General features: G+C 71.5%; 111 protein-coding genes and 2 tRNA genes (2 of these 113 cut by a window edge). 46 read left to right on the top strand and 67 right to left on the bottom strand.

The genetic code is table 11. The annotated features are described in order from the left end of the window. From HD597_RS57235 to HD597_RS57225, 3 genes are all read left to right on the top strand, one after another. Positions 1–151, top strand: the 3' portion of a protein-coding gene (locus tag HD597_RS57235) for a M1 family metallopeptidase (protein ID WP_253757033.1). 1,262 nt of this gene lie to the left of the window's left edge; 151 of the gene's 1,413 nt are visible here — the last part of the coding sequence; its start codon lies beyond the left edge, outside the window; it ends in the stop codon at positions 149–151. Positions 152–246: 95 nt separating this feature from the next. Beyond that, entirely contained in the window at positions 247–771 is a 525-nt protein-coding gene (locus tag HD597_RS57230) for an RNA polymerase sigma factor (RefSeq protein ID WP_253757031.1), read from the top strand. Then, complete coding sequence (locus HD597_RS57225) at positions 768–1,433, top strand: hypothetical protein (protein ID WP_253757029.1); 666 nt, start codon at positions 768–770, stop codon at positions 1,431–1,433. The genes HD597_RS57230 and HD597_RS57225 overlap by 4 nt, the downstream gene beginning before the upstream one ends. Positions 1,434–1,647: 214 nt before the next feature. Here HD597_RS57225 and HD597_RS57220 read toward each other — a convergent pair whose 3' ends face one another. Then, a complete protein-coding gene (locus tag HD597_RS57220; protein ID WP_253757027.1) occupies positions 1,648–2,778 on the bottom strand; it encodes an ROK family protein in 1,131 nt (376 codons plus the stop codon). A gap of 139 nt (positions 2,779–2,917) precedes the next feature. Then, entirely contained in the window at positions 2,918–4,093 is a 1,176-nt protein-coding gene (locus tag HD597_RS57215; protein ID WP_253759911.1) for an FIST signal transduction protein, read from the bottom strand. Positions 4,094–4,264: 171 nt separating this feature from the next. Between HD597_RS57215 and HD597_RS57210 the strand changes: the two genes are divergently transcribed. The 3 genes from HD597_RS57210 (at position 4,265) to HD597_RS57200 (ending at position 8,498) form a co-directional block, all read left to right on the top strand. Further along, the gene (locus HD597_RS57210) at positions 4,265–5,656 is read left to right on the top strand and encodes a sigma 54-interacting transcriptional regulator (protein ID WP_253757024.1); all 1,392 of its coding nucleotides are present in this window, start codon (positions 4,265–4,267) and stop codon (positions 5,654–5,656) included. 61 nt (positions 5,657–5,717) lie between these two features. After that, a complete protein-coding gene (locus tag HD597_RS57205) occupies positions 5,718–6,446 on the top strand; it encodes a hypothetical protein (protein WP_253757022.1) in 729 nt (242 codons plus the stop codon). Positions 6,447–6,488: 42 nt separating this feature from the next. Beyond that, positions 6,489–8,498, top strand: coding sequence for a vWA domain-containing protein (locus tag HD597_RS57200; protein WP_253757020.1), 2,010 nt, complete (start codon positions 6,489–6,491; stop codon positions 8,496–8,498). Here the strand turns inward: HD597_RS57200 and HD597_RS57195 are convergent. Further along, positions 8,464–9,168: a hypothetical protein gene (locus HD597_RS57195; protein ID WP_253757018.1), complete on the bottom strand. Its 705-nt coding sequence runs from the start codon at positions 9,166–9,168 to the stop codon at positions 8,464–8,466. The genes HD597_RS57200 and HD597_RS57195 overlap by 35 nt on opposite strands. A gap of 102 nt (positions 9,169–9,270) precedes the next feature. Between HD597_RS57195 and HD597_RS57190 the strand changes: the two genes are divergently transcribed. From HD597_RS57190 to HD597_RS57180, 3 genes are read left to right on the top strand one after another with little or no spacing between them, the layout of a single operon-like run. Beyond that, positions 9,271–10,404: a sensor histidine kinase gene (locus HD597_RS57190; protein WP_253757016.1), complete on the top strand. Its 1,134-nt coding sequence runs from the start codon at positions 9,271–9,273 to the stop codon at positions 10,402–10,404. Next, entirely contained in the window at positions 10,401–11,060 is a 660-nt protein-coding gene (locus HD597_RS57185; RefSeq protein ID WP_253757013.1) for a response regulator, read from the top strand. The genes HD597_RS57190 and HD597_RS57185 overlap by 4 nt, the downstream gene beginning before the upstream one ends. A 41-nt stretch (positions 11,061–11,101) precedes the next feature. Continuing rightward, positions 11,102–11,953, top strand: coding sequence for a GNAT family N-acetyltransferase (locus HD597_RS57180; RefSeq protein ID WP_253757010.1), 852 nt, complete (start codon positions 11,102–11,104; stop codon positions 11,951–11,953). A gap of 5 nt (positions 11,954–11,958) precedes the next feature. On the opposite strand, the gene HD597_RS57175 is transcribed toward HD597_RS57180, so the two are convergent. The 3 genes from HD597_RS57175 to HD597_RS57165 all read right to left on the bottom strand — a co-directional run bounded on the left by HD597_RS57175 (position 11,959) and on the right by HD597_RS57165 (position 15,015). Beyond that, a complete protein-coding gene (locus HD597_RS57175; protein ID WP_253757008.1) occupies positions 11,959–13,095 on the bottom strand; it encodes a serine hydrolase domain-containing protein in 1,137 nt (378 codons plus the stop codon). A gap of 82 nt (positions 13,096–13,177) precedes the next feature. After that, positions 13,178–14,140 (bottom strand): quinone oxidoreductase family protein, encoded by a 963-nt coding sequence (locus HD597_RS57170; RefSeq protein ID WP_253757006.1) that lies wholly within the window; start codon positions 14,138–14,140, stop codon positions 13,178–13,180. A gap of 44 nt (positions 14,141–14,184) precedes the next feature. Further along, a complete protein-coding gene (locus HD597_RS57165) occupies positions 14,185–15,015 on the bottom strand; it encodes a helix-turn-helix transcriptional regulator (RefSeq protein WP_308210910.1) in 831 nt (276 codons plus the stop codon). 125 nt (positions 15,016–15,140) lie between these two features. On the opposite strand from HD597_RS57165, the gene HD597_RS57160 reads away from it, so the two are divergent. Beyond that, positions 15,141–16,436, top strand: coding sequence for an aspartate aminotransferase family protein (locus HD597_RS57160; RefSeq protein WP_253757001.1), 1,296 nt, complete (start codon positions 15,141–15,143; stop codon positions 16,434–16,436). A gap of 32 nt (positions 16,437–16,468) precedes the next feature. On the opposite strand, the gene HD597_RS57155 is transcribed toward HD597_RS57160, so the two are convergent. Continuing rightward, positions 16,469–16,882: a DUF6292 family protein gene (locus tag HD597_RS57155; protein WP_253756998.1), complete on the bottom strand. Its 414-nt coding sequence runs from the start codon at positions 16,880–16,882 to the stop codon at positions 16,469–16,471. Positions 16,883–17,021: 139 nt separating this feature from the next. Here HD597_RS57155 and HD597_RS65485 point away from each other — a divergent pair, with 139 nt between their 5' ends. Continuing rightward, on the top strand, positions 17,022–17,147 hold the full coding sequence (locus HD597_RS65485; RefSeq protein WP_276083283.1) for a hypothetical protein: 126 nt from the start codon (positions 17,022–17,024) through the stop codon (positions 17,145–17,147). Between the two features lie 10 nt (positions 17,148–17,157). Continuing rightward, positions 17,158–17,592, top strand: coding sequence for a DUF2269 family protein (locus HD597_RS57150; protein ID WP_253756994.1), 435 nt, complete (start codon positions 17,158–17,160; stop codon positions 17,590–17,592). A gap of 7 nt (positions 17,593–17,599) precedes the next feature. On the opposite strand, the gene HD597_RS57145 is transcribed toward HD597_RS57150, so the two are convergent. Continuing rightward, a complete protein-coding gene (locus tag HD597_RS57145; RefSeq protein WP_253756992.1) occupies positions 17,600–18,739 on the bottom strand; it encodes a cystathionine gamma-synthase in 1,140 nt (379 codons plus the stop codon). A gap of 237 nt (positions 18,740–18,976) precedes the next feature. Beyond that, positions 18,977–19,171 (bottom strand): hypothetical protein, encoded by a 195-nt coding sequence (locus tag HD597_RS57140; protein WP_253756990.1) that lies wholly within the window; start codon positions 19,169–19,171, stop codon positions 18,977–18,979. A gap of 137 nt (positions 19,172–19,308) precedes the next feature. On the opposite strand from HD597_RS57140, the gene HD597_RS57135 reads away from it, so the two are divergent. Next, positions 19,309–20,451 (top strand): sensor histidine kinase, encoded by a 1,143-nt coding sequence (locus HD597_RS57135; protein WP_253756988.1) that lies wholly within the window; start codon positions 19,309–19,311, stop codon positions 20,449–20,451. 2 nt (positions 20,452–20,453) lie between these two features. Here the strand turns inward: HD597_RS57135 and HD597_RS57130 are convergent, their stop codons facing one another. Continuing rightward, positions 20,454–21,824 (bottom strand): cystathionine beta-synthase, encoded by a 1,371-nt coding sequence (locus HD597_RS57130; protein ID WP_253756985.1) that lies wholly within the window; start codon positions 21,822–21,824, stop codon positions 20,454–20,456. A gap of 127 nt (positions 21,825–21,951) precedes the next feature. On the opposite strand from HD597_RS57130, the gene HD597_RS57125 reads away from it, so the two are divergent. The 3 genes from HD597_RS57125 (at position 21,952) to HD597_RS57115 (ending at position 25,660) form a co-directional block, all read left to right on the top strand. Then, positions 21,952–22,938, top strand: coding sequence for an SGNH/GDSL hydrolase family protein (locus HD597_RS57125; RefSeq protein WP_253756982.1), 987 nt, complete (start codon positions 21,952–21,954; stop codon positions 22,936–22,938). A 75-nt stretch (positions 22,939–23,013) separates the two neighbouring features. After that, the gene (locus HD597_RS57120) at positions 23,014–24,357 is read left to right on the top strand and encodes an outer membrane protein assembly factor BamB family protein (protein ID WP_253756980.1); all 1,344 of its coding nucleotides are present in this window, start codon (positions 23,014–23,016) and stop codon (positions 24,355–24,357) included. Positions 24,358–24,442: 85 nt separating this feature from the next. Then, the gene (locus tag HD597_RS57115) at positions 24,443–25,660 is read left to right on the top strand and encodes an acetyl-CoA C-acetyltransferase (protein WP_253756978.1); all 1,218 of its coding nucleotides are present in this window, start codon (positions 24,443–24,445) and stop codon (positions 25,658–25,660) included. 67 nt (positions 25,661–25,727) lie between these two features. On the opposite strand, the gene HD597_RS57110 is transcribed toward HD597_RS57115, so the two are convergent. The 20 genes from HD597_RS57110 to HD597_RS57015 form a co-directional block, all read right to left on the bottom strand. Continuing rightward, on the bottom strand, positions 25,728–26,135 hold the full coding sequence (locus HD597_RS57110) for a PPOX class F420-dependent oxidoreductase (RefSeq protein ID WP_253756976.1): 408 nt from the start codon (positions 26,133–26,135) through the stop codon (positions 25,728–25,730). A gap of 54 nt (positions 26,136–26,189) precedes the next feature. Further along, positions 26,190–26,423: a DUF4287 domain-containing protein gene (locus tag HD597_RS57105; protein ID WP_043628756.1), complete on the bottom strand. Its 234-nt coding sequence runs from the start codon at positions 26,421–26,423 to the stop codon at positions 26,190–26,192. 168 nt (positions 26,424–26,591) lie between these two features. Beyond that, positions 26,592–27,386, bottom strand: a complete 795-nt coding sequence (locus tag HD597_RS57100) for a Bax inhibitor-1/YccA family protein (RefSeq protein ID WP_253756974.1) — start codon at positions 27,384–27,386, stop codon at positions 26,592–26,594. Positions 27,387–27,928: 542 nt separating this feature from the next. Then, positions 27,929–28,001, bottom strand: a tRNA-Leu gene (locus HD597_RS57095). Between the two features lie 49 nt (positions 28,002–28,050). After that, positions 28,051–28,545 carry a peptide deformylase gene (locus tag HD597_RS57090; RefSeq protein ID WP_308210909.1) on the bottom strand — a complete coding sequence of 165 codons (495 nt, stop codon included), beginning with the start codon at positions 28,543–28,545 and terminating at the stop codon, positions 28,051–28,053. 26 nt (positions 28,546–28,571) lie between these two features. Beyond that, positions 28,572–29,084 (bottom strand): glycine cleavage system transcriptional repressor, encoded by a 513-nt coding sequence (locus HD597_RS57085; RefSeq protein WP_253756969.1) that lies wholly within the window; start codon positions 29,082–29,084, stop codon positions 28,572–28,574. 80 nt (positions 29,085–29,164) lie between these two features. Further along, on the bottom strand, positions 29,165–30,481 hold the full coding sequence (locus tag HD597_RS57080) for an NAD(P)/FAD-dependent oxidoreductase (protein WP_253756966.1): 1,317 nt from the start codon (positions 30,479–30,481) through the stop codon (positions 29,165–29,167). 95 nt (positions 30,482–30,576) lie between these two features. Continuing rightward, positions 30,577–31,371, bottom strand: coding sequence for a uracil-DNA glycosylase (locus HD597_RS57075; protein WP_253756964.1), 795 nt, complete (start codon positions 31,369–31,371; stop codon positions 30,577–30,579). 18 nt (positions 31,372–31,389) lie between these two features. Then, complete coding sequence (locus tag HD597_RS57070) at positions 31,390–32,289, bottom strand: hypothetical protein (protein ID WP_253756961.1); 900 nt, start codon at positions 32,287–32,289, stop codon at positions 31,390–31,392. After that, positions 32,286–32,612: a PadR family transcriptional regulator gene (locus tag HD597_RS57065; protein WP_253756957.1), complete on the bottom strand. Its 327-nt coding sequence runs from the start codon at positions 32,610–32,612 to the stop codon at positions 32,286–32,288. Before HD597_RS57065 ends, HD597_RS57070 begins: the two co-directional genes overlap by 4 nt. 119 nt (positions 32,613–32,731) lie before the next feature. Continuing rightward, positions 32,732–33,835 carry a hypothetical protein gene (locus tag HD597_RS57060; RefSeq protein ID WP_253756955.1) on the bottom strand — a complete coding sequence of 368 codons (1,104 nt, stop codon included), beginning with the start codon at positions 33,833–33,835 and terminating at the stop codon, positions 32,732–32,734. A gap of 172 nt (positions 33,836–34,007) precedes the next feature. Next, on the bottom strand, positions 34,008–34,991 hold the full coding sequence (locus tag HD597_RS57055) for a Ppx/GppA phosphatase family protein (protein WP_253756952.1): 984 nt from the start codon (positions 34,989–34,991) through the stop codon (positions 34,008–34,010). Then, on the bottom strand, positions 34,982–35,470 hold the full coding sequence (locus HD597_RS57050) for a DUF501 domain-containing protein (protein ID WP_253759909.1): 489 nt from the start codon (positions 35,468–35,470) through the stop codon (positions 34,982–34,984). The genes HD597_RS57055 and HD597_RS57050 overlap by 10 nt, the downstream gene beginning before the upstream one ends. Beyond that, entirely contained in the window at positions 35,460–35,876 is a 417-nt protein-coding gene (locus HD597_RS57045) for an FtsB family cell division protein (RefSeq protein WP_253756948.1), read from the bottom strand. The genes HD597_RS57050 and HD597_RS57045 overlap by 11 nt, the downstream gene beginning before the upstream one ends. Positions 35,877–35,941: 65 nt before the next feature. Further along, complete coding sequence (gene eno, locus HD597_RS57040) at positions 35,942–37,219, bottom strand: phosphopyruvate hydratase (RefSeq protein ID WP_253756945.1); 1,278 nt, start codon at positions 37,217–37,219, stop codon at positions 35,942–35,944. Positions 37,220–37,407: 188 nt separating this feature from the next. Then, entirely contained in the window at positions 37,408–39,447 is a 2,040-nt protein-coding gene (locus HD597_RS57035) for a protein kinase domain-containing protein (protein ID WP_253756943.1), read from the bottom strand. A gap of 74 nt (positions 39,448–39,521) precedes the next feature. Continuing rightward, positions 39,522–40,457: a nucleoside triphosphate pyrophosphohydrolase gene (locus tag HD597_RS57030; protein ID WP_253756941.1), complete on the bottom strand. Its 936-nt coding sequence runs from the start codon at positions 40,455–40,457 to the stop codon at positions 39,522–39,524. Positions 40,458–40,459: 2 nt separating this feature from the next. Continuing rightward, on the bottom strand, positions 40,460–41,059 hold the full coding sequence (locus HD597_RS57025; RefSeq protein ID WP_253756939.1) for a SurA N-terminal domain-containing protein: 600 nt from the start codon (positions 41,057–41,059) through the stop codon (positions 40,460–40,462). A 30-nt stretch (positions 41,060–41,089) separates the two neighbouring features. After that, a complete protein-coding gene (mfd, locus tag HD597_RS57020) occupies positions 41,090–44,578 on the bottom strand; it encodes a transcription-repair coupling factor (RefSeq protein ID WP_253756936.1) in 3,489 nt (1,162 codons plus the stop codon). A 92-nt stretch (positions 44,579–44,670) separates the two neighbouring features. After that, positions 44,671–45,033 carry a cupin domain-containing protein gene (locus tag HD597_RS57015; RefSeq protein ID WP_253756934.1) on the bottom strand — a complete coding sequence of 121 codons (363 nt, stop codon included), beginning with the start codon at positions 45,031–45,033 and terminating at the stop codon, positions 44,671–44,673. Between the two features lie 62 nt (positions 45,034–45,095). On the opposite strand from HD597_RS57015, the gene HD597_RS57010 reads away from it, so the two are divergent. The 3 genes from HD597_RS57010 (at position 45,096) to HD597_RS57000 (ending at position 48,017) form a co-directional block, all read left to right on the top strand. Beyond that, positions 45,096–45,815: a class I SAM-dependent methyltransferase gene (locus tag HD597_RS57010; protein WP_253756932.1), complete on the top strand. Its 720-nt coding sequence runs from the start codon at positions 45,096–45,098 to the stop codon at positions 45,813–45,815. 109 nt (positions 45,816–45,924) lie between these two features. Continuing rightward, complete coding sequence (gene cysC / locus HD597_RS57005) at positions 45,925–47,139, top strand: adenylyl-sulfate kinase (RefSeq protein WP_253756930.1); 1,215 nt, start codon at positions 45,925–45,927, stop codon at positions 47,137–47,139. Further along, positions 47,127–48,017 (top strand): sulfite exporter TauE/SafE family protein, encoded by an 891-nt coding sequence (locus tag HD597_RS57000; RefSeq protein WP_253756927.1) that lies wholly within the window; start codon positions 47,127–47,129, stop codon positions 48,015–48,017. The genes cysC and HD597_RS57000 overlap by 13 nt, the downstream gene beginning before the upstream one ends. Here HD597_RS57000 and HD597_RS56995 read toward each other — a convergent pair. Continuing rightward, positions 47,962–48,990: a glycoside hydrolase family 26 protein gene (locus HD597_RS56995; RefSeq protein WP_253759907.1), complete on the bottom strand. Its 1,029-nt coding sequence runs from the start codon at positions 48,988–48,990 to the stop codon at positions 47,962–47,964. The two genes, HD597_RS57000 and HD597_RS56995, sit on opposite strands and share 56 nt — an antisense overlap. 281 nt (positions 48,991–49,271) lie before the next feature. Between HD597_RS56995 and HD597_RS56990 the strand changes: the two genes are divergently transcribed. The 6 genes from HD597_RS56990 to HD597_RS56965 are packed head-to-tail and all read left to right on the top strand — an operon-like array spanning position 49,272 to position 55,752. Beyond that, the gene (locus HD597_RS56990; RefSeq protein ID WP_253756925.1) at positions 49,272–50,585 is read left to right on the top strand and encodes a Wzz/FepE/Etk N-terminal domain-containing protein; all 1,314 of its coding nucleotides are present in this window, start codon (positions 49,272–49,274) and stop codon (positions 50,583–50,585) included. Continuing rightward, positions 50,582–51,847: a hypothetical protein gene (locus tag HD597_RS56985; protein ID WP_253756923.1), complete on the top strand. Its 1,266-nt coding sequence runs from the start codon at positions 50,582–50,584 to the stop codon at positions 51,845–51,847. The genes HD597_RS56990 and HD597_RS56985 overlap by 4 nt, the downstream gene beginning before the upstream one ends. Continuing rightward, positions 51,844–52,752 (top strand): hypothetical protein, encoded by a 909-nt coding sequence (locus HD597_RS56980; RefSeq protein WP_253756921.1) that lies wholly within the window; start codon positions 51,844–51,846, stop codon positions 52,750–52,752. The genes HD597_RS56985 and HD597_RS56980 overlap by 4 nt, the downstream gene beginning before the upstream one ends. Further along, positions 52,749–53,603: a sulfotransferase family protein gene (locus HD597_RS56975; RefSeq protein WP_253756920.1), complete on the top strand. Its 855-nt coding sequence runs from the start codon at positions 52,749–52,751 to the stop codon at positions 53,601–53,603. Before HD597_RS56980 ends, HD597_RS56975 begins: the two co-directional genes overlap by 4 nt. Continuing rightward, positions 53,591–54,838: a lipopolysaccharide biosynthesis protein gene (locus tag HD597_RS56970; RefSeq protein ID WP_253756918.1), complete on the top strand. Its 1,248-nt coding sequence runs from the start codon at positions 53,591–53,593 to the stop codon at positions 54,836–54,838. Before HD597_RS56975 ends, HD597_RS56970 begins: the two co-directional genes overlap by 13 nt. Continuing rightward, positions 54,835–55,752 (top strand): sulfotransferase, encoded by a 918-nt coding sequence (locus HD597_RS56965; RefSeq protein ID WP_253756916.1) that lies wholly within the window; start codon positions 54,835–54,837, stop codon positions 55,750–55,752. Before HD597_RS56970 ends, HD597_RS56965 begins: the two co-directional genes overlap by 4 nt. Here HD597_RS56965 and HD597_RS56960 read toward each other — a convergent pair. The 12 genes from HD597_RS56960 to HD597_RS56905 all read right to left on the bottom strand — a co-directional run bounded on the left by HD597_RS56960 (position 55,706) and on the right by HD597_RS56905 (position 67,258). After that, positions 55,706–56,521, bottom strand: coding sequence for a WecB/TagA/CpsF family glycosyltransferase (locus HD597_RS56960; protein WP_253756913.1), 816 nt, complete (start codon positions 56,519–56,521; stop codon positions 55,706–55,708). The two genes, HD597_RS56965 and HD597_RS56960, sit on opposite strands and share 47 nt — an antisense overlap. Before the next feature lie 238 nt (positions 56,522–56,759). Then, complete coding sequence (locus tag HD597_RS56955) at positions 56,760–57,644, bottom strand: glycosyltransferase family 2 protein (protein WP_253756910.1); 885 nt, start codon at positions 57,642–57,644, stop codon at positions 56,760–56,762. After that, on the bottom strand, positions 57,641–58,537 hold the full coding sequence (locus HD597_RS56950) for a sulfotransferase (protein ID WP_253756908.1): 897 nt from the start codon (positions 58,535–58,537) through the stop codon (positions 57,641–57,643). Before HD597_RS56950 ends, HD597_RS56955 begins: the two co-directional genes overlap by 4 nt. Positions 58,538–58,623: 86 nt before the next feature. Continuing rightward, positions 58,624–59,886, bottom strand: coding sequence for a sulfate adenylyltransferase subunit CysN (gene cysN, locus HD597_RS56945; RefSeq protein WP_253756905.1), 1,263 nt, complete (start codon positions 59,884–59,886; stop codon positions 58,624–58,626). A 2-nt stretch (positions 59,887–59,888) separates the two neighbouring features. Continuing rightward, complete coding sequence (gene cysD / locus HD597_RS56940) at positions 59,889–60,803, bottom strand: sulfate adenylyltransferase subunit CysD (protein ID WP_253756902.1); 915 nt, start codon at positions 60,801–60,803, stop codon at positions 59,889–59,891. A 19-nt stretch (positions 60,804–60,822) separates the two neighbouring features. Further along, positions 60,823–61,587, bottom strand: a complete 765-nt coding sequence (locus HD597_RS56935; RefSeq protein WP_253756900.1) for a 3'(2'),5'-bisphosphate nucleotidase CysQ — start codon at positions 61,585–61,587, stop codon at positions 60,823–60,825. Next, the gene (locus HD597_RS56930; protein WP_253756897.1) at positions 61,587–62,963 is read right to left on the bottom strand and encodes a sugar transferase; all 1,377 of its coding nucleotides are present in this window, start codon (positions 62,961–62,963) and stop codon (positions 61,587–61,589) included. The genes HD597_RS56935 and HD597_RS56930 overlap by 1 nt, the downstream gene beginning before the upstream one ends. Positions 62,964–63,151: 188 nt before the next feature. Beyond that, entirely contained in the window at positions 63,152–63,736 is a 585-nt protein-coding gene (gene pth / locus HD597_RS56925) for an aminoacyl-tRNA hydrolase (RefSeq protein WP_253756894.1), read from the bottom strand. Positions 63,737–63,821: 85 nt separating this feature from the next. Next, complete coding sequence (locus HD597_RS56920) at positions 63,822–64,454, bottom strand: 50S ribosomal protein L25/general stress protein Ctc (protein WP_253756892.1); 633 nt, start codon at positions 64,452–64,454, stop codon at positions 63,822–63,824. Between the two features lie 161 nt (positions 64,455–64,615). Next, positions 64,616–65,593 carry a ribose-phosphate diphosphokinase gene (locus HD597_RS56915; protein WP_308210908.1) on the bottom strand — a complete coding sequence of 326 codons (978 nt, stop codon included), beginning with the start codon at positions 65,591–65,593 and terminating at the stop codon, positions 64,616–64,618. Beyond that, on the bottom strand, positions 65,590–67,038 hold the full coding sequence (gene glmU / locus HD597_RS56910) for a bifunctional UDP-N-acetylglucosamine diphosphorylase/glucosamine-1-phosphate N-acetyltransferase GlmU (protein ID WP_253756890.1): 1,449 nt from the start codon (positions 67,036–67,038) through the stop codon (positions 65,590–65,592). The genes HD597_RS56915 and glmU overlap by 4 nt, the downstream gene beginning before the upstream one ends. 148 nt (positions 67,039–67,186) lie before the next feature. Next, positions 67,187–67,258 (bottom strand) — tRNA-Gln (locus tag HD597_RS56905). 265 nt (positions 67,259–67,523) lie between these two features. Between HD597_RS56905 and HD597_RS56900 the strand changes: the two genes are divergently transcribed. The 4 genes from HD597_RS56900 (at position 67,524) to HD597_RS56885 (ending at position 72,434) form a co-directional block, all read left to right on the top strand. After that, positions 67,524–68,462: an acyl-CoA desaturase gene (locus HD597_RS56900; RefSeq protein WP_253756888.1), complete on the top strand. Its 939-nt coding sequence runs from the start codon at positions 67,524–67,526 to the stop codon at positions 68,460–68,462. Positions 68,463–68,493: 31 nt separating this feature from the next. Then, on the top strand, positions 68,494–69,420 hold the full coding sequence (locus HD597_RS56895; protein WP_308210907.1) for a TetR/AcrR family transcriptional regulator: 927 nt from the start codon (positions 68,494–68,496) through the stop codon (positions 69,418–69,420). Between the two features lie 118 nt (positions 69,421–69,538). Further along, positions 69,539–71,599, top strand: coding sequence for an RNA degradosome polyphosphate kinase (locus tag HD597_RS56890; RefSeq protein WP_253756884.1), 2,061 nt, complete (start codon positions 69,539–69,541; stop codon positions 71,597–71,599). Continuing rightward, positions 71,592–72,434 carry an NUDIX hydrolase gene (locus HD597_RS56885; protein WP_253756882.1) on the top strand — a complete coding sequence of 281 codons (843 nt, stop codon included), beginning with the start codon at positions 71,592–71,594 and terminating at the stop codon, positions 72,432–72,434. Before HD597_RS56890 ends, HD597_RS56885 begins: the two co-directional genes overlap by 8 nt. Before the next feature lie 3 nt (positions 72,435–72,437). Here the strand turns inward: HD597_RS56885 and HD597_RS56880 are convergent, their stop codons facing one another. From HD597_RS56880 to HD597_RS56865, 4 genes are read right to left on the bottom strand one after another with little or no spacing between them, the layout of a single operon-like run. Beyond that, a complete protein-coding gene (locus HD597_RS56880; RefSeq protein WP_253756879.1) occupies positions 72,438–73,613 on the bottom strand; it encodes a cytochrome P450 in 1,176 nt (391 codons plus the stop codon). Next, entirely contained in the window at positions 73,610–75,088 is a 1,479-nt protein-coding gene (locus tag HD597_RS66345) for a CYTH and CHAD domain-containing protein (RefSeq protein ID WP_253756876.1), read from the bottom strand. Before HD597_RS66345 ends, HD597_RS56880 begins: the two co-directional genes overlap by 4 nt. Positions 75,089–75,140: 52 nt before the next feature. Continuing rightward, on the bottom strand, positions 75,141–75,491 hold the full coding sequence (locus HD597_RS56870; RefSeq protein WP_253756874.1) for a VOC family protein: 351 nt from the start codon (positions 75,489–75,491) through the stop codon (positions 75,141–75,143). Further along, positions 75,488–76,234 (bottom strand): trans-aconitate 2-methyltransferase, encoded by a 747-nt coding sequence (locus tag HD597_RS56865; protein ID WP_308210906.1) that lies wholly within the window; start codon positions 76,232–76,234, stop codon positions 75,488–75,490. The genes HD597_RS56870 and HD597_RS56865 overlap by 4 nt, the downstream gene beginning before the upstream one ends. Before the next feature lie 81 nt (positions 76,235–76,315). Between HD597_RS56865 and HD597_RS56860 the strand changes: the two genes are divergently transcribed. Further along, a complete protein-coding gene (locus HD597_RS56860) occupies positions 76,316–76,822 on the top strand; it encodes a MarR family winged helix-turn-helix transcriptional regulator (protein WP_253756872.1) in 507 nt (168 codons plus the stop codon). A 31-nt stretch (positions 76,823–76,853) separates the two neighbouring features. Here the strand turns inward: HD597_RS56860 and HD597_RS56855 are convergent, their stop codons facing one another. From HD597_RS56855 to HD597_RS56845, 3 genes are all read right to left on the bottom strand, one after another. Further along, entirely contained in the window at positions 76,854–78,674 is a 1,821-nt protein-coding gene (locus tag HD597_RS56855; RefSeq protein ID WP_253756869.1) for an ABC-F family ATP-binding cassette domain-containing protein, read from the bottom strand. Between the two features lie 44 nt (positions 78,675–78,718). Further along, entirely contained in the window at positions 78,719–79,621 is a 903-nt protein-coding gene (locus HD597_RS56850; RefSeq protein ID WP_253756866.1) for a 4-(cytidine 5'-diphospho)-2-C-methyl-D-erythritol kinase, read from the bottom strand. Between the two features lie 155 nt (positions 79,622–79,776). After that, a complete protein-coding gene (locus tag HD597_RS56845; RefSeq protein ID WP_253756863.1) occupies positions 79,777–80,442 on the bottom strand; it encodes a TetR/AcrR family transcriptional regulator in 666 nt (221 codons plus the stop codon). A gap of 100 nt (positions 80,443–80,542) precedes the next feature. Between HD597_RS56845 and HD597_RS56840 the strand changes: the two genes are divergently transcribed. Further along, a complete protein-coding gene (locus tag HD597_RS56840; protein ID WP_253756861.1) occupies positions 80,543–81,274 on the top strand; it encodes an SDR family NAD(P)-dependent oxidoreductase in 732 nt (243 codons plus the stop codon). 362 nt (positions 81,275–81,636) lie between these two features. Here HD597_RS56840 and rsmA read toward each other — a convergent pair whose 3' ends face one another. Next, positions 81,637–82,497: a 16S rRNA (adenine(1518)-N(6)/adenine(1519)-N(6))-dimethyltransferase RsmA gene (gene rsmA / locus HD597_RS56835; RefSeq protein ID WP_253756859.1), complete on the bottom strand. Its 861-nt coding sequence runs from the start codon at positions 82,495–82,497 to the stop codon at positions 81,637–81,639. A gap of 46 nt (positions 82,498–82,543) precedes the next feature. Between rsmA and HD597_RS56830 the strand changes: the two genes are divergently transcribed. Together HD597_RS56830 and HD597_RS56825 are read left to right on the top strand one after the other, a co-directional pair. After that, positions 82,544–84,682, top strand: coding sequence for a serine/threonine-protein kinase (locus tag HD597_RS56830; protein ID WP_253756856.1), 2,139 nt, complete (start codon positions 82,544–82,546; stop codon positions 84,680–84,682). Then, the gene (locus HD597_RS56825) at positions 84,679–85,884 is read left to right on the top strand and encodes an FG-GAP repeat protein (protein WP_253756854.1); all 1,206 of its coding nucleotides are present in this window, start codon (positions 84,679–84,681) and stop codon (positions 85,882–85,884) included. Before HD597_RS56830 ends, HD597_RS56825 begins: the two co-directional genes overlap by 4 nt. A 118-nt stretch (positions 85,885–86,002) precedes the next feature. Here the strand turns inward: HD597_RS56825 and HD597_RS56820 are convergent, their stop codons facing one another. From HD597_RS56820 to HD597_RS56805, 4 genes are all read right to left on the bottom strand, one after another. Next, complete coding sequence (locus HD597_RS56820; protein WP_253756851.1) at positions 86,003–86,842, bottom strand: resuscitation-promoting factor; 840 nt, start codon at positions 86,840–86,842, stop codon at positions 86,003–86,005. Positions 86,843–87,004: 162 nt separating this feature from the next. Continuing rightward, the gene (locus HD597_RS56815; protein ID WP_253756849.1) at positions 87,005–87,859 is read right to left on the bottom strand and encodes a TatD family hydrolase; all 855 of its coding nucleotides are present in this window, start codon (positions 87,857–87,859) and stop codon (positions 87,005–87,007) included. 70 nt (positions 87,860–87,929) lie between these two features. Further along, positions 87,930–89,714 carry a methionine--tRNA ligase gene (gene metG, locus HD597_RS56810; RefSeq protein ID WP_253756847.1) on the bottom strand — a complete coding sequence of 595 codons (1,785 nt, stop codon included), beginning with the start codon at positions 89,712–89,714 and terminating at the stop codon, positions 87,930–87,932. Positions 89,715–89,819: 105 nt separating this feature from the next. Beyond that, complete coding sequence (locus HD597_RS56805; protein WP_253756845.1) at positions 89,820–91,040, bottom strand: glycosyltransferase family 2 protein; 1,221 nt, start codon at positions 91,038–91,040, stop codon at positions 89,820–89,822. A gap of 99 nt (positions 91,041–91,139) precedes the next feature. Between HD597_RS56805 and HD597_RS56800 the strand changes: the two genes are divergently transcribed. Beyond that, positions 91,140–92,687, top strand: a complete 1,548-nt coding sequence (locus HD597_RS56800) for a hypothetical protein (RefSeq protein ID WP_253756843.1) — start codon at positions 91,140–91,142, stop codon at positions 92,685–92,687. Here the strand turns inward: HD597_RS56800 and HD597_RS56795 are convergent. Further along, positions 92,623–94,209 (bottom strand): dolichyl-phosphate-mannose--protein mannosyltransferase, encoded by a 1,587-nt coding sequence (locus tag HD597_RS56795; RefSeq protein WP_253756841.1) that lies wholly within the window; start codon positions 94,207–94,209, stop codon positions 92,623–92,625. The two genes, HD597_RS56800 and HD597_RS56795, sit on opposite strands and share 65 nt — an antisense overlap. Before the next feature lie 10 nt (positions 94,210–94,219). Further along, the gene (gene rsmI, locus HD597_RS56790) at positions 94,220–95,068 is read right to left on the bottom strand and encodes a 16S rRNA (cytidine(1402)-2'-O)-methyltransferase (RefSeq protein WP_253756838.1); all 849 of its coding nucleotides are present in this window, start codon (positions 95,066–95,068) and stop codon (positions 94,220–94,222) included. Positions 95,069–95,146: 78 nt separating this feature from the next. Here rsmI and HD597_RS56785 point away from each other — a divergent pair, with 78 nt between their 5' ends. Continuing rightward, positions 95,147–96,781 carry a dolichyl-phosphate-mannose--protein mannosyltransferase gene (locus tag HD597_RS56785; RefSeq protein WP_253756836.1) on the top strand — a complete coding sequence of 545 codons (1,635 nt, stop codon included), beginning with the start codon at positions 95,147–95,149 and terminating at the stop codon, positions 96,779–96,781. Between the two features lie 113 nt (positions 96,782–96,894). After that, on the top strand, positions 96,895–98,109 hold the full coding sequence (locus tag HD597_RS56780; protein WP_253756834.1) for a hypothetical protein: 1,215 nt from the start codon (positions 96,895–96,897) through the stop codon (positions 98,107–98,109). Between the two features lie 19 nt (positions 98,110–98,128). Here HD597_RS56780 and HD597_RS56775 read toward each other — a convergent pair whose 3' ends face one another. After that, positions 98,129–98,527, bottom strand: coding sequence for a MerR family transcriptional regulator (locus HD597_RS56775; RefSeq protein ID WP_253756831.1), 399 nt, complete (start codon positions 98,525–98,527; stop codon positions 98,129–98,131). A 48-nt stretch (positions 98,528–98,575) separates the two neighbouring features. Here HD597_RS56775 and HD597_RS56770 point away from each other — a divergent pair, with 48 nt between their 5' ends. Beyond that, positions 98,576–99,370, top strand: coding sequence for an MBL fold metallo-hydrolase (locus HD597_RS56770; protein ID WP_253756828.1), 795 nt, complete (start codon positions 98,576–98,578; stop codon positions 99,368–99,370). Positions 99,371–99,411: 41 nt separating this feature from the next. Beyond that, the gene (locus HD597_RS56765) at positions 99,412–100,347 is read left to right on the top strand and encodes a DUF5996 family protein (RefSeq protein WP_253756825.1); all 936 of its coding nucleotides are present in this window, start codon (positions 99,412–99,414) and stop codon (positions 100,345–100,347) included. A gap of 196 nt (positions 100,348–100,543) precedes the next feature. Here the strand turns inward: HD597_RS56765 and HD597_RS56760 are convergent, their stop codons facing one another. Then, on the bottom strand, positions 100,544–100,999 hold the full coding sequence (locus tag HD597_RS56760) for a MerR family transcriptional regulator (protein ID WP_253756823.1): 456 nt from the start codon (positions 100,997–100,999) through the stop codon (positions 100,544–100,546). A gap of 60 nt (positions 101,000–101,059) precedes the next feature. On the opposite strand from HD597_RS56760, the gene HD597_RS56755 reads away from it, so the two are divergent. After that, positions 101,060–101,659, top strand: a complete 600-nt coding sequence (locus HD597_RS56755; RefSeq protein WP_253756821.1) for an AAA family ATPase — start codon at positions 101,060–101,062, stop codon at positions 101,657–101,659. On the opposite strand, the gene HD597_RS56750 is transcribed toward HD597_RS56755, so the two are convergent. Further along, entirely contained in the window at positions 101,606–102,880 is a 1,275-nt protein-coding gene (locus tag HD597_RS56750; protein ID WP_308210905.1) for an RNA polymerase sigma factor, read from the bottom strand. The two genes, HD597_RS56755 and HD597_RS56750, sit on opposite strands and share 54 nt — an antisense overlap. 5 nt (positions 102,881–102,885) lie before the next feature. Then, positions 102,886–103,302: a YciI family protein gene (locus HD597_RS56745; protein WP_253756818.1), complete on the bottom strand. Its 417-nt coding sequence runs from the start codon at positions 103,300–103,302 to the stop codon at positions 102,886–102,888. Positions 103,303–103,383: 81 nt separating this feature from the next. Here HD597_RS56745 and HD597_RS56740 point away from each other — a divergent pair, with 81 nt between their 5' ends. Next, positions 103,384–104,160 (top strand): alpha/beta fold hydrolase, encoded by a 777-nt coding sequence (locus HD597_RS56740; protein WP_253756816.1) that lies wholly within the window; start codon positions 103,384–103,386, stop codon positions 104,158–104,160. A 4-nt stretch (positions 104,161–104,164) separates the two neighbouring features. Here HD597_RS56740 and HD597_RS56735 read toward each other — a convergent pair whose 3' ends face one another. Next, positions 104,165–104,815, bottom strand: a complete 651-nt coding sequence (locus tag HD597_RS56735; RefSeq protein ID WP_253756813.1) for a haloacid dehalogenase type II — start codon at positions 104,813–104,815, stop codon at positions 104,165–104,167. A 131-nt stretch (positions 104,816–104,946) separates the two neighbouring features. Between HD597_RS56735 and HD597_RS56730 the strand changes: the two genes are divergently transcribed. The 3 genes from HD597_RS56730 to HD597_RS56720 are packed head-to-tail and all read left to right on the top strand — an operon-like array spanning position 104,947 to position 107,287. Continuing rightward, positions 104,947–105,738, top strand: a complete 792-nt coding sequence (locus HD597_RS56730; RefSeq protein WP_253756811.1) for a maleylpyruvate isomerase family mycothiol-dependent enzyme — start codon at positions 104,947–104,949, stop codon at positions 105,736–105,738. Between the two features lie 15 nt (positions 105,739–105,753). After that, positions 105,754–106,596, top strand: coding sequence for a helix-turn-helix domain-containing protein (locus HD597_RS56725; protein ID WP_253756808.1), 843 nt, complete (start codon positions 105,754–105,756; stop codon positions 106,594–106,596). Between the two features lie 37 nt (positions 106,597–106,633). Continuing rightward, positions 106,634–107,287: a LysE family transporter gene (locus HD597_RS56720; RefSeq protein ID WP_253756805.1), complete on the top strand. Its 654-nt coding sequence runs from the start codon at positions 106,634–106,636 to the stop codon at positions 107,285–107,287. Between the two features lie 13 nt (positions 107,288–107,300). Here HD597_RS56720 and HD597_RS56715 read toward each other — a convergent pair whose 3' ends face one another. Continuing rightward, on the bottom strand, positions 107,301–107,753 hold the full coding sequence (locus HD597_RS56715) for a DUF2000 domain-containing protein (RefSeq protein WP_253756803.1): 453 nt from the start codon (positions 107,751–107,753) through the stop codon (positions 107,301–107,303). Positions 107,754–107,867: 114 nt separating this feature from the next. On the opposite strand from HD597_RS56715, the gene HD597_RS56710 reads away from it, so the two are divergent. Continuing rightward, positions 107,868–108,362, top strand: coding sequence for an Lrp/AsnC family transcriptional regulator (locus tag HD597_RS56710; protein ID WP_253756801.1), 495 nt, complete (start codon positions 107,868–107,870; stop codon positions 108,360–108,362). 354 nt (positions 108,363–108,716) lie between these two features. On the opposite strand, the gene pip is transcribed toward HD597_RS56710, so the two are convergent. The 3 genes from pip to HD597_RS56695 all read right to left on the bottom strand — a co-directional run bounded on the left by pip (position 108,717) and on the right by HD597_RS56695 (position 111,136). Beyond that, positions 108,717–109,685, bottom strand: a complete 969-nt coding sequence (gene pip / locus HD597_RS56705) for a prolyl aminopeptidase (protein WP_253756798.1) — start codon at positions 109,683–109,685, stop codon at positions 108,717–108,719. Positions 109,686–109,731: 46 nt separating this feature from the next. Further along, complete coding sequence (locus tag HD597_RS56700; RefSeq protein ID WP_253756796.1) at positions 109,732–110,289, bottom strand: DUF6624 domain-containing protein; 558 nt, start codon at positions 110,287–110,289, stop codon at positions 109,732–109,734. A gap of 64 nt (positions 110,290–110,353) precedes the next feature. After that, positions 110,354–111,136: a neutral zinc metallopeptidase gene (locus HD597_RS56695; RefSeq protein WP_253756793.1), complete on the bottom strand. Its 783-nt coding sequence runs from the start codon at positions 111,134–111,136 to the stop codon at positions 110,354–110,356. Between the two features lie 117 nt (positions 111,137–111,253). Between HD597_RS56695 and HD597_RS56690 the strand changes: the two genes are divergently transcribed. Further along, complete coding sequence (locus HD597_RS56690) at positions 111,254–112,300, top strand: hypothetical protein (protein WP_253756791.1); 1,047 nt, start codon at positions 111,254–111,256, stop codon at positions 112,298–112,300. A 61-nt stretch (positions 112,301–112,361) separates the two neighbouring features. Here the strand turns inward: HD597_RS56690 and HD597_RS56685 are convergent, their stop codons facing one another. Continuing rightward, on the bottom strand, positions 112,362–112,751 hold the full coding sequence (locus HD597_RS56685) for a RidA family protein (RefSeq protein WP_253756789.1): 390 nt from the start codon (positions 112,749–112,751) through the stop codon (positions 112,362–112,364). A gap of 72 nt (positions 112,752–112,823) precedes the next feature. Here HD597_RS56685 and HD597_RS56680 point away from each other — a divergent pair, with 72 nt between their 5' ends. Beyond that, positions 112,824–113,672: the 5' portion of a LysR family transcriptional regulator gene (locus HD597_RS56680; RefSeq protein WP_253756786.1), read on the top strand. The gene runs 72 nt beyond the window's last position; 849 of the gene's 921 nt are visible here — the first part of the coding sequence; it begins with the start codon at positions 112,824–112,826; its stop codon lies off the right edge, out of view.

Below are 113,672 nucleotides of genomic sequence, written 5' to 3'. Positions count from 1 at the left end.
GTTCTTCACCCTGCTCAAGGCGTGGGCCGCCGAGCACCGCTACGGTCACGTGACGACCGAGCAGTTCGTCGCGCTCGCCGAGCGGCTGTCCGGCAAGGACCTCGACGCGCTCTTCGACGCCTGGCTCCACCAGCCGCGCAAACCCGCCTGACCAGCGCGGAAACGCTTCGCGTCGCCCGGACCAAGTACGAGGTGTAAGGGCGAACGACGAAGGGAGCGAGGCCGGTGCGCCTCAATCAAGACCCTGTGGCCTTTGAGGCCTTCTATCGCCGCCACGTCGATGCCGTGCTCAAGTTCGTGGTCCGGCGGGTGAGCGATCCTCACCTCGCCGCCGACCTGACAGCGGACATCTTCCTGGCGGTTCTGGACTCCGCGGACACGTACACGCCGGGGCGCGGCAGCGAGATCGCCTGGCTGTACGGCATCGCGCGCAACGTCGTGTCGGCCCAGTACCGCAGGGCCACCCGGGAGGCGCGGGCGACCGGCCGCCTCGCGGGGCGCCGGCTGATGGACGACGACGACCTCGCGCGGATGGAGGAGCGGATCGACGCCGAGCGCCAGATGCGCAGCGCTCTGGAGGCCATGGCGGGCCTGCCGGAGGGCGAGCGCGCGGTGCTGGAGCTCGTGGCGATCGACCAGCTCACCGTCACCGAGGCCGCCACGGCCCTGGGCATCAGGCAGGTCACCGCGCGGGTCCGGCTGCACAGGGCCAGGCGTGCCCTCGAACACTTCACCTCGCCCTCGGCTGTGTATTCGGAAGGACGGGCATGAGCGACTTCGAAGATCGTCTTCTCGGTGCACTCAAGGAAGAGATCACCACGAGGAAGGCGGAGGACCGGATGACGACAGTGGCACCGGCCGGTAGGCGCCGTTGGGTGGGGCTGTCCGCCGCGGTGGCGGGGGTCGCGGCGGCCGCCACCGCGGTGGTGGTGGCGACCGGCCTCGTCGGCGGCCCGGCGTACGCGGTGACCAAGGGCTCCGACGGCAAGGTGAACGTGGAGATCAGCACGTTCACCGACCCTGAGGGGCTGGAGGCCGCGCTGGCGGACGCGGGCGTTCAGGCGGTCGTCGACTACCTGCCGGCGGGGCAGACCTGCCGGCAGCCGCGGGGCGCGCACGGCGAGGCGTCCGGCAGGTTCGCGGCGCGGCTCGGCATGGGCCAGGGCGGCAGGACGGTCACCTTCGCGATCGACGAGGGTGAGGTGCCGGCGGGCCACACTCTGGTCCTGGTGGTCTCCAAGAGCAAGGACGGGGACGACAAGGCGCCGATGGCGATGGACATGAGCCTCGTCCAGGGGGCGGTCTCGGAGTGCGAGCCCGTCGCCATGCCGGCTCCGCCTGCTGATGGCACGACGGAGAAGAAGGACGTGGGGCCAGGGTTCGACACGAGCACGGAGGATGAGGGGCCGAGCCTGACCAGCAAGAACGGCTGACGCCTTCTGGCACGGGGCCCGGCGGCCCGCCCGAGCAGCCCTCGGGGCCGCCGGGCCCGCGCCACGTGCGAGCGACCGCCGGGCCCGCGCCGCGCGTCTGCGACCGCCGGTCCGGCACCACGCGTGTGCGACCGCCGGGCCCGCGTCACGCGTGTGCGACCGCCGGGCCCGCGTCACGCGTGTGCGACCGCCGGGCCCGCGCCGCGCGTGGTGATCAGGTGTCTTGCGCGGGCCAGTAGATGTCGCCCGCCAGGAGCAGCGCCGCGGCGCCGATGAGGCCGGCCTCCTGGCCGAGGGCGGCGGGCAGGACCTTGACGCGGCGGGCGAACCCCATCCTGGCGTGCTCCCGCAGCGTCTCCTCCAGCGGGCCGAACAGCGGCTCCCCCGCCTGGGACAGGCCGCCGCCGATCGTGATGACGTCGAGGTCGCACAGGTGCGTGGTGGAGGCGATGGCCACGCCCAGCGCCCGCCCGGCACGGCGCATCGCCCGCGCCGCGACCGGATCCCCCGCCCGCGCGTCGGCCGCCAGCTGCCGCGCCGTGACGGCCCGATCCTCCGAGTACGCCCCGCTCCCCACGGCATGTGACACGTCCGCAGCGGCCACCGCCACATCACGCACCACGGCACCAGGCGCCACGACGTCACAAGCACTCGCCCTCGGCGCCCTCGCATCACACGGCACAGCATCACGCACTGCATCACCTGCTACCGCCCCAGGCGCCACCGTGCCGGGCACGGCCCCGTCATGCAGCACCGCGCCGGGCACCCAGCCCTGTTCCAGGGCCCACGCGACCAGCGCCGGCCCACGGGCGACGGCCTCCAGGCAGCCGTGGCCGCCGCAGCCGCAGCGCGGGCCGCCCGACGGCTCGACCACCACGTGCCCGATGTGCCCCGCGTTCCCGGTGCGCCCGTGCAGGAGCCGCCCGTTGAGGATGAGCCCGCCGCCCACGCCCGTGGACACCACCATGCCGAGCATGTCGTCGCTCCCCTGCCCGGCCCCCAGCCAGTGCTCGGCCACGGCCAGGCAGACCGCGTCGTTGTGCAGGCGTACCGGCACGGAGGGGAACAGCGCGGCCAGCCGGGCACGCAGCGGGAAGCCGCGCCAGCCGGGGATGTTCAGCGGCGAGACCTCACCGTCGGGCCAGATCAGCGGCCCGCCGCAGCCCACTCCCACCCCCTCGGCGCAGGACGCGAGCGGCGCGACGAGGTCGGCGAGCGTCCGCCACAGGGTCCGCGCGTCCGCGCCCTGTGGCGTCGCGGCACGCCGGGCGGCGGCCACCGTGCCGTCGCGGGCCACCAGGCCGGCGGCCATCTTGGTGCCCCCGACGTCGACGGCCAGGATCACGGGCGGCGGCCGTACGAGATCAGGGCCGGGCCGCGGCCCCCGTACGGGACCGAGGCCGGCTTCCGGCGGCCGTACGGGACCGAGGCCGGCTCCCGGCGGCCGTCCGGGACCGAGGCCGGCTCCCGGCGGCCGTCCGGGATCACGACCCGCCCGGAACGCTCGAGAACACCAGGACGGACGCCGTGAACCCGTGCACGTGGTTGTGCCCCGCCACCGGCCCGACCTCCCCGGCCGCGAAGAAACCGGCCACGCCGATGGGCCCCAGCGTGTCGCGCAGCGCGACGGGATCGTGGTCGGCCGTGCCGAACATCGCCGACCCCCGCCCGTTGCAGGAGAACAGCAGCGCCCCGTCCACCTTGCCGAGCTCCTCGCGGTGGGCGTCGAGCAGGTCGTACAGGTCCTCGTCGGCGGTGGCCGCGTCACGCACCTGGAAGCGCACGGTCCTGCCGACCTCCACGATGTCGCCGATCGCCACGGCCTCGCGGTCCGGGTCGATGCCGATCACCCCCCGGATGAGGAAGTCTCCGCGTTCGTGGCGTTCGGCGTACTCGTCCATGGCCAGCCCGATCTGCAGCCCGGACGCGACCAGCTCGCGATCGTCCTCGTCCAGCTCGCTGACGATGTCCTCCAGCCGGGCCAGCGCCGGCTGGCCGGCCAGCTCCAGCAGCAGGTTGTCCTCGGACGCGGTGACCACCATGCTCGGCCCGATCGGCCGGCAGCCCTGGCTGACCACGGTGCTGACCTTGATCGGCCCGCTGAGCAGCACGCCGATGGCGCCCTCGGTGTAGATCTCGCCGTCGGCGAACAACCGTACGGATCCCCGTCCCTGCAGCCCGTTGGCCAGCCCGCCGATCAGCGGCAGGTCGCCCAGCACGTCGACCGAGCGCTCGACGAAGGCGTCGGTCGGGAAGCTGTACGGGTCGGCCAGCAGGATCGCCACATGATCGTCCCCGCCGCGCTCCGGCAGCCCGACCACCACGAACCGGTCCTCGGCCGCCAGCGTCTCCAGCGCGAACGTGGTCAGCCGCGCCCCCTCCAGGGTCGCCGCCCACGCGCTCACGGCAGGCGTCAGCTCCACCCCCTGCCCGTCGCCGATCACCCCTGTGGCGCTGCACCCGATCACGTGCGCCTCGGGCGCGAGCTTCATCGCGGCCTGACCGGCCCGCGCGACGTCGTCGGGATCGTCGCCGCAGATGAAGAAGCAGACCAAGTCGGCTTGGCCGCTGAGCCTCGACAGTGCCTGACCGACGGCGTGCTCCGCGGCCTCCACCAGGTCGGAACCCACGGCGAGGCCGTCGGCGAAGCGGCTTGTCATCAAGGCCACGGATCTCGCCTCCCTCGACATGTCCAAGTTCCCTAGGCCCGATTCTCCCCACTAAAGGGACAAGCACGCCCACGAACCGTCACGCAATAGTCAAGATCCGAAATCTCCGCCAGATGCGAAAGTCTCTGCCACATTCCCCGCAGGGGACGTAGTCTCGATCCCGTGCATCAGCCACGTATTCTCCGCGAGTTGCGAGAGAGCGGCCACGTTCATCGCACCGTCAAGGCCGAGATCCGGGAAAACCTGCTGGCCAGGCTGCGCGCGGGAGAGCCGCGCTTCCCCGGCATCGTGGGCTTCGACGACACCGTCCTGCCGCATCTGGAGCGGGCCCTGCTCGCCGGGCACGATCTGGTCCTCCTCGGTGAGCGCGGCCAGGGCAAGACCCGGCTCATCCGCACCGTGACCGGCCTGCTCGACGAGTGGACGCCGGTGGTCGAGGGCTGCGAGATCAACGACCACCCGTACGCGCCGGCCTGCACGCGCTGCCAGAAGCTGGCACGCGAGCTGGGCGACGAGCTGCCTGTCGAGTGGAAGCACCGGGACGAGCGCTACGGCGAGAAGCTCGCCACGCCCGACACCTCCGTGGGCGACCTGATCGGCGACGTCGACCCCATCAAGATCGCCGAGGGGCGCACGCTGGGCGACCCCGAGACGGTCCACTACGGCCTGGTGCCGCGCACCAACCGGGGCGTCTTCTCCGTCAACGAGCTGCCCGACCTGGCCGAGCGCATCCAGGTGTCGCTGCTCAACGTCCTGGAGGAGCGCGACATCCAGGTACGCGGCTACAACCTGCGGCTGCCTCTCGACATCCTGCTCATCGCCAGCGCCAACCCCGAGGACTACACCAATCGCGGCCGGATTATCACGCCGCTGAAGGACCGGTTCGGCGCCGAGATCCGCACCCACTACCCCCTGACCGTCGAGCACGAGCTCGCGCTCATCCGCCAGGAGTCCATGCCGGACATCGGGGCCGACGTCCCCGAGCACCTGGTCGAGGTGATCGCCCGCTTCACCCGGCTGGTCCGCGAGTCGACCGCCGTGGACGCCCGTTCCGGCGTCTCGGCCCGCTTCGCCATCGCCGCGGCCGAGACCGCGGCCGCCTCGGCCGTGCGCCGGTCGGCGATCGCCGGCGAGGAGCAGGCGGTCACGCGCGTGGTGGACCTGGCCGGCGTGGTGCACAGCCTGCGGGGCAAGGTGGAGTTCGAGGTCAGCGAGGAGGGCAGGGAGACCGAGATCCTGGCCCACCTGCTGCGCCGGGCGACGGCCGAGACGTTCAGGAGCCGGTTGGGCGGCATGGACCTGTCGGCGCTGACCGACAAGTTCGCCGAGGGCAACCAGGTGGAGTCCGGCGAGCTGGTGTCGGCCGGGGAGCTGCTGCACCGCATCGGCCCCGTGGCCGGGCTGGCCAAGGTCATGTCGCGGCTGGGCATGGGCGCGGGCGAGGAGTCGCCGGGGCACGCGGCGGCGGCCCTGGAGTTCACCCTGGAGGGGCTTTACCTCATGCGGCGGCTGTCCAAGGAAGACCTTGACGGAGTTTCCGTTTACCGCACGTGAACATGTCGGCGGTCTCCCGCGTCATAGTGGTAGCTGATCACTTCGCCGGGGGAGACCGTCCATGCGCCTGCTCGTCGCCTGTGCCACCGCCGCAGCCACCGTCACCCTGAGCCCGCCCGCCGAGGCCGCCACGGCCGTGTACGGCTTCGCCTGGGCCGACGGCAAGGGGCACCTGCGGATCGTGCCGAAGTCCGCCGCCCGCGACAGCCGGGTGACGTACACCCTCAAGTCCCTGCCCAAGGCCAAGGAGCTGCGGCTCGACCACACCAGGGCGGCGTACGGGCGGGTCACGGTCGCGTGCGACCTGAAGGAGACCGAGGGCCGGGTGGCCGTCGACGCGAAGGGACTGGGGCGGACGGCGTGCAAGCCCGGCCACCTGGCGGAGCAGCTCGGGCGCGGGCCGGTGTCCGTACGCGTCGAGTACACCGGCGGCAGGGCCACCAGGGTCAACGAGATCCTGGTCGGCGACTGGGGCACCCCGCGCACGGCGCGCGGCACGATCAAGCGCGTCAACGACACCACCGTCCTGTTCGCCACCGGCGGCAGGACGATCAAGCTGGGCTACACGTACTCGACGGCCTTCTACCGGACCACCGCGAAGTGCGGCGACGGCTGGCTGACCGGCAGGCCGGTCAACGCCGACCTGGACGGCCTGGGCAGGAAGCAGTGCACGTGGACGGACCTCACCAAGGCGCTCAGGGCCAACCGGTACCCGGTGCTGGTGAAGGTGGACTACACGCCGGGCGTGGACTCCCTGAACGAGGTGTGGGAGGTCTTCGGCGACGCCTGAAACGACCCGCCGGGAGATTTCTCGGGTTAGCGTGGGTTTGTGATGGCCTTTCGCTATGGCGAGTACCACGACGGCCCCGACCCCCTGGCCCCTCCGTACGACGTACGGGCGGCGCTCGACGAGATGGGCGACGCCATCCTGTCGGGCTCGACGCCGGTCCACGCCCTGCGCGACCTGCTCAAGCGCGGCCTGCCCGGCTCGCAGGACCGACGCGGGCTCGACGACATGCTCAGGGAGGTCCGCAGGCGCCGCCGTGACCTGCGCGACCGCGGGCGGCTCGACGGCACGCTGGAGCGGGCCAGGGCCCTGCTGGACAAGGCGATCGGGCAGGAGAGGGCCGAGCTGTTCCCCGACCCGTCGGACGACGCGCGGCTGCGGGAGGCCGGGCTCGACGCGCTGCCCGAGGACACGGCCAGCGCGATCCAGGAGCTGAGCACGTACGACTGGCGCTCGAACGCGGCCCGCCGGACCTTCGAGGAGCTGCGGGACCTGCTGCGCAGGGAGGTGCTGGACAGCCAGTTCAAGGGCCTGCGCGACGCGCTGGCCAACCCCGACCCGCAGGCGATGGAACGGGTCCGGCAGATGATGTCGGATCTGAACGACATGCTCGACAAGGACGCCCGGGGCGAGCACACCCAGTCCGACTTCGACGACTTCATGGCGAAATATGGGGACCTGTTCCCCGAGAAGCCCCGCAACCTGGACGAGCTCGTCGACATCCTGGCCCGCCGCGCCGCCGCCACGCAGCGCATGCTGGCCTCGATGACCCCGCGCCAGCGCGAGGAGCTGAGCAACCTCATCAACCAGACCCTCGACCAGGCGGGCCTGTCCGACCAGATGCGCCGCCTCGGCGAGGCCCTCTACTCCCGCCGCCCCGACCTGGCCTGGAACGCCCCCGAACGCCTCACCGGCGAGGAGCCCCTGGCCATGGGCGACGCCGTGACGGCGCTGGAGGAGCTGGCCGACCTCACCCAGCTCGAGACCGCCCTGCGCCAGGACTACCCGGGCGCGCGGCTCGACGACATCGACGAGTCCGCCGTACGCCGCGCGCTCGGCCGCTCCGCGGTGGACGACCTGGAGGCGCTCAAGCGCATCGAGCGCGAGCTGGAGGAGCAGGGCTACCTGCTGCGCCGCCGCGGCAAGCTGGAGCTCACCCCGAAGGCCGTGCGCCGCCTGGGCGAGACCGCGCTGCGCCGGGTCTTCTCCTCGCTCGACGCGGGCCGCCGCGGCGACCACGACCAGCACGACGCGGGCTCGGCCGGCGAGCTGACCGGTTCCTCGCGGCCGTGGCGGTTCGGGGACGAGCAGCCGATCGACGTCGTGCGCACGCTGGTGAACGGGGTGCGCAGCGGCGGCGTCACCCTCGGCTCCCCCCGAGGCGTCACCCTCGGCTCCCCCGGCGGCGGCGACGGGGCCTCCGCCCGCGTCGGGGTGCGGCTGTCGGTCGACGACTTCGAGGTGGCCGAGACCGAGCGCCGCAGCGCCGCGGCCGTCTGCCTGCTGGTGGACCTGTCGTACTCGATGGCCCTGCGCGGCACCTGGGCCGCGGCCAAGCAGACGGCGCTGGCCCTGCAGGCGCTGGTGGCCTCCAAGTTCCCGCAGGACGCCGTGCAGATCATCGGCTTCTCCAACTACGCCAGGGTGCTGCAGCCGGACGAGCTGGCGGGCCTCGACTGGGACATGGTCCAGGGCACGAACCTGCACCACGCCCTGCTCATCGCCGGCCGACACCTCGACCGTCACCCCGACTTCGAGCCGGTGGTGCTGGTGGTCACCGACGGCGAGCCGACGGCGCACCTCATGCGCAACGGCCAGTCGGCGTTCGAGTGGCCGCCGTCGCACGAGACGCTGGAGCTGACGCTGGCCGAGGTGGACAAGATGACCCGGCGGCGGGCGACGATCAACGTCTTCATGCTGGCGGCGGACGACCGGCTCAAGGAGTTCGTGGACGAGGTGGCCCGCAGGAACGGCGGCCGGGTCTTCTCGCCGAGCGCGGAACGGCTCGGCGAGTACGTCGTCAGCGACTTCCTGCGCCTGCGCCGGGCCCGGTGAGACCGGGCGCCCCGACGGCCGGCGCGCCCGACCACTCCGCGTCCGGCATCCGGATGATGGACACCCCGACGAACCCGAAGACCAGCAGCAGGACGACCGGGCCGCCGAACCCGAGGAGCTCGTTCCAGGAGCTCGCGCCGTAGATCCAGACGGCGATCCCGCCGAGCACGCCCACGGGGAACCACCAGCCGGCCCGGCCCGAGCGGGCGTAGGCCACCGCGACCAGCACCAGGCCCAGGAAGGAGCCGATCATCCCGGGCAGCTGCCAGGCGGCGATCATCGCCGGCTGGGCGGCCTCCTCCATGATCTTGTGCGCCTGCTCCGCCGGCAGTCGCTGGAACAGCACGATGTCGAAGAAGTCCGAGATCATCAGCGACGAGAAGTTGATCAGGCCGAGGACCGTGAGCGCGCCGGCGAGGTTCGCCAGCACCACGCCCTTGCGGCGGACCAGGTGGACCAGCCCGATCACGCCGGGCACGAACAGCACCCAGGCGTAGTGCAGGAGCGTGGCGCTGACGCCGACGGCCGCGGGGTTCCTGGCGTAGGCGAGGGGATCGTAGGGGCCCGGGTCCGTGGGGTCGGTGACCATGCCGAGCAGCAGGCAGAGCGGCGCCAGGACGAGGCAGGCGCCGGCCGCGAGGCGGCGGAAGGTGTTCGCGTCGGTGAGCATGCGCGGGACCGTACGGGGCCGGACCCCGGCCGGTCGTCAAAGCGGGCTTTGACCGGCCATCCCCCTCCAGGTGGATTTCGCCGGGGAGGCTACCCTCTGCTCATGCTCCGCTCCCGTCTCCCCGCGCCCGTCGACTGGCTGGTCGCGGCGGTCGTGGCCCTGTTCGCGCTCGCGGAGGAGCTCAGCGGGCGGACGATGGCCCCGGCGCGGGAGAGCCTGCCGTTCTGGGTGGCCGCCGGGATCCTGGCGGCCGTCGGGGTGCTGTTCCGTCGCCGCGCCCCGTTCGGCGTCCTGGTCGTGTACTCGGCCGCCAACGTCGCCGCGTTCGCGCTCAGCCGCGAGCTGCCCGCGGCCTGGCAGTTCTACACGCAGCTCGTGCTGCTCTTCACGCTGCTGTCGGAGGTGCCGGCGCGCAGCGTGAAAGCCGGCGTCGGCGTGGCGGCGACCGGGGCGTACGTGGCCGCCATGATGGCCACCTCCTCACCGGAGGCCGGTCCTGGCGACTACGCCGTGGCCCTGGTGATGACCGCGATCGCGGCCGGGGCCGCGCTGGCCGTGCGGCGGCACCGGGTGCTCGCCGTGCAGGCCGCCGAGCGCGGGGAGCTGCTGGCCCGCGAGGCCGTCGCCGAGGAGCGCGCCCGGCTCGCCCGCGAGCTGCACGACATCGTCGCGCACAGCGTCAGCGTGATGACCATGCAGAGCGGCGCCGTACGGCTGATGTTGCTCGACGACCAGCGGCGCGAGCGCGAGGCGCTCACCACGGTCGAGCAGGCCGGTCACGAGGCGCTGATCGAGCTGCGGCGCATGGTGGGCCTGCTGCGCGGGCCCGAGCTCGACCGGCTGACCCCGCAACCGGGCCTCGACCGGCTGGACGAGCTGTTCGAACAGGTCCGCTCGGCCGGCCTGGAGGTGAAGTACGAGGTCCACGGCGAGCCGGTGCCGCTGTCGGCGGGCCTCGACCTGTCGGCGTACCGCATCGTCCAGGAGTCGCTGACCAACACCCTCAAGCACGCCGGCCCGACGCGGGCGGCCGTCACCGTCACCTACCGCCCGCGCGAGCTGCGGCTGCAGATCGCGGACGAGGGCCCGGCCGAGGGGCACGCGCGCGGCCCGTCCGCGGGAGGCGGCCACGGCCTGATCGGCATGCGGGAACGCGCGGCGCTCTTCCAGGGCACCCTCACCGCGGAGCCGTGCCCGCCGCGCGGCTTCCGCGTCGAGGCGGTGCTGCACCTGTGATCAGCATCCTCATCGCCGACCACCAGGCCATGATCCGGGCCGGGCTGCGCCTGATGATCGAGACCCAGCCCGACCTCTCCGTGCTCTGCGAGGCCTCCGACGGGGAGCAGGCGGTCGAGCTCGCCGGACGCCACCACCCGGACGTCGCCCTCCTCGACATCGCCATGCCTCGCACGAACGGCCTGGAGGCCGCCCGCCGCATCCTGTCCGCACCCCGCCCGCCCCGCGTGATCATGCTGACGATGTACGACACGGACGAGAACCTCGACGTCTCCCTGCATGCCGGGGTCAGCGGCTTCCTCCTCAAGGGCGCGCCGCCGGAGCACCTGTTCGCCGCCATCCGCAGCGCCGCCCGCGGCGACATGCTCATCGACCCGGCCGTGACGGGACGTGTCGTCGACGCCTACCGCCGCGCCGCCCCGCCTCCGGAACCGTCACCGTCCGGGTTGACGGCTCGGGAGAAGCAGGTGCTGCGGCTGGTGGCGTACGGGCTGTCCAACTCGGAGATCGCCGCGGAGCTGTCCATCGCGGAGGCGACGGTGAGCACCCACCTCAACCGGCTGCTGGCCAAGCTCGCCCTCCGCGACCGGGCGCAGGCGGTCCGGTACGCGTACGAGTCGGGCCTGATCCGCCCTGGAGACCCGCCGACCGCCTGACCCCGGGAAACTGTCGGTCCCGGGTGGCAGACTCGCCCGGCATGGACGACACCGTGCTGCTCAGGGACGTGACCGAGGCCGACCTGGAGGTGCTGCTGGAGCAGGAGCACGATCCGGAGGCCGTGCGGCGCTCTCACTTCCGGCCCCGGGAGCGGGAGGCGTTCATGCACCACTGGAAGACCCGCATCCTCGGCGACCCGACGGTGTTCGTGCAGGCCGTCATGGTGGGAGGCGAGCTGGCGGGCAATCTGGTGGCCTGGTGGGAGGGGGATCGGCGCTTCATCGGCTACTGGTTCGGCCGGGCGTTCTGGGGGCGCGGCATCGGCACCCGCGCGATGGCGCTCTTCCTGGACAAGGAGCAGGCCCGGCCCCTGTACGCCGATCCGTTCCACGGCAACACCGCGTCGGTGCGGCTGCTGGAGAGGCACGGGTTCGAGCGGTCGGGGACGGTGCGGCACGGCGAGGACGAGCACGTCCTGCTGGTGCTGCACCCGCCGCGGGCCCGCCACGCGGACGAGACCGCCAGGAGCCGGCGGACCGCGCACGCCTACGTCGACAGCGCCGAGCGACGCGACTGGGAGGCGTTCGCCGCCCTGCTCGCCGAGGACGTGGTCTACGAGATGCCGCAGACCCGGGAGCGCATCCGCGGCAAGCAGCCCTTCCTCCGGTTCAACACCGACTACCCCGGCGACTGGCACCTGGCGGTCAGGAGGGTCGTCGCGGACGGCCGCCACGCCGCCGCCTGGCTCGACGCCCGCGTCGGCGACGAGCGGCAGGAGGCCTGCGTGTGGTTCGAATTCTCCGGCGAGGGCCTGATCAGCCGGGTCACCGACTTCTGGCCCGAGCCGTACGACCCGCCGGCCGGCCGCGAGCACCTCGTGGAGCGCTGGTAGGGCGGTCAGCGCGCCTCGGCCGCGTACCGCCAGAAGTCGCGCATCCACGCGACCGGCACCGGGCTGTCCATGCCCACCTGGGTGAGGAGGATGCTCACCGTCCCGGTGGACGGGATGACGTGCGCCGTCGTGCCCGTGCCACCGACCCACCCGTACCGGCCGGGCACGTGCCAGGGCTCGGTGGCCGTGATGTCCACCGAGCCGCCGAAGCCCCATCCCTGGCCTTCCAGGAAGAGCTCGCCGACCCCGCGCTGGGCGGCGGTGGTGTGATCGCTGGTCATCGATCGCACCGACTCCGCCGACAGGAGCCGCCGCCCGCCGTCCGTGACGCCTCCGGCGAGCAGCATGCGGCCGAAGGCGAGCCAGTCGTGGGCGGTGCCCACGAGCCCGGCACTGGCCAGGGGGAAGGCAGGCGGTGTGCTCCACTGCCCGTCCGGCCCGTCAGCCAGTTCGGGCCCGGTTCGGTAGTAGCTGGTGAAGCGGTCGCGCTTGGCCGCCGGCACCTCGAAGGCCGTGTCCACCATGCCCAGCGGCTCGAACACCCGCTCGGCCAGGAGATCGGGCAGCGCCCGGCCGGTGACCCGCGAGATCAGCACGCCCTGGAGCGTGGAGCAGGTGTCGTACAGGTACGCCTCCCCCGGCTGGTACAACATCGGCACCTGGGCGAGCTCCGCCACCCACACGTCCGCCGGTGGGAAGCCGCGCACCTCGCGCCCGTCCCGCTGCACCTCGAACAACCGCTGGACCGCCGGCAGCGAGAAGTCCGACGGGAAGCCGTAGCCGGCGGTGGAGGTGAGCAGGTCGTACACGGTGATCGGGCGCGCGGCGGGGACCACGTCGTCGATCCCGGCGGCCGGCGTGCGCACGACGACGGGCTCGGCGAGCTCCGGCAGCCACGTGCGGATCGGCTCGTCGAGGGCCAGCCGCCCGTCCTCCACGAGCATCATGACGGCCGCGGCGGCGATGGGTTTGCTGATCGAGGCGAACCGGAAGATCGAGTCGGCCGCCATCGGAGCGCCGCCGACGGCCATCGAGCCGGCGACCGCCACCTCGACCTGGTCACCCCGGGCCACCAGCCCCACCGCTCCCGGCAACGATCCGTCGTCGACATACCCCTGCAGAAGACCGCGCAGGTCCGCCATCGTCGTGCTCCCCTCATGAGTCGTCGGTGATCAGACCGCCGCCGCCACCGGAACTCATCGCCTCGGGCGAACCTGGGGCCGCTCAGTGCCGTTCCACTTCGAGCACCAGCTTGCCGGTGGTGCGGCCGGACTCGATGCGGCGGTGCGCCTGCGCGGCCTGCTCCAGCCGCAGCGACTCGACCCGCACCCGCAGCTCCCCGCTCGCGGCCCCGGCCACGACCCGCCGCAGCGCCTGCCCGGCGGTCTCGGGGAAGGCGGCGGAGAACGCGGCCAGGTTGAACCCGGAGACGGTCTTGTTGGTCAGCCACAGCTCGTTGGCCGGGATCCCGACGTCCCGCGCGCCGGAGGCGTTGCCCATCACGACCATCCGCCCCATCGGCGCGAGCAGGTCCAGGCTGCCGCGGCGGGCCGCGCCGCCCACCATGTCCACCACGACGTCGAACCGCCCCGCCTCCGCCGCCTCCTCCCGCAGCACGACCTCGTCGTACCCGAACGCCCTGGCGGCCTCGACCTTGGCCGGGCTGCCCACGGCGCCCACCACGCGGCCCGCCCCCAGCAGCCGGGCGGCCTGCCCGAGCTGGCTGCCCACGCCGCCGGCCGCCGCGTGCACCAGCACGCTCTCCCCCGGCTCGATGCGCGCCACCCGGTCGAGCACCAGGAACGCCGTCGTGCTGTTGGACGGCAGCGCCGCCGCGACCCCCAGCTCCAGCGCGTAACCGTCCAGCGGGGCCACCAGCTCGGCGGAGGTCACCACCACCTCGGCGTAGCCGCCGCTGTCCACGATCGTCAGCGCGGCGACCGGCTGCCCCACCCGCAGCCCCTCGACGCCGGGGCCGAGCGCCCGGACGCGTCCGGACACCTCGATCCCGGGCACGAACGGCAGCGGCACGTCCGCCAGCCCCTGCCGGTAGAGGATCTCGGCGAAGTTGGCGCCCGCGTACGCCACGTCGATGGCGACCTGCCCAGGGCCCGGCTCGGGGATCTCGACCTCGTCGAGCCTGAGAACGTCGGCGTCACCGAACCGGGGAATCGTGATGGCCTTCATGCCGTCCATCGTGCTGGGACGGCGCGGGGTCAGGCAGTGTCAGCTCATCCTGGGTGTACGGCCACCAGGCTCTCCACCTTCTCCTTCGTGTCGGTGTCGGGATCGGGCGTGTGCAGCACCACGTTCAGATCCGCCCGGTCCGGCAGCCGGAACAGCGAGTACGCGAAGACGAGATCCCCGGCCTCGGGATGCGTGATCGCCTTGACCCCCTGCGAGCGGGAGCTCACCTCGGACCGCGCCCACAACCCGGCGAACTCCGGACTGACCGCGCGCAACTTCTCGGCGATCTCCCCGAAGACCGGATCGTCCGGATACCGGGCCGCTCCGGCGCGGAAGTCGGCCACCATGTCCGGCGCGAACTCGTGCCACGCGGTGAACCGGCCCCGGTAGATGGGATGGGTGAAGAACGCCACCATGCAGTTGCGTACGTCGTCGTCGTAGCCGAACACCCGCCTGGAGGCGTCGTTCATGGCCACCAGGTCGTAGTGCCGGTCGAGCACGTGCGCCGGGTTGGGCATCCACCCCTCCAGCACGGCCCTGAGCTGGTCGTTCACCGGCGCGCCCGGCTGCCCGGCGGGGTCCGGCGGGTTCAGCCCGGCCAGCACGTACAGGTGGGTGCGCTCCGCCTCGTCCAGCAGCAGCGCGCGGGCCACCGCGTCGAGCACGGCGTCGGAGACCTTGATGTCGCGCCCCTGCTCCAGCCAGGTGTACCAGGACACCCCGACCCCGGCGAGCACCGCCACCTCCTCCCGCCTCAGCCCGGGAGTACGGCGGCGGCCTCCGGCGGGCATGCCGACGTCGGCGGGCGTGAGCGCTTCGCGCCTGGCGCGCAGGAACTCCTTGAGCTGGTCACGGCGGCGTTGACTCGCAGTCACGAAACACACCATAAGCGACAATCAGCCTCAAGCACCGCCTGCGCCGCGCCCCTTGTGACGACTGTCGCCATCGATCGAAGATGACATTCGGCCCGGCCACTCGGGCGAGGCCAGAGAGGATCGCGATGGACAGGACGTTCTTGGACGAGGCGGACCGGCTCCTCATCCGCTACGGCGGCGGCTTCACCCCGCGCCTCATCCAGCGCGCCTCCGGCGCCCACGTCTTCGACGACCAGGGCACCTCGATCCTCGACTTCACCTCCGGTCAGATGAGCGCCATCCTCGGCCACGCGCACCCCGACATCGTCGCCACCGTCTCGTCCGCGGCGGGCTCGCTGGCCCACCTCTACAGCGGCATGCTCAGTGCCCCGGTGCTGGAGCTCGCCCGCGGCCTCACCGCCACCCTGCCCGACGAGCTGAGCAAGATGCTGCTGCTCACCACGGGCGCCGAGGCGAACGAGGCCGCGATCAAGATGGCCAAGCTCGCCACCGGCCGCTGGGAGATCGTCTCCTTCGACCGCTCCTGGCACGGCATGACCCAGGGAGCCGCCTCCGCCACCTTCTCGGCCGGCCGCCGCGGCTACGGCCCGCCGACCCCGGGCAACCTCGCGCTGCCCGCCCCCAACGCCTACCGCTCGCCGTTCCGCTCCCCCGACGGGTCGCACGACTGGGAGAGCGAGCTCGCCTACGGCTTCGCCCTGGTCGACCAGCAGTCCGCCGGCAGCCTGGCCGCCTGCCTCGTCGAGCCCATCCTGTCGTCCGGCGGCATCATCGACCTCCCGCCCGGCTACCTGCGCCGCCTCAAGGAGCTGTGCGACGAGCGCGGCATGCTGCTCGTCCTCGACGAGGCCCAGACCGGCCTCGGCCGCACCGGCACGATGTACGCCTTCGAACGCGACGGCGTCACCCCGGACATCCTCACACTGTCGAAGACCCTCGGCGCCGGCCTGCCCGTGGCGGCCGTCGTCACCTCCGCCGGGATCGAGCAGACCTGCCACGAGCGCGGCTTCCTCTTCTACACCACGCACGTCTCCGACCCGCTGGCCGCCGCCGTCGCGCTGACGGTCCTCGACGTCATCCACCGCGACGGCCTCGTCGCCCGCGCCGCCCGCCTGGGCGACCAGCTCACCGCCCGCCTGCTGGCGTTGCGCGAGGGGTACGAGGTCGTGGGTGACGTGCGCGGGCGGGGGCTGCTGCAGGGGCTTGAGCTGGTGAGGGACAAGCAGAGCAAGGCGCCCGCGGATGCGCTGGGGCAGGCGGTCACCTCGGCCTGCCTGGAACGGGGGCTGCACATGAACATCGTGCAGTTGCCCGGGATGGGGGGCATCTTCCGGATCGCCCCGCCGCTGACGATCAGCGAGGACGAGCTGCACGCCGGCGTGGACATCCTGGAGGCGTCACTCAAGTCCGTGGTGGCTTGACCAGGGCGCTGCACGGGGCGCGCGAGACAGGTTCAGGCGAGGGCGTAGAAGTCGAGGGCGACGTCGAAGCCGTCACGGCAGTTGCGGTGGGAGCGATAGCAGGGCCGCCACGCCGAGCTGGCCCCCACACCGGCCCGCGCGTCCCGCAGAGCCGGGGGAACCCGTTCGGGCCGGGGCAGCAGGCCGTGCCCCAGGTAGCGGATGCCGGACAGCTCCGTGTGCCGGCCGCGGTCGCCGGAGACGAAGGCGCCCAGGCGCCAGCCGCTCTCCTCGTCCCACACCAGCGCCGTGTCGTCGGTGAGCCTCACCGTGGCGTCCCTGGGATCGCACGGGCCTTCCCACCAGTCCGCGACTTCAGCCCCGAGCAGGTCGACGACCTGCTGGACATAGCTGACCGGCTGCTGAAGCCACTCGTCGGTGTACGGCTCGACGTGCCTGACGGCCACGGTCGGCACCTCCTTGTGCCCAAACGGTAAGGAAAAAACGGCGGTACGCAACGATACCCGCGACGAACTTATTCCGTTGCACGTCCGTCTAGTCATTACGGACGATATTTACGTCCGACTCGGGGAAGGAGGGGTTCCCATGATTGCCACGGTTCTCCTCTTGGTGCTGATGGTCGTCGCGGTGGCGACCACGGAGCTGTGCATGCGCTGTTCTGCGGACGGCAAAGAGAGTGTCGAGTCCCCCGGCGAGATCGCCGGGGACTAGTCTCTCTGCCATGCCGTCCCTGCTTCTCTGGCTGCACATCGGCTTCGCGATCTTCACGATCGGGCCGGTGACCGCCGCGACGATGTCCGCGCCGCGCGCCATCCGCACCAAGAACGTGCCCGCGCTGCAGTTCATCCAGCGCATCACGAGGATCTACAGCCTCGGGAGCCTGGGTGTGTTCGTGTTCGGGCTGGTGCTCGGCATCGTGCTCGGCGACGGGCTGCTCGGGCGGTGGTACATGACGGCGTCGATGACGTTGTTCATCGTGGCCGCCGTCATGCTCGTGATCATCGACCGGGATCTGCGCACCGCCGTGCAGGCGCTCTCGAGCGAGAGCGCCGACGACGACGACGCCAAGGTGCAGAACGGGCGGATCGCCGCGATCAGCGGGCTGCTGTCCGTGATCTGGCTGGTGATCCTGTTCCTGATGGTCGTTCCGGAGTAGGCAGGGCTCAGCCCAGTGCCCGGGTGAGGTCGGCGAGCAGGTCGTCGACGGTCTCGATGCCGACGGAGAGCCGCACCAGGTCGGCGGGCACCTCCAGCGGAGAGCCCGCCGCCGAGGCGTGCGTCATCCTGCCCGGGTGCTCGATGAGCGACTCGACCCCGCCGAGCGACTCGCCGAGCGTGAACAACTCGGTCCTGTCGCACACCGCGACCGCCTCCGCCTCGCCCCCGGCGACGCGGAACGACACCATGCCGCCGAACCTGCGCATCTGCTTGGCCGCCACCTCGTGCCCGGGGTGCTCGGGCAGCCCGGGGTAGAGCACGTCGGTGACGCGCGGGTGGGCGAGCAGCAGGTCGACGACGCGTTCGGCGTTGTCGCAGTGGCGGTCCATGCGGACGCCGAGCGTCTTGAGCCCCCGCAGCGTCAGCCACGCGTCGAACGGCCCGGCCACCGCCCCCATCGCGTTCTGGTGGTAGGTCAGCTCCTCCCCCAGCCCGGCGTCGGCGGCGACCAGCGCGCCGCCCACCACGTCGGAGTGCCCGCCGACGTACTTGGTGGTCGAGTGCACGACCACGTCGGCGCCCAGGGCGAGGGGCTGCTGCAGGTACGGCGAGGCGAACGTGTTGTCCACGACCAGCAGTGACCCGTTGTCGTGGGCGAGCTGCGCCAGCGCCGCGATGTCGGCGATGCCGAGCAGCGGGTTGGTGGGCGTCTCGACCCAGACGACCTTCGTCTTCTGCGTCATGGCCGCGGCCACGGCGTCGAGGTCGTGCAGCGGCACGGGGTCGTAGTGCAGGTCCCAGCGCTCGTGCACCTTGGCGAAGAGCCGGTAGGTGCCGCCGTACGCGTCGTTCGGGATGATCACGTGGTCCTGCGGCTTGCACACCGTGCGCAGCAGCGTGTCCTCGGCGGCCAGCCCCGACGCGAACGCCAGCCCCCGCGCCCCGCCCTCCACGGCGGCCAGCGCGGATTCGAGCGCGGTCCTGGTGGGGTTGGCCGAGCGGCTGTACTCATATCCGGAACGCAGGCCGCCCACGCCGTCCTGCTTGTAGGTGGACGTGGCGTAGATCGGCGGCACGACCGCGCCGGTCAGCGGGTCAGGCTCCTGACCTGCGTGGATGGCCAGAGTTTCAAAACCGTTGCTCATACAGGTCACGTTACAGGCCGCCGCCGAGCGGACGACCCGCAATCCGGCCCACCCGCAAACGCGCACGGCCCGCGATCCGGCTCCGCCGAAAGCGCGGACGGCCCGCGATCCGGCCCCTCCGAAAAGGCGGACGGCCCGCGATCCGGTCCCCTCCGGATCGCGGGCCGCTCACGGGAGCCCGTCCCCACGAGACCCCCGTGCGGGCTCGCGCACCATGCCCGCGCGAGCCGGGCCTGCTCAGGCTGCCCTGGGCTCGTGACGGTCCCCGTCCGACCTGGACGGGAGCCGGATCACGTCCGCCTTGACGAACCGGCCGCTGCCGCCCTCCGCCCGCTCCCCGTTGATGCGGGAGAGCAGCACCGGGTCGGCCAGCGCGAGCAGCACGCCCACGACCAGCCCGACACCCAGCAACGCGAACCCGATGGCAACCATGTCTTCTCCCCTTCCGACACCTCCAGCATCGTTGACACCCCCCGCCCGGCGCCTCCGCTGAAGGGCTGGTCTCCGCCGGCCCCTCTCGGCCGAACGGTTGATACGAGATGTCCGACTTCCGGCTTAGGCTCGACGCCGTGGGGGATTCGAAGCGCATCGTGTACTGGCTACGCCGGCTGAGCGAGATCGCCATGTACGGCTGGCTCGGCATGCTGCTGCTCCTCGACCTCGTGCTGGCCGGCGTGGTCGGCGGCGTCCAGTGGCTGGTGCTGGCCTGCAGCGTGTCGGGCATCGCGGCCGTGGTGCTGCGCCGCAGGTACCGGGTCGAGGGGTTCGCCCTCATGGCGGCCCTGTCGTTCGGCACCTCGCTGCTGGCCGGCTGGTCCGGCTTCGACTCCGCGCCGGGCATGGCGGAGACGGGCTCGCTGCTCATCCTGATCATCGGGGTGCTGCGGCACGTCGAGCCGATCCGCCGGGCGGCCGTGCTGGCGTGCGCGGGGCTGATCGTGCTGATGAGCGAGGCCAGCGGGCGCGACTACCAGAGCTCGGGGCTGGCGTTCGCGTTCCTGCTGTTCGCGAGCTGGTCGACGGCCGCCGGCATCGGCGCCTACCTGCGTTTCCAGCAGGAGCGCCGCAGGGAGGCCGTGCACTCGGTACGGCGCGCCGAGCGCCTGGAGCTGGCCAGGGAGCTGCACGACCTGGTCGCCCACCACATCACCGGCATCGTCGTGCAGGCCCAGGCCGCCCGCACGGTCGCCGAGAGCAGGCCGGAGGCGGTGGCGCCCGCCCTGGACGCGATCGCCACCGCGGGCTCGGACGCGCTGACCTCGATGCGCCGCATGGTCGCGGTGCTGCGCACGGAGGACGGCGCGGACCGCACGCCGGGCAGCTCGCTGGCCGACCTGCGGATGCTGGCCGACCGCTTCTCGGCCGACGGGCCCAAGGTGGCGTTCGAGATCGGCGCCGGCCTCGACGACCGCACGCTGCCGCCCGAGGTCATGACCACCCTGCACCGGGTGCTGCAGGAGGCGCTGACGAACATCCGCAAGCACGCCGCCCGCACGGCCTGGGTGGAGGCGGACCTGCGCCGCCACGAGCGGGTCGTGGTGTTGCGGGTGCGCAACTTCGGATCCGGCTCCGACCCGCGGGTGTCACGGCTGGGCGGCGGGTTCGGGCTGGTCGGGATGGCCGAGCGGGTGGAGGCGCTGGGCGGCCGGCTCTACGCCGGCCCGTCCCAGCAGGGCTCGTGGGAAGTCGTGGCCGAGTTCCCCGCCCCTTGACGCTAGTGGTTGGCCAGGAAGGCGAGCAGGTCCTGGCGGGTGATCAGCCCGGCCGGCTTGCCGTCCTCCAGCACAACCGCCGCATCAGCCTTCTCCAGCGCTTCCACCGCACGCGCCACAGGTTCACCATTGCCGATGGTGGGTAGCGGCGCGGACATGTGCTCGGAGATCGGATCGTCGGAGGAGAGCCTGCCGTGGTACAGGGCTTCGAGGAGGTCGCGCTCGACGATGGAGCCGATCACCTCCGCCGCCATGACCGGCGGCTCCTCCTTCATCACCGGAAGCTGGGACACCGAGTACTCGCGCATGATCGAGATGGCGGTGCCGACCGACTCGTGCGGGTGGGCGTGCACGAACTCCGGCAGCCCCGGCCCCTTGCGCGCCAGCACGTCGCCCACCAGCCCCTCGTCGGAGGAGGTGGTCAGGAAGCCGTAGTCGGCCATCCAGTCGTCGTTGAAGATCTTCGACAGGTAGCCGCGGCCGCCGTCGGGCAGCAGCACGACCACCAGGTCGTCGGGCGCCGCCGCGGCCGCCACGCGCAGCGCCGCCACGACCGCCATGCCGCACGAGCCGCCGACCAGCAGCCCCTCCTCGCGGGCCAGGCGGCGGGTCATGTTGAAGGACTCCTTGTCGGACACCGCGATGATCTCGTCGCAGATCTCGGTGTCGTACGTGGCGGGCCAGATGTCCTCGCCGACACCCTCCACGAGGTACGGGCGGCCGGACCCGCCGGAGTAGACCGAACCCTCCGGGTCAGCGCCGATGATCTTGACTCGCCCGCCGGAGACCTCCTTGAGGTACCGGCCGGTGCCGCTGATCGTGCCGCCGGTGCCGATGCCCGCCACGAAGTGCGTGATCCGGCCGTCGGTCTGCTCCCACAGCTCGGGGCCCGTCGAGTGGTAGTGGGAGTCGGGGTTGTTGACGTTGGAGTACTGGTCGGGCTTCCAGGCGTTGGGCACCTCGCGGGCCAGCCGGTCGGAGACCGAGTAGTAGGAGTCGGGGTGGTCGGGCGAGACGGCGGTCGGGCAGACCACCACCTCCGCGCCGTACGCCCGCAACACCGCGATCTTGTCCTGGGCCACCTTGTCGGGCACCACGAACAGGCACCGGTAGCCCTTCTGCTGGGCCACGATGGCCAGCCCCACCCCGGTGTTGCCGGAAGTGGGCTCGACGATCACGCCTCCCGGGCGCAGCTCGCCGGACTTCTCCGCGGCCTCGATCATCCGGACGGCGATGCGGTCCTTGACCGACCCGCCCGGGTTGAAGTACTCGACCTTGGCCAGCAGCTGAGCGGGCACTCCCGCATTGACTTTGTGCAGGCGGACGAGCGGAGTGTTCCCCATGAGGTCGACAAGGGAATCGTAAACGCGCACCGAGGTGTTCACCTTCTTCACCGAAGCTTGATCAGCTTGCCAACGGCCGAGATCCAGTGGGGGTGGCAGGCCCTCGGCTAGTTATCAAGCAAACGCTACCGCCGAGTTGGACCGAGGAGGCACGTACGTGGTCTGGGCAGCTGGCATGGCGCGCGCGGCGCGGAGGATCGCTACAGCGGCGGCGCTCGGAGGCGGCGGGCTGACGGCTCTGGGAGCCACGGCGTACGGCCTGCTGATCGCCGAGGGCCTGCTCGCCCGCAAGGCCATCGGCCAACCCCACGGCCTCGACGGGCCGCCCTCCGACGGCGTGTACGGCGAGTTCCCCGGCGAGCCGATCAAGATGGCCATGCTCGGCGACTCCACCTCCGTGGGCCTGGGCGTGACCGACCCCGCCAAGACCCCCGCCGTGCTGCTGGCCAACGGCCTGGCCGCCGTCGCCGAGCGGCCGGTGCGGCTGGTCGTCGCGGGCAAGTCCGGGGCCCCTTCGGCGGACCTGCCGGAGCAGGTGGACCTGGCGCTCGCGATGGAGGCCGACGTGGCGGTGATCTTCGTGGGCGCCAACGACATCATCACGCAGACGCCGCCGGCCATCGCCGTGCGGCATCTGACCAAGGCCGTGCGGCGGCTGCGGGACGCGGGCGCCGAGGTGATCGTGGGCACCTGCCCCGACCTCGGCACCGTGCGGCCCATCGCGCAGCCGCTGCGCTGGGTGACGCGGCGGTGGAGCCGGCAGCTCGCGGCGGCGCAGACGGTGGCGGTGGTGGACGCGGGCGGCCGTACGGTGGCGTTCGCCGACGTCCTGGGCCCGGAGTTCGCTACAAATCCGACAGAAATGTTCGGACCCGATCGTTTCCATCCATCTGACCGAGGTTACGCGCAGGCCGCTTACGCGGTGCTACCGTCGGTGTGCGCTGCGTTGGGGCTGTGGCCTGAGCCGCGGCCCGCACGCGGCGAAGCTCTGCAACCGATCTACCTCGCGGCGGCCACGGCCGCGGAGGAGCCCGGCACCGAGGTCACCGCGACCCGGGTCGACGGGCGGGCGACGGGCCTGCACGGGAAGTGGGCGACGTTGTTCCGCCGGCGACTCGGCGAGGCAGTCAACGACACCACCTGACGGCCGCACGCCTCCAGCCGGTCACTCACCGCGCCCGGGCCGTCACTCCCCCATTCTCTTTGGAGTGAATTGCCCGTGCTCCGGCCCCTCTGGAAAACGTCCATCGCTCTCGCCGGAACCCTCGCCGCCACCGCCTGCTCCGGCAGTGACGCGGCCACCTCGAAGTTCCCGACCTGGCACAACACCCAGGTCAACGCCGTCAGCCGGATGGCGGTGGCGGGCGGGGTCGTCGCCGTCACCTCCATGAGGCCCGACGGCGCCCTGGAGACGGTCGCCGTCAACCTGCGCGACGGCAGGCGTCTGTGGGCCTATCCCGCCACCATGGCCGGCCGCCTGCCCGGCATGGGCGTCTCCGCTCCCGCGATCGTGGAGACGCCCGGCCGGCAGGGCGTGGTGGTCGCGCTCGACCCCGCCAAGAAGGGCAGGTGGAGCGCCACGCTCGTCGCCCGCGACGCCCACTCGGGGGCGCAGAAGTGGACACGGCCGGTCCACTCGACGTTCGGGCCGCAGCGCTGCGGGCCGTACGTCTGCCTGTCCGAGCACACCGCCCTGGCCAAGGCCCGCATGGTGGTGCTCGACCCGGCGACCGGCAAGCAGTTGTGGAAGCTGCCCGGCATCTCCGAGGTGGAGTGGTCGGATCAGGGCCGGGTCGTGCTGCTCAGGCTGGCCGCCAACCCCATGGTGGAGTCGTACGAGGTCAGGACCGGCAAGCTGCAGTGGCAGCAGCCGATCGAGCAGGCGCTCGGGCCGGGGATCGACCTGTCGGGCGGGTGGGCGTTCGGCGCGACGGGTGACGACCTGGTCGGGTACGTCGCCCCGTACACGAACCCGCGGAGCAAGAAGGTCTCCACCTTCGGCCTGTTCTCCGTCAGCATCGCCGACGGCACGATCAACTGGATGCGGCCCTCGGTCGTACGCGTCTATCCGAGCGGCTCCCCCGGCTTCGCGCCGATCGTCCGGCCGGTCGACGGGCAGGGCGTCTACGGCGGGTTCGCCCGGCTCGACCCGGCCAGCGGGCGGGTGGTCGGGCAGATCAGCTCCACCGACGTGCCTGGCTCCGGCTGGTGGCTGGCCTTCCCCGACCGCATGGACAAGCTGGGCTTCCTCAAGCACGACGCCAAGGGCACGGCCTTCGACGTGGCCGGCGGCAGGCCGGTGCCGGTGGAGGAGGAGCGCGGCTGGTCCTTCTGCGTCACCGACCCCAAGCCGCTGCCGCTGAAGGGGCAGCCTCCCGGCTTCTACTCGACGGCCGCCCTGTGCGAGTACGACCTGGGCACCGGCAAGCGCGTCTCCCCCGTGGCGGTCCCGCCGCCCTGGTTCACCGGCAGCCAGGACGGCTGGCGCCTGTGGCGCGACGAGAAGGGCGCCCTGCACGCCGTCAACGACCACGCGGCGACGGCGCCCGGCATGTACGGCTGACACCCGCCGAAGGACCGGGGGGCGGCGGGCCTTGCGCGAAGAACTGGAATATAGTTCTACTATTAGCGCCGACAAAGGAGGGGCCATGCCCGAGGCAGTCATCGTCGCAACCGCGCGTTCCCCGATCGGACGAGCCTTCAAGGGGTCGCTCAAGGACATCCGCCCCGACGACCTGACCGTGCAGATGATCAAGGCGGCGCTGGCCAAGGTGCCCCAGCTCGACCCCGCCTCGATCGAGGACATCATGCTGGGCTGCGGCCTGCCCGGCGGCGAGCAGGGCTTCAACATGGCCCGGGTGGTCGCGGTGATGCTCGGGCTCGACAACGTGCCCGGCACCACGGTGACCCGCTACTGCTCCTCCTCGCTGCAGACCACGAGGATGGCCTTCCACGCCATCAAGGCCGGCGAGGGCGACGTGTTCGTCTCCGCGGGCGTCGAGACCGTCTCACGCTTCGCCAAGGGCAACTCCGACTCGCTGCCCGACACGCACAACCCGCTCTTCCTCCAGGCGCGCGAGCGCACCAAGGCGTACGGCGAGGGCGGCAGGACGTGGCACGACCCGCGCGAGGACGACGCGATCCCCGACGTCTACATCGCCATGGGGCAGACGGCCGAGAACCTGGCCCAGATCAAGGGCGTCTCGCGCCAGGAGCAGGACGAGTTCGGCGTGCGCTCGCAGAACCTGGCGGAGAAGGCGCTGGCCGACGGGTTCTGGCAGAAGGACATCACGCCCGTGACGCTGCCCGACGGCACCGTCGCCGCCAAGGACGACGGGCCGCGGGCGGGCACCACGTACGAGAAGGTCTCCACCCTGCAGCCCGTCTTCCGCCCTGACGGGACCGTCACGGCCGGCAACTGCTGCCCGCTGAACGACGGTGCGGCGGCGGTCGTCGTGGTGAGCGACGTCAAGGCCGCCGAGCTCGGCATCACGCCGCTGGCGCGGATCGTCTCCACCGCCGTCTCCGGCCTGTCGCCCGAGATCATGGGCCTGGGCCCGGTGGAGGCCTCGAAGCGGGCGCTGGCCAGGGCCGGGATGGCGATCGACGACATCGACCTGGTGGAGATCAACGAGGCCTTCGCGGCCCAGGTGATCCCCTCCTACCGGGAGCTGGGCATCGACCTCGACCGGCTCAACGTCAACGGCGGCGCGATCGCGGTCGGGCACCCGTTCGGCATGACCGGCGCGCGGATCACCTCGACGCTGATCAACAGCCTGCAGCACCACGACAAGAGCATCGGCCTGGAGACGATGTGCGTGGGCGGCGGCCAGGGCATGGCGATGGTCATCGAGCGCCTCAGCTGAGCCCGATCGAGCCGGGACGCACGGCGAGCCACGGCCGGGGTCATCACCGCGGCTCGCCGGACTCCCGCTACCCGTGCCGGGTCGGTCCCACACGGATCGGGGTGATGCGCATGATGACGCGCCGGTCACGGACCATGGCGGCGCGGTAGTCGTCCCAGTCGGGGTGCTCGCCGGAGATGTCGCGGTAGTAGGTGACGAGCGGCTCCATGGCCTCCGGCAGATGGACGATCTCCGCCGTGCCGTCGACCTGGATCCAGTCGCCGAAGAACCCGTCCGTGAACGCGCACAGCGACACCTGCGGGTCGCGCAGCGCGTTGCGGACCTTGCTCGCCGTCTCCCGGGAGCTGATGACCACGCGGCCGTCCTGGACCCCGGCCGTGATCGGGGACATCTGCGGGCGCCCATCGCGATGCCTGGTCAGCAGAACGGCGCGGTGATGGCTGCGGAGAAAGTCGAGCGCCTTGTCGAGATCCATGAACCCATGATGACGCGCCCGCGCTTGGGGCACGGGCGCGGGACGGGTGTGGGCTTAGATGAAGCCCATGCGGTTACGGCGGTGCCGCTCGTGCTCGTGGACGATGGCGGCGGCGTAGCCGTGGGTCAGCCCGTGCTCGTCGGCAAGCCAGTTGGCCCGCTCGTCACACCGTAGGAAAGCCGGGCCGTTGTCGATGGCTTGGAACCACTCGGGGAGTTCGCGTCCCGTGATCGTAGGGACCCTTGCGATGAGCTTCGTCTGCGTCTCCGGTGAGTGGTTCAAGGACATGGGCACCTCCGCGGATTAAGGTCCTTTGCTCGACACTGCAACACGGACACGCGAATGGCAAGCCCCAAGTCCGGCATCATTCTGTGACGGCAGGTAGATTTTCGGTCGCACAGCGAGAGGGCCCCGCCTTGACGGCGAGGCCCTCCTGCATGTCGTGGCGTCGAACGGCTAGTCGCTACTGGTGAAATAGCTGACGAACCGCAGCACCTCCAGGTAGATCCACACCAGGCTCAGCGTCAGGCCGAACGCGCACTGCCAGGCGAACTTCTCCGGAGCGCCCTGCTTGACGCCCTGCTCGATCGAGTCGAAGTCGAGCAGGAGGAAGAAGCAGCCGAGCAGGATCATCGCGACGCTGAAGATCCAGCCGAGCGGGGAGTCGGTGCGCAGGCCCAGACCACCGTCGTTGAAGAGACCGACGAGCAGGTTGACGAGCATGAGACCGACGGCCGCGATCGCGGCGGCGATCACGAACTTCACCAGCTTGGGTGTCACCCGCACGATGCGCAGGGAGTAGACGGTCAGCACCGCCCCGAACGCGAAGGCCGTGCCCAGCACCGCTTGCAGCACGATGCCGCTGACCATGCCCTCGAAGACGGAGCTGATCTTGCCCAGGAAGACGCCCTCGGCGACCGCGTAGCCCAGGATGAGCACCGGGTTGGTGCTCATCGTGAACGAGGCGATCAGACCGAGCACGAGCGCGACGACGGCTGCGCCGATCGCGACCATGGGCGGTACGTTGAAATACCAGGCCGCAGCGGCGGCCAGGACGAGTGCCCCGAGGGTCAGGAACCCTCGGACCACGACGTCGTCGAGCGTCATGGTCCGATACGCCGGCCGGGACGGTGGGGCGTACGACGGCGCGTCGTACATGTTCTGCAGCTGGTCGGGGGACGGGGTGGGACCGGCCCAGCCCGACGCGGCCTGCTGCCGCGACCTGCTGAATACGGGGTTCTTGCTCTCCATCGCTGCCTCCTGTGACGCCGAGCCTACGGGGCGCGGCGGCACCTTGGTCAACTGACGCTCAGATCGATGTTCATTTGGGACTTCGGCAGCGTTCACAACGTACGTGCCCGCCCCGAAGTTCCCCAGGTCATCAGGCGACGCGGAAATCTTCCCACGGGCGGCCCCCGAGGGCCACGGCACGCGCCGCCGGGACCCGATCTCGCACTATGGACGTTTCCCCGCGTCAAAACCCCGGTTGTAAGGCGTAGTCAGCCATTCACGGAAAGAAACTCCCGCAATGGCGGTGGCAGAGAACCGGCGGGTTGTCAATATCCGTCCGAGCACGAAAAGTTTCGAGCGGGCGAACAGGAGGTCACGCGAACCGGCGCTCACTCTCGCGCCGCGAGCGACACCCGGACCGGCGCATCCACCAGCAGTGATCGCCCGGTCACAGGACAACTCCATAACAACTCGATATCAGCTGCGGGAGCCCTGCGAGGGCTCATCCGGCAGTCGCGGTAAACCCCCAGGTCAGAGACCTAAATTGGGTATAAGTTGGCAAGTGCCCCCGGCGGGATTCGAACCCGCACGTCAACCCTTTTAAGGGGTTTGCCTCTGCCATTGGGCTACGGGGGCGCCGCAATCATACGAAACGGACCACGCTTCCGAGGAGCACAACTTCGCATCAGGCGTCACAAGTGTGAAGTCTGCGGTGAAGTGATAGCACTCCCGGGACTCTGTCCAAGAAGAGTAGACCGTCCAGATGGTCGAGTTGGTGCTGAATGCACCGAGCCTCGATGGCATCCGCTTCGATGGTGACGGCCTCGCCCGTGCCTGGCAAATGCCCATGTACGGTGATACGCGTCGCGCGGCGCACGTCGGCCGTCAGGCCCATGATCGACGCGCACCCCTCGCGGCCGTCGTCCCAGTGGGCCGCCCCGGCGAGCCGTGGATTGGCCACCACGAGCTCTCCGGCCCATGACCTACTCCGAGGGTGGCGCCGGGCGTCAAAGGCGATCAGCCGCAGGCTCAGGCCGATCTGGGGGGCCGCCAGCCCCGTCGTGGCGGGCGCGCGGCGCAGGGTCGCCAGCAGATCCGCCGCGGCGGCGACGACCTCGGGGGCGGTGGGGTCCACCGGCTCGGCCACGGCGGACAGGAGGGGGTGCGGGGCGCCGAGCACCTCGCGGGCCGTACCCCCCGGTCTGCTCACAACAAGTCCGGTTCGACAGGCCGGAAGGTGATGTCCGAGTCGAGGCCGGCGCCGACGGCCGCCAGCCTGCGCATGAGCGCCGCCACGTCCACCTGCTTCGGCAGCTCGACGTCGGCGATCAGGACGTAGAGCCGGCCGGTGAGCCTGGTGCTCATCCCGGTGATGTTGCCGCCGTCGGCGGCGAGCACGGCGCTGATGGCCGAGATGATGCCGGGCCGGTCGGGACCGTGGACGGTGAGCACGTAGCCGAGCCCGTCGCCCTCCTCGCAGAAGTGCCGCCTGGTCTCGATGGCCGAGGCGGTGACCACCAGGTCGGGGGCCCCCACCCGCTTCATCAGCTCCGCCGGGTCCAGCTCGCCCGAGACGAGCAGCATCATCGCGACATGGCCGCCGAGCAGCGTCATGGTCGAGTCCTGGATGTTCGCCCCGCAGTCGGCGAGTGAACCGGTGACCGCGGCGATCACGCCGGGCCGGTCGACGCCGAGCACGGTCACCGCTGAGAGACCCACCCGTGGTACCCCTTCCGCTTGCGACCAGGGGCGCCGAGAACGCCCCGGCAGTGGTTCGCCGGGGCGTTGCCGTACCTGGGCTAGCGGCGGGTCGTCGCCACCGCGGCCCTGAAGCCCTCACGCGGGTGCTCCATCTCACCCAGGGAGATCGTCTCGCGCTTGAAGAACAGGGCCAGGGTCCAATCGACGACGACACGGACCTTGCGGTTCAGCGTCGGCACCCGCGACAGATGGTAGGTCCGGTGCATGAACCACGCAGGGAATCCGCGAAGCTTGACGCCATAGACATTGGCGACGCCCTGATGCAGGCCCAGGCCGGCTACCGATCCGACATACTTGTGGCGGTATTCGACCAGTTCCTGCCCGCGCAGGTGGCGGACGATGTTGTCGGCCAGCACCTTGGCCTGGCGCACCGCGTGCTGGGCGTTGGGCGCGCAGTACTGCCCGGGGTTGGTGACGTCGGGCACCCCGGCGGCGTCGCCGGCGGTGAAGGCGCCGGGCGCGCCCGCCACGGTGAGCATCGCGGTGGCCTTGACCCGGCCGCGCTCGTCGAGCGGCAGGTCGCTGTCGTTCACCACGGGGCTGGGCTTGACACCCGCGGTCCACACCAGCGTCTCGGCGTCGAACTCCGCGCCGTCCGACAGCACCACGCGCCCGCCCTCGCAGGACACCAGCCGGGTGTCGAGCCTGACGTCGATGCCCCGCTCGCGCAGCTGCTCCAGCGTCCACTTGCCCATCTCGGGGCCGACCTCGGGCAGCACCCGGTTCGTGGCCTCCACCAGCACCCAGCGGATGTCCGACGGCTTGATGTTGCGGTAGTAGCGCGTCGAGTCCTTGGCCATGTCCTCCAGCTCGGCCAGCGCCTCGACGCCCGCGAAGCCGGCCCCGACCACCACGAACGTCAGCGCCCTGCGCCGCACCTCCGGGTCGTCGGTGGACTCGGCCACGTCGAGCAGGTGCAGCACGCGGTTGCGCAGCGCGATGGCCTCACCGACGGTCTTGAACCCGATGCCGATGTCGGTCAGCCCGGGGATGGGCAGCGTGCGCGAGATCGAGCCGGCGGCCATGACGATCACGTCGTAGGCCACCTCCCGCGGCTCGCCCTCGGCGGGCTGGAAGGTGACGGTGCGGCCGGCGTGGTCGACCCTGGTCACCGTGCCGTTCAGGATGTGCACCTTCGGCAGGATCCGGCGCAGCGGGGCCACCATGTGGCGCGGCGAGAGGTTGCCCGCGGCCGCCTCAGGCAGGAACGGCTGGTAGGTCATGTAGGACTGGGGGTCGATGATCGTGATGCGCGCCTCGCCGCCGCGCAGCTCGCGGTGGAGCTTGCGCTGCAGCCGGAGCGCTGTGTACAGGCCGACGTATCCGCCGCCGACGATCAAAATGTGCTTGTTCATCCTGAGGCCCCATCCCTCGTGGAATGCTTGTGAAAGCATTCACAAGCTTACGTCAAGCGGCTCCGGCGAATCCAATCCAGGGGTGGTGGGACGCGTCACACAGCCAGTGACCTGGCCCTGGTGAAGATGTCGTCCAGCATGTGAGCGGTGACGCGGCCGGTGAAGGTGTTCTGCTGGCTCGGGTGGTAGCAGCCGATGAGGGTGACGGGCGCCTCGCCGTACGACACCTCGGCCTCGGCCCCGTGGCCGAACGGCGGGCGGCTGCGCGGCAGCGTGTAACCCGCGTCCTTGAGCGCGGGCCACATGGCCTGCCAGGCGTACCCGCCGAGCGCCACGATCACCCGCACGTACGGCGCCACGAGCGTCATCTCCCGCGCCATCCACGGGAAGCACGCGGCCTTCTCCGACGGCAGCGGCTTGTTCGCGGGCGGGGCGCAGCGCACCGACGCCAGCACGCGGGTGCCGAGCAGCTCCTGCCCGTCGCCCGCGTACGTGCTGGTCTCCCGCGCGGCCAGGCCACAGCGGTGCAGCGAGGCGAACAGCCAGTCGCCGCTGCGGTCGCCGGTGAAGATGCGCCCGGTCCTGTTGCCCCCGTGGGCGGCCGGGGCCAGCCCGACCAGCAGGATCCGCGGCTGCTCCGCGCCCCAGCCGGGGACGGGACGGCCCCAGTACGTCTCGTCCGCGAACGCGCGCCGCTTCACCTCGGCGACGTCCTCGCGCCACTCCACCAGGCGGGGGCACGCACGGCAGACCGACTGCTCCGCCGTGAGCTCCGCGAGGGTGCTGCTGGCGGCGGCGAGGCGGCGCACGTCCGCGGGGTCCAGCGCGACCGGCGTGTCTGCGGTCGCGGGGTCGTCGGGCCAGCCGGTGCCAGGAGGTACGAAGCTCATGACACCGATGGTGCCCGATCAGTCACGGGGCTCGGTCTCCGGGCGCGCGGGCGTCGCCGTGACCGTCGGCGCCGGCTCCGGCGTCGCGGTGGGGCAGGCGGACGCCGTGGCCGCGGACAGGCCGTCCCCGCCCTCCATGGGGCCCTCCTCGACCAGGGGCAGCGGGTAGCGGTTGAGCACCGGCTCGCCGCACGACCTGTCCACCTTGTAGCCGTAGAACTCGGGGTTCGTCACGAACGGCTTGCCGTCCTGGTCGTAGAGGTAGACGTCGTTCAGCGGCTTGCCGTCCCTGGCGTAGGGCCGCAGGTTGTAGACGCCGTCGGACGAGGCCGGCTGCATCCACACCGCCTGCTCCTGCTCGGGGCTCGGCGTCATCGCGTCGCCCGCCTCCACCATGCCCGCGAACAGCGCCAGCGCGGCCACCGCGTTCGCCGCCACCGCCGTCAGCACCACCGCCCGGCGCCTGCTCCGCCGGCCGAACCAGACCGACGCCCAGATCCCCGCCGCGACGAGGGCCCACGCCGGCGGCGTCATCGGGACGAGCGCGGGCTCGGCCGTCACCGACACCAGCACCATGGCCAGCACGTAGCCGCGCAGCACCCACCATCCGGGCCGCAGCTCCGGCAGGAAGGCCAGCAAGCCCCTGGAGGGCGCCTGACGCATCAGAGCGGCCCTCACCTTCGCCGCCCACGCCCGCGCGCCCGCACGGTGCCTGCGCGCGCCCTGGGGGCGCTCCCCGTAGGCGGAGGCCAGCTCCTCGGCGTACGTCTCGGGCGGGCCGAGCCGCTCCTCCAGCGGCAGGCCGGACTCGGCGGCGATCTCGGCGAGGTGGTCGTCGAGGTCCTCCAGCAGCTCCTCGCGCTCGGGATGGTCGGCCAGGGCATCCCGTACGGCCTGGGCGTACTGTTCGGGGGTCATGCTTGTCCCTCCTTGAGCAGGGCCGCCATGGTGGCCGAGAAGGCGGCCCAGGTCTTGGCCGAGGCGGCGTACATCTGCCTGCCGACGTCGTTGAGCCCGTAGTACTTGCGGTGCGGCCCCTCGTCGGAGGCCACCACGTATGAGGTCAGGGCGCCGGCCTTGAACAGGCGGCGCAGCGTGCCGTAGACCGAGGCGTCGCCGACCTCCTGCAGCCCGGCCTCCCTGAGCCGGCGCACGACGTCGTAGCCGTAGCCGTCACGGTCGTTGAGCACGGCCAGGACGGCCAGGTCGAGGACGCCCTTGAGAAGCTGGCTGCTGTCCACGCGAAGCACACTAGTGCGCAAAGCACAGTAGTGGCAACAGAAAAACCGGGTGGCACCCCTGCGGGGCCACCCGGTTCAACCGGTCGTCGTCGTGCCGTTCCAGGCGCGCCTCACGCGGCCTAGCTGCAGACGAAGGACTTGCTGTCGCTGTCGCTGCCACCAGCGCCCGAGACCGAGAGGGTCACGGTGCCGTTCTTGATCTCCGACGTGGTCGAGAAGCCGTTGATGGGCTTCGAGCCGCCATCGGCGCCGAACTCGACCGAGCCGGTGCTCAGCACCGTGCCGTTCAGAGCCCAGTTGTAGGTGACCGTGCCGGCCTTGGCCGAGGTGACCGAGCCCGTGGCGGTGACCGTGCAGCCGGTGCCGGTCGTCACGGAAGCGGACGCGGAGAGCGCGCCGGCGGGCGAGTCAGGGCCCTTGTGGTCGCCCTTGTGGTCGTCGTGGTGGTCGTCCCGGCGGTCGTCCTTGCACCAGACCTTGTAGTAGGCCCGGTTGGAGGAGGTCGCGTCGGGGCTCAGCACCTGGAGCTGCGCCCAGCCACGCTGGCTGTGACGCGGGTTGATGCCGAAGCCGACCTTGCGGGCGTCGCGGACCTTGATCTTGCCGTAGTCGACCACGTCACCGTTGAGGACCCAGCGGTACCGCACCCACGAGGGGCGGTTCGTCTTGATCACGCCGGTGAAGTCGATCTTGTCGCCGTAGGTGTCGCAACGGCCGGCGTACGAGCTCGGGCTGGCCCAGGCGCGGGCCGAGACAGACACGTCGAGGTGCGTACGCACGTCCTCCTGCGGCTTCTGGCAGGAGACGGAGAAGTAGCCCTTCTTCGAGGTGACCTTCTTGGGGCCGAGGACCTGAATGGCCTCCCAACCCTTGACGTCGTCCTTGAAGGTGATGGACTGCTTGACCGTCACGGTCTTGGTGCCCTTGCCCGAGAGCTTGATCACGTTGACCTTGCTCTTGGACCCGTCACCGTGGAGCCAGCGGTAGGCCAGCTCCGTCTTGCCCTTGACGGGCACCTTGACCTGGGCAGAGAAGTTGATCTTGGTCGGGCAGGAACCGTCATAGTCGCCAGGCGAGGCCTTCGGCGCGGAGACCGACACCTTGGGGCCCGAACCGGCGGCCGCCTGAGCGGGGCTGGACATCAGGCCCGCAGACAGGGCGGCCAGCACCGCGGCCGACGCGCCGAAGGCAGCGGCCTTACGTGCTAACCCAACAGACATCATGTGAGAGTGCTCCATTCCGTGAGGGAAGAGACGCGCTCGGGAACGGTCGCCACGCCGGCGCCTTTCGCGCACAGCGATATGGCAAAGCCCCCGTAATGCCCCTTTACCTAATCACAATACTGAATGCACGCTCAACACGACCCGCAGATCGGAAATGTCCGGATTTCTTCAGCTAACCGGCGAGGGACCAGGCGATTCCATCGAGGATGTCGTGTTCGCTCACCACGACCTGGGAAAACGCGAAACGACGAACGATCCGGTCAAGAATTAGCGCACCCGCGCCAATCACGTCAACCCTCCCCGGATGCATCACCGGCAGCGCCGCGCGCTCACCATGGGTCATCGCGAGCAGCCGCCGCGTCACGTCGTGCACCTGCTCGGCGGAGATCCGCGAATGGTGGATGCGCTGCGAGTCGTACTCGGGGAGGTCGAGCGCGATGCCCGCGACCGTCGTCACCGAGCCCGCCAGGCCCACGAGCGTGTGCGCCTCGCGGACCGGGACCTCGGCCTCCACCCGGTCGAGCGCGGCCTCGATGTCGGCCACCACGGCCTCCAGGGCCGCCGCCGGCGACGGGTCGCCCGCGCCGCGCAGGTGCCGCTCGGTCAGGCGCACGCAGCCGATGTCGACCGACAGCGCCGCCTGGGCGTGCTCGGCGCCGACCACGAACTCCGTGGAGCCCCCGCCGATGTCCACCACCAGGTACGGGGGCAGCGGCCCCTGCGGCACCTCCGTCTCGGGCGACAGGCGCAGCAGCCCCCTGGTCGCGCCCGTGAACGACAGCTCCGCCTCCTCGGCCCCCGACACCACCTCCGGCTCCACGCCGAAGATCTCGCGCACGCCCTCGACGAACTCGTGCCGGTTGGCCGCGTCCCTGGTCGCGCTCGTGGCCACCACCCTCGTGGCGGTGGCGCCGTGGCGCTCGATCAGCTCCTGATAGGAGCGCATCGCCTTGAACGTGCGCGCCAGGGCGTCGGGCGCGAGCCTGCCCGTCCTGTCGACGCCCTCGCCCAGGCGGACGATCTCCATCAGCCGCTCGACGTCCGCCAGCTCGCCCGGGCCGGCACCTGGACCGGCACCTGGATCGGTGGCCGGGCCGACGTCGGCGATGAGCAGTCGTACGGAATTGGTGCCGCAGTCGATGGCGGCTACACGCATGGTCCGTCACTCCACCAGTCGGGGAGGGCGTCGAGCGCCTCCCTGCCGAACGGGTTCACCCCGGGGGCCGCCAGCTCGTGCGCCACCAGCGCGTGCAGGCACTTGACCCGCTCCGGCATGCCACCCGTGCTCTGCATGTCACGCGGGAGCGGCGTCAGCCCCTCCTGCTTGGCGGCCTCGTCGCGCCTGGCGACGTAGTCGTCGTGGGCCGCCTGGTAGGCCTGCGCCAGCTCGGGCTCGGTGGCCAGCCTGGCCTGCATCTCCCGCATCAGGCCCGAGCCCTCCAGCGTGCCGATGGCCGAGGCCGCCTTCGGGCAGGTCAGGTAGTACAGGGTCGGGAAGGGCGAGCCGTCGGGCAGCCGGGGCGCGGTCTCCACCACGTCGGGGTTTCCGCACGGGCAACGGTGCGCCACCTCGCGCAGCCCCCTGGGCGGCCGCCCGAGCTGCTTCTCGACGACCTCGACGTCCTTACTGTCCAACACTTTCCTTCCCTGTCACCGCCCGGCGCCCGGTGCCCTTGTCGGCGGCCTCCACCGACTCCCAGAGCGTCTCGTACCACGGCGGCACCGCCACCGGTTGCTTGACGACCGTCTTCTCCGTGCCCTGATCCGGCTCCATCACCACAAAGCACTTCTCGCCGGGCCCGCAGTAGTGCAGTCGTTCCTTGGCCGTCTTCTTGATCCAGTTGGGGTCGTCGGCCTGCCTGTCACGCGCCAGCAGAGCCTGCCGCTCCGCCTCCACCCTGGCCTTCTCCGCCTCCAGCTCGGTGATGCTGCGACGCCCGCTGATGTACTCGCGGACAGGGTAGGCCAGGCTCATCGCGATCGCGCAGACCACGACGGCCAGGATGGCGGCCCGCCCGGTCAGCTGCGGCCTCTTCGCCAATTGCTGCACACCCCCTCAAGTACGGCTCGCGGGAGATCTCGGGGACCCGCGAGCCGTACTCGAAACTAGCGCCGGAAACGCGGGAACGCCGCGCGACCCGCGTAGCGCGCCGCGTCGTCGAGGAGCTCCTCGATGCGCAGCAGCTGGTTGTACTTGGCCACCCGGTCGGAGCGGGCGGGCGCGCCGGTCTTGATCTGGCCGCAGTTGACCGCCACCGCGAGATCGGCGATCGTCGTGTCCTCGGTCTCGCCGGAGCGGTGGCTCATCATGCAGCGGTAGCCGCTGCGGTGGGCCAGGTCCACGGCGTCGAGCGTCTCGGACAGGGTGCCGATCTGGTTGACCTTGACCAGCAGGGCGTTGGCCGCGCCCTCCTTGATGCCGCGCTCCAGCCGCTCGGGGTTGGTCACGAACAGGTCGTCGCCGACGAGCTGCACCTTGTCGCCGAGCGAGGCGGTGATGGCCTTCCAGCCCTCCCAGTCCTCCTCGTTCAGCGGGTCCTCGATGGAGACGAGCGGGTAGTTGGCGACCAGGTCCTCGTAGAACGCGATGAGCTCCTGCGACGACAGGCCCTTGCCGTCGATCGTGTAGACGCCGTCCTTGTGGAACTCGGAGGCGGCCACGTCGAGCGCCAGCGCGATGTCCTCGCCCGGCACGTAGCCGGCCTTCTCGATGGCGACCAGGATCAGGTCGAGCGCGTCGCGGTTGGAGGGCAGGCTGGGCGCGAAGCCGCCCTCGTCGCCCAGGCCCGTGGCGTAGCCCTTCTCCTTCAGCACGGCCTTCAGCGCGTGGTAGACCTCGGTGCCCATGCGCACGGCCTCGCGGAACGTCTCCGCCCCGATCGGCGCGATCATGAACTCCTGGATGTCCACGTTGGTGTCGGCGTGCGCGCCGCCGTTGAGAATGTTCATCATCGGCACGGGCAGCACGTGCGCGTTGGGGCCGCCGAGGTAGCGGAAGAGCGGCAGGTCGGCGCTGTCGGCGGCGGCCTTGGCCACGGCCAGCGAGACACCCAGGATGGCGTTGGCGCCGAGCTTGGCCTTGTTGGGCGTGCGGTCCAGATCGATCATGATCTGGTCGATGATGCGCTGGTCCTCGGCCTCGATCCCGCTGATCTCCTCCTGGATCTCATCGGTCACGGCGAGAACGGCCTTCTCCACGCCCTTGCCGCCGTAACGCTTGCCGCCGTCACGCAGCTCGACCGCCTCGAACTGGCCGGTGGACGCCCCGCTCGGCACGGCCGCGCGGCCGGTGCTGCCGTCGTCGAGCACGATCTCGACCTCAACCGTGGGGTTGCCCCGGGAGTCGAGGATCTCGCGAGCGTATACGACCTCGATGGTAGCCACGGGATGCGCTCCTAAATCGAAAGGTGATATGCCATCAGAGCCTATCGGTACGGCTCCGCGCCGGGTGGGCACGGTCACCGGCCGGCACGACCGCCGCCGGCATCGCGGCTCCCGCCCGTCCAGTGCCGTCCACGCGGCGCCGTCCACGGGACGCCGCCCGCCAGGTGCCGCCCGCCGGACGCCACGCGTCAGGTGCCGCCCGTCAGGCTCCAGGCTCTGAACCGGCCGCCGGTCTCGGCCACCAGGAGGCCGTCGCCCACCGCCAGCGACGTCACGCCGGGTCCCGTGCCCGGCAGGCGGCCCAGCCGGGAGCCGCTGCCAGCGTTCCACACGCTGACGCCGTCGCCGCCCGCGGCGACCAGCGCCGTCCCTCCGGCGGTCGTGCCGCCGACGGCCGTGCCTCCCGTGCCGAGCGAGCGGACGAGCTCGCCCGTGGCCAGGTCGTACAGGTCGGTGGAGGTGCCCACCGTGACGGCGGCCAGGTCGTCGCCGAGCGCGGTCAGCGAGCGGACCCTGCCCTTGGCGATGACGCCCGGGTCGTCGCCGATGACGCCGTGGTCGGTGCCGATCAGCGGCCTGCCGGTCCGCCCGTTCCAGGCCACCGCCTTGACGGGGGTGGAGACGGTGCGGCGCTCGCCCACGAGCTCGTGCGTGACCAGGTCGATCGTCCGGACCTGGCCGTCGGGGCAGCCGATCACGGCGACCGCGTGGCCACGCCACGTGCCCAGGCCCAGGACGCCGTCGGCCGCGCAGCCGGTCTGCCACGGGCCCTGCTTGGAGTCGCCGATCCGCCAGCGCCGCACGCGGCCGTCCTCTCCCGTCCAGACGACGGTCTGGCTGCCGCCGACCGTGGCCAGGCCCAGGGACCGCACGGAGGTGCGGGCGGGGACGGCCAGCCTTCCCACCCGCCTGCCGGCCCGGGCGTCCCACACGTTGATCGAGCTGTCGTTCCGGTCGGCGTACGCGACCACGGGGGCGCCCCTGTGGTAGCCGATCGCGATCGCCGCGACGTCCGCGCCGGTGCCCGGCCCGAACGCGGGCCCGAGCTCCACCCCGAACGCCGTGTCCGAGGACGTGCGCGGGGACGCGCCGCCGTCCGACGTCGTCCAGCCCCGCCATAACACGCCGGCCACCAGCCCCACGACCAGCAGCGCGCCCACGCCCGCGGTGGCCAGCCGCCGATGCCTGTCGCGGCCCGCGGCGCCCGGCTCGGCGAGCCCTTCGTCGCCGGTGACCGGGGGAAGGGGCGAGGTGCCCGACGGGCCGGGGACGGCGACCGGCGGCAGAGGGGCCGTGCCCACCGCAGGCAAGGGGAAGGTGCCCACCGCAGGCATGGGGGCCGTGCCAGGAGAGTCCGTGACCACCGCCGGCATGACAGCGGTGCCAGGAGGGTCCGTGACCACAGGCGGCATGAGGGCGGTGGCGGCCTGGCGGCCCAAGAGGCGCATCAGCACGCCGTCCGCCGTCGGCCGCACCCCCGGCTCCTTGGCCAGGCAGGCCCGCAGCACCGAGCGCAGCGGCTCCTCCACCTCGCCGAGGTCCGGCTCGGCGTTCAGGATGCGGTGCATCACGGCCGGGATCGAGTCGCGCCCGAACAGCGGCTCCCCCGTCGCCGCGAACCCCATCGTGGAGGCCCAGCTGAACACGTCCGAGGCCGCCGTCACGCTCTCCCCGGCGATCTGCTCGGGCGCCATGAACCCGGGCGTCCCCACCACACTGCTGGCCGTCGTTGCGGCGTCCATGGCCTTGGCGATGCCGAAGTCGATCACCCGCGGCCCGTCGGGCCCCATCAGGATGTTGCTGGGCTTGAAGTCCCGGTGCACGATCCCGGCGCCGTGGACGGCGGTCAGCGCGGTGATCGTGCCCACCGCGAGGCGCTCCAGCTCGCCTCCTGCCAGCGGCCCGGCGTGCGCGACCTGGTGGTGCAGCGACGGCCCGTCGATGAACTCGCTGACGATGTACGGCCGCCCCTCGATCAGCCCGCTGTCCAGCACCTTCGCCGTGCAGAACCCGGCGACCCCGGCCGCGATCGCGCTCTCCTGGAGGAACCTGCGCTCGGCCCGCGCGTCGCCCAGCAGCCGCGCGTGCAGCACCTTGACGGCGGAGCGCCCGCCCTCGGCGTCCTCCCCCAGGAACACCGAGCCCTGCCCGCCGTCGCCCAGCCCGCCGAGCAGGCGGTAACCCGCCACCTGCCGCGGCTCCCCCGAGTGCAGCGGTCTCAGCTCCACGGAACAAGTCCCCCTGGTCTCAGTGGTCACAGCCCCCAGGGGATCCTGACATTTCGCGAGTTATCGCGCCAAACTCAGTCGGTGGTGGACTCCCACGCACGGACCCGATCACGGTACGACCGCGCCGCGGCCCGCAGCTCGGCCTCGGCGTCCAGCCCGGCCTCGGCGGCCCGCCGGACCAGGTCGAACAGCTCCCGCGCGACGCCCTGCCCGACCGCCGCCGCCAGCGACTCGGGCGCCCCGGCCCGCTCGGCCCTGCGCATGAGCTGCGCGGCCAGCGACAGCGCCGGCTGCCCCATCGGCACCCCGTCGAGCACCGACTCGCGGCCCTTGGCCGCCCGCTCGGCCGCCTTGATCGCTTCCCAGTTGTCGTTGACCTCGTCGGCGCTCTCGGCCCGCACCGAGCCGAACACGTGCGGATGCCGCCGGACCAGCTTCTCCACGATCCCGGCCGCCACGTCGTCCATGTCGAAGCCCTCGGCCACCCGCGCGTGGAAGACCACCTGCAGCAGCAGGTCGCCCAGCTCCTCGCGGAGCGCCGGATAGTCGCCCTGCTCGATCGTCTCGAGGACCTCGTAGGCCTCTTCCAGCAGGTACGGCACCAGCGTCTCGTGCGTCTGCTTGCGATCCCACGGGCACTCGGTGCGCAGCCGGTCCATGACCGCCACCAGGTCGAGCACCCGCGCCCCCGGCAGGTCGTACGACCCGGGCACGACCTCGATCAGCGGCGGCTCGTCGAGCGCGACGGCGGCGTGCCCGACGGCGCGCATGAAGTCCTCGCCGTCCTGATCGGACAGCCACACCACGCTCTCGCCCGCCGCGCGCACGGCCAGCGCCCGCGGGTCGGGCTCGACGACCTCGACCTCGATCCCGGCCTCGGCCAGGTAGGGAAGCTGCGGGTGCGAGCCCGAGCCGGTGAGCACGGGGCCGGAGCGCAGCGCCTGCCAGGCCTGATGGCTCAGCAGGCCCGGCGCGACCCTGGGCGAGGTGGTGACGACGATCAGCGGCACGATCAGCCCTGGGCCGGCTGCTGCGCCTGCTGGGTGAGTTTGCCGAACCTGCCGGTGTCGACGAACAGCGACGGGTTCTGCTCCGAGCGCTGCGCGTTCAGCGTGCCGAAGCGGGGGTTGAAGACCGGCTTGATGGAGGTGAACTCCTGGACCAGCCGCTCCTGCCCGGCCTGGCCGCCGAACTGCTGCTGGAGCTTGGTCAGGCCCACCATGGCGCGCGCGTAGTCGCGGGCGTCGCTCGGCGCGACGCCGTTGGCCAGCAGGTTGATCTCGGGCGACTGGAACTGGCCCGGGTCCTTGAGCGCCGCGTCGATCTCGGTCTCGCTCACCTGCACCTTGTGCCGGGTCATGAGCTGCTTGGACACGCTCACGTTGACCAGGCGCTGCAGCACGGCCTGGTTGGCCGGCACGCCCAGCGCCGTCTCGTCGAGCTGAGCCTTCTTCAGCGCGGCCAGGTAGGCCTGCGTGTCGTCGTTCAGCTTGCTCATGGAGATGCGCTCGCTCCCGACCACGGCCGCGGCCCCGGCCTGCATGGGCGAGGAGCAGGCGGTCAGCGCCGCGACCGCCGCAGCGGCGGCCACGGCCACTCGTATCGATTTCACGTACGTCCCTTTCCGACCAGAAAACCGCCGCTAGCTTACCCGTGCGGGCTCGAGGAACATCGCCTCGACCAGGTCGCCGCACCATTTGAGCAGGTCGAGGTCGCGCAGCGGCTGCCCGCCCAGCGGCTTGGTCTTGGGGATCGGGACGAGCAGGGTCTCGGCCGCCTGCTTGTAGACGGCCTTCTTGTAGAGGCGGTCGAGGCGTACCTGCTGGGAGTCCCTGAGCCTGGCCGGGCCGAACTTGATGTTCTGGCCCTGCAGCGTGACGTCCGTGAGCCCGGCCGCGCGCGCCCTGATCCGGAACCTGGCGACCTCCAGCAGGTTCTCCACCTCCACCGGCGGCTTGCCGTAGCGGTCGGTCAGCTCGTCGCGGACCTCGTCGATGTCGATCTCGGCGTTGATGGCCGCGATCCGCTTGTACGCCTCCAGCCGCAGCCGCTCGGAGGTCACGTAGTCGTGCGGGATGTGGGCGTTGATCGGCAGCTCGACCTTGACGTCCGGCTGCTCCTCCTCGACCTCGCCCCCCGACAGCTTGGCCTTCTGCTCCTTGACCGCGTCGGCCATGAGCCGGACGTACAGGTCGAAGCCGACGCCCGCGATGAAGCCGGACTGCTCGGCGCCCAGCACGTTGCCCGCGCCGCGGATCTCCAGGTCCTTCATCGCGACGTACATGCCCGCACCCATCTCGGTGTGCTGCGAGATCGTGGCCAGCCGCTCGTGCGCGGTCTCGGTCAGCGGCTTCTCCGGCGGATAGAGGAAGTAGGCGTAACCGCGCTCCCTGCCTCGCCCGACGCGCCCGCGGAGCTGGTGGAGCTGCGACAGGCCGTAGTTGTCGGCCCGGTCCACGATCAGCGTGTTGGCGTTGGGCACGTCGAGCCCGGACTCGACGATCGTGGTGGAGACGAGCAGGTCGTACTCCCGCTCCCAGAACCCCACCATGATCTTTTCGAGCTGATGCTCGTTCATCTGCCCGTGCGCCACCGCGATGCGCGCCTCGGGCACCAGCTCGCGCAGCCGCGCGGCGACCTTGTTGATCGAGGCCACCCGGTTGTGCACGAAGAAGATCTGCCCGTCGCGCATCAGCTCGCGCCGGATCGCCGCCCCGATCTGCTTCTCCTCGTACGGCCCCACGAACGTCAGGATCGGGTGCCGCTCCTCCGGAGGCGTGAGGATCGTGGACATCTCGCGGATGCCGGTCAGCCCCATCTCCAGCGTGCGCGGGATCGGCGTGGCCGACATGGCCAGCACGTCCACCTGCGTGCGCAGGTGCTTCATGGCCTCCTTGTGCTCGACGCCGAACCGCTGCTCCTCGTCGATGATGATCAGCCCCAGGTCCTTGAACCGGACCTCGGGGCTGAGCAGCCGGTGGGTGCCGATCACCACGTCCACCGCGCCGGAGCGCAGCCCTTCGAGCGTGCCCTTGACCTCGCCGTCGGTCTGGAAGCGCGAGACGGGCCTGACCGCGACGGGGAAGCTGGAGAAGCGCTCGGCGAAGGTGGACATGTGCTGCTGCACCAGCAGCGTCGTGGGCACCAGCACCGCGACCTGCTTGCCGTCCTGGACCGCCTTGAACGCCGCCCGGACCGCGATCTCGGTCTTGCCGTAGCCGACGTCGCCGCAGATCAGCCGGTCCATCGGGACGCCGCGCTCCATGTCGCGCTTGACCTCGTCGATGGCTTCGAGCTGGTCGCCCGTCTCGGCGTACGGGAAGGCGTCCTCCATCTCCCGCTGCCAGGGCGTGTCGGCCCCGAACGGGTGGCCCGGCGAGGCCATGCGGGCGGAGTAGAGCCTGATCAGCTCGCCGGCGATCTCCTTGACCGCCTTCTTCGCCCGGGACTTGGCCTTGGCCCAGTCGGCGCCGCCCATGCGGTTGAGCGTGGGGGCCTCGCCGCCGACGTAGCGGGTGACCTCGTCGAGCTGGTCGGTCGGCACGTAGAGGCGGTCACCCTTGGCGTACTCGATGACCAGGTACTCGCGGGTGGCGCCCTGCACGGTGCGCTGCACCATCTCGATGTAGCGGCCCACGCCGTGCTGCTCGTGCACCACGTGGTCGCCGACCTTGAGCTGCAGCGGGTCGACCATGTTGCGGCGGCGGGAGGGCAGGCGCCGCATGTCCTTGGTGGAGGCCTTCTGGCCCACCAGGTCGAGGTGGGTGAGCACGGCCAGGGTGGGCGTGATGAAGCCGTGCTCGATCAGGCCGGTCGAGACGTGCACGACCTTGGGCTCGGGCGCCTTGTCCAGGAACTGCTGGAGCCGCGCCGGCACGTCCACGCCCTTGAGCAGCTCGACCATGCGCTCGGCCGGGCCGTGGCCCTCGCTGAGCAGCACGACGGCCTTGTCGTCGGCCAGCCAGCCCTTGATGTCGGCCAGCGCCTTGGCGGTGTCGCCGCGGTAGGCCTCGGAGTCCTGGGCGTCGAGCTCGACGCCGCCGCCGAACGGCGCCATCGTCCACCAGGGCTGGCCCAGCGAGTCGGCGTGCCCGCGGATCTCCTCCAGCGTGCGGAACGCGGCGGCGCCGAGGTCGATCGGCGCCTCGCCGCCGGCCGCGGCGTTGATCCAGGAGGCTTCGAGGAACTCCTGCGAGGTGCGGACGAGCTCCTCGGCCCGCCCCCTGATCCGCTCGGGGTCGCACACGAACACCGCCGACCTGATCGGCAGGTGGTCGAGCAGCAGGTCCATCTCCCCGGCGAGCACGGGCGCGAACGCCTCCATGCCCTCGACCGGCGAGCCCTCGGCGAGCTGGTCGAGCACCTCGGCCAGCGCCGGGTGCTCCTCGGCCAGCTCCCGCGCCCGCTCGCGCACCTCGCCGGTCAGCAGCAGCTCCCGGCACGGCGGCGCGAACAGCCCGTCCTCGGCCGCCTCCAGCGAGCGCTGGTCGGCGACCTTGAACCAGCGGATCTCCTCCACCGTGTCGCCCCAGAACTCCAGCCGCAGCGGGTGCTCCTCGGTCGGCGGGAACACGTCGAGCAGCCCGCCGCGCACGGCCACCTCGCCGCGCTTCTCCACCATGTCGACCCGGTGGTAGCCGTTGTCGACCAGGTTGCCGACGACCTCGTCGAGGTCGGCGTCGTCGCCGGCGCGCAGCCGGATGGGCTCCAGGTCGCCCAGGCCCTTGACGATCGGCTGGAGCAGGGCGCGCACGGGGGCCACGATCACGCTGAGCGGCCCGGCGGCGGTATCGCCCTTGACCGGGTGCGCCAGCCTGCGCAGCACCGCCAGGCGCTGGCCCACGGTGTCGCTGCGCGGCGAGAGCCGCTCGTGCGGCAGCGTCTCCCACGCCGGGAACACCGCCACGGAGTTGGGCTCGATCAGGCTCGTCAGCGCGGCGGCGAGGTCTTCCGCCTCACGCCCCGTCGCGGTGACGGCGAGCACGGTGCGCTGGTCGTGCCCGGCCAGCGCGGCCACGCCGAACGGGCGCAGCGCGGACGGCGCGATCAGCGCGACGTCGCCGCCCTCTTCGAGAGCGGCGGTCAGCTTCGGGTCGGCGCGAACAAGGTCAAGTAGCCCGGAAAGACTCATCAGATACGCCCACAGCCCCACGACGGCAACACGATTACCCCCGGCCGTGTCAGGTCGCGGGGGTCTCTCCCCAGCCTACTCGCCGCGACGGCTCAGCCAACTCGATAACCAGGCACGGAAGGCCAGCGCACGGTCAGCACCGTCGAGGCCTCCTCCGCCCGCCAGGAATGGTCGACGCCCCTGCCCCACACCACGTAGTCGCCGGGCTCGGACAGGAGCACGCCGCGCCCGGGCAGCTCGACCCGGAACCGGCCGCTGATGAGCACGAGCAGCGCGGTGCGCGCCTCCCCCTTGACCCACTCGGCCCGCTCGTCGCCGGCGGGGTGCACGCCCCACTTGATCTCGACGTCCTCGCTGTGTCTTGGGTCGCCGGGGGGTTTGAAGTGGCCGAGCAGCCATCCCCGGTCGCCCGCGGCGTCCACACCCGCGTTGCCGACGTAGACCTGATCGCTCACGGGGCAGGACGCTAGCAGGGAAATGCATTACGAAGGGGAAGAGGTTGATTACTGTAGGTCACATGTCTGAGGTGCGATCGGTCGCCCAGCGAGGCGACCTCTTCGGTCAGCGGGTCCGCGAGCACGTTGCCGGGCAACCGATGAGGCGGCTGGACGTGCTGGTCGCCGGGTGCGCCCACGACGAGCCGCTGGTGCTCGAGCACATCGATACCAGGGTCACGGGGGCCGACGAGGACCATCCCGCGATCAGGCGGGTCCTGGAGGAGCGGGCCGACCTGGTCGCCTGGCAGCTGGGCGACCTTCGCTCGGTGCCGCTGCCGCCGCGCAGTTTCGACATCATCCAGCTGTCGTTCCTGCTGGAGCGGGTGCGGCACGCCGAGCTGGTCTTCGACCGGCTGCTGCAGTCGCTGCGGCCCGGAGGGCTGGTGCTGCTGCGCATGCGCGACCGGCGCTCGGCGTACGGGCTGCTCGACCGCCTCACGCCGGGGCCGCTGCGCCGCCTGCTCTGGCGCGGCCTGGTCAGGCCCGGCACGCCGGGCCCGCTGCCCGCCGTGTACGAGCCCCTGGCCTCCAGCGACGGGATGCACGCGTTCTGCCTCAGCCGGGGCCTGATGATCACCGACGACGAGCGCGACCTGAGCGGGCCCGCCCGCTCGCGCCGGATCGGCGCCGCGGCCGTCGCGCTGGCGTCCAAGCTGACCAGCGGCTACTTCCCCGCCTCCCACGACGAGATCACCATGGTGATCCGCAAGCCTCAGCACCACTTCGCGCGGCTGCTGTGAGATGTGCGGGGGTCCCCCTGACCCCAGGAGGGGGTCTAGCGACACACTGGTATCAGCCGGTAGACTCCTTTCCTACCAATTCAATCGGAATAGTTGGGATGCAGACAACGTGGAGTGGACCCCCGACCCGCGCGAGCTGGCCGATCTCGAACTGCTGCTCTCCGGCGCGTTCGAGCCGCTGACGGGGTTCCTGGGCCACGACGACCTGCACACCGTGCACGAGCGCGGCACGCTCGCCGACGGCACCCCGTGGCCCGCGCCCGTCACCCTCCACCTCGACGCCGCGGTCGAGCCGGGCGACGAGGTCACCCTGCTCGACCCCGAGGGCCTGCCGCTGGCCGCCATGACCGTGGCGGCGCGCGAGCCCGACGGCCTCACCTCGGGGCCGCTGAAGGCTCTGAGCACGCCCGAGCACGGGCCTTTCGGGCGGCTGCGGCGCACCCCCGCCCAGGTCAAGGAGGCGCTGGGCGGGCGCCCCGCGCTGGCCGTCACCATGCGCGGCCCGCTCGACGACCTCAGCGAGATCCTCGCCACCGCCAAGGAGCTCGACGGGGCGATCCTGCTGCTCCCCCTCGCGTACGGCGAGGCGGGCCCGGCGGTCGTCCGGGCCGCGCTGCGCGCCAAGGAGCAGCTCCCGGCGGGCACGCTCGTCGTCCCCGTGCCCCTGGCCCCGCGCGACGAGCCCGAGCTCGACCTGGAGCTGCGCGAGCTCGTCGCCACCGCCTACGGCGCCACCGAGCACCTGGCCGGCCCCGACCCCGTGCACATCCCCGGCCCGCCGCACCGCCGCGGCCTGGTGGTGTTCTTCACGGGCCTGTCGGGCTCCGGCAAGTCCACGATCGCCCGCGGCCTGCGCGACGCGCTGCTGGAGCTGGGCAGCCGCACGGTGACCTACCTCGACGGCGACGTGGTGCGCCACCTGCTCTCCAAGGGCCTGACCTTCTCCAAGCAGGACCGCGACCTGAACATCCGCCGCATCGGCTTCGTCGCCGCCGAGGCCGCCCGCCACGGCGGCCTGGCCGTCTGCGCCCCGATCGCGCCGTACGCGGCCACCCGCGAGGAGGTGCGCGAGATGGTCGAGTCCGTCGGGGCCGACTTCCTGCTCGTGCACGTCGCCACGCCGCTGGAGGAGTGCGAGCGGCGCGACCGCAAGGGCCTGTACGCCAAGGCGCGCGCCGGCCTGATCCCCGAGTTCACCGGCGTCTCCGACCCCTACGAGGAGCCGGACGACGCCGACCTGGTCATCGACACCACGCACATCTCGATCGAGGCGGCCGTGTCCAGGGTGCTGGACACGTTGAAGAGCGGAGGGTGGATCCGTTGATCGACTGGGCGCTGATCGCCGGGTCCTTCGTCGTCGCCATCGTGGTCGGGCTGACCGGGATGGGCGGCGGCGCGCTCATGACCCCGATGATGATGTTGTTCTTCAACGTTCCGCCGCTCGCGGCCGTCTCCAGCGACCTGGTCGCCTCGGCCGTGATGAAGCCGGTCGGCAGCGTCGTGCACCTGCGCCGCGGCACGGTCAACCTGCGCCTGGTCGGCTGGTTGTGCGTGGGCTCGGTGCCGGCGGCGTTCTGCGGGGTGTTCCTGGCCAGGGCGTTCGCGGTGAGCGACGCGGTCAAGTACGCGCTCGGCGTCGCGCTGCTGCTGGCCGTGGCGGGCATGGCGCTGAAGAGCTGGCTCGGCGCGCGGGGAGGCACGTCGAGCGCGCATGAGATCGTCGTGCGCCCAATTCCTACCCTACTGGTCGGTACGGTCGGCGGCCTGGTGGTGGGCGTCTCCTCCGTCGGTTCCGGGTCCCTGATCATCGTGGCGCTGCTCGTGCTCTACCCGGCGCTCAAGGCCAACCAGCTCGTCGGCACCGACCTGGTGCAGGCCGTGCCCCTGGTCGCCGCGGCCGCCATCGGCCACATCCTGTTCGGCGACTTCCAGATGGACCTCACGGTGTCGCTGCTCATCGGCTCCATCCCGGGCGTCTACCTCGGCGCCAGGATCTCCTCGCGCGCTCCGGGCGGCCTGATCAGAGCCATGCTGGCGATCGTCCTGCTCGCCTCCGCGCTGAAGCTGCTCGACGTGAGCAACACGCTCACCGTCTGGGCGCTGCTCGCCGCCACCGCGGTCACCGTGATCGGCTGGCGGGTGCGGGTCAGGGCCGCGGCACGGGAGTCGAGCGAAAGTACGGATCTCGAGCCAGCTCGGTGAACGCCCGGTCCGCCCCGGGGTCGGAGTCGAAGCTCGTGTCGCCGCGCGGGGCCTGCGGCGAGTCAAAGTAGAGCAGGGCCTTGATCTGCGGGTAACGCTTGATCTGCTTGAGCGCGGACTCGAAGAAGCGCCGCTTGAACGAGCGGTCCCTGGGCCGCTCGAACACCCCCCACTCGGCCACCATGACCGGCTTGCCGGGGAAGCGCGCCTGCATCCACCGGTAGAAGCCCGGCCAGTCCGGGTACTCCTTGCGCGTCTTGTTCACCAGCCCGTCGAAGTCCTGTACCCGGTCGTCGGCGTACGGGTCCATCGCCACCCAGTCGACCACGTCGTCACCGGGGTACAGCTCCTCGAACCAGGACTTGGCCGCCCAGTTGGGGGCGCCCATGTACGTCATGACGACGACCGCGTTCCTGACGCCCTTCTCCCGCAGCCTGAGCACGACGTGCCGGAACATGGCCGCGTAGTCGGCCGCCGTCATGCCGGAGCCCGAGGAGGCGTCGACGTCGTTCTCCGGCTCGTGGTGCAGGGTCAGGAAGAAGCGCTCGGGAAAGGTGCGTCTCAGATGGCCGGCCAGCCGGTCGATCCTGGCGTCGAGCGCCCCCTCGGCGATCTCCGCCCACGTGTGGTCGAACGACGGCTTCCAGTTGATCATCAGGAGCCGCGGCCTGGCCGGGTCTCGGGCCAGCCTGATCTCCGCCGCGGTCGGGAACAGCTCGCTGCCCCGGTGGTAGACGTGCAGCACGTCGGCCGGCGCGCCCATGCGCGACTCCGCCCCGTGCAGCGCCTGCTCCACCGAGGCGCCGGTGAAGACCTCGGGCGCCATGCCCCACCACGCGCCGCAGGACGGGATGAGCCTGGTGGTGGCCGTGCAGGCGGGTGCGCCCGCCGGCCTGGCCAGGGGAGCCTGGACCGGCACCGGCAGGACGTCGGAGCCTTCGGCGGTGGAGCAAGCGGCCACCAGCACGACCATGGCCACGATCGCGCTGGTGAACGATTTTTCTTGGGAAATGTCCCGTAGCAGCAAAGCCTTCCAACCCCCTCGTCGAACGACCCCCGCCTCTCACACCTGAACCTTGCCATGTCATTCCTGGAACTTCAGCCAGTGTGGAAGTCTCCCCAGTTCATAGCGGTGAGGTGACGTTCCAAATTTCCTGATATTTCGCTTTATCCGATTGCTTGTTTATGGCCTTACCGGAGAAAATCTTGAGTATTCAACCGGGGTGCTGACCGTCCCTCTTATAGTGGGCGCACATGAGCTCCGGCACCGACCTGGACGAGCATCTCTCGCTGCTGCGCAGGCGGTGGCTGCTCCTCGTGGGCTGCGTCGTGTTCGGCGGCACCGCGGGGCTGGCGCTGATGCGCCTGACCCCGCCCGCCTACACCGCCACGACGCAGGTGCTCGTCATGCCGGTCGGCCCGCAGGAGCAGGCCAACCAGGTGACCAGCCGCCAGCGAGAGTCGCTGAACCTCGACACCGAGGCCCAGGTCGCGCTGTCGGCCGTGGTCGCCGCACGCGCCGCCAGGAGTCTCGGGCTCGACAGGACCGAGCCGGCCGAGGTCACCGTGCCGCCGAACTCCGCGGTGTTGTGGATCTCGGTGACGGCCGCCGACCCCGCCACCGCCGCCGCGCAGGCAGGCGCGTACGCCGAGGCGTACCTCGCCAACCGCCGCGAGAGCGCGCTGACCTCCATGGCCGAGCAACAGGAGGCCGTGCTCAGCAAGCTCAGGCAGGTCAACGCCGCGATCGACCAGGTGATCAAGCAGCTCGACGGCCTGCCCAGGGGCGGCCCGCAACACGCGATCGCCACCCAGCGGCAGGGCGTGCTCAACCGCCAGGCGGCCAGCCTGGCGCTGAAGTACGACGCGCTCAGAACGGTCGCGATCACGCCCGGCACGGTCATCAGCCAGGCCGCGCCGCCGGAGGCGCCCAGCTCCCCCAGCCTGCCCCTCTACCTGGGCACCGGGCTGATGGCGGGGCTGCTGGCCGGCTCGGCCGCCGCCTACCTGCGCGACCGCCTCGACCGGCGCCTGCGCACGCCGGCCGACGTCGAGCGGCTCACCGGCCTGCCCGTGCTCAGCGACCTGTCCGGCCCGCGCGAGCACGGCGCGCTGCACGATCTGTCCTGCGCCGTCGTCTCCGCGTGCCCCGGCAAGCGGCTGCTGGTCCGGGCACTGCCCGCCGACCTGTACGCCTCGGCGCTGGCCGAGCCGCTCGCCGTGAGCGCGCCGCTGGTCGTGCTCGACGGCTCCGACGTACGCGACCTGGCCAGGGCCGACGCCGCAGTCCTGCTGATCGGCTTGGGCCTGGTCTCCGCCGGGGAGGTCGCGGACACCGTCCGCCAGCTCGGCCGGCACGACGTGCCGGTGATCGGCGTGGTGACGACCACCGACGCGGTGCCGTCGTTCGTGCCGCTGCTGGAGCCGCGCCAGCACGGCCAGCACGGCCCGCACAGCCCGCTCGGCAAGCTCGTCGCGACCGGCGAGCTGGAGCCCGGCGTGTCGGCCGAGACCACCCCCATGCAGGCGCTCCACCACCACCCGAGACGCCCCGGCAAGCAGCCGTGAAGGGGGCCGCATGGCCCATCGCCGCGTTGCTGGTCGGCTATCCGGCCTGGTGGGCGCTGGGGTTCGGCGGGCTGTCGGTGATCGTGCTGGCCGTGCCCATGGCGGTGCTGCTGCTGCGGCGGCGGCCGATCAGGGTGCCCCGCGGGTTCGGGCTGTGGGTGCTGCTGCTGGCCGGATACCTGGTCAGCGGGCTGATGCTGGGCGAGTCGCCACCCGGCACGTACGGCGAGCTCGGCGCGGGCCGGCTCATCGGCTACGGCATGCGGCTGGCGCTCTACTGCTCCGTCCTGATCACCGTGCTGTACCTGGGCAACCTCACCGAGCGGGAGCTGCCGCAGCTCCGCCTGGTGCGCATGCTCGGCGTGCTGTTCGTCAGCACGGTCGCCGGCGGGCTGCTCGGCGTGTTCCTGCCCGGCTTCGCCTACACCTCGCCGGTGGAGCTGCTGCTGCCGGACTGGATCAGCGGCAACTCGTTCGTGCAGAACCTCATCCACCCCACGGCCGCCCAGACGCAGAAGGTGCTCGGCTTCGCCTCCCCCCGGCCCGAGGCGCCGTACGAGTGGGCCAACGCCTGGGGCAGCAACGCCTCGGTGCTGCTGGTCTGGTTCGTGGTGGGCTGGTGGGTGTACGGCGGCCCGCGGCGCCGGCTCTTCGTGGCCGTGGTGCTCGCCCTGGCCGCCATCCCCATCGTGTACTCACTCAACCGCGGCCTGTGGATCGGGCTCGGCCTGGCCGTGCTGTACGTGATCGTCCGGGTGGGCGGGCGCACCAGGGTGGCGCTCTGCGGCGCGCTCGCGGCGGCGGCGCTGGCGTTCACGCTCAGCCCGCTGTCCTCGCTGTTCGCGCAGCGCCTGGACCGGCCGCACTCCAACGACATCCGCGCCTTCACCGTCAGCGCCACCCTCACCGCCGCCGGGCACTCCCCCGTGATCGGGTACGGCAACACGCGCAACGCCACGGGCAACCACCGCACGATCACCACGGGCAAGACCGACTGGTGCGACACGTGCGGGCATCCGCCGCTCGGCAGCGACGGGCAGCTCTGGCTGCTGATCATCACGCAGGGGTTCACCGGGGCGGCGCTGTACGTGGCGTTCTTCCTGGGCGCGATCCGGCGCCACTGGCGCGACCGCAGCCCTGTCGGGCTGGCCGGGGTGCTCGTGATGGGGCTGGTGCTGCTCTACATGTTCATCTACGACGGCCTGGTCACGCCGCTCACCCTCTACCTGATCTCGTTCGCCCTCCTGTGGAGGAACTCATGAGGGATGCCGCCGTCCGGCTCGGGTACCTGGCGGAGACCGTACGGCTGCTGTATCCGGGGCCCGGGGCGCCCCGGGCGTACACGCTGCTGCCGCACGCCGCCGTGCCGCGCAGGCTGGCGCCGCGCCGCTGGTGGCACCTCGGCGCCCGGGTCGTGGTGCCGGTCGAGGGCTCCATCGCGGCGCACCTCAGCGAGGTCTTCCACCAGCCGGTCGAGACCGTCCTGCACGTGCGGCCGGCGTTGCGGGCCAACCGCAAGCCCATCCTGGAGGCGCACTCGGGCGGGCGGCGGCTGGCGTTCGTGAAGATCGGTGACAGCGCGCGGGCGCGGGCGCTGATCAGCGCCGAGGCGGCGGCGCTGCGCCGGCTGGCCGGGCTGTCCCTGGACACGGTCGCCGCCCCGAGCGTGCTGCACCACGGCGACTGGCGGGGGCTGTCGGTGCTGGCGCTGTCACCCCTGCCGGTGCCCGCGCGGGCACTGCGCGGCCGGGTGCCGGGCCCGCTGCTGCTGGACGCGATCAGGGAGATCGCCGGCACGGGCGGCGCCCGTCCCGCCTGGCACGGCGACCTCGCGCCGTGGAACCTGTGCCGCTCGCCCGACGGGCGGCTGCTGGTGTGGGACTGGGAGCGGTACGAGGTCGGGGTGCCGTACGGCTTCGACGCCGTGCACCACTTCTTCCAGCGGGCGCTGCGCAGGATGGCGCCGCCGATCGCGGCGCGGGCGTGCGTGGCGCGGGCCGCACGGGTGCTCGCGCCGCTCGGGGTGACCCCGTCGGCGGCCAGGCAGACCGCGCTGCGCTACCTCATCGCGCTGGCCGGGCGGCACGCCGCCGACGGTCACGCGCCGCTCGGCCCGCCGGAGTCCTGGCTCAACCCGGCCGTCGATCACGAGGAGCTGCTGACTTGAGGACGATCAAGCGTTCGGTGCTGTCGCTGTCGCGGGCGACGGGACGGTTCACGTCGGGGGCGCGCGTGCTGCCCGCGTTCCTGATCATGGGTGCGCAGCGGTGCGGCACCACCTCCCTGTACCGGGCGCTGGCCCAGCACCCGCTGCTGCTCAAACCCGTGCTGCACAAGGGCGTGCACTACTTCGACGTCGCCCACTGGCGCGGGACGGCCTGGTATCAGGCGCACTTCCCGCTGCGGGTGGGCGCGGCGCTGCTCCACCACCGGTACGGCGTGCGCGCCCAGGCCTACGAATCCTCCCCCTACTACCTGTTCCATCCGCTGGCCGGGGAGCGCATCGCCGCCGAGCTGCCGGGGGTCAAGGTGATCGTGCTGGTGCGCGACCCGGTGGAGCGGGCCGTCTCCGCGCACGCCCACGAGCTGGCCAGGGGGTTCGAGACGGAGTCGCACTTCGAGTACGCGGTGGAGCTGGAGGCCCGGCGCCTGGCCGGGGCCGAGGAACTGCTGCGCGAGTCGCCGCTCGCCTTGCACCACTCGCACCGCCACCACGCCTACCTCGCCAGGGGCCGCTACGCCGACCAGCTCGACCGGCTGGAGCCGCTGATCGGCCGCGAGCGCATCCTGGTGCTGGACAGCCACCGGTTCTTCGCCGAGCCCGAGCCCGTCTACGACCGGGTGCTGGACTTCCTGGGGGTGCCGCGCCTGGGGTATCCGGCGTTCGAGCGGCACAACGGGCGGGCGCTGCCACGCCGGGTGCCGGAGGTGCTGGCGCGGGCGTTGCGGGACCACTTCGAGGCGTACGACGCGCGGCTGGCGCGCTGGCTGGGTGGTGAGCCGTCGTGGCGGCGGTGATCGGGCGCAGGGGGCTGGCCGGGCTGGGCGGGGCGGCGCTGGGGGCGCTGGCGCAGTTCGTCCTCGTGGTGGTGATGACCAGGGCGTATCCGGCGGCCGAGGCGGGCGCGTTCTTCACGGCGACCGCGCTGGCGCTCATGGTGTCCGGCATCGCGAAGCTGGACGCCGGGAACGGGCTGATCTACTTCATCGCCCGCGCCAAGACCTACAGCTACCTCGGTATTTCCGGATATATCCGGGCGGCGCTCGTGCCGTGCGCGCTCGCGGCCGCGGGGGCGGCGGTGGTGCTCTACCCGCGGCTCGGGCCGCTGGCGGCGCTGCTGCCCATCATGGTGGTCGCGGACGTGCTGCTGGCCGCCACCCGCGGGTTCGGGGTCATGCGGCCCACGGTGCTGCTCGACGGGGTGCTCGTGCCGGTCGGCCAGGTCCTGCTGGTGGGCGGGGCGGCATGGGCGGGGGTCACCGGGTGGGGGCTGACGGCGGCGTGGGGGGCGCCGTACCTGCCGGCTCTGGTCCTGGCGGCGGCCGGGTTGCGGGGGCGGGTGCCGCGGACGCCGTACCTGCCGGGGACCGGGCGGGACCTGTGGCGCTACACGGCGCCGCGGTCGGTGGCGGGGGCGATCCAGGCGGTGTTCCAGCGGGTGGACATCGTCATCGTGGCCGTGCTCGCCGGGCCCGCGCAGGCGGCCGTCTACACGGCGGCCACCCGGTTCAAGGTCGTCGGGCAGCTCGCCAACCAGGGGCTGGCGCAGTCGGTGCAGGCCGGGCTGGTCAGGGCGCTGGCCGACGGTGAGCGCGAGCGGGCCGGCGAGCTGTACCAGGCCGCGACGGCCTGGCTGGTGCTGCTGACCTGGCCGGTGTGGCTGGCGTACGCGGCTGCGGCGCCGTGGGTGCTGCGGCTGTTCGGGCCCGCGTACGGGGTGGCGGTGCCCGTGGCGCTGGTGCTGGCCGGGACGATGATGGTGGCGACGGCCTGCGGGATGGTGGACGTGGTGCTGACCGCCGCCGGGCACACCGGCACCAGCCTGGCCAACCTCCTCGCCGCGATCGGCTGCACGGTGCTGCTCGACCTGGCCCTGATCCCGGCGCACGGGGCGCTCGGGGCGGTCGCCGGGTGGGCGGGCGGCGTGATCGTCAAGAACCTGCTGCCCCTCTGGCAGCTCCACCGCCGCTACGGCCTGCACCCCTTCGGCCGCCACACCCTCGCGGCCCTGCGCCGGCCGGCGGCCGCGTGAGCCCGCACACCGGCGGCGGCAGGAGCCCTGTGCTGGTCACCGGACTCCCGCGGAGCGGGACGAGCTGGGTGGGCAGGATGCTCACCGCCGGAGGCGAGCTCGTCTACGTCAACGAGCCCCTCAACCCCCAGCACCCGCCCGGCCACTGCCCCGGAGTGCTCGACGCCCGGGTGACGCACCGGTTCCAGTACATCTGCGACGACAACTCCGGCGACTGGCTGCCCGCCTTCCGCGACACCGTGGCCCTGCGCTACCGCTGGCTGGCCGAGCTGCGCGCGAACCGCTCCCCGTACGACCTGGCCCGCCTGGTCCGCTACGGCACCGCCTTCACGCTCGGCCGCCTGGCGGGCCGCCGGGCGCTGCTGGACGACCCGTTCGCGGTGCTGAGCGCCGGATGGTTCGCGCGGCGGCTGGGGTGCCGGGTGATCGCGCTGGTGCGGGATCCGGTGTCGTTCGTGGCGAGCTGGCGGCGGCTCGGGTGGACGGTGTACTTCCACGAGCTGCTGGAGCAACCGCTGCTGGTCAGGGACCATCCCCAGGTGCTGGAGCTGCGGGCGCTCGCCGGGTCGCGGGACCGCGTGGCCAGGGCCGCCGCGCTGTGGCGCCTGACCCGCTCGGTGCTGGAGGGCACGCCGGGGATCCTCCTCACCTCGTACGAGTCGCTGGCCGCCGACCCGGTGCCCGGCTTCCGGCGGCTGTACGCGTACGCGGGGCTGCGGTGGACCCCGGCGGCCGAGCGGCGGATCGTCCGGGCCTGCTGCAGCCCCTCGGACAGCCGGGGGGCAGGCTTCACGTGGTCGGGCCTGTCACGCACGGCGTACCGGCGGATGGACTCGCGCCAGGCGATCGCGCACGGGCCCCGGGGGCTCAGCGAGCAGGAGGCAGCCCGCGTCCGCGCCCTGACGGGAGCCTGAGCCGGGTGGCCAGGCACCCGGCGAGCAGCCGTGCCGCGAACGGCAGGTCGTCGACCAGGTAGCGGCCCGCCAGCCGTCCTGGCTCCCGCATCAGCCGGAACGCCCACTCCAGCCCGGCACGCCCGGCCCACGCGGGCGCCCTGGCGACCGTTCCCGCGGCGAACGCGATGGCCGCCCCGCACCCCACGAACCACGTCCCGGGCAGCTCCTCGCGCAGCCTGGCGATGAGCCGGTCCTGCCGGGGGAACCCGAGCCCGACGAACACCAGCCGCGGCCGGGCCGCGACCACCATCCCGCGGACCCTGGCCGCGCCCTCCGGGGTGGCGTCGAACGCGTACGGCGGCGCGTGCGCCCCGCAGACCTGCAGCTCGGGGTGGCGGCTCCTGAGCTCGGCGGCGGCCCGGCCTGCCACCTCCGGCGGGCCGCCGCCGAGCAGGTAGACGGGCCAGCCGCGGCGGGCGGCCAGCGCGCTGAGCGACCAGATCAGGTCGGCGCCCGTCACCCGCTCGGGCACGGGGGTGCCGAGCAGCCGCGCCGCCCAGACCAGCGGCATGCCGTCGGGGACGACGAGGTCGGCGGAGCACACCAGCTCGCGGAGCACGGGATCGGCGGCGGCGGCGCGGCAGATGTCCACGTTGGGGGTGACAATCCGCCCGCCGTGGCCGGCCTCCAGCGCCTCGGCGACCCGCCGCACGACCTCGCTCTCGCTCAGCGCGTCCACCCCGACCCCGGCCACCTGCACCCGCCCGGCCCCGACTCCCGCCCTCACACCCTCACCCGTCCCGGAGCCGCCTCGCGCCCTCACGCCCTCACCTGTCCCGGACCCACCGCGCGCCCTCACGAACTCACCCGACCTGGGCCCAGCCACCGCTCCTCGCCTCCCATCGGCACAGCCTTCGCACCCCCGCTTCTCCTTGCTCCGATCGCCGCGCAGGGGCAGGCGGCGTGCGGGCGTGCCAAGGGCAGCACGGTGTCCGTGACAGGCCCTGGGGAGCCCACGGGCAGGGTCAAATGCCGTGCCCCCGCTGCTGCAGGGCGGACACGACGGTCGGCGCCGTGACCAGCCCCGACGCCACCGCCAGCGCGAGCGGCACCCGCGGCTCCCACGGCCGGTCGGCCAGGGCCCGCAGCGCCCACCGGACGGCCGCGCGCCGCTGCCCCAGCGCGGCGTGGCAGAAGGCGAGCTGGCCGTGGACCCGCGCCGCACCACGCGGGTCCACGGCCAGCTCAGGGTGCCGGGCGAGCATCCACTCGAGCCCGGCGATACGGTCCGTCCACCGGACCGCGTAGTGGGACCCCGCCCATCGCACCAGCACCAGCGGCCGGTCGACGTGGACGAGCGGCCGCCGCTTGGCGGCGCGCAGGGCCAGATCCCAGTCCTCGTTCTGCCCGCCGGGCGCGCTCTCGTCGGGCCAGAGCACCCCGCGCGCGAACAGGAACGTCGACGAGTGCACCATCATCATCCGCGAGCGCACCAGGTCGCCGGCGCTGACGGTGGAGGCGCCGGCGAGGCGGGTCACGCGGCGCCCGCCGTGCTCCACCTCGATCGCGCAGCTGGCGAACTCGCCGCCCGCCTCGTCGAGGGCGCGCACCTGCGCGGCGAGCTTGCCGGGCAGCCACACGTCGTCGTCGTCGCAGAAAGCGATCAGGTCGGTGTCGCAGGCGGCGATGCCGGTGTTGCGCGCGCCGGGCAGCCCGGGCGTGAGCGTGTTGGGCAGGATCCGCACGGGGCGCGGAACGCCGGCCACGTCGTGGGGAGAGCGGCCGTCGGCGACCACGATCACCTGCAGCTCGCCCGGGTAGTCCTGCAGCAGCACCGCGTCCACGGCCTGGCGCAGCAGCGAGGGCCGGTCGCCGCGCGTCGGGATGACGACGCCCACGGACGGGCTCACCTCACCACCCCCCAGTAGCCGTAGCGGGCCCTGAGCGGCCAGGTGAGGGCGTTGACGACCCGCCGGTGCGCGTCGGGCAGCCCGGAGCGCCAGGAGTCGTCGCGCCGCAGCTCGACCCGCCCCACGTGGAAACGCATGGGGTTGCCGGAGGCGGTGTGGGAGGGCCCCAGCCAGGCCGTGCGGCCCTGGAGGAACGGCAGCTCCGGCTCCGGCAGCCCGAGCCGCAGCGCCAGCGCCGTCAGGGTCCGGCCCGGCGCGGCGAGCAGGTCCTCGTAACGGACCCGGGTGACGCGGGCGCCGCGCCCCGGGAGCAGCTCCAGCGCGGTGTTCTGGGCCGCCCAGTGGAGGGCGGTGCGGGCCGGGCCCCACCGAGTCATCGGCAGCCCGTCCTCGGGCCTGCGCACGGTCCTGGCCCAGGAGTGCGCGACCGCGCGCGGGTCTCTGACCACGTGCACGACGCGTACGTCCACGCCGCTCGCCAGCAGGCAGCAGGCCAGCGACGCGTGCTTGCTGGAGTCGATCACGACCTGTGCCCCGGTCGCGTCGTACAGCAGCCGGTACGCCCGCGCGTACTCGGCCAGATCAGGATGCGCGATCCGCGCGATCCTGCGGGTGCGGTCGATCCTGCCACGCAACAGGACCATCCGCTCGGCCAGCTCGGATCGCCAGCCGCCGAACGCACGCTCCCCCACCGTCCGCCAGAACGGACAGTCGGGGAACGCCGAGCCGCACCCGCAGAGCTCCTCCGCGAGAACCCCCCGGTCCCACAGATGCACCACCTCGCCCAGGGGCACCACCCCGGGAAGCTCGCCCAGGAGCCTCTCGAGCAAAGTGGTGCCACTACGGCCGAGGCCGCCCAGGTAGATCACCTGGGCGGACGCGCGATCAGTCAACGGAGGAGGGCCTTCCCGTCGTGACAACGGAACGCGACGACCCTACTGCGGAGAGTAAAGGGACGGTAACCCGAACCCCAAAAGATCTACCTGGCGTCGATGACCATGCCGGCGCCGACCGTGGCGTTCGTGGTCTCGTCCACGAGGATGAAGCCGCCGGTGGCGCGGTTGCGCGCGTAGTCGTCGACGAACAGGGGCTGCGTGACGCGCAGCGACACCCTGCCGATCTCGTTCAGGCCGAGCGAGGCGGCCTCCTCGTCCCGGTGCAGGGTGTTGACGTCGAGCCGGTAGTGCAGGTCGCGCACGAGGGCGCGGGCCGTACGGGTGGTGTGCTTGATCGTCAGCTTGGAGCGGGGGCCGAGCTTGACGCCGTCGGCCATCCAGCAGACCATCGCCTCCAGCTCCTGGGCCGCCTGCGGCTGGTTGTTGGGCCGGGCGATCATGTCACCGCGCGAGACGTCCAGGTCGTCCTCGAAGCGCAGCGTCACCGACATGGGCGGGAACGCCTCCTCCACCGGCCCGTCGAAGGTGTCGATCGAGGCGATGCGCGTGGTCAGGCCCGACGGCAGGTGCACCACCTCGTCACCGGGCTTGAGCACGCCGCCGGCCACCTGGCCCGCGTAGCCGCGGTAGTCGTGGAAGGCCGGGTCGGTGGCCCGCTGCGGGCGGATGACGTACTGCACGGGGAAGCGCACGTCGGTGAGGTTGCGGTCGGAGGCGATGTGCACGTTCTCCAGGTGGTGCAGGAGGGACGTGCCGAGGTACCAGGGCATGTTCTCCGAGCGGGAGACCACGTTGTCGCCGTTGAGCGCGGAGATCGGGATGAAGGTGAGGTCGGCGATGTTCAGCTTGGACGCGAACGCCGTGAACTCGTCTTTGATCTCCTCGAAGCGCTCCTGGGAGTAGTCGACCAGGTCCATCTTGTTGACGGCCAGCACCAGGTGCGGGACGCGCAGCAGCGAGGTCAGGAACGCGTGCCGCCGCGACTGCTCCAGCACTCCCTTGCGGGCGTCGATGAGCACGATCGCCAGGTCGGCCGTGGAGGCGCCGGTGACCATGTTGCGCGTGTACTGGATGTGCCCGGGCGTGTCGGCGATGATGAACTTGCGGCGCGGGGTCGCGAAGTAGCGGTAGGCCACGTCGATCGTGATGCCCTGCTCCCGCTCCGCACGCAGGCCGTCGGTCAGCAGCGACAGGTCGGTGTACTCGGTGCCGCGGTCGCGCGAGGTGCGCTCGACGGCCTCGAGCTGGTCCTCGAAGATCGCCTTGGAGTCGAAGAGCAGACGTCCGATGAGGGTGGACTTGCCGTCGTCGACGCTTCCCGCCGTGGCAAAGCGCAGAATGTCCATCGTTAGAAGTAACCCTCTCGCTTGCGATCTTCCATCGCGGCCTCGGAGGAGCGGTCGTCGGCCCTGGTGGCCCCGCGCTCGGTGATCCGGGTGGCCGCGATCTCCTCGATGATCTCCTCGACCGTGGCGGCCGTGGACTGCACGGCGCCGGTGCAGGTCATGTCGCCCACGGTGCGGTAGCGCACCACGGCCTCGAACAGCGGCTCGTCCTCGCCTCGCTGCACGACGTCGCCGTCGGGCAGCAGCATGCCGTCGCGCTCGAAGACCTTGCGGGTGTGGGCGAAGTAGATGGAGGGGATCTCGATGCCCTCGCGCCTGATGTAGTCCCAGACGTCGAGCTCGGTCCAGTTGGACAGCGGGAAGACGCGGATGTGCTCGCCCTTGCGGATGCGCGAGTTGTACAGGCTCCACAACTCCGGACGCTGGTTCTTCGGGTCCCACTGCCCGAAGTCGTCGCGGAAGGAGAACACCCGCTCCTTGGCGCGGGCCTTCTCCTCGTCACGCCTGGCGCCGCCGAAGACGGCGTCGAACTCGTGCTCCTCGATCGCGTCGAGCAGCGTGGTGGTCTGCAGGCGGTTGCGCGAGGCGCGCCGGCCCGTCTCCTCCACCACGCGGCCCTGGTCGATGGAGTCCTGCACGCTGGCGACGATCAGCCGCGCGCCCAGCTCGGCGGAGCGGCGGTCGCGGAACTCGATGACCTCGTCGAAGTTGTGCCCCGTGTCCACGTGCATGAGCGGGAACGGGATCGCCGCGGGCCAGAACGCCTTCTCCGCGATGCGGAGCATGACGATGGAGTCCTTGCCTCCGGAGAAGAGCAGACAGGGACGCTCGAACTCGGCAGCCACTTCTCGCATGATGTGAATGGCTTCTGCTTCGAGCACGTCGAGCTGCGACGTCGTGTAGTCGCGCTGCAGCATGGAGCTCCCTCCGGCGGGTTCAGCGGTGCAGGTCCCGGATGCCGGCGAGCAGGGATGCCGCCAGCTCCGGTAGGGAAACAAGAATATCTGGTAGTGAGGGGTCGGCTTGGTTGTAGGTGGCCTCCGAGCCGTCGATGCGGCTCGCGTGGGCCCCCGCGGCCAGCGCCACGGCGACCGGCGCGGCGGAATCCCATTCGTACTGGCCTCCGGCGTGTACGTACGCCTCCACCTCGCCGGTGAGCACCGCCGAGATCTTAGCCCCGGCCGAGCCGATGGGGACGAGGTCGGCCCCGACGAGGTAGGCCAGCTTCTGCACGAACTCGGGCGGCCTGGTGCGGCTCACCGCGATGCGGAAGCGGCCCTTGTCGAAGGACGGCAGCTCGGGCGGCTCGGAGGTCGTCAGCGTGCGCCCCTGCGCGGGCAGCGCCACGGCTCCGGCGGCCAGCCTGCCCCGCTCCCACAGCGCCACGTGCACGGCCCAGTCGGCCCGGCCCTCCTCGGAGAACTCCCTGGTGCCGTCAAGAGGATCGACGATCCACACCCGCTCGGCCTTCAACCTCCGGGGGTCGAGCCGCTCCTCGCGGGTGGCCTCCTCCGACAGCACGCTGTCGCTGGGCCGCAACCGGGCCAGCGACTCCATGAGGTAGACGTGAGAGGACCTGTCGCCTTCGGCCCGCAGCGCGGCGGAGTCGGAGAACCCCACCCGCTCGCGGACCCGCAACAGCCTCTCCCCCGCCTCGGTCGCCAGGTCGGCGGCCAGGGCGTGGTCGTCGCGAATCGTCATCAATATGCTCCTTGCCCGCGGGCGACAGCCGACCAAGTCTTCCACAGGATCTGGAGGTCCAGGGTGAGGGACCAGTTCTCCACGTAACGCAGGTCGAGACGCACGGATTCCTCCCACGATAGGTCAGATCTGCCACTGACCTGCCACAGCCCGGTCAGCCCGGGGCGTACGAGGAGTCGCCGGCGCACGTCGTCACCGTAGCGTGCCACCTCGTCCGGCAGTGGAGGCCGGGGGCCGACGAGCGACATGTGGCCGCGTACGACGTTGAGGAGCTGCGGCAGCTCGTCCAGCGAGTGCCTGCGCATCAGCGTCCCGAGCGGCGTGACCCGGGGGTCGTTGCGGAGCTTGAACAGCACGCCCTCCCTGTCGCTCACCAGGGTGATCTTCTGCTCCTCCGAGCCGCGCCGCATGGTGCGGAACTTCAGGATCGTGAACAGCCGCCCGTCCCTGCCCACCCTGGTCTGGCGGAAGAGCGCGGGCCCGGGGCTGGTCGCGCGCACCGCCATCGCCAGCCCCGCCAGCAGCGGCGACAGCAGCACCAGCAGGGCCGCGGCCACCAGCCGGTCGAAGACGTTCTTGACGAGCTGCCTGGCGCCGGCCAGCTCGGGGTGCTCGACGTGCAGCAGCGGCATGCCCGCCACCGGCCTGATCGTGGTGCGCGGGCCCGCCACGTCCATCAGCGCGGGGGCCACGACGAGCTCGGTGTGGCTGCGCTCCAGCCGCCAGGCCAGCCGGCGCAGCGCCTGGCCGTCCATCTCGGGGCAGGCCAGCACGGCCACCGTGTCGGCGGCGAAGTGCTCCACCGCCAGGGGCACGTCGCTGAGGTCGCCCGCGACGGGCACCTCGTCCAGCCGCTCCCCCGCGTGGCCGCCGGGCAGGCAGGCGGCCACGACGTCCATGCCGTGGTGGCGCTCCCTGCGGAACAGGCGGACCAGCTCGGCGATCGAGGCGGCGTGGCCGACGGCGACGACCTTGCGCATGCAGGCCCCCGAGGCCCTGCGGCGGTACAGCGCGCGGCGCAGGGCGTGCCTGAAGATCAGCGTGAGCAGCGTGACCAGCGGCAGGGCCAGCACGACGTAGCCGCGGGCGACGTCGGTCTTGGTGACGTAGGAGCCGATGGCCGTGCCCGCCGTCAGCGCCATCCCGGCCTGGACGACCCGGCGGAACTCCTCGGAGCCGACGCCGAGCATGCGCGGCTCGTAGGCGCGGCTGAGCGCCACCGCGCCGCACCACACCAGCGGCAGCGCCAGGCTGACCAGCAGGTACGGCAGCACGTACGGGGTGAGCCCGCCGAACCTGACCGTGAACGCGGCCCCCGCCCCGAGCCAGGCCCCGCACAGGTCGCCCAGCACGGCCCTGAGCCTGTAGGAGTGCACCCAGGAGGGCGTGCGCGGCCTGGCTCCCCTGGTGACCCCTTGACCAGCCCAGACAACGGTCAAGAGCTCGTGGCCGCGCACGCCTTGCCTCCAGGAGGTGTTGTGTGACGAACGATCTCCCTGAACGGACAGTCACAGATAGTAGCCGCGCGACGACCGGCCGACTGGCGAACGACCCTATGCGGTGATCAGCGAGGAGGGCCGGAAATGTTCAGATCGGCCCGGTGGAAGTCGTTCTGGGTGGATTCCAGGCCGCGGCTCATCAGCGACTCCACCACGTCGGCCGCCCGGTCCACGAGGAAGGGCAGGTCCTTGCGCTCCATGGTGGCGAAGTCGCGCAGCACGAAGGAGGCCGGGTCCATGCGGCCGGGCGGGCGCCCGATGCCGAAGCGGACCCGCAGGTAGTCGCGGGTACCGAGGACCTTGGTGATCGACTTGAGGCCGTTGTGGCCGTTGTCGCCGCCGCCGAGCTTGGCGCGCAGCGCGCCGTACGGCACGTCCAGCTCGTCGTGGACGACGATCAGCCGCTCGGGGCCGATCTTGTAGAAGTCGGAGAGCGCCTTGACGGGCCCGCCGGAGAGGTTCATGTACGTCAGGGGCTTGGCCAGGATGGCGGTGCTCGTCTCGCACACCTCGGCCCTGCTCTTGTGCGCCTTGAACCGCCCGCTCGCCCTGGCGGCCAGCTCGTCGAGCACCATGAAGCCCGCGTTGTGCCGGTTGCCCGCGTATTCGGCACCCGGGTTGCCCAGTCCGGCGATCAGCCAGCGATCCATGCCCTGCCCCTCATGTACGGCCCCTCATATGCGGAACGGGACGGCTCGAGTCCGGCCGCCCCGTTCACGAATGAACCCGTCGCGCTCACTCGGCGGCGGGAGCCTCCGCGCTCTCGCCCTCGGCGGCCTCGGCGGTCTCGCCCTCGGCGGCCACCTCGCCGGCCTCCTCCTCGGGAGCCTCGACCGGCTTGTTGATGACCTGGAGGATGACGGTCTCGGCGTCGGCGACCAGCGTGGCGCCCTTCGGCAGCTTGAGGTCGGCGGCGGTGACGACCGTGCCGATCTCCAGGCCCTCGACGTCGACCTCGACGCCCGTCGGGATGTGGGTGGCCTCGGCCTCCACGGCGACGGAGACGAGCTGCTGGTCGAGCAGGCCCTCGGAGTTGACGTCGCCGGTCGTGGTGACCGGGATCTCGACCGTGACCTTCTCGCCGCGCTTGACCAGGAGCAGGTCGACGTGCTCGACGAAGCCCTTGATCGGGTCGCGCTGCACGCCCTTGGGCAGGGCGAGCTCGTCGACGCCCTCACCCTTGAGGTGGATCAGCACGTTGGGGGTGCGCAGGGCGAGCAGCACCTCGTGGCCCGGCAGGGTCAGGTGCTTGGGGTCGATGCCGTGCCCGTAGAGGACGGCGGGCACCTTGTCGGCGCGGCGGATCTTGCGAGCGGCGCCCTTGCCGAAGGTGGTGCGGGGCTCGGCGGCGATACGTACTTCGGACACGACATCTCCTAGGGATGCGGTAGACGGATGGTCTTCGGCGCTCACCCTCACCCGCCCTAGCGGAAGGCGTTACGAGCGCAACCCTGTAAGTCTAAGGGCTCGGCAGCCTTCGGCCGACAAGCCGCGGGCGCCGCGTCTGGTCGTTCACTCGCCGCGCTCGCTCACGTGTCGCCCTCGAACAAGCTCGTGACCGAGCCGTCCTGGAAGACCTCGGTGATCGCCCGGGCGATCAGCGGCGCGATCGACAGCACGGTGAGCTTGTCGAACCTGGAGGCCTGCGACAGCGGCAGCGTGTTGGTGACGATGACCTCGGAGATCCGGGAGTTCTTGAGGCGGTCGACGGCCGGGTCGGAGAAGACCGCGTGGGTGGCGGCCACGATGACGTTGGTGGCGCCCTGCTCGTAGAGGGCGTCGGAGGCCTTGCAGATCGTGCCGGCGGTGTCGATCATGTCGTCGATCAGCACACAGGTGCGGCCGCGCACCTTGCCGACGACCTCGCTGACCTTCACCGAGTTGGCCACGTCGAGGTCGCGGCGCTTGTGGATGAACGCCAGCGGCGTGCCGAGCGTGTCGGCCCAGCGCTCCGACAGCCGCACGCGGCCGGTGTCGGGCGAGACGACGGTGGTGTTCTCCAGGTCGAGCTTGTTCTTGAGGTAGCTCTCCAGGACCGGCATGGCGAACAGGTGGTCCACCGGGCCGTCGAAGAAGCCCTGGATCTGGGAGGTGTGCAGGTCGATCGACATCAGGCGGTCGGCGCCCGCGGTCTTGAACATGTCGGCGATGAGCCTGGCGGTGATGGGCTCGCGGCCACGGCCCTTCTTGTCCTGCCGGGCGTAGCCGTAGAACGGCATGACCACGGTGATGCGCTTGGCGGAGGCCCGCTTGAGCGCGTCGACCATGATGAGCTGTTCCATGATCCACTTGTTGATGGGCCCGGTGTGGCTCTGGATGACGAAGGCGTCGCAGCCGCGTACGGACTCCAGGTAGCGGGCGTAGATCTCACCGTTGGCGAAGTCGATGAGTTTGGTGGGGGTGAGGGAGACGCCGACGTGCTCGGCGACCTCCGCGGCCAGCTCCGGATGGGCCCGCCCGGAGAAGAGCATGAGGTTCTTCTCTCCGGGCTGCTTGATGCTGGTCACTGCTGATTCTCCTGCTCTTGCTCGGCCAGCGCCCGCTGCGCGTGCGCGGCCGACTTCGTGCCCGCGCGCCTGCGCAAGACCCATTTCTCGATGTTGCGCTGTCGCGCCCGTGCCACACCCATCGCACCCGGCGGGACGTCGTCGGTGATGGTCGAGCCCGCCGCCGTGTAGGCGCCTTCGTTGACCGTCAGGGGAGCGACGAGCATGGTGTCGCATCCGACGAACGCGCCGTCGCGCACGGTGGTGTGGTGCTTGTTGACCCCGTCGTAGTTGACGAAGACGGTGGAGGCGCCGATGTTCACGTCCTGGCCGATCGTGGCGTCACCGGCGTAGGTCAGGTGCGGCACCTTGGAGCGCTCGCCGACCTTGGTGTTCTTCATCTCCACGAACGTGCCGGCCTTGGACCTGCGGCCGAGCACGGTGCCGGGGCGCAGGTAGGCGTACGGCCCGACGCTGGCCTCCGGGCCGATCTCGGCCTGGTCGGCGACGGTGTTGCGGACGACCGCGCCCTCGCCTACGAGGGTGTCGGTCAGCGTGGTGGCGGGGCCCACCTCGGCGCCGGACTCGATGACGGTGGCGCCGTGGAGCTGGGTGCCCGGGTGGATGACGGCGTCGGGGCCGATGCGCACGCCGACGTCGATCCAGGTGCCGGCCGGGTCGATGATGGTGACCCCGGCGCGCATGTGCCGCTCCAGCAGGCGCTGGTTGAGCACCTTGCGGGCGGCGGCGAGCTGCACGCGGTCGTTGACGCCCTCGACCTCGACGAAGTCGCCGGCCACGCAGGCGCCGACCCGGTGACCGTCGCGGCGCAGGATGGACAGGACGTCGGTGAGGTACTCCTCGCCCTGGGCGTTGTCGGTGGACACGCGCTTGACGGCGTCGGCCAGGAGCAGGCCGTCGAAGGCGTAGATGCCGGAGTTCATCTCCTTGACGGCGCGCTGCCCGGCGTCGGCGTCCTTCTCCTCGACGATCTCCAGCACGGCGCCGGCCTCGTCGCGGATGATCCGGCCGTAACCGGTCGGGTCGGGCACCTCGGCCGTCAGCACGGTGACCGCGTTGCCCTCGGCGGCGTGCCGTTCGAGCAGGTCGGTGAGGGTCTGGGTGCGCAGGAGCGGCACGTCGCCGTAGGTGACGAGGACGGTGCCGGAGATCGTGCCGACCTCCTCGATCACGGTGCGCACGGCGTGGCCGGTGCCGCGCTGCTCCCGCTGCACGACGGCGCGGGCGTCGGGGCTGGTGGCGGCCAGGTGGCCGCCGACCCGCTCCAGCGCGTGGCCGATGACGACGATGAGCTGCTCGGGACCGAGGTCGCGGGCGGCGGCGAGCATGTGGTCGACCAGTGCGCGGCCGCACACCTCATGCAGGACTTTCGGGGTCTGGCTCTTCATCCGGGTGCCCTCGCCGGCGGCGAGGACGATCACGGCTGCCGGGCGCGGCACACTCACGGGCTGAGGCTCCCTGTGACTGGACGGATCGGGCTTCGGTACGTCAACTACTCAGGGCGTTCGGTACGTCAACCGCACCGCTACCCTCCCGACACCGTGAGGATACCTGGCCGCCCCCGGAACATTCTCTGGGGGAGGTGCTTCACGGCTCCCGGAAGAGGACTCGAACCCCTACAAAGTGGACCAAAACCACTTGTCCTGCCGATTAGACGATCCGGGACAGATCGGACACGTGATGTCCGACACCCCTCTACGATACCGACCCCGCAGCCGCACGCGCGCCTGTATTGACCCTCATGCATGTCTCGCCTGCGCGTGGGTAACAGACCGGCCGAAAAGACGCAAGACACGAATCCCACTCACCTTGCCCCGGCTCGCACCACCTTTTGGCCATTCCATCCTTAGGGCTTCCTTACTTACGCTGGCGTAGGTTACGGTTGCGTAGCCCGGACATTCAATCTCATACATGCCCTTGGAGGTCGCCGATGACCGTTGTCGCCGAGCGCTCTGCATCTGCCCCCAAGCCCGAGTTCGAAGCCGAACCGAAGTCAAAGTCCGAACTGATCACCTTCGGCCTGGTCGTCGGGCTGCCCCTGGTCGCGATCGCGGCCGCCGTGCCGTTCGCGTGGGGATGGGGACTCGGCTGGACGGACATCGCCATCGCCTTCGTCTTCTACGTGGTCTCCGGCCTGGGCGTCACCGTCGGCCTGCACCGCTACTTCACGCACGGCTCCTTCAAGGCCAAGCGCCCGCTGAAGATCGCGATGGGGATCGCGGGCAGCCTGTCCCTGGAGATGTCCGTGCTGGACTGGGTGGCCACGCACCGCAAGCACCACAAGTTCTCCGACAAGGAGGGCGACCCGCACTCGCCGTGGCGTTTCGGCCCGGGCTTCAAGAACATGGCCAAGGGCCTGCTCTACGCGCACATGGGCTGGCTGTTCGAGAGCGAGCGCACCAACAGGGAGAAGTACGCCCCCGACCTGTGCAAGGACGAGGACGTGCTGAAGCTGCACAAGTGGTTCGGCCCGCTCGCCCTCACCTCGATCCTGCTGCCGGGCGTGCTGGGCATGCTGTTCACCTGGTCCTGGCAGGGCGGCCTGACCGCGCTGTTCTGGGGCTCGCTCGTCCGCATCGGCCTGCTGCACCACGTGACCTGGTCGATCAACTCGATCTGCCACGTCTTCGGCGAGGAGGACTTCCAGGTCCGCGACAAGTCCCGCAACGTGTGGTGGCTGGCCATCCCGTCCTTCGGCGAGTCGTGGCACAACCTGCACCACTCCGACCCGACCTGCGCCAGGCACGGCGCGCTCAAGGGCCAGATCGACCTGAGCGCCGGCCTGATCCGGATCTTCGAGAAGCTGGGCTGGGTGTACGACGTGCGCTGGCCGACGCCCGAGCGGCTCGCGGCCAAGCGCATTGCCTAGCGTCGATCAGGCGGTGAGCGGTCGTGGAAGCATGACCGTCATTATGGAAACCGTGACCGAACCCCGATCTCGCAGGCGCATGTCCGGTAGCGAGCGAAGAGAGCAGCTGATCCAGATCAGCCGCACCCTCTTCGCGGAGAAGGGGTTCGACGGGACCTCTATCGAAGAGATCGCAGCGACCGCACAGGTGTCGAAACCCGTGGTGTACGAGCATTTCGGCGGTAAGGAAGGCGTCTACGCGGTCGTCGTCGACCGCGAGATGCAGAAGCTGCTCGGCATGATCACCGAGGCCCTCGCCGCCTCCCATTCCCTGGTCAAGCTGGAGCGGGCCGCGCTGGCCCTGCTCCGCTACATCGAGGAGAGCAGCGAGGGCTTCCGCATCCTCGTGCGCGACTCCCACGCCGCCTCGGGCACCGGCACGTTCGCGAGCCTGATCAGCGAGATCGCCAGCCAGGTCGAGGACGTGCTGGCCGACGAGTTCGCGGCCCGCGGCTACGACCCCAAGCTGGCCCCGATGTACGCCCAGATGCTGGTCGGCATGGTCGCCCTGACCGGCCAGTGGTGGCTCGACGTGCGCAAGCCGGGCCGCGAGGAGGTCGCCGCCAACCTGGTCAACCTGGCCTGGAACGGCCTGACCGGGCTCAACCCCAACCCGAGGATCACGGCCACCAGCCGGGCCCTCACGGGTGCGGCCAGGCCGCCGCAGCCCCGCCCGTCCAGCGAGAAGGAGCTGCGCGAGCTGGAGAAGGCGCGCGAGCGGGAGCTCAAGGAGGCGGAGAAGGTCCGCCAGAAGGAGCTCAAGGAGGCCGAGAAGGCCCGCGTACGCGAGCTGAAGGAGCGCGAGCGGCTGCTGAAGGAGGCCGAGAAGGCCCGCGAGCGGGAGGAGAAGATCCGCCAGCGGGAGGCGAGGCTGGCCGAGCGCGCCGCCCGTCTCGAACAGGTAGATCATCCCGAGTGACTCTTGAACGGGATGGGCGTGCGGAGTGACGATTGGGTTGAGCTGGGCTGACCTGCACAGGTGAGCCGTTGCGGCTACGTTAACGTTCTGTTCAATCAAACGGGGCAATATACGCCATATGTCCGCGGAACCGTTCGAGCCTGCCAATGACCTGCCCCTGCCACAGGAGCGCTTTCTCAACCGCGAGGAGAGCTGGCTCCAGTTCAACCTGCGCGTGCTCGAACTGGCCGAGGACCCCTCGCTGCCACTGCTCGAACGGGTGCGCTTCCTGGCCATCTTCGCCAGCAACCTGGATGAGTTCTTCCGGGTCCGGGTAGCCGGGCTCAAGCGGCGGATGGCCACCGGCCTGCTGCTGCGCACCAAGAGCGGGCTCAAGCCGCGCGAGGAGCTGATCCGGATCGCCGCGATCGCGGACGAGCTGGCCAGGCGGCACGCGGCGGTCTTCCACCGGCAGATCTGCCCGCAGCTCGCGACCGAGGGCATCGAGATCGTCCGGTGGGACGACCTGGGCCGCGAGGAGCGCACGGAGCTGCGCAAGCTGTTCAGGGAGCGGATCAGGCCCGTCCTGACGCCGCTGGCCGTCGACCCCGCCCACCCCTTCCCGTACATCTCCGGGCTCAGCCTGAACCTGGCCGTGCTCGTGCGCAACCCGGCGACCGAGCACACCGTGTTCGCCCGGGTGAAGGTTCCCTCGCAGCTGCCCAGGTTCGTGCAGGCGTCGAAGGACCGGTTCGTGCCGCTCGAGGACGTCATCGCCGCCCATCTGGGGCAGCTCTTCAAGGGCATGGAGATCCTCCAGCACCACGTCTTCCGCGTGACCAGGAACGAGGATCTCGACGTCGACGAGGACGTCACGGAGAACCTCATGCAGGCCCTGGAGAAGGAGCTGCTCAGGCGGCGTTTCGGGCCGCCCGTGCGGCTGGAGGTCGAGGACACGATCACGCCCGAGGTGCTGGCACCGCTCGTGGAGGAGCTGGAGCTGGCCCCCCACGAGATCTACCGGCTGCCCGGGCCGCTCGACCTGACCGGGCTGCACGCCATCGCCGACCTCGACAGGGGCGAGCTGAGCTACCGGCCGTTCGTGCCCGCCGAGGTGATCAACGCCGAGGACGACCTCTTCTCGACGCTGCGCGAGCGCGACATCCTGCTGCACCACCCGTACGACTCCTTCGCCACCAGCGTGCAGCGCTTCATCGAGGTGGCGGCCGAGGACCCGCGGGTCCTGGCGATCAAGCAGACCCTCTACCGGACCAGCGGCGACTCCCCCATCGTGAACGCGCTCATCGACGCGGCCGAGGCGGGCAAGCAGGTCGTGGTGGTCGTGGAGATCAAGGCCCGCTTCGACGAGCACGCCAACATCTCCTGGGCCCGCAAGCTGGAGCGGGCCGGCTGCCACGTCGTCTACGGCGTGGTCGGGCTGAAGACCCACTGCAAGCTCGCCCTCGTCGTCCGCCAGGAGCCCTCGGGCGAGCTGCGCCGCTACTGCCACATCGGCACCGGCAACTACAACCCCAAGACCGCCCGCCAGTACGAGGACTTCGGCCTGCTCACGGCCGACCCGCTGGTCGGCGAGGACGTGACGGACCTGTTCATCCACCTGACCGGCTACTCCCACCACTCCGCCTACCGGCGGCTGCTGGTCGCGCCGCACTCGATGCGCAGCGGGCTGGTGGCCAGGATCGAGCGGGAGATCGCCCACCAGCTGGCCGGCCGGCCCGCCCGGATCAGGATCAAGACGAACTCCCTGGTGGACGAGCCGATCATCGACGCGCTCTACCGGGCGTCCAGGGCAGGCGTCCCGGTGGACCTGTGGGTGCGCGGCATCTGCATCCTGCGTCCGGGCATCCCCGACCTGTCCGAGAACATCCGCGTGCGATCGGTGCTCGGGCGGTTCCTGGAACACTCCAGGGTGTACGAGTTCGGCCTCGGCAGGCGGCCCGAGGTGTGGATCGGCAGCGCCGACCTGATGCGCAGGAACCTCGACAGACGCGTCGAAGCCCTGGTCAAGGTGACCTCCCAGCAGCACAAGGCCTACCTCATCGATCTGATGGACCAGGCCATGGCCGACACCACGACCACGTGGTGGCTCAACTCCGACGGCACGTGGGTCCGCCATCACGGCGAGGACATGCAGAGCCGTCTCATCGGTACGCGTCGATGGAGGACCGTTGATGACTGACCTGCTCCGCGCCGCCGGAGCCGTGGTCTGGAGGGGCGACGAGAGCAGCCCCGAGGTGGCCGTCATCCACCGCCCGAACTATGACGACTGGACCTTCCCCAAGGGCAAGCTGAAGCCCGGCGAGCACGTGATCGCCGCCGGTCTGCGCGAGGTCCGCGAGGAGACCGGCCTGAGCGTGCTGCTCGGCCGCGCGCTGCCGCCCGTGCACTACATGAGCGCCGGCCGGCTCAAGCGGGTCGACTACTGGGCGGCGCGGGCCGTCGCCGACGACGGGTTCGAGCCCGGCGAGGAGGTGGACGAGCTGCGCTGGCTGCCCGTGACGCAGGCCAGGCGGCTGCTGACGTACGAGTGGGACGCCGGGCTGCTGCGGGCCCTGGGCGCCGCGCCGCTCGGCACGGTGCCCCTCCTGCTCGTCCGGCACGGCTCGGCCGGCTCCAGGAGCGAGTGGCGGGGCGACGACGCCGCCCGGCCCCTCGACACCGACGGGGTCTCCCAGGCGGAGAGCCTGGCCACCGCGCTGCCCGCCTACCGGCCCGAGCTGCTGCTGAGCTCGCCCAGCGCCCGCTGCGTGCAGACGCTGGAGCCGTACGCGGCGGGAGCCGGGGCGGAGATCAAGGTCGAGCCGCTGCTCAGCGAGGAGGGTCAGGACCCGGAGAAGACCCCCGCCCTGGTCGGGAACCTGTCGGCGCCCGCCGCCGTGTGCAGCCACGGCAAGGTGCTGCCCGGCCTGATCGGCGCCCTCAGCGGCAAGGACGTGCACCTGCGCAAGGGCTCGTTCGGGGTGCTGCACAGGGCCGGCGGGCGGGTCGTCAGCGTCGAGCGCTATCCGACCTGAACCTCACCAGGCGACGGGCAGCTCCGCGTACCCGTCGGCGATCCTCCCCTCGGTCCTGGGCAGCTCCCGCTCAGGAACGGCCAGGCGCAGCGTGGGGAAGCGCTGGAACAGGCGGCTGAAGACCGCCTCCAGCTCGACCCTGGCCAGGCTGGCGCCGACGCAGAAGCGCGGGCCGTACCCGAAGCTCAGGTGCGGGTCGGTCAGCGGGCGGCGCAGGTCGAACGCGTCCGGATCGGGATAGATCCGCTCGTCCCGGTTGGCCGCCCCCGGTGTGATCACGACGGCCTCTCCCCTGCGGATCGTCAGGCCGCCGATCTCGATGTCCTCGTGCGCGTACCTGGCCAGGCCGTGCAGGCTGGGCGAGGCCAGGCGCAGGATCTCCTCGACCGCCCCCGGCGCCAGCCCCGGATCGGCCCTGAGCAGGTCGAGCTGGCCGGGGTTGGCGAGCAGGAGCAGGACGCCGAAGTCGATGCGGTTGACGGTCGTCTCGTGCCCGGCGAACAGCAGCGAGCCGGCCAGCTCGGCGATCGTCCCGTCGTCGTCCAGCTCTCCGGCCAGGTCCGACAGGACGTCCTCCGCGGGCTCGTGCCGCTTGCGCTCGATCAGGCCCGCCGTGTACGCGCTCATCTCGTCCATGGCGGCCTGCGCCCGCTCCCGCTCGCGCATGTCGCCCATGCGGTACGACAGGCCGCTGAAGTACTCCCTGTCCTCGAACGGGACGCCCAGGAGCTGGCAGATGACCAGCACGGGAAGCGGGAAGGACAGCTCGGCGTGCAGATCCACCGGCGGCGTGAGCTTGGCGAGGTGCTCCAGCCGCTCGTCCACCAGCGAGCCGACGTGCCCGCTGAGCCGCTTCATGCGGCGCGCGGAGAAGGCCGGCATGAACAACCGGCGCATGCGGTCGTGCTCGGCCTTCTCCGTGGCCACGTCGCCACGGGGCCCGCCGAGCAGCGGCGAGCCCGACAGGCGTGGCGCGTTGTCCGGGTCCGGGTGAGAGCGTCCGAGCCGGCCGTCGTTGAACAGGGCGCGGGCGTCTTCGTACCCGCTGACCAGCCAGACCTCGTCGCCCGCCGGGGTGCGTACCTTCGCGATGCCCTTCTCCGCCCGCAGTTCCCGGTACGCCTCGGGCACCTCGAGCAGACTGCTGCGTTCGAAGGGGATGGTAGGAAGGCTCCTCATAGAACCTTACTAACCGCTTTGACGGTCTCCTTCCAGACTCGGGGGAACTCGGCGTGTGCCCGCTCGGCGGTGTTGCGCTCGATCCCGATCAGCAGCCCGTACGTGAAGGTGTCCTCGCCCGCCTGCCGGGCGCTCTCGGCCTCCTTGGCCAGCGTCTCCTGCGCGACCACGCCGTCCTGGTAGGTGCCCAGCACCTCCTGGACGTTCTCGGCCAGCTTGGCGAGCCTGCCCAGGTCGGAGCCCAGGCTCGGCTGGAGCGCCTCGGCGGTGTAGCGGGCGCGCTTGGCCGCCTTGCGCACGTCGTGCATGGCGATCTCGCGGCGCTCCGGGTCCTCGATGGCCTGGGCCTCGTCGTACCGCCTGGTCACCCGCTTCCAGTTCGCGGCGGCTACCGTGCGCAGCTCCGTCTGCGCCGGCCTGGCCGCCGCCTTGCCCAGGGCCGGCGCGGCGACGAGCCGGTCGAGCGAGTCGAGCAGCACGTAGTAGCGGTCGCCGCTGAGCGCCTCCTTGATCCGCTCGTACGCCTCTTCCTCGCGTTTGTGCAGGTCCGAGCCGAGCCGGGCCTGGATGGGCCCCGTGACCAGCTCCGGCGCCAGACCGGCGAGCGCCTTGGTGAACCTGGCCCTGATCACCTCGAGGTCGCGGGCCTCGCCGAGCACGGTGCCGAGCCAGCGCAGCTCCTCCTGCACCTCGCCGGTGTCCGTCACGACGGTCTTGAACGCCTTGAGCGCGCTGCGCAGCCTCCTGGCGGCCACGCGCATCTGGTGGACGGCGTCCTCCTCGGCCCGGCGCACGCGCGGGTCCTGGGAGAGCAGGGCCTTGACCTGGCTCGCCAGGTAGCCGATGACGATCTCACCGGCGCTGCCCGGTTTCGTGGGGGCCGTGGGGAGGGGGGCGGGTTCGAGGAGTTTGGCGAGTTTGCTGGTGGCCTCGGAGGCGTTCGCGCCGGCCTTCCTGAGTCGCTTGCCGACCTTGGCCAGCAGTTGCGGGGTGCCGCCTTCGAGCAACTCGGCCTCGACCTCGCGCCAGCGCAGGATCCTGGGCTCGTCGCCGTACACGGTGCCCTTGACGCGGTCGTCGGCGATCTCGACCAGCCCGGTCTCGCCGTCCTTCAGCACCGTGACGCTTCTGCGGGTCTCCAGCTCGGCGACCACCTTCAGCTCGGCGCCGCGCGTGTAGGCGCGCACGAGCTCGGCCAGCTCCGGGGGGACGAGCTTGGTGCTGCGCGTGAGCGGGTGGGTGATCTCCTGGCGCACGCCCTTGGCCTTGGGCAGCTTCAGGTGCCAGCCCGCGTCGGCACCGCCCCGCCTTCGCCTCAGCGTGACGCCGCGCGCGGCCAGCCGCAGGTCGGGGGTGTCGAAGTAGAGAGCCACCAGCTGGTAGCTCTTCGGGCCGACGATGTCCGCGAGACCACCGAGGTCGGGGATCTCGTACTCCGGAGGGACGTCGAACTTGTCCTCGATCTCGATGCCCACTACACCTCACAAGTGTCCGATTTCGGACCATGATGCCACCGCAAGGTGAACATCACACGGGTTGCAGGAGTTCGATTCTGTTGCCGACCGGGTCAGAAACATAGATGCGTCGATACCCAGGAAACAGGGCGTCTTCCCGCGCGTCGGGCAGTTTGTCCGCGTACGCGTTGAGATCGTCCACCAGGAGGGCGGGGTGGGCCTTGCGCGCGGGCCTGAAGCCCTCCTCGATGCCGAGGTGGATCTCCACCCCTTCGCCCCTGAACCAGACACCTCCGCGGCCCGCCAGCCCGGCGGGCTTGGGCACCTCGCGCAGGCCCAGCACGCCCGCGTAGAACTCGCGTAAGGCCGGCTCGCTGCCCTCGGGCGCGGCGAGCTGCACGTGGTGCAGGCCCTTGATCGTCATTTCTGCGCCACCACGAAGATCCTCCTGAACGGGAACGGCGTGCCGTAGCTCCTGGCCGGGTAGGCCTCGGCGAGCGGCTTGGCGAGGTCGTGCTTGAAGCGCCGCTGCTCGTCGGGGTCGAGGCGGTCGAAGACCGGGCGCAGGGCGGTGCCGGAGACCCATTCGAGCACCGGGTTCTCGCCGTGCAGGATGTGCACGTACGTCGTCTCCCACGCGTCCACCTGGGAGCCGCCCTGGTTGAGCAGGTCGACGTACTCCAGCGGCTCCGCCACGGGCATGCCCCTGGAGAGGTCGCCGAGCCTGTCGGACCAGGCGCGGGAGGAGCACAGCTCGCGGATCGCGACGTGGCTGGGGGCGTCGAAGTTCCCCGGCACCTGGAAGGCCAGCCAGCCGCCGGGGGCCAGCTCCTCGACCCAGTGCTCCAGCACGTCGCGGTGGGCGGGCACCCACTGCAGCACGGCGTTGGAGACGAGCACGTCCATGGGCCGGTCGGGGCGCCACGTGGCTACGTCGGCCACCGCGAACCTGACCGACGACTCCAGCTTGCGGGCCTTGGTGATCATCGCCGGCGAGGAGTCGTAGCCCTCCACGGTCGCGTTGGGCCAGCGGCTGGTCAGCTCCACGGTGAGCTCGCCGTCGCCGCAGCCGGCGTCCACGACGTAGTCGGGCTCGACGGCTCCCACCCGTGAGATCAGCTCGATGAACGGCCGTGAGCGCTCGTCCGCGTAGATCGCGTACGTCACGGGGTCCCAAATATCTCTTGACATAGAGATAATTGATATCGAGAGAGATATCTCGATGTCAAGACAGTACACTTGTGTGTCATGACGGAGGATGCTAGAGACGAGGTCGATCGCCTCGTCGCGGCTTGGCGAGCGGAGCGCCCCGACCTTGACGTCGAGCCGCTCCAGGTGCTCTCTAGAGTGTCACGACTCGCCAAGCATCTCGACCGTGCGCGGCGGGCGGCCTTCGCCGAACACGCATTGGAGCCGTGGGAGTTCGACGTGCTCACCGCCCTGCGGCGGGCCGGCAAGCCCTACGAGCTGAGCCCCGGAGCCCTGCTGCGGGCCACGCTGGTGACCTCCGGCACGATGACCAACCGCATCGACCGGCTCGCCCAGGCCGGGCTGGTGCGGCGGCGGCCCGATCCCGAGGATCGGCGTGGCGTGCTGGTCTCGCTGACGGACACGGGGCTGGCCCGGGTGGACGCCGCCTTCGACGACCTGCTGCGGCGGGAGCGGGAGTTGTTGTCGGGGCTGGGGGCGGCGGATCAGCGCGCTCTCGCGTCGCTGCTCCGCACCCTCCTCACACCCTTCGACTCCCCGCTCTGACCTCGTCCGCCCCTCGGCCCGCCGGGGGGCGTCAGTCGCCCAGGCGGTCGGCGACCTCCAGCCACTCGGCCTCGACCGTGTCCTTCTGGGCGGTGATCTCGCGCAGCTGGGCGTCCAGCGAGCCGAGCTTGGCGTAGTCGCTGGCCGCGTCGGCCATGGCAGCGTGCAGGCGGGACTCCTGGTCGCTGAGCTTGTCGAGCTGGCGCTCCAGGCGGTTGAGCTCCTTGCGCAGCTCGCGTTCCTCCTTGGCGGACAGCCCGCCCTGCTCGGCCGCCGCACCGGCGGGAGCGGCCGGAACGCCGGCCTCCGCCGCGGGGGCCGGCACGCCGGCGCCGAGCCGGGCGGTCACCGCCGTGCCCGCCGCGCGGCGTTCGAGGTATTCGTCCACCCCGCCGGGCAGCAGCGACAGCTTGCCGTCGCCCAGCAGCGCCACGCACCGGTCGGTGACCCGCTCCAGGAAGTAGCGGTCGTGGCTCACCAGGATCAGCGTGCCCGGCCAGCCGTCGAGCAGGTCCTCCAGCTCGTTGAGCGTCTCGATGTCGAGGTCGTTGGTGGGCTCGTCGAGCAGCAGGACGTTGGGGTCGTCCATGAGCAGCCTCAGGAGCTGCAGCCGCCGCCGCTCGCCGCCCGACAGGTCGCCGATGACCTTCCACTGCGCGTCGCCGCGGAAGCCCAGGCGTTCGAGGAGCTGGGAGGCGGTCCACTCCCGCTTGCCGAGCTGGAGGTACTTGCGCACCTCCTCCACCGACTCCAGCACGCGCCGGCTCGGATCGACCTCGCCGAGCTCCTGGGACAGGTGCGCCAGGCGCACGGTCTTGCCCCGCACCACCCGGCCGGAGTCGGGCTTGATCGTGTCGGCGAGCAGCCGCAGCACCGACGACTTGCCCGACCCGTTCACCCCGATCAGCCCGATCCGGTCACCCGGGCCGAACTGCCACGTCAGATGGTCGAGCACCAGCGGGCCCGCGCCGGGGCCGCCCGCGTGGAGGGTGACGTTCTCCAGGTCGTAGACGGTCTTGCCGAGGCGGGCGGCGGCGAAGCGCATCAGCTCGACGGTCTCGCGCGCCGGTGGCTCGTTCGCGATCAGGGCCTGGGCGGCCTCGATCCGGAACTTCGGCTTGGACGTGCGGGCGGGCGGGCCGCGCCGCAGCCAGGCGATCTCCTTGCGCATGAGGTTCTGGCGGCGCTCCTCGGCGGCCTGCGCGATGCGCGCCCGCTCGGCCTTGGCCAGCACGTACGCCGCGTAGCCGCCCTCGTAACGCTCGACCCGCCCGTCCACGACCTCCCAGGTGCGGGTGGAGACGGCGTCGAGGAACCACCGGTCGTGGGTCACCACCACCAGCGCGCTCTTGCTGCCCGCCAGGTGCCCGGCCAGCCACGCGATGGCCTCGATGTCGAGGTGGTTGGTGGGCTCGTCGAGCATGATCAGGTCGTGGTCGTCGATCAGCAGCTTCGCCAGCGCGGTGCGCCGGCGCTCGCCGCCCGACAGGTCGCCGGCCCTGGAGCCGAGGTCGAGGTCGCCGATCAGGTTCGCGAGGATCTCGCGTACGCGCTGGTCGCCCGCCCACTCGTGCTCGGCCAGGCCGCCGAGGACGATCTCGCCCACGGTGGCGCCGGGATCCAGGGTGTCCTGCTGCGACAGGAAGCCGACGCGCAGGCCGCGGTTGTGCGTGACGCGACCGCTGTCGGGGCGCACGGTGCCGGCCAGCACGGACAGCAACGTCGTCTTGCCGCCGCCGTTGCGGCCGACCACGCCGATGCGCTCGCCGGCCTCCACTCCTAGCGAGACGTCGCTGAGGAGCGGTTTGGGGCCGTAGGCGTGGGAAACGGACTCAAGGTTGACCAGATTCATGGCCTACCCAGGGTATCGGCTCCCCGTGGGCCTCCCGCCGCCGATCAGACCAGGACGGCGCCCTGGACGGGGCCGTGCGCGGCCACCGCCGTGTGCGCCGCGCCCGTGGCGGTCAGGCTCTGGGCCAGGTCGCGGGCGTGCGTGGCGTCGATGGCCAGGAAGGCGCAGGTGGGGCCGGAGCCGGAGACGATCGCGCCGAGCGCTCCGTGCTGGCCGCCCGCGTCGAGGGTCGGCGCGAGCTCCGGGCGAAGGTTGAGCGCGGCGGCCTGGAGGTCGTTGCTGAGGTTGCGGCCGAGGGCGTAGGCGTCGCCGGTGCCGAGGGCCTCCATCAGCGAGTCGTTGAGCTGGGGCCAGGGCACCTCGGCGCCCGCGGCCTGCCTGAGCCGGTCGCACTCCGCGTACACGCTGGCCGTCGAGAGCCCGCCGTTGGCCAGCGCGAACACCCAGTGGAACGTGCCCCCCGTGGGCAGCTCGCTGAGCTGCTCGCCGCGCCCCGTGCCGACGGCCGTGCCGCCGATCAGCGAGAACGGGACGTCGCTGCCGAGGTCGCCGGCGATCTCCATCAGGTCCTCGATCGGCAGCCCCAGGCCCCACAGCTCGTTGCAGGCCACCAGCGCGCCCGCCGCGTCGGCGCTGCCGCCCGCCATGCCGCCCGCCACCGGGATGTCCTTCTGGATGACGAGGTCGGCGCCGTAGGTGCGGCCCGCGTGCTTGGCCAGGGCGCGGGCGGCGCGGATGGCGAGGTTGGAGTCGTCGACGGGCACCTGGTCGGACCACTTGCCGTCGACCTGGACGGTGATCGAGTCGGACTCCTTGGCCACCACCTCATCGAAGATCGATACCGCGTGGAAGACGTTGACCAGGTCGTGGTAGCCATCTTCCCTGAGCGGGCCGACAGAAAGCTGCACGTTGACCTTCGCGGGCACACGTACGGTCACCGAACTCATCGATCTTCTGCCACTCTCATCGCTTGCCGGGGTCAAGGACACTCGATGTTATCCGGCACGCAGGACTGACATGCGGTTCTTGAAAGATGAACCGCATGACCCGGCCGCTCACCGGCACGGAGCGTCAAGTTTGGTGGGCATTTGCCGGGGCCGCGCTAGCGGGCGGCGGCCTCGTCGGGCATGGAGGCTCCGGCCTCGGCAGGGTTCCCGGACTCGGCAGGGTTTCCGGCCTCGGCGGGCAGGGGGTGCGCGGCCTCGGCGCGCAGGCCGTCGAGGAAGAACGCCAGGCAGCGGCGCCACGCGCCCGGAGCGGTGCCCATGGACTCGCGGATGACCTGGGACATCGCCCAGATCAGGGTGACCAGGTCCTGGGGCCCGAAGTCAGCGCGGAGCCGGTCGGCGGCCTTGGCGCGCTCGATGATCCGCTGGGCGTCCACGAAGCCCTGGTGACATGCCTGGCTCACGTCACTGGCCAGGGAGAAGCCCTGGGCCAGGGCCTCGTTCAGGCCGTGGTCCTCCGCCTGCAGCGCGAACAGCCCGTCGAGGAAGCCGACGAACCCCGCCCAGGGGTCGGGGTCGGCCAGCGCGGTCGCGGTGATCTGCTCCAGGGCCGCCAGCCGCTGGGGCATGACCGCTCCGAGAAGGGCCTCGCGGGTCGGAAAGTGATTGTAGAGAGTGCCGATGCTGACGCCGGCGCGGCGGGCGACGTGCTCCAGGGGCACGTCGAGGCCGCGCTCGGCGAAGAGCTGGGTGGCGGCGACCAGCAGTTTGTCGCGATTGCGCGCGGCATCCGACCGCAGCGGCTTGGTTCCGGCTGCCATCTCTCCATCATACGAATGTGAGGATGCCCTCAAGTTTGTGGTACGGTCTGGCCCATCAAGTTGAGGAAACCCTCGACTTAATTCAAGGAGAGGCATCGTCATGCCCGCTGCAGCACGCAAGACCGTGGTCGTCATCGGAGCCGGGCCGGGGCTCGGCATGTCCGTCGCCCACCGGTTCGGGCGCGAAGGGTACGCCGTGGCGCTCGTCTCGCGCAGCGACGCCCGCCACGCCGGTTATGTGGCCTCGCTGGCCGGGGCCGGGGTGGAGGCGGCGGCGTTCGTCGCCGACGTGCGGGACCGCGACCGGGCGGCGGCCGCGCTGGACGCGATCGGCGAGCGGTTCGGCGCGATCGACGTCCTCTACTACGGGCCCGGTGCCGGTGACCTGGACGCCGCGCCCGCCTCCATCACCTCCATCACCCCGGCCGATGTCCAGGAGGCGATGGAGCTGGTGTATCCGGCGGTCGACCTGGTCGGCAGGGTGCTGCCCGGCATGGTCGCCCGGGGTGAGGGCGGGCTGCTGTTCGCCGGCGGGCTCAGCGCCGTCATGCCGATGCCCGCGCTCGGCGGCCTGGCGATCTCCTCGGCGGCGCTGCGCAACTACTCACTGACGCTCAACGCGGCACTGGCCGGGAAGGGGGTCTACGCGGGGAGCCTGATCATCGGCGGGCTGATCGAGCGGGGGGACATCCACACGCATGTGGCCTCGCAGCCGGAGCGGTTCGGTGACGTGGGCGGCCGGACCCTCGACCCGGAGGTGATCGCCGGCACCGCCTGGGACCTCTACACCAAGCGGGACCGGCCCGAGGTGACCATCAGCGCCTTCTCGTGACCCGCCCTCGGGCCGGGCTTCCGCACCGCGCCACCCTCGCGCCCGAGCTCCACTTACCCGGCGAGACGCCGGCACCACCCCCGGGCCGCGCCCGCGCACCACACCGCCTCCACACCGCCTCCGCACCGCACCGCCCCGCGCACCGGCCCGCGCACCGGCCCGCTCACCGGCCCGCTCACCGGCCGTCGGCGCCGCATCGTCCCTGGGCGCGTCCCTGGGCGCGCGCTGTCCTCGGCGCGCTGCCTCCCGGGCCGCCGTCCCTGGCGCTACCGCCCCCCGGCACTGAGCCCTCGCGTGGCAAGGGCCCTGGGCGGCAGGGCTGCCCTGTCACAGGGTTCTGCGCGGGGCCGCTCGCCCGTGGGTCAGGGTCGGAGTTCGGCGATGCGGGCGAAGGCCGTCACGTCGAGCTGCTCGCCTCGCGCCGACGGGTCCACCCCGGCCGCACGCAGCGTGCGTTCGGCGTCGGCGGCCGTGCCGGCCCAGGACGCGAGCGCCGCCCTCAGGGTCTTGCGGCGCTGCGCGAAGGCCGCGTCCACCACCTGGAACACCTCCTGCCGCGACGCCGACGTGGCCGGCGGGTCGCGGCGGGCCAGGGAGACGAGGCCGGAGTCGACGTTGGGGACGGGCCAGAAGACGGTACGGCCCACGGGACCGGCCCGGCGGACGTCGGCGTACCAGGCCGCCTTGACCGACGGCACCCCGTACACCTTCGAGCCGGGCCCGGCGGCCAGCCGGTCGGCCACCTCCGACTGGACCATCACCAGGCCCTTGCGCAGCGACGGCAGCACTTCGAGGAGGTGCAGCACCACCGGGACGGCCACGTTGTACGGCAGGTTGGCCACCAGCGCCGTGGGCGTGTGACCCGAGAGGTCGTCGGGCGTGATCTTCATGGCGTCGGCGTTCACGACCGTGAGCCTGTCGGCCGCCCCGCGCTCGGCCACCGTGATCGGCAGCTGCCCGGCCAGCACGGGATCGATCTCGACGGCGACCACGTGCGCGGCCTCCGGCAGGAGCGCGAGCGTCAGCGAGCCGAGGCCCGGGCCCACCTCTATGACCACGTCATCGGGCGAGAGGTCGGCCACGCGGACGATGCGACGGACGGTCCCTGCGTCGATCACGAAGTTCTGGCCCAGTTTTTTTGTCGGACGTAGATCTAGCTTGTTCGCCAAAATACGTATTTCTGCAGGGCCCAACAGCCTCATCATCCAACCAGTCTCCCGCATCGAAGAACGTGCGATGGCGGATGGGGAGACCAAAGGAGAGGATGGCGTGGAACAGGAAGGGACGTCGCTCATGGAACCAACGGGCGCCGCGCCGCTCCGGCCCACCGACCTGCGCGCGATCGGGCCGTACCGGCTGCTGGGCCGGTTGGGCGAGGGCGGCATGGGGACCGTGTTCCTCGCGCGGGCGCCGACGGGCCGGTTCGTCGCGCTCAAGGTGGTCAAGGCCGAGTTCGCCAACCAGGAGGGCTTCGCGGCGCGGTTCCACGTGGAGGTCGAGAACGCCCGCCGGGTGGCGTCGTTCTGTACGGCGCAGGTGCTGGACAACGGCAACACCGGGGACGGCCGGCCCTACATGGTGACCGAGTACATCGCGGGCACTCCCCTGTCGGATCAGATAGCCAAGTTCGGCGCGCTGGAGCCGGGGCCGCTGCACGGCGTCGCGCTCGGCGTCGCCGCCGCGCTGGCGGCCATCCACGTGGCGGAGCTCGTGCACCGGGACCTCAAGCCGGCGAACGTGATCCTCTCGCTGTCCGGGCCCCGGGTGATCGACTTTGGGATCGCCAGGGCGCTCGACCGGGAGACGGGGTTCACGCTGTCCGGCGAGCTGCTGGGCAGCCCGGGCTGGTGGGCGCCCGAGCAGGTGCGCGGCGAGCTGATCAGCCCGGCGGTCGACGTCTTCGCCTGGGGCTGCCTGGTGGCCTACGCGGGCAACGGGCGGCATCCGTTCGGGCGCGGTGACCCCATCACCATGGCCTCCCGGGTGCTCAACACGCCGCCCGACCTCGGGGCGCTGCCCGCGCCGCTGAACGAGCTCGTACGGCGGGCCACCTCCATGGACCCGGCGCTGCGGCCCACGGCGCAGGACCTGCTGATCGCGCTGGTGGGTGGGAGCGCGCCGATGCCGGCGGCGGCCGATCCGCCGACGCTGGTGGCAAGCGAGATGCTGAGCGACTGGCAGCCGCCGCAGAACGTGGTGGACGAGCCGGACATCACTGCCACCTTCACGACGCCGCCGCCCAGTGACGCGACCGGTCGCAGAGGTCCGGCCCCCGCGTCCTCCTCGGCACCGGGCGCCCCGTCAGGCCCCCGTCCCTCAGGCCCTCATCCTTCCGGACCCCATGCTTCGGGAACGCAGGCTTCGGGCCCGCAGGGTTCGGGGCCGCAGACTCCGGGCCCGCAGGCTTTCGGTCACCCGGCGGGGCCCGAGAGCGGGGTCGCCAACCCGGCGTCCGGTCCTGGGGGTTCGCCCACCGCGCCGGGGGCCGCGAGCGTGGCGCCGTCCCTGGAGGAGCGGGCGCGGCGGGAGGAGGAGGCGGCCAAGGAGGAGCTGGCACGCTGGCAGGTGCCCGGACAGGCTGAGGCCCCTCGGCGACGGCTCGGGCTGTTCCGCTCGGGCAAGCCCGCGCGGCAGGAGCCGGAGCAGGACACCGGGCAGCCACGACAGGAGCCCGCCCAGTCGCCGCAGGGCACCGGTCCGGGCACTGACCGGCGGCAGAGCACCGCGCCGGCGCCGGCGACGACGGGGGGTGGGGCGCAGGTCCCGCGGTCCGACGCAGCCGTGGGGCGCGTGCCGCAGGGAGCCGGCTTAGGGGCGGACACGTACCCTGGCACGCTGGGCGCCCCCGCCGGGCGTCCCGGCGAGGACGACACCATCGGCGGCGCGCGCACCCCCGGCACCCGGTGGCTCATCGCCGCCGCGGCCGCCGTGCTGGCCATCGTGGTGACCGTGGCCGTACTGATCGTCACCTCCGCGCGCGACACGACCATCACCGTGACCTCCAACACCCCCACCCAGGCCGCGGGCAGCCCCAGCCCGAACGACGTGGGCCGCAGGTTCGCCCTGGGCGCGAGCTTCGACGACCCCGTCGCGATCGTGACAGGGGCGCCGGAGTGCGGGGTGAAGGAGTTCGAGGGCATCACGTCCGCCAAGGGCCAGCTCTGCGTGATCCGCTGGACGATGCTCAACCCGGGCGGCGAGCGCAGGGTGCTGGTCCAGCCCGTGGTGACCATGGTGGATGACCGGGGCGGCGAGCACGACCCGGCCCCCGTCACGTTGCCGCCGGCCATCCTGCCCGGTGCGCGGGTGGACAGCGCTTTCGTGTTCGACCTGGCCATGTACCGCAAGCCGATGAAGTTGACGGCGACCCTGCTGGAGAACGGCAAGCTGATCGAGGTGGCGCTGTGACGATCAGAGCGGCCCTCGCCGCGCTCGCCCTCCTGATCGGGACGGCCGCGATGCCCCCCGCGGCCGCCGCAACGGCGGTGGCCTGCGCCGGAGCCGCCGACTTCGACGGTGACGGCGTGGACGACGTGGCGGTGGGCGATCCGTTCGCGGACGACCAGAAGGGCGCGGTGCACGTGCTGTCCGGCGGCAAGGTGGTGCCGGTCGGCGTTCCCGGGCTGGCCAGGGGCGATGGCTTCGGCTGGTCCGTACGGCTGGCGAAGCTCAACGGCGACGCCTGCGCCGACCTGGTGATCGGCGCCCCGTACGCGGACGTGGACGGCACCGAGGACGCCGGCGTCGCGTACGTGGTCTACGGCGGCGGCGCGGCGGCCCCCGAGCGCGTGACGCCGCCGCAGCCCCAGCGGTTCGCGCACTTCGGCTGGTCGCTGGCCGCGCGGGGCGACCTGGTGGCGATCGGCGCGCCGTACGAGGACGAGGCCCAGCTCGTCGACGTGGGCGCCGTGTACGTGCGCAAGGGCGCGGGCGAGCCGCGCAGGGTCAGCCAGGAGACCGTGGACGTGCGGGGCAACAGCGAGGTGGGCGACCAGTTCGGCTGGTCCCTGGCGTTCGGGCCGAAGAACGGGCTGGTCGTCGGCGTGCCGTACGAGAACGACGACGGCGCGGGCCGGCAGATCGAGGCAGGCAAGATCGACTCGGGCTCGGTGGTGTTCATCGACGACGTGCTGGCGCCGCAGATCACCTCGTTCAAGCTGGACTCGCCGACGAACGCCTCGGGTGACCGGTTCGGGTACGCGGTCGCGTACGCCGAGGGGTCCGGCTACGCCGTCGGGTCGCCCGGGCCCGGGTACGTGCAGCTCCTCGATCCCGCGCGGAAACCCACGAGGAGGGTGACGCAGGGGGGCAAGCAGACGTTCGGGTTCTCGATGGCCGTCTCGGCGGACGGGCGGCTGGCGATCGGCGCGCCCTATGGCGGTGGTGTCCGGGTCGTCTCCTGGAAGGACGCGGCCGAGGACCGGGAGCTGGCGACCGCCGACGGGCTGTTCGGCTGGTCGGTGGCGTTCAGCGGGAACAAGCTGTACGTGGGGCAGCCGGACGCCGCGCCGTACGGGAAGGTCGCGGTGGCGGCCCGCAACGACGAGGCGGCACCGCAACCGCTCCAGCCACCGAAGGGAGCCGACTTCGGCGTCGCGCTCGCCGGCTGACCAGCCGCCGAGCGCGCCACCGGGCGGCCGGCGCCGAACGAGGCAGGCGCCGAGCAGGCGAGCTTGAGCGGGCGGGCGGAGGGCGCGAGGTGGCGGCAGTGGCGGCTGAGGGCGGGGGTCAGCGGGCGTTCATGGTGAACAGGCGATCGCCGCAGTGCGGCCACTGGCCCTGCCACCTGCCGCCCACCTGCTGGTAGAGGAGCTGCGCCCGGTACGTCTGCTCCTCCTCCGGCCACGTGCTGGGCGTGTCCATGCCGCCCACCGCCTCCCACATGGGCAGGCTGAACTGGTACAGCCCGTAGTAGGGCCCGTCCGGGTTGTACGCCTCCGGGTCGCCGTGCGACTCGCACTCGGCCAGCGACTCCCAGTCGAGCTCGGCGACCTCGGGCTGGATCTGCACGGTCCTCGGCGGGGTGACCGTGATGACCGTGCCGTCCTTGGGGAAGCTGCTCAGCGGCGGGTTCACCAGGTAGCCGCGGCGCAGCGCGATGCGCTTCTGCCTGAGCACCTCGCGCACCGTCCTGGCCGTCGTGCGCGAGGTCACCCGCGTGGTGCCGGCCACCACGTACACCTTCCGCCGCGTGTAGACGGTCAGCTCCATCCCCTCCAGCGGCACCCTGTCGCCGGGCGGGGCCGAGAGCTTGCTGGCGGTGGGGGCGATGTCCAGCTCGCGCAGGGCGTCGCCCACGCTCGTGGCGGTGACCAGGTGCGTGCTGGTGCGGCCGTCGAGGGTCAGGGTGAGGGGGCGCGCGCGGCGCACCTCGATCAGGGCGCCGTCGTCCACCACCTCCTGCGTGGACGGCCGGACGACGTCGCCGTACCCCACGGACACCTCGGCGTCGGCCAGCACTTCCTGGACCGTTCCACCGAACGCGCGGACGTGCCTGCGCTCACCGTCGACCACCACGATGACCTCTTTGACCAGGAACGACACCACAACGAGCGCTCCGACGGCCACCGCCCCCGCCACGCAGACGACCGGCGTCCACGGGGAACGCCATGGAACGGGCGGTCGGGGCGCACGCCTCTTTCCTCGCACGAGCCACCTCCGGTGTGGTGCCAGACGGCCCGAACTTTACGCTTGTCCGGTGCTTGTATCGGGGAGTTCGCCAAAAGTTGGTCACCACTCGCCGAAAACTGTGACTCCGTTGACGCTGATCGCCTCGCACAGCTCGTCCGGGTGGACGTTCTTGACCTCGGCCAGGACGCGCAGGGTGAGAGGGATGAGGTAGGGCGCGTTGGGCTTGCCGCGGTGCGGGACCGGCGGCAGGTAGGGGGCGTCGGTCTCGACCAGCATGAGCTCGGCGGGCGCGATCTCGGCCGCCTCGCGGAGGTAGCCGGCGTTCTTGTACGTCACCGGCCCGGAGAATGACATGAAATATCCGGCTTCAACGCACTTCTTCGCCATTTCGGCGTCACCAGAGAAGCTGTGGAAGACCACCTTGTCCGGCGCGCCCGCCGCGGCCAGCACCTTCAGCACGTCGTCGTGCGCGTCGCGGTCGTGGATCACCAGCGCCTTGCCGGTGCGCTTGGCGATCTCGATGTGCGCGCGGAAGCTGGCGTGCTGGTCGTCCTTGCTCGCCCAGTCGCGGTAGTAGTCGAGCCCCGTCTCCCCCACCGCGCGCACCTCGGGCCGCCCGGCCAGCGCCTCGATCTCGGCCAGCACCTCCGGGGTGGCCTCGTGCGCCTCGTTCGGGTGGATGGCCACCCCGGCGTACACGCCCTCCTGCCCGGCGGCCACCTCGGCGTTCCAGCGCGAGGAGGCCAGGTCGTAGCCGATGGTGACCAGCCTCGTCACGCCGACGGCCCGCGCGTCGTCGAGGATGCTCCGCACGCTCGCCGAGGCGGCCTGCGCGGCCTGCGCCACCGGGTCGCCCGACGACGCCTGCCTGTTGCCGACCATGATGTCGAGGTGGCAGTGGCTGTCGAACACGGGTGAGGAGAGCGCCTCTGGCGCGGCGGGAAGCTTGGTCACGCCATCAAAGCCTAGCCGCCGCGCCGAAGCCGCCGTCACTCAACCGCCCGCCACGCCAGGGCCACTGCCGTCACTCGCCCAGGCGGGCCAGCTCCTCGTCGACGACCTTCGGGTCGAGCTTCTTGAACAGCGGCACGGGCGGCGCCAGCGGCGTGCCCGGCCTGATCGGCCGGTGCTCCCAGCGGGCGGCGCCCTCGGCGTAGTCGCCTGTGATCACCGGGTACGGCGTGCCGCCGTCCTCGTCGACCTCGCGGATCTCCGGCATGCCCGACCACACGCCCTCCCCGCCCAGCATGGCGAAGACCTTGTTGGACGAGCCGGGCAGGAACGGCGTGAGCATCGTCTTGGCGTCGTCCACGACCTGCAGCGCGACGTGCAGGATGGACTTCTGCCGCTCCGGGTCGTCCTTGAGCTTCCACGGCTCCTGGTCGGCGAGGTACTTGTTGGCCTCGCGCACCACGTCGAACGCCTCCGTGATGGCGTTCTTGAAGCGCGAGCGGCCCAGCTCCGCGCCCACCGGCCCGAACGCGCCCCGCGAGCGCTCCAGCAGCGCCCTGTCGGCGTCGGTGAGGTCTCCCGGCTCGGGCACGGCCCCGAAGTTCTTGGCCGCCATCGAGATGGACCGGTTGACCAGGTTGCCCCAGGCCGCGACCAGCTCGCCGTTGTTGCGGTTGACGAACTCCTGCCAGGTGAAGTCGGTGTCCTGGTTCTCGGGACCGGCCACGGCGATGTAGTAGCGCAGCGCGTCGGCGTCGTAGCGGGCCAGGAAGTCGCGCACGTAGATGACGACCTGCCGGGAGGAGGAGAACTTCCTGCCCTCCATCGTCAGGAACTCGCTGGAGACCACCTCGGACGGCACGTCGAGCGCGCCCAGCGCGCCGGGCGAGCCGTCGCGCGCGCCGATGCCGCTGTAGCCGAAGAGCATCGCCGGCCAGATCTCGGCGTGGAAGACGATGTTGTCCTTGCCCATGAAGTAGTAGCCGCGGGCGTCGGGATTCTGCCACCACTGGCGCCACGCGTCGGGGTCGCCCGAGCGCCTGGCCCACTCGATGGAGGCGGAAAGGTAGCCGATGACCGCGTCGAACCACACGTACAGCCGCTTGTTGGGCTGGTCGCGCCAGCCGTCGAGCGGGATCGGCACGCCCCAGTCGAGGTCGCGGCTGATCGCCCGGGGCTGCAGGTCGCCGAGCAGGTTGAGGGCGAACTTCAGCACGTTGGGGCGCCACTCGCCCTGCTTGGACTGCAGGTAGGTGCCCAGCACCTCGGCGAAGGCGGGCAGGTCGAGCATGAAGTGCTCGGTCTCGACGAACACCGGCGTCTCGCCGTTGATGCGGCTCTTGGGGTTGACGAGCTCGATCGGGTCGAGCTGGTTGCCGCAGTTGTCGCACTGGTCGCCACGCGCGCCGTCGTAGCCGCAGATGGGGCAGGTGCCCTCGATGTAGCGGTCGGGCAGGGTGCGCCCGGTCGAGGGCGAGATGGCGCCCATCGTGGTCTTGGGGAAGATGTAGCCGTTGTCGTAGAGACCCTTGAAGATCTGCTGCGTGACGGCGTAGTGGTTCTTCGTCGTGGTCCTGGTGAACAGGTCGTACGACAGGCCGAGGCCGGTCAGGTCTTCGGCGATGACGCGGTTGTAGCGGTCGGCCAGCTCCTTGGCGCTCACGCCCTCCTTGTCGGCCTGGACCTGGATGGGGGTGCCGTGCTCGTCCGTGCCGGAGACCATCAGCACCTTGTTGCCCGCCATCCGCTGGTAACGGCTGAAGACGTCGGACGGCACGCCGAACCCCGATACGTGCCCGATATGGCGCGGCCCGTTCGCATACGGCCATGCCACGGCGGTAAGAATGTGCTGGGTCATGATGCTCAGCCTACGGGTCCCTGAGATTCATTTGTTACGCGGTGCCGTGGCTCACCACCCGCCCGCGACGGCGGGTGGCCTACCGCGGCAGCGCGCAAGCGGTCTCTAGCTCTTGGAGTCTTCGAGGGAGATCGCGGCGGCGGCTTCCTCGGCCGCGGCGGCGGCGTTGTCGATGGGGGTCTCGCGGGTGCGGCGGATGCCGAGGATGCTGATGAACAGCGCCGCGAAGATCGTCTGGAAGCTCATGATGAGCGCCGTGGCCGCGGGCACCACGATGCGCAGCGACTCGCGCGGGTCCAGCTCGCCGAAGTCGCGCACCTGCCAGTGCACCAGCGACATCACCAGGCCGACGAGGCCGGCCACCGCCAGCAGCCCGCCGACGACGAGCCCCTTCTCCAGGCTCACGATGTCGATCAGCCGCCGGATGCGCGGCGACTCCGGCAGGAAGCCCTCCTCGGCCGCGTACACCTTCGTGAACACCGCGAACAGCGCCGCCTGGAAGCCGATCACCACCAGCGCGGCGGATCCGACCAGGGTGTCGACGTCGAAGGCCAGCTCGCCGATCTCCACGGGCCCGAACACCAGCGCCGTGCCCGCGACGAGCCCGACGATCATCATCAGCACGCCGGGGTAGAAGAACAGCCACTTCGGGCTGTAGAGGAGCAGGAAGCGCAGGTGACGCCAGCCGTCGCGCCAGGAGCGCAGGTGCGGCGGGCGGGAGCGGCCGTCGGGCGAGAGCGTGGTCGGGACCTCGCGCACGTCGAGGCCGGCCAGGGTGGAGCGGACCACCATCTCGGAGGCGAACTCCATGCCGCCCGTCTGGAGCTGCAGGCGCAGGATCGAATCACGGCGGAAGCCGCGCAGCCCGCAGTGGAAGTCCTTGATCGCCGAAGGGAAGAACAGCCGCCCGATGAACGACAGCACCGGGTTGCCCAGGTAGCGGTGGAGCGGCGGCATGGCGCCCGGGGAGATGCCGCCCCTGAAGCGGTTGCCCATGACCAGGTCGGCGCCGTCGCGCAACTGCTCGACGAACGGCAGCAGCGCGGTGAAATCGTAGGAATCGTCGGCGTCGCCCATGATGACGTACTTGCCGCGCGCCGCCCTGATTCCGCCCATAAGGGCGTTTCCGTACCCCTTCTCGTCCACATGGACCACGCGGGCCCCGGCGTCTCGGGCGAGCTGCTGCGAGCCGTCCGTGCTGCCGTTGTCGGCGATCAGCACTTCGCCCTCGATGCCGTGCTCCTCCATGCACGCCAGTGCCTTGCGTACACAGACTTCCACGGTCTCCGCCTCATTGAGGCAGGGCATGACCACCGTCAGTTCCACGTGTCTACCCTTCAGTTAAGGCTCTTCCAGTGAACCATCATGCCCTGAACGGGCCCGTGCTCGGGCACAGACCTGGAAACGACTGGCATTCTTTACAGCATGGTGAGCGTCGCGGAGATTACCCCTGTGGACCCCTCCGCCCCTGGCAGGACGGCCCGTTTGCTGGCCATGGTGCGCAGGCATCGGGTGTTCGCCGCGGCTTTCGGCGTCGGCGCCGTGCTGCGGCTCATCACCATGCTCGGCTACGGCCCGGCCATGTGGTTCAACGACTCCTACGAGTACGTCTCGGTGGCGCTGCACCCGCGGCCGCACCCGATCAGGCCCGACGGCTACAGCTTCTGGCTGATGCTGCTCCAGCCGTTCCACAGCTTCACCCTGCTGACGTTCACGCAGCACCTCATGGGCCTGGCCACGGCCTGCCTGATCTACGCGTTGCTACGGATCAAGTTCAGGCTGCCCAAGTGGGGGGCCACGCTGGCCGCGGCGCCGGTCCTGTTCGACGCCTACCAGATCCAGCTCGAGCAGATGGTGATGTCCGACACCCTGTTCATGCTGCTCGTGGTGGGCGTGATCACGATGGTGCTGTGGAAGCGGCGGCTGACGTGGAAGGCGGGCGCGGTCGTCGGGCTGCTGCTGGCGATGACCTGGCTGACCCGCTCGATCGGGCTGCCGATCCTGGCCCTTGTGGTGCTCTACCTTCTGGTCAAGCGCACCGGCTGGCGGCCGATCGCCGCCGTCATCACCGCCTGCGCGATCCCGGTGATGGCGTACATGGGATGGTTCGCCTCGGCGTACGGCAAGTTCGCCATGACCAACAGCGACGGCCTCATCCTTTACATGCGCACCGCCATCTTCGCCGACTGCAACAAGATGGACATCGACAAGTACAAAGAGGTCCAGCTTCTGCTGCTGTGCATCAACGACCCGGTCAGCCAGCGCAAGGACTACGCCCAGTGGTACCTGTGGGGCCAGGGCAACGGCGACGGCACCGGCACCGGCGAGGTGCTGCACCGGTGGGGCATCAACAAGAAGTGGAGCGAGATCACCAACGACGCGGCCAGCAAGTTCGCCACCCGGGCGATCCTGTCGCAGCCGGGTGACTACCTGAAGGTCGTGGCGCGCGATTTCTTCCGCTCCTTCCACTGGGCACGTCCACGCTTCCCCGACGAGTCGACTTACAACATGTACCAGTTCAAGCCGTACGTGGAGCTGGACGACACCGGGCAGCCCAAGCGGCTGCCGAAGTGGTCGTCGTACGCGGGCGGCCGCACCGACACCGACGCCTTCAGCTACGAGCAGGGCCCGCCGGAGACCCGGATCGTGCAGCCGTGGGCCACGATCATGAGCAACTACCAGAAGGTCTTCTACCTGCGCGGCATCATGGTCGGCGGCATCCTGCTGATCGGCCTGTACGGCGTGGTGGTGCGCTGGCGGAAGTTCGGCGGGGCGGTGGTGCTGCCGTGGCTGGGCGCGGTCGGGCTGCTGCTGGCGCCGGCGGCCACGGCGGAGTTCGACTACCGGTACGTGCTTCCCGCCGTCCCCCTGGCCTGCGTCGCGGCGGCGATCACGCTGCGCCGCGGGGTCACTTGGGCGCGCCGGTCACCCAAGAGCTCATCAGCATCCGAGCCCACCACTGTGTCTGCGTGATCGTCTCTGCGGTCAGCACCGGCTGCAGCCACCAGAAGTTGATCAGTACGACGAGCGCGAACGCGCCCACGACCGCGGCCCCCGTCGCCCTCCTGGTGGCGGGGGCGTCCTGCCTCCCGATGACGAGCCCCGCCATGAGCACGAGCGCCAGCACCATGAACGGCACCACGGGGATCATGTAGAACAGGTACATCGTGCGGTTGTCGGCGATGGCGTAGTAGAACCACGGCAGCCAGCCGGCCGCGAAGCCCAGCAGCGTCGCCCCGGCCCGCCAGTCGCGGGCGGAGACGTACCACGCGACGAGCCCGAGCAGCGCGAGCGCGGCGGCGTACCAGAGGGCGGGGGTGCCGACCCCGAGCACGGCCTGGGAGCACTGGTCCGCGCCGCAGGCCGACGGCGGCAGGCCGGTGGGGTAGTGGAAGGAGACCGGCCGTAAGAGCAGCGGCCACTGCCACGGCTCCGACATGTACGGGTGGTAGTCGTCCAGGCCGCTGTGGAAGCCCAGCACCTGCGTCTGGTACTGCACCCACGACCGCACCGAGTCCAGCACGAAGAACCCGGGCCCCGAGGAGGTGGCCCGGTCCCAGTTGCGGCCCCAGCCGTCGGCGGAGGCGAACCAGCCGGTCCACGAGGCCGTGAACACCAGCGCGGGCACGAGCGTCATCGCCGCGAGCCCGCCCGGCAGGTCGTACGACAGCGCCCCCCGGTACGGCTCGCGCAGCCCCAGCGCCCGCCGGGCCCCGAGGTCCCACATGACCGACAGCACGGCGAAGGCGATGAGGAAGAAGATCCCCGACCACTTGACCGCGCACGCGGCCCCCAGGCAGGCCCCCGCGGCCAGCCGCCAGGGCCGCGAGCCCAGCCTCGGGCCCAGCTCGGTGACAGGCGCGCTCTCGTACCAGCCGACCAGCCTGCGCCGCGCCCAGTCGCGGTCGGCCACCAGGCACGCGAACCCGCACAACACCCAGAACATCAGGAAGACGTCCAGCAGCGCCGTGCGCGACAGCACCAGATGCAGCCCGTCGAGCGCCAGCAGCAGCCCGGCCAGGCAGCCCAGCAGCGTCGAGCGCGTCATCCGGCGGGCCACCCTGGCCAGGACGAGGATGGACAGCGTGCCGGCCAGCGCGGCGGCGAAGCGCCAGCCGAACGGGTCCATCCCGAACAGCCACTCGCCGGCGCCGATCATCCACTTGCCCAGCGGCGGGTGGGCCACGAAGGAGGCGCATTCGGACGGCTCGCCGCACTGCTTGAAGATGTCCAGGTTCCCGGCGATGAGGCGCTGGTCGGCGATGGGGTTGTCGGCGTCGCCGAGCGTCGTCATCTCGACGCCGTGGACGATCAGCGAGTAGGCGTCCTTGATGTAGAACGTCTCGTCGAAGACGACGGCCCTCGGCTCGCCCAGCCGGACGAACCGCAGGATGCCGCCGAAGATCGCCACCGCGAGCGGCCCCAGCCAGCCCAGGAGGGCCCCGCCCTGCATCGGCGGGATGAGCCGCCGTGCCGGCACCCCCCAGTTCCTCACGATGCGCACCCTATGGTGTGGCGGTTCTCCTGTGAACCAGGTCGTACAGCTCTCGCCTGGGAACGCCCGCGCCCTTGGCCACCTCGGCCACGGCCAGGCTGCGCCGCTCCCCCGCGGCCACCCTGCGGTCCACCTCGGCGGCCAGGGCGTCGAGGTCGGGCTCGGCCTCGCCCGGCGCGAACCCCGCCACGACGATCGTGATCTCGCCCTTGACGCCCGCCGCCGCCCACTCGGCCAGCTCGCCCAGCCCGCCCCTGCGCACCTCCTCGTAGGTCTTGGTCAGCTCCCTGCACACCGCGGCCCGCCGGTCGGGCCCGAACGCCCCGGCCATGGCCCGCAGGGACTCCTCCAGCCGGTGCGGCGACTCGAAGAAGACCATCGTGCGCTCCTCGGCCGCCAGCGCGCCCAGGCGGCGCGCCCGCTCGCCGGCCTTGCGGGGCGGGAAGCCCTCGAAGCAGAACCGGTCGCTGGCCAGGCCCGACACGGCCAGCGCGGTGGTGACCGCGCTCGGCCCCGGCAGCGCGGTGACCGTGATGCCCGCCTCGACGGCGAGCTGTGTCAGCCGGTAGCCGGGATCGGACACGCCCGGCATGCCCGCGTCCGTGATCACCACGACCGTGCGGCCCTGTTTCAGCGTCTCGACGAGCTCCTGGGCCCGGCCCGCCTCGTTCTGGTCGTAGTAGGACACCACCCTGCCGGTGAGCTCGACGCCGAGGTCGGCCGCGAGCCTGCGCAACCGCCTGGTGTCCTCGGCCGCCACCACGTCGGCGCCCCCCAGCAGCTCACGCAGCCGCGGCGAGACGTCTCCGACCTGGCCAATGGGGGCTCCTGCCAGCACCAACCTGCCGTTCCCAGTCACCAGGCCATTGTTGCAGGGCATCCCAATTAGACCGTGTTTCCTTGGTAACCACCGCTCTGGGGCCCGTACGATGTCCGAATGGCGGTGACCGATTCCCCGTACCAGGCCTACGAGAGCTCGGAGGTCGGCGAGAGCCATCCCAGGACGCGGTCCGTACGCGATCGGGTCGTGCCCCCCATGCGCGGAAGCGTGCTGTGGGGTTGGGTGGGGCCGCTGCTCGTCACCCTGTTCGGCGGGATCCTCCGGTTCGTGCAGCTCGGTCACCCCAAGGCCGTGGTGTTCGACGAGACGTACTACATGAAGGACGCCTTCTCGCTGATCACCCACGGGGTCGAGAAGGTCACCGTCAAGGACGCCGACAAGGCGATCATCGCCGGCAACACCGACATCTGGCAGGCCTGCACCCCGGACGACCTGGGCAAGTGCGCCTCCTACGTGGTCCACCCGCCGCTGGGCAAGTGGATGATCGGCGCCGGCGAGTGGTTGTTCGGGCTCAACCCGTTCGGCTGGCGCTTCGCCGCCGCGGTGATCGGCACGCTGTCCATCCTCATCCTGGCCAGGGTGGCCCGCCGGATGACCCGCTCGACGCTGCTGGGCTGCTTCGCCGGTCTGCTGCTGGCGCTCGACGGCCTGCACTACGTGCTCTCCCGCACGGCGTTGCTGGACATCTTCCTGATGTTCTGGGTCCTGGCGGCGTTCGCCTGCCTGGTGGTCGACCGTGACCGCGCGCGCGAGAAGCTGGTCACCTGGTACGAGGGCTCGCCCCTGTCGCCGCAGGGCCCTTCGCTGGGCGTCAGGTGGTGGCGCATCGGGGCCGGGGTGTGCCTGGCCTTCGCGATGTCGGTCAAGTGGTCGGGCCTGGCCTTCGCGGTCGCGTTCGCGATCATGTCGCTGATGTGGGACTTCGGCGCCCGCCGCGCCGTGGGGCTGCGCCGGCCCTACCTGGGGGCGATCAACAAGGACGTGCCGCAGGGGGTCGTGGCGTTCGGCGTGGTGCCGTTCGTGGCGTACATGGCCACCTGGGCGGGCTGGTTCGTCAACGCGTCCGGCTACGGGCGCAACTGGGACCAGGCCACCTCGCCGGGCAATCCGCTCTTCTTCGTCTTCGACTCGATGCGGTCGTGGGTGCAGTACCAGTGGCAGGTCTTCACCTTCCACAGCGGGCTGGAGACCTCGCACCCGTACATGTCGGAGCCGTGGTCCTGGCCGCTGCTGCTGCGCCCCGTGGCCTTCTTCTACGAGGGCAAGCAGAACACGTGCGGCGTCAAGGACTGCTCTCAGGCCGTGCTCGGCGTGGGCACGCCGGTGATCTGGTTCGGCGCGGTGGCCGCGCTGGTGGCGCTGGTCGCGTGGTACTTCTCCTCACGCGACTGGCGGGCGGGGGCCGTGCTGCTGGCCTACGCGATGGGCTGGCTGCCGTGGTTCTACTTCGCCATCGCCGACAACCGCACGATGTTCCTGTTCTACGCCATCCCGATGGTGCCGTTCATGGTGCTGGCCATCACGTTGTGCGCCGGGCTGCTGATCGGGCCGTCCGCGGCGGGCATCAAGGACGTGACGCCGATGCGGCGTACCCTCGGTGCCGCCGTCGTCGGCGCGTTCGCCCTGCTCGCGCTCATCAACTTCTGGTGGCTGCACCCCATACTCTCCGCCGAGCTGATCCCGTACGTGGACTGGAAGGCCCGCATGTTGTTTGAGAAACGGTGGATATGACCACGTTACAGTCGGCTCAATAGGGGTTTCTTAGGGTAGTCGCTGTGCAAGACCCAATACGCACCGGTTTCGGTCATCGTCAGGCCCGGGGTCGATACGGCAAACTTCGAGGCATGAGTGCACCGGATGTCACCGCCCTTCTCGCCGAGTTGGAGCGATCTCACCCGGATCTGGCCGAGGAGGCCAGGACCGCCGTCGAATGGTTGACGGGTGGGGAGCCGCTGGAGACGGTGACCCAGCTCGACGTCTGCGAGTTCCTCTGGTACACGTTGCCGCTCAAGGTCTCGCCGCCCAACGCCGGGGCGGCCAAGGGAAGCGGCGACATGGAGCGCCTGGCACGTTCCCTGGGGCGGTTGCTCCAGCTCGGCGGCATGGACCGGTACGCCGCCATGTGCGTGTCCCCGACCACCGTACAGATCCTGCGCACCTACGCCCGCGAGGGCGACGACGCCGGCACGGCCGCCTACCAGCAGGCGCTGGAGGCCACGGGAGTGCTCCCGCCCGACGTGCCCGAACTGCAGTGGAGCATGATCATGGGGCCTGAGGAGCTGGGCGCGCACATCGCCTGCTCCGCCGCGCTGGAGCTGGCGATCGTGGCCGGCGAGAGCGTCGACCGTACGGCCCTGACCCGGCGCTGGCTCACCGAGCCGCGTGCCGACCTGGGCGGCGACAGCTGGCTCAACCGCGTGCACGGCGAGCGGCTCAACCGCTGGGTGCTGGGGCGCGGCCCGGCCAGGCGGGAGCTGGCCCAGCCGTTCGAGGTGCGGCTGCACGCGCCCGTGGCCCCGCAGCCGCTGCCCGCCCTTCACCGGCTGCTGTCCGTGGCCGCCTCGGGGGAGTCGCTGCCGCTGCGGCTGGCGCCCTCGCCCGAGGCGGCGCGGCTGCGCGACCTGGCCGAGCGGGAGCTGGGCGCGATCCGCCGCGAAGGCGCCAAGCTGGCCATCACCGACTACGGCCTGCGGCTGCTGAAGTCGAAGTCGGCCATGTGGTCGGCGGTCACCCGGCTGCTGCTGGCCAGGGGCGAGCACGAGTTCGAGGTGTCGGCCAGGGAGGCGGCGCTGATGCTGCTCGCCGACGGCACGCTCATGTCGCCCGCGAAGCTGCGCGAGCGGGTGGCGGAGGTGGTGGGCGGCGAGGGCTGGCATCCGGCGACGAGCCTGGACGACGTGACCGGGCCGGTGACCGACCTGGTGGCCCAGCTCACGGCGCTGGGGCTGGCCTTCAGCGACGAGCTGGCGGTGCGGATGGACCGGCCCGGGCAGCTCGCGGCCCTGGCGGCGCTGCGGGCGCACGCCCTGCGGCCGAGGAAGTACGTGAGCTCGGCCTGAGATCTTCGGCGGGTCCGCCTCAGCCCTGGGGCACCCGCCGTACGGCCTGCTTGAACTCGGGGCACTCCACCAGCGGGTCGTGCGTGCAGACCACAGCGTGGCGCAGGCTGTCGCGCAGCCGGGTGAGCTGGTCGACCCGCTGCGACACCTCGCGCTCCTTGGCGGCCATGTGGGCGCGCAGCCGCTCGTCGGACGGCCCGGCCCGCAGGAACCGGCCGATCTCCGACAGCGTGAACCCGGCGTCGCGGGCGCAGGAGATCAGCGCCAGCCGCTCCAGAGTCTCCGGCCGGTACGCGCGGCGCAGCCCGTTGCGCCCCTCGGCCTCGATGAGCCCCTTGCGCTCGTAGAACCGCAGCGCGGACGCGGCCAGCCCGCTCTGCCTGGCCACCTCGCCGATGTCGATCAACGTGTCGTCCACGGCCTGGCTCCTTGACTTGAACCGCACTTCAAGTCGCAGTCTATCCGCATGCGAATTCACCATCTCAACCTCGCCTCGATGCGCGAGATCGACTCCCCCGACGGCCACTCCTCCGCGCGCGCCGTCTGCCACGCGCTGCTCGTCGAGACCCCCGCCTCCGGGCTGGTCCTCGTGGAGGCCGGCCTCGGCCTGGACGACGTGGCCGACCCCGCCGTGCACCTCGAACGCGAGTGGGCGGAGCTGGTCGAGCCGGTGCTGTCCCCCGCCGAGACGGCCGTGCGGCAGGTGGCGGCGCTCGGGCACGACCCCTCCGACGTGCGCCACGTCGTCCTGACCCACCTGGACGTGGACCACAGCGGCGGCCTGCCCGACTTCCCGCACGCCGAGGTGCACGTCATGGAGGCCGAGCTGAAGGCCGCGCTGGCGCAGGCCCCGAACCGCCGCTACCGGCCCTCCCACTGGGCGCACACGCCGCGCTGGGTGACGTACCCGGGCACGGGCACGCGGTGGCTGGGCGCGGACGGGGTGCGGCCGCTGACGGGCCTGCCGGAGGAGGACTTCCTGTACGTGCCGCTCGACGGGCACTCGGAGGGACACGCCGGGGTGGCGGTCAGGGACGGCGACCGGTGGCTGCTGCACGCCGGGGACGCGTACTTCTACCACGGCGAGCTGGCGAGCGAGCCGCGCCCCCATCCGCTGATGGACCTGGTGCAGCTCCAGGCCCAGGTGGACGAGGCGCGGCGGCTGTCGAGCCAGGAGCGGCTGCGCTCGCTCGCGAACGAGCACGGCGTGGCGGTCTTCTCCGCACACGACCCCTGGGAGCTGACCGAATACTCCCAGTAGTTACGATTGTCGGGAAATGCTCTACGTCGGAGGGGGCCGTCATGGAGCTGTTCCCGGCCATGCCGCTTGCGGAGTGGACAGAGGCAAAGGAGACCTTTCACAGGTTCGCGCAGATCGTGGGGAAGATCCGGCTCGCGTCGAGCAACCGGCGCAACCACTGGTGGCAGGTGCCGTTCCACCCGACGGGGCGGGGGCTCACCACCAGGCCGATGGGCGGGCTGGGCGAGCAGCCGCTGTTCTGCGTCGACTTCGACCTCGTACGCCACCGGCTGGTGGTGGACGTCTTCGACGGGCGCAGCGCGGAGTTCAGCCTGATCGGCAGGTCGGTGGCCTCGTTCCACGACCGGCTCTTCGAGACCCTGGCCGGGCTGGGGATCCGGCCGGAGATCTGGGCCGTGCCGTTCGACCTCAGCGACGACACGCCGTTCGCCGAGGACACCCTGCACGCACGCTACGACCCGGTGCTCATCAACCGGTACTGGCGGATCCTGTCGCAGGTGGTGCAGCTGCTGGACCGGTTCGCCGCCGACTTCGCCGGCAAGACGAGCCCCGTGCACCACTTCTGGCACACCTTCGACATCGCGGTCACCCGGTTCACCGGGCGGGTGGTGAAGGTCTCGCCCGACGTCGACCCGGTGACGCGGGAGGCCTACAGCTGGGAGGTGATCAGCTCGGGGTTCTGGTTCGGGGACAAGGAGCGGCCGTGGCCGGCGTTCTACTCCTACACCGCGCCGGAGCCCGACGGGCTGGAACGGGAGCCGCTGCGCCCCGGCCAGGCCGAGTGGATCACCGCCAGGGGCAGCCATCTGGCCGTGCTGCGCTACGACGACGTGCGGGCCATGGAGGACCCGGTGGGAGCCGTGCTGGAGTTCCTGGACAGCGCCTACCAGGCGGGGGCCCGGCTGACCGGGCTCGACGCCGAGACGCTGGCCTCTCCCGGCGGCGTCACCGACCCGTATCTACGGGCACACACGTGAGCGCCCGCCCTCCGGGGAGGACGGGCGCTCTACGAGTGCGTACCGGTGTGCGTGTCGCCTCTCGGCGAAAGGCACAACACGGCTCCAGCCGAACGGTATTCCGTGAAGGCAATAGGTGAGGCCCGGGGACACTGGGCACACCGGCCACGAGATATGTAACCACACCCCGGCGGGATCCATTCCCCCGCCACGACGATTATTTTCCGGCGGGCAGCCCGGCCCACCGCGCATCGTGCTCCGCCGCCAGTTGCTCGAACGTGCAACCGTCGACGAGCCGGTCCAGCATGCCGACGGCGACCTCGCACTCCACGGCCGGATGTTCCTCCTGGCAGCGCAGCCCGTGGCGGAGCACCTCCTGCGCCACCCTGGCGCGGGCGATCACCGCCTCCAGCTCGCCGATCCGCTCCCGCACCGCGGCGCGCCACTGCTCGCCGGGCGCGTCCAGCATCGCACCCGCGGTGTCCAGGGGCACGCCGAGCCGCTGCATCGTGCGCAGGAACACCAGCCGCCGCAGCTCCTGCCTGCCGTAGACGCGCCGCCCCTGGCGGCGGCGGGCGGGAGCGAGCAGGGCGCGCTCCTCGTAGTACCGCAGGGCGGAGGCATTGACGCCGAGCAGGCGCGCGGCCTCGCCGATCGGGATCGTGTCGTCCATGGCCCCATTCGACCCCTGAAGGCGGGAAATCCCACCACCTTCCGCCCTAAGCTGAGCCACATGCTCGTGTGGATCAACGGCCCGTTCGGGGTGGGCAAGACGCAGACCGCGTACGAGCTGCACCGGAGGCTGCCGGGAAGCGTGGTGTGCGACCCCGAGCACGTCGGCATGGGCCTGCACAGGATGACCCCGCCCGCGCTGCGCTCGGACTTCCAGCTGCACCCGGCCTGGCGGCAGGGCGTGTTCGAGGTGCTGGACCTGGTGCTGAGCGAGCAGCAGGGCGTCGTCATCGCGCCGATGACGCTGGTCGAGCCCGCCTACTACGACGAGATCCTGGGCCGCCTGAGCGGGGCCGGCCACGACGTGCGCCACTTCGCGCTCGTCGCCGACCGCGAGAGGGTGCTGGCGCGGCTGCGGGAGCGTTCGCTGAGCCGCAGCCTCAAGCGGGAGGCGTTCGCGGTCGCCAGGCTCGACGGGTGCCTGGAGCGGCTGCGCACGCCGCGGTTCGCCGAGCAGGTCGAGACGGACACGCTGACGGTGCCGCAGGTCGCCGACCGGATCGCGGCCCGCGCCGGGCTGAGCCTGGCAGCCGATGCCGACGGCCCGCTACGCCACCGGCTGCGGCGGATCGCGATCACGATCCGGCACATCAGGCTCTAGCCGGGCGGCCCTGACTCGCAGGTAGCGCTGCTGGGGCAGGCTCATGGCGCGCTCCGCCGCCTCCTGGTACGCCGCGCGGGCGCCCTCCTCGTCGCCGGACATCTCCAGCAGGTGCGCGCGGACCGCGTGCAGCCGGTGATCGCCGGACAGCCGGTCGTCGCCGGCGAGACCTTCGAGCAGGCCGAGCCCGGCCTCGGGGCCCCGGGACATGGCCACGGCGACGGCGTGGTTGAGCGCGATCATGGGGTTGTCGGAGCCGCGCATCAGCAGCCCGTACAGGGCCGTGATCTGCGGCCAGTCGGTCTCCTCCGCGGTCGGCGCCTCGTCGTGCAGGGCGGCGATGGCGGCCTGGAGCCGGTACGGCCCGGGAGCGCCCTGGGAGAGGGCGTTCGTGACGAGCTCGACGCCCTCGGCGATGAACGCGGCGTTCCACAGCGTGCGGTCCTGCTCGGCCATGGGGATCAGCGCGCCGTCCCTGCCGGTGCGCGCCGGGCGGCGGGCGTCGGTGAGCAGCATGAGGGCCAGCAGCCCCGCCGCCTCGGCGTCCTCGGGCATCAGCCGGTGCACCATGCGGGCCAGCCTGATCGCCTCGGCCGCCGGCTCGGGCCGGTGCAGGTCGGGGCCCGACGTGCTGGCGTACCCCTCGTTGAAGATCAGGTAGAGCACGTGCAGCACCGCGCCCGTCCGCTCGGCGCGCTCGGCCGCCTTCGGCAGGCGGAACGGCACGCCGCTGTCCTTGACCCGCTGCTTGGCCCGGGTGATCCGGCGGGTCATCGTCGCCTCGGACACCATGAAGGCGCGGGCGATCTCCGCCGTGGTCAGGCCGCCGACCGCGCGCAGCGTGAGGGCGATCTGCGAGGGCGGCGACAACGACGGGTGGCAGCACATGAACAGCAGCACCAGCGTGTCGTCCGACGCGGGCCGCGGCCGGTCGGCGGGCGGGGACAACCAGTCGTCCGGCAGCGCGCGGGCGGCGACCGTGTCCTCGCGGCGGCGGCGCGACTGCTCGGCGCGGAGCAGGTCGGTCAGGCGGCGCGCGGCCACCGTGACGAGCCAGGCGCGCGGATCGTCGGGCGCGCCGTCCCGGGGCCACTGCGTGGCCGCCGCGAGCAGCGCCTCCTGGACCGCGTCCTCGGCGAGGTCGAAGTGCCCGTAGCGGCGCACGACCGCGCCGAGGACCTGCGGCGCCAGCTCGCGCAGCAGGTCCTCGGATCCGCTCACGGCGATCAGAACCCCATGTCCTCTGCCGACTCCATGATGGGCCTGATGTCGGCGTAGGCGTTGGCGTAGGCACCCTCGGGGCCCGGGCACCGGCCCAGGCGGCCGGCGATCTCCAGGGCCCTGTCGAAGCTCTCGCACTCCACGATCCAGTAGCCGGCCAGCACCTCCTGGGTCTCCGCGTACGGGCCGTCGGTCACGTACGGCACCCCGTCACGCCGGCCGACCCTGCGGGTGTGCACCGGCGCCGCCAGGCCGCGGGTCTCGACCAGCTCGCCGGACTCCTCCAGCTCCTTGTTGACGGCCGTCATGAACGTCGTCATCGCCGCCAGCTCCTCCTCCGACCAGGCGCCGCGCCCGGCGTCCTTGCCGGACATCTCGTCGTAGTCCTGCTGGGAGGCGTACGAAAGGATCATGTACTTCATCGGGGTGGTCCTCTCTCTCGTGGGCTCTCACCAGGGACGTCGGAGCCGGAGCAGCGCACCGGACATGGCACCATCGAATTCGTGTCCTACGCAACCACCCCAGAGGGCGTGAAGCTGTCCTACCAGGTCCGCGGCCACGGAGAGCCTCTCGTGCTGCTGCAGGGGCAGGCCAACGACCACCGCTGGTGGGACTCCGTACGCGACGACTTCGGCTCCTACCGGACCATCACCCTCGACTACCGCGGCACCGGCGGCAGCGACAAGCCCGACGAGCCGTACACCACGCGCGGGTTCGCCGCCGACGTGCTGGCCGTGCTGGACGAGGCGGGCGTGGAGCGGGCGCACGTGTACGGCACGTCGATGGGCGGCCGGGTGGCCCAGTGGCTGGCTGCCGACCATCCCTCCCGGGTCGGGGCGCTGGTGCTCGGCTGCAGCTCGCCGGGCGGCGCCCACGGGGTGGAGCGGAGCAACGAGGTGCGCAGGTCGCTGGCCCAGCCGGACCGGGCCGCCGCCGAGCGGGCGCTGCTGGAGCTCATGTACACGCCCGCCTGGCTGGCCGCCCATCCCGGCCCGTACCGCACGATCGGCGACCCTCGGATGCCCGCGCACGCCCGCCGCCGCCACCTGGCCGCGAGCGCCGGTCACGACGCCTGGGACGCGCTGCCCGGCATCACGGCGCCCACGCTGGTCGTGCACGGCACCGACGACGTCTTCAACCCGGCGGCCAACGCCCCGCTGCTGGCCGGGCGCATCCCGGGGGCCGGGCTGCGGATGATCGAGGGGGCGCGGCACGCGTACTTCGAGGAGTTCAGGCAGGTGGCGAGCCCGATGGTGCTGGACTTCCTGCGGCGGCACTGACCCCTCATCGCCACAGGGCCGCCAGCGCGCGCAGGTCGGGGGCCGTGAGGTGCGGGGCGGACATCACGCCCGGGTACGGCGCCCCGCGCCGGTCCAGGTACGCCCCCGACAGGCCGGCCCGCTGGGCGCCGTGGACGTCCCACGGGTGCACGGCCACCAGCGCCGCCTGGGCGGGCACCACGCCGGCCAGGCCCACGGCGTACTCGTAGGCGGCCCTGGCGGGCTTCCACGCGCGCGGGCCGCTCACGTCCAGCGTGGCCTCCACCAGGTCCAGCAGGCCCTCGCGGCGCAGGAATCCCGCGGTCGTCCGGGCCGAGCCGTTCGTCATGGTGAACAGCCTGATGCCCGCCTCCCGCAGGCTCCGCAGCCCGTCCGGCACGTCGGGGTGCACCCGCAGCCCGGCGAACCCGCTCAGTACGTGATCCACCGCCTTGTCCTGCAACCGCATCCCCTTGAGCACGTCCGCGGCGATCCGGTCGAACTCCGCGAAGCCACCGGCCGCCGTGAGCGCGAAACCGTCGCGCAGCACGCTCGCGAACCACGTCGGCATCTGCTCCCCCGACAATCCCACGTCCTCGAACCTGGCCCGCAGCGGCTCCATGTCGATGAGCGTCTCGTTCACATCGAAGATCACAACGTCCGGTCTGGCGTTCATCGTTCTCCCCCAGCGCTCCGCGGTCGCGTCCATGCTAATTCGACGCTCTCGCCCGGCTCTGAGGCGTCGGGACGCCACGCTCGCCCCAGGCGGGCAGCCGGACCGGGGTCGCGTGCGGCACAGTGAGACGCATGGATGCCGTTGCACACTTCCACCGGGAAGCACGCGCCTTCCACGCCGCCGCCCGCGAGGCCGCCCGGGCGGGTGACGCGCCCGTCGTGCCGTCCTGCCCCGGCTGGACGATGTCCGATCTGGTGTTCCACCTGGCGGCGGTGCACCGGTTCGTGGCCGCCATCATCAGGGACCGGCTCGACGGGCCCCCGGACCCGGCCGAGCTGGCCAGAACGGAGTTTCCCGCCGACACGGCGGGCTGGCCGGTCCTCGGCCGGAACCCGACTCCCGGGCCGATCGCACCGACCCTGCTGGACGCCTTCGACGAGGGCGCCGACCGGCTCGAAGCGCTGTTCAGGGAGCTGCCGCCGGACGCTCCCGCGTGGACCTGGTCGCAGGAGCACACGGTCGGGTTCTGGCTGCGGATGCAGATCATCGAGGCCGCCGTGCACCGCTGGGACGCCGAGAACGCCGTCGGCGCGGCCGGCCCGATCCACGAGGAGATCGCGGTGGACGCCGTCACCCAGACGTTCGAGGTGATGGCGCCGGCCCGGCGCGCCCTGCTCCCGGCGCCGCCCGGTGCGGGCGAGCGGTTCCGGTTCCTGCGGACCGACGGGCCGGGCGAGTGGGTGGTGTGCATCGACGGCGAGCACGTGCGGGTGGGCGACGGCGGCGCCTCCGACGTCGGGCTGGCGGGCACGGCGTCGGATCTGATGTTGTTCCTGTGGCGGCGGATCCCGGCCGGAGCGCTGGCCGTGCACGGGGACAAGGCCGTGCTCGACCGCTACTTCGACCTGGTTCCTCCCCTGTGACCTAATCTTGCGGGCATGCAGGTCAGGGACGTGAACGGCACCCAGCTCGCCGTCGTCACCCCGGCGTCCGGCGGGTTCGCCCGGCACAGCCACGACGAGTACGTCATCAGCGTCAACGTCAGCGGGCGGGAGCGGGTGCGGCTGGACCGGTCCTCGTTCGAGGTCGATCTGGACGAGGTGACCGCGTACAACCCGGGCCAGGTCCAGTCCTGCACCACGCGGACCCCCGAAGGGGCGGCGTTCACCTGCGTGAGCTGGTACGTCCCGCCGGACGTGCTCGGCGCGCTGGTCGGCGGCCCGCCCCCCGACTTCTCGCGATCCGTCGTCCGCGCTCCCCGGCTACGGAACGAACTGCTCCGGGCGGCCGGGCGCCTGGCGGTGACGAGGAGTGGCGACCCCGGCCCGGTTGGCCCTCCCGGTGCCGGCCCGGGCCGGGACGAGGCCGTCGCTCTGGTCGAGGAGCGGCTGGTGCTCGTGCTCCTCCGGCTGCTCGATCTCGCCGCCCCCGCCCAGGCCCGGCGCTCTCCCGAGCCGGAGCCGGGGGACGCCAGGATCGCCGCCGTGCTGGACCGGCTGCGGGCCGACCTGTCCAGCGCGCCGCGGCTGGCCGACCTCGCCGGCGAGGCCGGGATGTCCAGGGAGCACCTCGTCCGCTCCTTCACCCGGGCCACCGGCTGCCCGCCGTACGCGTGGCACCTCCAGGCGAGGCTGGCCGAGGGCCGCCGCCGGCTGCGCGGAGGGCTGGGGGTCGCGGAGGTGGCCCACGGGCTGGGGTTCGCCGACCAGGCGCACTTCCACCGGCACTTCACCGCCGCGTACGCCATCACGCCCGGCCGCTACCGGGCCGTCAACATCTGACAAGACGCCGCCCGCCCCCGCCGACAGAGTGGACGCCATGTCCGAGATCTTCACGCTGGCCCTCTGGATCGGGCTGGTGTTCAACGCGGCGCCCGGCGCGGTGTTCAGCGAGTCGTTGCGCCGAGGGGTGCGGGGCGGGTTCAAGCCGGCGTTCGCGGTGCAGGCCGGGTCGCTGGCGGGCGACGCCGTGTGGGCGGTGCTCGGGCTGGCGGGCGTCGGGGCGCTGTTCGCGGTCCCCGTGCTGCGGGTGCCGATGACGGTCGCCGGGTGCCTGCTGCTCGCCTGGCTCGGGCTGACCGGCCTGCGCGACGCCGCCTTTCCCCGGCCCGGGCCCGCGCCCGCCGAAGGCCGCCAGGAGCCGCCGGCAGGCGGGCGCTCCAGCCGGGGTGCGGTGGCCGTCGGCGCCGCCATGTCGCTGGGCAACCCCTGGAACGTCGTGTACTGGTCGGGCGCGGCCGGGGCGGTCGGCGCCGTGCTGGGTGAGGACGCGGGGGCCGGGAGCCTGGCCGTGTTCTTCGCCGGGTTCATGACCTCGTCCCTCGCCTGGTGCTTCGTCTCGGCGGGGCTCATCGCCGTCCTGCGCAGGGCGCTGCCGCCGGTGGCCGTACGGGTGCTGGAGGCGGCGTGCGGTGCGGCGCTGATCGGCTTCGCGGTCCTGCTCGCGGCCAGGCTGTTGCCGGGCGTCTCGTGAGAGGTCCGCTCGCTCACCGAAGCAGCGGCAGCCGCCCCGTGAGCCGCTCGACGATCGGCCGGGGCCCGAAGAGGCTGACCGCGTAGTACGGCGGCTCCTCCGTACGCGCCAGCTCGGCCAGGTAGTCGTCGTAGACGTTCGTCCGCTGCGCGATGGCCGCCATGTCGGTCACCACCAGGCCGGGCTCGCCGGCGGCGTCCTTCCTGATCCGGCCCACGATCGCGGCCGGCGCTCCCAGCACCGTGCACCCCGTCCAGGGCAGCCCGGCGTGCGGGAGCCCGGAGGCGTCCTGCCCGCCCGACCCGACGATCGCCGGCACGGCCACCGCGACGGAGGCGGCCAGGCAGGCCGCGGCGTTGGCCTGCAGCCCCCTGGGCAGGTCGCGGTCGATCACGATCACCCACTTGATCGCGAGCTCCTTGGTGGGCAGATCGGTACGGCGTTCGAGCTCGTCCAGCACGGTCATCGACGGATCCCTCCTCCGAAGTTGTCCCAGAAGGGTCACACCGCGACCGCCGTTTCACCAACCAGGAAGCGGTATTTCCGAAGATAATTCGGAAACCCGTGCCAAGATGCGTACGTGGACGAACTAGATACGGCGATCCTCGCCGAGCTGCAGCGCGACGGCCGCCAGACCAACCGCGAGCTGGCCGAGCACCTCGGCATCGCCCCCTCGACCTGCCTGGAGCGGGTGCGCTCGCTGCGCTCGTCCGGCGTCATCGAGGGCTTCCACGCCGAGGTCAACCTCGACGCGATCGGCCGGCCGGTGCAGGCGCTGATCAACGTACGCCTGCACCCCAAGATCCGCGAGGCCGTGGAGGGCTTCCGCGACTACGTGGCCGCGCTGCCGGAGACGCTGGCCGTGTTCGTCGTGTCGGGCGGTGACGACTTCATCATCCAGGTCGGCGTGCGGGACGCCGGGCACCTGCGCGACTTCGTGCTCGACCACGTCTCCCGGCACCGCAACATCGCCGACGTGCGCACCTCGCTGGTCTACGACCACATCCGCAAGACGTCGGTGGAGGTGCTGCCGCCGGAGCGCCCCTCCCGTCCCCGCACCGGCCGCAAGCGCTGAACGCCGCCTGCCGCCGCGTGGCTTCACGCCTGCGGATGCCGCACCTTGACGACCTGCCGAGGCCGCGCCTGGACGACCCGCCGAGGCCGCGCCTTGACGACCCGCCGAGGCCGCGAAGGTGAACACCTGCTGGCCGCAACGCTAAATAGGTGGTGGCCGAATGGGCGGCCCGGCTACGGTTACGGCAGGTCAGCGAGCGGACAAGGGGTGGCGATGCTGCTGGCGGCGCCTCGCCGCGCCCTGTCCACCTGCCGGCCTGCGAACCCGCGGCTCACCCGTACGGAGTCGTCCGACGGTGAGGCGATGGTCACCAGGGGCACCGTCCAAACCCCGAGATGATCGCGAGCCGCGGGTTCACCCCTCCTTCGGCGGAGAGAATCGCTCGATGGCCTCGTGGAGCACCTTCCTGAACGTCTCGCTGCCCGTGTGCCCGGAGTCCTCCACCACGTGCAGCTCGGCGTCCGGCCAGGCCTTGGCCAGCTCCCACGCCGTGTGCAGCGGGCCGCCCATGTCGAGGCGGCCGTGGATCAGCGCGCCGGGGATGCCGGCCAGCCGTCCCGCGTTCCGCACCAGCTCCCCCTCCTCCAGCCAGGCGCCGTTGGAGAAGTAGTGCGCGCAGATGCGGACCATGGCCATGACGGCGTCGGCGGGCCGGTCGCTGTAGGCGTTGGGCGTGCCGTTGACCTCCTGGGAGATCACGGCGTCCTCCCAGGTCACCCAGTCCTGGGCGGCCTTCTCGCGTACCCGCTGGTCGGGGTCGGACAGCAGCCGCGAGTAGGCGGCCAGCACCTGGAACACGTCCCCGTCGCGATCGGCGTCGGGCACCCCGCGCACGAACCGCTCCTGCTCCTCGGGGAAGAACCTGCCGACGCCCCGGTAGAGCCACTCGATCTCCGAGCGGCGCGTCGTCGTGACGGCGGGGATGACGATCTCCGACACCCGCTCGGGATGGGTCTCGGCGTAGGCCAGGATCAGCGTCGAGCCCCACGAGCCGCCGTACATCAGCCACCGGTCGATGCCGAGGTGCTCGCGCAGCCGCTCCATGTCGGCGATCAGCCGGGGAGTGGTGTTGCGGGTCAGGTCGGTGGCCGGGTCACTGGCGTGCGGGCGGCTGCGGCCGCAGTTGCGCTGGTCGAACAGGACGATGCGGAAACGTTCCGGGTCGAACGTGCGGCGCGCGCCGGCCGAGCAGCCGGAGCCCGGCCCGCCGTGCACGACCACGGCGGGCTTGCCGTCAGGGTTGCCGCAGACCTCCCAGTAGACGAGGTCGCCGTCGCCGACGTCCAGCATGCCGTGCTCGTACGGTTCGATCGGGGGATACAACGAGGGCTCCTCTCAGCAATGTAACAGCGCTTCAATATAGCCGGAGTCACCCCGCCGACTTCAGCTCCTCCAGATACTCGCGCAACGGCTTGAGCCCGGCGTCGGCCCGCCGGTCGTCCACCTTCGCCTCGTCCTCGATGGGAGTGCGGGGCTTCCACCGGCCCTGCGGATCGGTCTCCCACTGCGTGCCGTACACCTGCGGCCTGCCCTCCGCCACCCGTACCCGGTCCACGAGAAAGGCCAGGTCGGACGGGTCGGCGTCGCCCTCTTCCGCGGCCCGCCGCATCAGCTCCAGGCCGCGCTTCTGCAGCTGCAGGTCGCGGTCGGCGTGCTGGACGAGCGCCCAGGCGGCCTGCGCGCCGTCCTTGCCGACCAGCTCGTACCCGGGCCAGCCGTGCTGGTCGAGGATCTGGCGCATGCGGTCGGTGTTGGCCTTCTCCACACGGTCCCAGTCCTCCTGGGACGCTTCCAGGGTCCTGACCTCCTGGTCCAGCTTGAGCATCGCGAGCAGTTCGGTGCGCAGGGCCGGATCGGCAGGTTCGGCGTCGCCACAGGCCGCGACGAGGGCGAGCGTGGCGAGCAGGGAGATGAGGAACGCGCGCATGCTCCGGCTCCTTCCGCCGGGGGTGCCGCGGTGACCGGAACGGCCACCGCGGGCGGTCGTCCGGTCAGGCTACCTTGGAGGACGCGGCCGTCCAGGTGTTGCACGACCGGGGATCGGCGGTGGCGAAGCCCCGCTTGAGCCAGAACCGCTGGGTGGACGTCTTGCCGTCCCAGCGCTCGTCGCCGGGAGCATCGCCTTGGATCAGGCTCACCAGATAGTTCCAGTCCTTCGACGTGCGGCCTTCCATCGGCCAGACGCTCTTGATGAAGGCGCCGCTCAGACACGTCGCCTGGAGCTCGTAACGGCGCGACTGCTCATGGAGCTCGGCTCGCTTGCCATAGGGCGCCGCGTCGTAGGCCGCGCCGATGCCCACGAGACCCTGGACGTGGTAGGCGTAGACCGCACTGGCGATGTGGAGAAGCCAGAGGTCCGACAGGTCCTTCGTCCAGCTCTTGCCGATCTGGACGGCCATGGTGCGGGTCTGCTCGCAATACAACACCCGGGAGTCGTTCTTGGACGTCCCGAAGTCGCACCAGTTCTTGGGGACCTTGGCGACATGCTTCACCTTGACCGGCTCGTAGTCGAGGCCGGCGGCGGCGAGGTGCTGCTCCCACGTCGTTTCCAGACAGGTGATGACCGCGTCGAAGTAGGCGCGGGCCTGCTCGGTGCTGCCGTTCTTCACCTCGGTTTCCGCACAGGTCGTGGTAGGAAGCGAGCCCGCCGTGTATAGCGGATTATCGATTAGTTTGGGGTGCTTCACGGGGTACGTCGCCGCCGCGGCATTCGTCGTACCAACTAAGGGCGCAACGAGCGCACACGCCACGACGGCGGTTTTCAACGATTTCACGAAGCGTGACAATAGAGCCCCGGTGTAAAGAGGGCTAGATCCAACTATGAAGTAATTGAACCACCACTAAGGGTACTGATCGCAGCGATAACCGGATCATCACCCTCAGGGAGCATCATGTACCGGCATGCCCTTGCCGTAGCCACCGCCACTTCCGCCGCCCTGCTCGCGACCGCCGCGCCGGCGCTCGCGGACGACACCAGGAACGAGCCCGCCGGCCAGTGCGTCAGAAGCCACGACGTGTTCAGCATCAACGTGTCACCGCCCGGCTCGCTCGCCGTGACCGTCACCGCCGACGACATCAGGGGGCTGATGGACACGATCGTCGCCGACAGCCGGCTCCGGGGGTTCTTCTCGGGCGGCGTGAACGTGCCCGCCATTCCCGCGGTGCCGTACATCATGCCCTGGGGTGCGCTGCGCGCGATGCCGTACGATCCACGACACGCCCTGCCGGGCCGGCCGCTACAGGCTCAGCCGGGCCAGCCGGGCCAGCCGGGCCAGCCGCAGGACACCGCCACGTACCAGCCGGGGACCGGCGGCGCGAGCCCCGTCCAGCCGGGCGCCGGCGGCGCGTACCCGGGGCAGCCCTGGTACGCCGGCCCCAGCCTGAGCCCGTCCGCCGCCCCGAGTTCGTCGGTCTCGGCCTCGGTCTCCGCCTCGCCGCCCGCCGTGCCCAGTGCCTCGCCGCCCGCCGTGCCCAGTGCCTCGCCGTCCACGGCTCCCAGCGCCTCGGCGTCCGCCTCGCCCGGCCTCAGGCTCTCTCCGCTGAACGCGTACGAGACGTCGGTCCCGCCCGTCCGCACCACGTTCAAGGACGCCATCGACCGGGTGCTGGTGTGCGCCCGCTCCACGACGGTTCAGGGCGCGCAGACGCCGCCCTTGTCGAGCCTCGACACCGCGCGGATCGCCAAGGACCTCGAAACGCTCGTCATCAACTTCCAGGCTGCCTGCGTGACGGACGGCTCGTCCCCCGGATCGTCCGCCGTCGCCGGCCCCCAGCAGGTCCCGCCCTCGCTGCTGGGCGCCATCGGCGTGAACCAGCTCCTGAGCACGCTGGTCAGCTACCCGGCGAGCTGCCCGGACCCCGCCTCGGCGAACGGGGGCCCCACCTCGATCCTGGACGCGATCGGCGTGACGGGCCTGTTCGAGGCGCTGACCGACTGACACCGGGCGTGGGTGGCTCCCCTGACCGGCTGGCCGACGCCGGCCACGGAAGGCACCCACGTCACACCGATCGACGCCGGGCGTACACCTCGATCTCGATCTTCATGCGCGGATCCGCCAGGCCGCACATGAGCATCGTGGCGGCCGGCCGCACGTCGCCGAAGCACTCGCGCAGCACGGGCCAGCACGGCTCGAAGTCGGCGCGGTCGGGCAGGAGGTAGCGCACGCGTACGACGTCGCCGAAGCCGCACCCGGCCTCCTCCAGCGCCTGGCCGATGTTGCGCAGGCACTGCGCGGCCTGCTCGACCACGTCGTCGGAGATGGTCATCGTCGAGTAGTCGAACCCGGTCGTCCCCGAGACGTGCACCCAGTCGCCGTCCACCACGGCCCTGGCATATCCGATCTGCTCCTCGAACGTGGAACCGCTGAGGATCGCGCGTCGCTCCGTCATGCGCGGAACGGTACGTGGCCAGCACTGATACGTCTAATACAGCCGAGGCCATGGGCTGATATCTCTAGGGGTATGGATCGCCCGGAGCTGCCGCTGGCCCAGTTGCACGCCTTCGTCGTGCTCGCCGAGGAGTTGCACTTCGGCCACGCCGCCGACCGCCTGGGCATCGCGCAGCCGCCGCTCAGCCAGCAGATCCGCCGGCTGGAGGACAAGGTGGGGCACGCGCTGTTCAGCCGCGCGCCGGGGCGGGTCGCGCTCACCCCCGCCGGTCACGAGCTGCTGCCCGCGGCTCGCCGGGCGCTGGACGAGCTGGCCGGCGGGCTGGCGGCGGCGCGGGCCGTGGGCAGCGGCCGGGCGGGGCGGATCCGGCTCGGGTTCGCCGCCTCGCTGGCCCTGACGATCCTGCCGGAGCTGCTGAGCGCCTATCGGGAGCGTTTCCCGCGAGTGCGCATCGAGATCCACGAGATGACGACGGCGCCCCAGCTCGCCGCCCTGCGGGAGCGGCGCATCGACGTCGGGCTGCTGCGGGAGCCGCCGGACGACGAGCCCGAGCTGGGGTTCGCGACCGTGCTGCGGGAGCCGTTCGTGGCCGTGCTGCCGACCGGGCATCCGCTCGCCGCCGGACGCGCGGTCGAGCTCGCGCGGCTGGCCGGCTCGCCGTTCGTGCTGCTGCCGCGCGAGCACGGGCCCGGCCTGTACGACCGGATCACCCGGATGTGCGGTGCGGCCGGGTTCACCCCCGAGGTGGCGCAGCACGCGGTGGAGTGGCAGACCGTGTGCGCGCTGGTGGAGGCGGGGCTGGGTGTGTCGCTGGCGCCTGCGAGCATCCGCCGGATCCGGCTCAGGGGGGTGGCGTTCCGCCGGGTCACGCCGGGCGGCGTACGCACGAGCGTGGCGGCGGCCTGGCGCGCCGACGACACC

It is taken from the genome of Nonomuraea thailandensis (assembly GCF_024172165.1).
Classification (GTDB): Bacteria; Actinomycetota; Actinomycetes; order Streptosporangiales; family Streptosporangiaceae; genus Nonomuraea; species Nonomuraea thailandensis.
This window is presented reverse-complemented; position numbering and strand designations above follow the sequence as displayed.

Bases quoted from the DNA above. Each gene is read 5' to 3' on its own strand.
- HD597_RS57060 (WP_253756955.1), bottom strand. From the start codon at position 33,835: ATGATGTCTGTTGGGTTAGCACGTAAGGCCGCTGCCTTCGGCGCGTCG.
- HD597_RS56840 (WP_253756861.1), top strand. From the start codon at position 80,543: ATGCCCGCTGCAGCACGCAAGACCGTGGTCGTCATCGGAGCCGGGCCG.
- HD597_RS57160 (WP_253757001.1), top strand. From the start codon at position 15,141: ATGGACAGGACGTTCTTGGACGAGGCGGACCGGCTCCTCATCCGCTAC.
- mfd (WP_253756936.1), bottom strand. From the start codon at position 44,578: ATGAGTCTTTCCGGGCTACTTGACCTTGTTCGCGCCGACCCGAAGCTG.
- HD597_RS57205 (WP_253757022.1), top strand. From the start codon at position 5,718: ATGCGCCTGCTCGTCGCCTGTGCCACCGCCGCAGCCACCGTCACCCTG.
- HD597_RS57055 (WP_253756952.1), bottom strand. From the start codon at position 34,991: ATGCGTGTAGCCGCCATCGACTGCGGCACCAATTCCGTACGACTGCTC.
- metG (WP_253756847.1), bottom strand. From the start codon at position 89,714: ATGACCCAGCACATTCTTACCGCCGTGGCATGGCCGTATGCGAACGGG.
- HD597_RS65485 (WP_276083283.1), top strand. From the start codon at position 17,022: ATGATTGCCACGGTTCTCCTCTTGGTGCTGATGGTCGTCGCGGTGGCG.
- HD597_RS56690 (WP_253756791.1), top strand. From the start codon at position 111,254: ATGTACCGGCATGCCCTTGCCGTAGCCACCGCCACTTCCGCCGCCCTG.
- HD597_RS57010 (WP_253756932.1), top strand. From the start codon at position 45,096: ATGTCTGAGGTGCGATCGGTCGCCCAGCGAGGCGACCTCTTCGGTCAG.
- HD597_RS56770 (WP_253756828.1), top strand. From the start codon at position 98,576: ATGCGAATTCACCATCTCAACCTCGCCTCGATGCGCGAGATCGACTCC.
- HD597_RS57145 (WP_253756992.1), bottom strand. From the start codon at position 18,739: ATGAGCAACGGTTTTGAAACTCTGGCCATCCACGCAGGTCAGGAGCCT.
- HD597_RS57170 (WP_253757006.1), bottom strand. From the start codon at position 14,140: ATGAAGGCCATCACGATTCCCCGGTTCGGTGACGCCGACGTTCTCAGG.
- HD597_RS57105 (WP_043628756.1), bottom strand. From the start codon at position 26,423: ATGTCCTTGAACCACTCACCGGAGACGCAGACGAAGCTCATCGCAAGG.
- pth (WP_253756894.1), bottom strand. From the start codon at position 63,736: ATGGATCGCTGGCTGATCGCCGGACTGGGCAACCCGGGTGCCGAATAC.
- HD597_RS56800 (WP_253756843.1), top strand. From the start codon at position 91,140: ATGGTGAGCGTCGCGGAGATTACCCCTGTGGACCCCTCCGCCCCTGGC.
- HD597_RS56890 (WP_253756884.1), top strand. From the start codon at position 69,539: ATGTCCGCGGAACCGTTCGAGCCTGCCAATGACCTGCCCCTGCCACAG.
- HD597_RS56885 (WP_253756882.1), top strand. From the start codon at position 71,592: ATGACTGACCTGCTCCGCGCCGCCGGAGCCGTGGTCTGGAGGGGCGAC.
- HD597_RS57080 (WP_253756966.1), bottom strand. From the start codon at position 30,481: ATGAACAAGCACATTTTGATCGTCGGCGGCGGATACGTCGGCCTGTAC.
- HD597_RS56880 (WP_253756879.1), bottom strand. From the start codon at position 73,613: ATGAGGAGCCTTCCTACCATCCCCTTCGAACGCAGCAGTCTGCTCGAG.
- HD597_RS56850 (WP_253756866.1), bottom strand. From the start codon at position 79,621: ATGAGTTCGGTGACCGTACGTGTGCCCGCGAAGGTCAACGTGCAGCTT.
- HD597_RS56725 (WP_253756808.1), top strand. From the start codon at position 105,754: ATGCAGGTCAGGGACGTGAACGGCACCCAGCTCGCCGTCGTCACCCCG.
- HD597_RS57215 (WP_253759911.1), bottom strand. From the start codon at position 4,093: ATGACAAGCCGCTTCGCCGACGGCCTCGCCGTGGGTTCCGACCTGGTG.
- HD597_RS56760 (WP_253756823.1), bottom strand. From the start codon at position 100,999: ATGGACGACACGATCCCGATCGGCGAGGCCGCGCGCCTGCTCGGCGTC.
- HD597_RS56860 (WP_253756872.1), top strand. From the start codon at position 76,316: ATGACGGAGGATGCTAGAGACGAGGTCGATCGCCTCGTCGCGGCTTGG.
- cysD (WP_253756902.1), bottom strand. From the start codon at position 60,803: ATGCTGCAGCGCGACTACACGACGTCGCAGCTCGACGTGCTCGAAGCA.
- HD597_RS57195 (WP_253757018.1), bottom strand. From the start codon at position 9,168: ATGCTCACCGACGCGAACACCTTCCGCCGCCTCGCGGCCGGCGCCTGC.
- HD597_RS56780 (WP_253756834.1), top strand. From the start codon at position 96,895: ATGAGTGCACCGGATGTCACCGCCCTTCTCGCCGAGTTGGAGCGATCT.
- HD597_RS57180 (WP_253757010.1), top strand. From the start codon at position 11,102: ATGGACGACACCGTGCTGCTCAGGGACGTGACCGAGGCCGACCTGGAG.
- HD597_RS56700 (WP_253756796.1), bottom strand. From the start codon at position 110,289: ATGCGCGCGTTCCTCATCTCCCTGCTCGCCACGCTCGCCCTCGTCGCG.
- HD597_RS56785 (WP_253756836.1), top strand. From the start codon at position 95,147: ATGGCGGTGACCGATTCCCCGTACCAGGCCTACGAGAGCTCGGAGGTC.
- HD597_RS56720 (WP_253756805.1), top strand. From the start codon at position 106,634: ATGTCCGAGATCTTCACGCTGGCCCTCTGGATCGGGCTGGTGTTCAAC.
- HD597_RS56845 (WP_253756863.1), bottom strand. From the start codon at position 80,442: ATGGCAGCCGGAACCAAGCCGCTGCGGTCGGATGCCGCGCGCAATCGC.
- HD597_RS56855 (WP_253756869.1), bottom strand. From the start codon at position 78,674: ATGAATCTGGTCAACCTTGAGTCCGTTTCCCACGCCTACGGCCCCAAA.
- HD597_RS56735 (WP_253756813.1), bottom strand. From the start codon at position 104,815: ATGAACGCCAGACCGGACGTTGTGATCTTCGATGTGAACGAGACGCTC.
- rsmA (WP_253756859.1), bottom strand. From the start codon at position 82,497: ATGCGGGAGACTGGTTGGATGATGAGGCTGTTGGGCCCTGCAGAAATA.
- HD597_RS56980 (WP_253756921.1), top strand. From the start codon at position 51,844: ATGAGGGATGCCGCCGTCCGGCTCGGGTACCTGGCGGAGACCGTACGG.
- HD597_RS56755 (WP_253756821.1), top strand. From the start codon at position 101,060: ATGCTCGTGTGGATCAACGGCCCGTTCGGGGTGGGCAAGACGCAGACC.
- HD597_RS57075 (WP_253756964.1), bottom strand. From the start codon at position 31,371: ATGAGCTTCGTACCTCCTGGCACCGGCTGGCCCGACGACCCCGCGACC.
- cysN (WP_253756905.1), bottom strand. From the start codon at position 59,886: ATGGACATTCTGCGCTTTGCCACGGCGGGAAGCGTCGACGACGGCAAG.
- HD597_RS56895 (WP_308210907.1), top strand. From the start codon at position 68,494: ATGACCGTCATTATGGAAACCGTGACCGAACCCCGATCTCGCAGGCGC.
- HD597_RS56870 (WP_253756874.1), bottom strand. From the start codon at position 75,491: ATGACGATCAAGGGCCTGCACCACGTGCAGCTCGCCGCGCCCGAGGGC.
- HD597_RS56990 (WP_253756925.1), top strand. From the start codon at position 49,272: ATGAGCTCCGGCACCGACCTGGACGAGCATCTCTCGCTGCTGCGCAGG.
- HD597_RS56730 (WP_253756811.1), top strand. From the start codon at position 104,947: ATGGATGCCGTTGCACACTTCCACCGGGAAGCACGCGCCTTCCACGCC.
- HD597_RS57175 (WP_253757008.1), bottom strand. From the start codon at position 13,095: ATGGCGGACCTGCGCGGTCTTCTGCAGGGGTATGTCGACGACGGATCG.
- HD597_RS56765 (WP_253756825.1), top strand. From the start codon at position 99,412: ATGGAGCTGTTCCCGGCCATGCCGCTTGCGGAGTGGACAGAGGCAAAG.
- HD597_RS56745 (WP_253756818.1), bottom strand. From the start codon at position 103,302: ATGAAGTACATGATCCTTTCGTACGCCTCCCAGCAGGACTACGACGAG.
- HD597_RS57200 (WP_253757020.1), top strand. From the start codon at position 6,489: ATGGCCTTTCGCTATGGCGAGTACCACGACGGCCCCGACCCCCTGGCC.
- HD597_RS56715 (WP_253756803.1), bottom strand. From the start codon at position 107,753: ATGACCGTGCTGGACGAGCTCGAACGCCGTACCGATCTGCCCACCAAG.
- HD597_RS57070 (WP_253756961.1), bottom strand. From the start codon at position 32,289: ATGACCCCCGAACAGTACGCCCAGGCCGTACGGGATGCCCTGGCCGAC.
- HD597_RS57110 (WP_253756976.1), bottom strand. From the start codon at position 26,135: ATGGATCTCGACAAGGCGCTCGACTTTCTCCGCAGCCATCACCGCGCC.
- HD597_RS56685 (WP_253756789.1), bottom strand. From the start codon at position 112,751: ATGACGGAGCGACGCGCGATCCTCAGCGGTTCCACGTTCGAGGAGCAG.
- HD597_RS57100 (WP_253756974.1), bottom strand. From the start codon at position 27,386: ATGGAGAGCAAGAACCCCGTATTCAGCAGGTCGCGGCAGCAGGCCGCG.
- HD597_RS56900 (WP_253756888.1), top strand. From the start codon at position 67,524: ATGACCGTTGTCGCCGAGCGCTCTGCATCTGCCCCCAAGCCCGAGTTC.
- HD597_RS57140 (WP_253756990.1), bottom strand. From the start codon at position 19,171: ATGGTTGCCATCGGGTTCGCGTTGCTGGGTGTCGGGCTGGTCGTGGGC.
- HD597_RS56995 (WP_253759907.1), bottom strand. From the start codon at position 48,990: ATGGTCGTGCTGGTGGCCGCTTGCTCCACCGCCGAAGGCTCCGACGTC.
- HD597_RS57225 (WP_253757029.1), top strand. From the start codon at position 768: ATGAGCGACTTCGAAGATCGTCTTCTCGGTGCACTCAAGGAAGAGATC.
- HD597_RS56935 (WP_253756900.1), bottom strand. From the start codon at position 61,587: ATGACGATTCGCGACGACCACGCCCTGGCCGCCGACCTGGCGACCGAG.
- HD597_RS57190 (WP_253757016.1), top strand. From the start codon at position 9,271: ATGCTCCGCTCCCGTCTCCCCGCGCCCGTCGACTGGCTGGTCGCGGCG.
- HD597_RS57115 (WP_253756978.1), top strand. From the start codon at position 24,443: ATGCCCGAGGCAGTCATCGTCGCAACCGCGCGTTCCCCGATCGGACGA.
- HD597_RS57150 (WP_253756994.1), top strand. From the start codon at position 17,158: ATGCCGTCCCTGCTTCTCTGGCTGCACATCGGCTTCGCGATCTTCACG.